The sequence below is a fragment of the Agrobacterium sp. CGMCC 11546 genome, from assembly GCF_013365515.1.
GTDB lineage: Bacteria > Pseudomonadota > Alphaproteobacteria > Rhizobiales > Rhizobiaceae > Agrobacterium > Agrobacterium fabrum.
Genome location: NZ_CP047387.1, coordinates 397,247 through 508,906, shown reverse-complemented (window position 1 = coordinate 508,906; position 111,660 = coordinate 397,247). Strand labels below are relative to the sequence as shown.

The window sequence follows — 111,660 nt, the reverse complement described above, 5'->3', positions numbered from 1 at the left end:
CTTTCAGAAGTGATGCTGCAGCAGACGACGGTGCAGGCGGTAAAGCCCTATTTCCTGAAGTTTCTTGCCGCCTGGCCACGTGTTGACGATCTGGCGGCGGCACCGGTCGAGGATGTCATGGCCGCCTGGGCGGGACTTGGCTACTACGCCCGCGCCCGCAATCTTAAAAAATGCGCGGAGGCCGTGGCGCGCGAGCATGGTGGCGTCTTTCCGGACACCGAAGAAGGTCTGAAGCAGTTGCCTGGCATCGGCGATTATACGTCCGCCGCTGTCGCGGCCATTGCCTTCGACCGGCAGGCTGCTGTCATGGACGGCAATGTCGAGCGCGTGATTTCGCGCCTCTTCGCCATCGACGCGCCCCTGCCCGGCTCCAAGCCGGCGATGAAGGCGAAGGTGGCGGAATTGACCCCTGCCGAGAGACCCGGGGATTTTGCGCAGGCGATGATGGATCTCGGCGCAACGATCTGCACGCCGAAACGGCCGGCCTGCGCGCTCTGTCCCTTCAATGGCGCCTGTCTGGCGCTTGCCCGTGACGAGCCGGAACGTTTTCCGGTGAAAGCCGCAAAAAAGGCAAAGCCGGTGCGGCTCGGGGCTGCTTTCGTCGCAGTGAATACAGAGGGCGAGATCCTGCTGCGGCGGCGCATCGACAGCGGGCTCCTGGGCGGCATGACCGAGGTGCCGACAACGGCGTGGACCGCGCGGATGGATGGCGGCACGGAGGTGAGCCATGCACCCTTTGCTGCCGGCTGGCAGATGGCGGGCGTGATCGTGCATGTCTTCACCCATTTCGAACTGCGTCTGACCGTCTATCGCGCGCAGGTTCCGGATGGCCTTCAAACCGGGCCGGATGACGGATGGTGGGAGCCGGTTACAAATCTTGACGCGCAGGCGCTGCCAACGGTGATGAAAAAAGTCATTGCAGAGGCTATTCCATCCGCATTCGATAAAAGCAGGAAGTTTCGATGACCAAGATTGACCATATCGTATTCGACATCGGCAAGGTGCTGATCCATTACGATCCGCATATTCCCTATAGCCGCCTCATTCCCGATGCCGACGAGCGCCAATGGTTCTTCGAGAATGTCTGCACCCATGACTGGAACCTCGAGCAGGATCGCGGCCGCCGCTGGGAAGATGCCGAGGCGCTGCTGCTTGAGCGGTTTCCCGAACGGGAAGAGCACATCCGCGCCTTCCGCAGGTTCTGGCACGAGATGGTCTCACACTCCTATGATGACAGCGTCGCGATCATGGTTGCCCTGATCGACAGCGGCCATGATGTGACGATGCTGACCAACTTCGCCTCCGACACTTTTCGCGAAGCGCAGAAGATGTTCCCCTTCCTCACCCTGCCGCGCGGCGTAACGGTCTCCGGCGACGTGAAGCTTTTGAAGCCGGATGTGGCGATCTACGATCTGCACGCCAAAGAATTCGGCCTCAATCCGGCCACCAGCCTCTTCATCGACGATACGCTCGCCAATGTCGAAGGCGCCAAGGCCGCCGGCTGGCAGGCCGTGCATTTTACCGTCGCGGAAAAGCTGAAGCAGGATTTGCGGGCTTATGGGGTGGAGGTGTAGGACACCGGCCCTGATATCGCTTCATGCCATGGATTAGGGTTCATTCACCCAGTCCTCATGCCCATGACGCACGCGGACGATAAACACTTCGTCGTCCGCGTCAACGCTATAGACAACCAGATGCGCCTTGAAGCGTTGAATGCGCAGCGGCGGCGACAATTCGTCCCGTTCGCGCGCCATTCGCGGACTACACGATATCAATTCGAAGATAGCGAAGAGTTCCTGATGATATTTCTGTGCCTGTTTGGCCCCGAATATCAGGATGCCCTCCTCCGCAATACGAATGACGTCCTCTTCCGCGAGCAGAGACAGACGAAAACCCATGATCAGCCGATATCGCGTTTCGCTGACCGGGCCTCGGCCTCGGCGAACAATGCCTCCGGCGAGCGATCACCGATGCCGCTCTGCAATCCTTCATCCACCAGGCGCTGCATCGCGGCTATCTTTTCGCCCCGTTCCTGATCCCTGCGGATGAGATCACGCACATAGTCGCTGGCATTGGAGTAACGACCAGTTTTCGACTGGGCTTCGACCCATTCTTTCATCGGCTCGGGCAACGATATGTTCATGGTCACCATCTTCATCTCCTATGAAGATAGCGTGCAGAATTTGGCAAGGTTTGTCAAAAACGGATGGGGAAAAGAAATTGGCGCAGGCGGAAATGGCGGTCTCCGGCCTGCGCCAGTCCTGCCGCAAGCGGCATCGGACGCAATGTTTTTGTGAGCTTTCCGAACCGGATTTTCACAACCACTGCTCTGATTTGAGACAGTACTGCGCGTCTCTTGCGCGAAACTTGTCTAGCTAAAGTTTTATATTCGAAAATACCAACGCCCGACACCAGGGTGCCGGGCGTTGGTCGTTTCTCTATCCGGGACTGAAGGTACTAAACCGGACAGAGACGTATTCTGACAAGGGCGGGCGGTGGATCGTCCGTCTCCAGCCTCTACGGCTCTCGACTATTCAGCCTTTGCCATTTCACTGCGGATGATGGTTCTGAGATCATCGATCGGCTTCAGCGCGTCGCCATCCTCGAAATGCCAGAACGTCCATCCGTTGCATGCATCGAGACCCTGCACCTTCGCGCCGAGGCGGTGAATGGAGCCGGCGGTCCCGCCGGATGCGAGCGTACCATCGGCACGAATAATGGCGCTATAGCGACGTCGTGCATCCGTCAGCACCTGGCCCGGGCGAACGAGGCCGCTTTCCACCAGCGTGTTGAAGGCGACGCGCGGCTCTGCCTTCTTGCCGGTCATGACGGTCAGTTCCGCCTTGCCGAGTGGCTCGACGGCAGCGATGCGGGCGGATGCCGCATCGATATAATCCTGTTCGCGCTCGATGCCGACGAAATGGCGGCCAAGGCGTTTTGCAACGGCACCCGTGGTGCCGGAACCGAAGAACGGGTCAAGCACGATATCACCCGGCTTGGTCGATGCCATGATGATGCGCGCCAGCAGGGCTTCCGGCTTCTGGGTGGGATGCACCTTCTTGCCGTCGTCGCCTTTCAGCCGCTCATGGCCGCTGCAAATCGGGAACAGCCAGTCCGAGCGCATCTGGACATCGTCGTTGGAGGCCTTCAGAGCGTCGTAGTTGAAGGTATAGCTCTTGGCTTTCGGATCGCGACTTGCCCAGATCATCGTCTCATGGGCGTTCTGGAAACGGCGGCCCTTGAAATTGGGCATGGGGTTGGTCTTGCGCCAGACGATATCGTTGAGGATCCAGAAATCGAGGTTCTGGAGCATGGCGCCGACGCGGAAGATATTGTGATAGGAGCCGATGACCCAGATGGTGCCGTTCGGTTTCAGCACACGGCGGCAGGCGAGCAGCCAGGCGCGGGTGAAGGCGTCATAGGCGTCGAAGGAGGCGAACTGGTCCCATTCGTCATCGACGGCATCGACCAGCGACTGATCGGGCCTGTGCAGCGTGCCGCCAAGCTGGAGATTATAGGGCGGATCGGCGAAAATCGCATCCACCGACTGGCTCGGGAGGGCATCCAAGGCAGCGACACAATCACCTTTGATGATGCTGTCTTTCCAGGCGTCACTCTCGCCCGCACGATCAAAACCGGCACGCCGAAAATCGGCCAGCGGAAAAACTGCTGCCATTGGTACTCGCTCCATACGCTTACTCTCTACTGACGCTTATGGTTACCGAAGATGGTTATCAAAGCCTGAACAAGTCACGGAAAATGCGAAATAAATGGCTATTGCGGCGCTCCGGCCGGATTTACGGCGGCAGTCGGGGAACCCGAAGCGCGGCAAAAACGTTGTGCACAACGGGTTCTTATGTTCCGCGGATCGACGCGGCAGAAAGAGCCATTATGGCAGGGGGTAATCCGCAATGGGGTCCGTGATGAAAATGGCTTCTTTTTCCATGAATGTCGTCTGTGCCGCTTTTTTCGCAACGGCGCTGCCGGCGCTGTCGCAGGAACCGGCTCCGACCCCGCAATATAACGTCGTCACCGACGCGGTGCTGTTCGACGGCGGCCCCTCGCTTGGCAACAGCGACAAGGTGCGTTGGGATTTTTACAAGGCCGACCGAACCGGCGCACGCACCGAGACCAATGCCGGCGGTTCCTATGACGCCACCTTCGAAGCAAAACTGCCGGCCGGCAGATATGTCGGCGTGGCGGCACTCGGCAATGTGACCCGCGACGTGCCCTTCGAGGTGAAGGACGGAAGCATCGCGCGGCCAAAGGTGAGTTTCGACGCGGCGGAACTGACTGTCTTGCCGAAGCGCAGCGCGGGCGGCGATGTGGAACCACAGGCGAAAACCGAAATTACCAAGGGCGATTTCAAGGACAGCGTCTATGGGCAGAATACGGTCTTCGTGCCGGCCGGCGAAATCACCCTCACCGGCAGCATAGGCCCGGCGCGAGCGCAGGAAACCCTTGCCATCAAGGCCGGCGAAAAGATCAGCCACGAGTTGGTCATTCCGAGCGGCGTTGTCGTCGCCAAGGCGGTTTATGCGCAGGGCGGCAGGGCTGTCGAAACGGACGACATCCGTTTCGAGGCGATGTCGGCCAAGGAAACACTGGATGGCACGCGCCAGACCATCAGCGGCGTTTACGGCACCGGCAAGATGATGGAAATGCCCGCGGGGGATTTCGTGATGCGCGCCCGTCTCGGCAAGGTGACGGCGGAACAGCCATTCACGGTAACCGCCGGACAACGCTCGGAAATTACCCTCAATCTCGATGCTGGCGTTCTTGCCATCACCGCCCCCGGCGCGGAACGGATCGATATCGTTGAAACGACCAAGGACCTTCAGGGCACGCAGAAGGAGATTTCCGGCCGCTACGGCACGAAACATCAGGAAACCCTGCATCCCGGCGATTATTCGGTGAAGGTAAGCTACGACAAGAAGTCCGGCCGCGACCCGAAGGAGATCACGGCGACCGTGAAGGCGGCGGAGCGGACCGAGACGACTGTGGCGGAGTAATTGCCACGGGGCGGTTGTTCCTTGTTCCCTGCTCCCTCTCCCCTCATTTCTGTGCTTGTCACAGGAATCCAGCCAGCCCAAGTCCTTGGCTGAAAGGAGTCTCCCCGTCGCGCGGACGCGCGCCGGCCCTCATCCCTGTGACAAGCACAGGGATGAGGGCCGGCGGAATTTAGAACATCACAATTTCCGGCCGGACGGCCCATATTTGGGCCTGAGCATCGGATGGCTGGAAAGACGCGTCGCATCCCTCGGCGCCACCTGTAACGGCGTGCCGATTTTCACGCCGGCAAATCCCGAGGCCGCGATGCGGTCGCACAGCCTGATCCACTGGCAGCCGCGACAGGCCTGCCGGATGTCTCCAGCGGCGAAAGCCACGCGCATCTTGGAGAGAAAATCCGGCGTTACCCGCAGACTTTTGCCGGCGATCAGGGTTTCGCCCAAAAGCGCCGAAACCGACAGACGGGCCGTCTCGTCCCGCTGCACAATACCGTCGTTGAAACAGTGGGCATGGCTTTCGCAGAGCAGGCCTTCGCAGATGTCGTCCGCCCCCTCCACCAATTCGATATCTTCGCCCGCATTCAGCCGGGCGGCGAGGCGGTCGTAATTTTCCACGAAGCCGGATGTGTAGCCCTTGCCGATATAGGTCAGCATACAGAGAAGGTGGTGGGGCCGCAGGCGGACGGTCACGGGCCCGCCCTATCCAACAATGGCGAAGGCGTCACGCACCGAGCCGGACGAGGTGCGGATCGCCTTGCGGCCGATCCATTGCACATGTCCATCGAGAATGCGCACCGCCTCCTCGGCACGGCTGCCACGAAGCGCATCCAGGATTGCGCGGTGATCGGTATCGGTGCGGCGTTCCCAGCCGGCCCGCCATGCGGAGAACAGGAAACGGGCGCTCGCCGCATGCAACCCGTCGATGGCCTCCATCAGGCGCGGCATGTTGCAGGGCGCGGTGATGAGGCGGTGGAAACGACGATTGGCCTCCTCCCAATGCTGAACATCGACGGCGCTATCGCCTTCAAGGGTGGCCGCTTCCGCCTGATCGAGAATGGCAGGGGTCATGTTGGGAATAGCGTGACGCAGCGCCAGCACCTCAAGGGCTGCGCGCATTTCCGCAACCTCGCGCACATCGTCGAGCCCGAAATCCGCGACCCGCACACCCCGGCGCGGAATGCTGGCGGCCAGCCCCTGCGCTTCCAGCCGGCGGAAGGCCTCGCGCACCGGCACATGCGAAGCGCCGAATTCGGCGGCAATATGATCCTGCCGCAGACGTTCGCCCGGCGACAGCTCACCACGAACGATGCGCTCGGCCAGAGTGCGGCTGATGCGTGCGGCGATGGTGTCTTCGGGCGTGGTTTTTTCTGGCTTGGGCATACTATCCCTTAACGCAAATGCCGCGGCCCTGTGTAGCGGTTTTTAGGGACGTCAAACCGAATATTCGAAGCCCGGCAGCCGCTAACCCATTCCTCGCCAAGCTATGAGCCCGGCGGGACCGACCCTTGCGGGCGAACCGGTTGAGCTTGGCGCGGACATGGTCTAAAAGCCCGGCATCATTTTCTTCCGAGCAAATCCGATAAAGGGAGCGCCCATGAGCGGCTTCGACCTCATTATTTTCGACTGCGACGGCGTTCTGGTCGATTCCGAAATCATCGCCGCCCAGGTGGAATCCCGCCTTTTGACCGAGGCCGGTTACCCGATCTCCGTCGAGGAAATGGGCGAGCGCTTCGCCGGCATGACCTGGAAGAACATCCTCCTGCAGGTGGAAAGCGAAGCCAGCATTCCGCTCTCCGCATCGCTGCTCGACAAGTCTGAAAAGCTGCTCGACATGCGGCTGGAACGCGACGTGAAGATCATCGAGGGCGTGAAGTTCGCGCTGTCGCGCCTGACGACGCCGCGCTGCATCTGCTCGAACTCCTCGAGCCACCGCCTCGACATGATGCTGACGAAAGTGGGCCTGAAACCCTATTTCGCGCCGCATATCTATTCCGCCAAGGACCTCGGCGCCGACCGCGTGAAGCCGAAGCCGGATATCTTCCTGCATGGCGCGGCGCAATTCGGCGTCTCGCCCGATCGGGTCGTGGTGGTCGAGGATTCCGTGCACGGCATTCACGGCGCGAGAGCCGCCGGCATGCGCGTCATCGGCTTCACCGGCGCATCCCACACCTATCCGAGCCACGCCGACCGGCTGACGGATGCGGGTGCGGAAACGGTGATCTCGCGCATGCAGGACCTGCCGGCCGTGATCGCGGCGATGGCGGAGTGGGAAGGCGCTTTTTGAGTTGTGAGCGCGTCTCTTTCGTGATCTGAATTGCTGCATTGATATTTAAATAAATGTAGCTACATTAATTCATGAAAATCATATGGGACGAGCCCAAGAGGCTCGCCAATATCGAGAAGCACGGCTTCGACTTTGCGGACATCGATGGCTTTGACTGGAATAGCGCCATCATTGAGAAAAGTGTCAACGGACCGGGAAGTGCGCGCTTCAAAGCGGTCGGGTATTTCCGGGACGGGACTATGGCTGTTATTTTTGCGGCTGTCGGAAGCGAAGCGATATCAATCATCAGCTTCCGACGAGCAAGTTCCAAGGAAAGAAGGACGTTGCCATGGCCAAGGTTGCAAAACTGAAAGAATTCAAACCCGGACGCGGCTATACCGAAGCGGACTGGAATGCCGTGGATTTCCCGGAAATGACAGATGAGGAACTCGCAAATGCGCGTCCCGCCAGAGAGGTTCTGCCCGCCGCCTTTTTCGAGGCCGTTGAAGAATACAGAAAATCGCGTGGTCGCCCGACGTTGGATAAGCCGAAGAAGCAGGTGACGCTACGTCTTGATGAGGACGTGCTGGAGCGTTTTCGCGAAGGCGGCAAAGGGTGGCAGAGCCGCATCAATAACGCTTTACGGAAGGCCGCAGGGATCTAAAGGCGCCATTTCAATTTAAGGCCGGAGCCTGCCAAGCAGCCTCCGGCCTCATTTTTCACCCGTCAAATCACCGGCGCTTGGTCTTGGCCTTCGCACCCTGCTCGGCAAATCCGATATAGACGCTGACAGACCGCGGCGCGCCGCCCGGTCCGTTGGGGATGGCGACGTGGTCGTTGTTGAAGATGAACTGCGTGCCCGCTCCGCCTGCCGAAACGTCGATGGCGAAATTGGTCGTTTCGCCGAAAATCTCGCCGTCGCCGTCCTTCACCGTCACGCGGATCGGTACGGTGACGCGGCCGGGCTTGGCCATCGGGCCGGGAACGAGACGGCCCTGCGCCAGGACGTTCACCGTCAGCGTCGATTCATTGGCGGAGCAGGACCGTGTCGTATCTGACAGCGACACCTGATAGGCGAGTTTCTGCGGATCGTCCTTGGCGCCACCGGCGTAAACGCGATGCACGGCATTGGCGTCGAGAACCGTCACCGTCGGGCAGTTGGCCTGCACCACCGGGGTGACGGCATTGGCCTGCGCGGCCGGAGGATTGACGGCAAGCGAGTCCGACGGATTGGAGGAATTACATCCTGCAACAACGGCCAGAAGCGACATCGCGGCGGACAAACGCAAGAAATTCCCTGACACTCTTCTAATTCCCTCTCCATTGTCCCGGAACCGAACCGGAGACGCTGTTTATTGACCTTTCACGCAGGTTGGCGATGGTCTATAGCAGCGACGCCGGAAAAAATCGATTGGCATGTTCGGTTTTGCTTGAATTTTCAAAAAAGCCCTTCATTACCTCGCCAATCGCCTCATTCCGGCGGGATGCTGCTGATAAAGAGCCGGTAACGGCACGGACAGACCGGTTAAGGACAAGGGACTATCTCGTGAAATATGTATCGACCAGGGGTGCGGCCCCTTCGCTTGGTTTCTGCGACGCGCTGCTGGCAGGCCTTGGCCGTGACGGCGGGCTTTACGTGCCGCGCGAGTGGCCTTCCATGTCGAAGAAGGAAATCCGCAACCTGCGCGGAAAATCCTATCAGGACGTCGCCTTCGAGGTTCTCTACCGTTTCACCGGCGGCGAAATTCCGGCCGACAAGTTCAAGGCGATGATCGACGACGCCTATTCGACGTTCCGTCACCCTGCCGTCGTGCCACTGACGCAGACCGGCCCGAACACCTTTGTGCTGGAGCTTTTCCATGGCACCACGCTCGCCTTCAAGGATGTGGCGATGCAGCTTCTCGCCCGCCTGATGGACTATACGCTGACGGAACGCGGCGAGCGCGCCACCATTGTCGGCGCCACGTCCGGCGACACCGGCGGTGCGGCGATCGATGCCTTTGCCGGGCGCGAACGCACCGATATCTTCATCCTTTTCCCGAACGGCAAGGTCTCGCCGGTGCAGCAGCGCCAGATGACGACCTCCACCGCTTCCAACGTGCATGCGCTGGCGATCAACGGCAATTTCGACGATTGCCAGACGCTGGTCAAAGAGATGTTCAACGACGTGAAGTTCCGCGACGGCGTGAAGCTTTCCGGCGTCAACTCCATCAACTGGGCGCGGATCATGGCGCAGGTGGTGTATTACTTCACCGCCTCGCTGTCGCTCGGCGGCCCGGACCGGAAGATTTCCTTCACCGTTCCGACAGGCAATTTCGGCGATATCTTCGCCGGTTACGTCGCCAAGAAGATGGGGCTGCCGATCGACAAGCTGGTCATCGCCACCAATGACAACGACATTCTGGCGCGCACGCTGAAGACCGGCCGTTACGAGATGCGCGGCGTCAAGCCCACCACCTCGCCTTCGATGGATATCCAGATTTCGTCCAACTTCGAACGCCTGCTGTTTGAAGCCTATGACCGCGATTCCGCTGCGGTGACGGCGTCCATGGATGGCCTGAAGCAGTCCGGCGCCTTTGAAATTCCGCCGAAGGCACTGAAATTCATCAAAAAGGATTTCCGCGCCGGCCGCGCCACCGAAAAGCAGGTTGCGGCGACCATTCGCGACACACTTGAAAAGACCGGATACCTGATCGATCCGCATACGGCGACCGGCGTTTTCGTGGCTGAGAAGCACGAAAAAGCGGGAAGCCCGATGGTGGTTCTGTCGACCGCCCACCCGGCTAAATTCCCGGCCGCTGTAAAATCCGCTTGCGCAATCGACCCGGCGCTTCCAGTATGGCTAGCTGACATTATGAACCGGGAGGAGCGTTTCGACATTCTGGACGCAGAGCTGAAAGCCGTGGAAACCTTCATCGGCCAACATGCACGCGCCGGCAAATAGAGACGCGGAAAGACGTTGAGTATGAGAGTTAATGTGACCCGGCTTTCGTCCGGGTTGACCGTTGTAACGGAAAGAATGCCACATCTCGAAAGCGTTGCTCTTGGGGTGTGGATCAAATCCGGGTCCCGCAACGAGACGACTGCCGAGCACGGCATCGCCCATCTTCTCGAACATATGGCCTTCAAGGGTACGGCGCGCCGCACCGCCCGGCAGATCGCCGAAGAGATCGAAAACGTCGGTGGCGAAGTCAACGCCGCAACATCGACGGAAACAACCTCCTATTATGCCCGCGTCCTCAAGGACCATGTTCCTCTCGCGGTCGATATCCTTGCCGATATCCTGACGGAATCGCTGTTCGACGAAGACGAGCTGGAGCGCGAGAAAAACGTCATTCTCCAGGAAATCGGCGCTGCGACCGATACGCCTGACGACGTGATCTTCGACAATTTCTCCGGCGTCGCCTATCGCGACCAGACCATCGGCCGGCCGATCCTCGGCACGCCCGACACCGTGCAATCCTTCACGAGCGGTGAGATAAGGCATTATCTCGCCCGCAATTATACGACGGACCGGATTTTCGTCGTCGCCGCCGGCGCGGTCGATCACGAAAGCTTCGTGAAGCAGGTGGAGGAGCGTTTTGCCTCGCTGCCGCTCGTGCCGGCGGCACCGCCCGTCATGGAAAAGGCGATCTATACCGGCGGGGAAATCCGCGAGACCCGCGACCTGATGGATGCGCAGGTGCTGCTCGGTTTCGAGGGCAAGGCCTATCACGCCCGCGACTTCTATTGTTCGCAGATTCTCGCCAATATTCTCGGCGGCGGTATGTCATCGCGTCTCTTCCAGGAAGTGCGCGAGGCGCGCGGCCTGTGTTATTCCGTTTATGCCTTCCATTGGGGTTTTTCCGATACGGGCATTTTCGGCGTGCATGCGGCGACCGGCGGCAATGACCTGCCGGAACTGATACCCGTCATCGTCGATGAATTGCGCAAGTCTTCGGAGACTATCCATCAGGACGAAATCAACCGCGCCCGCGCACAGATCCGGGCGCAATTGCTGATGGGACAGGAAAGCCCGGCTGCCCGTGCCGGCCAGATTGCCCGGCAGATGATGCTTTACGGCCGCCCCATCCCCAATGAAGAAATGATGACGCGCCTCGAGGACATCACCCGGGAGCGCCTGACCGATCTTGCAGGCCGGCTGTTTTTCGATACAGTTCCGACATTGTCTGCCATTGGCCCGCTGGAACAGCTGCCGCCGCTTTCAGACATCACTGCCGCGCTGTCCGCGCAGCAGCCTGCAAGGATAAAGGCGAACGGATAAACCACTATGAGAGCGGGACTTAAAGGCGAAGACCGCTCATCTTTTTCGCCGTCCCGCTTGCGGATGACGATATCTGCCGCCCAGGGATCGTGAATGCTGCGTTTTCTTTCCCGACATAACGACACGCCGGAACTGCGCAGCGCCGATCATCTCCTCAGACTGCCGCGTTACAGCGATTTCAAGCAATGGCATGTGCTACGCTCGGAAAGCCGGCAGTTTCTTCAGCCCTGGGAGCCAACCTGGCGCCCGGATGAGCTGACCGAAGGCGCCTTCCGCATGCGCGTGGTGCGCAACGGCCAGGAATTTTCCTCCGGCACCGCCGTCTCGTTTCTGCTGTTCGAAAAAGAAACCCTGCTCGTCGGCGGCATCACCATCGGTTACATCCGCCGGGGCGCCGCACAAAGCTGCATGATCGGCTACTGGACAGGCGAACGGCACGCGGCACGAGGCCATATGTCTGCCGCATTAAAATTGGTAATACCCTACATCTTTAACGGACTTCAGTTGCACCGTATCGAGGCAGCCTGTATTCCGGAAAACTTCAAAAGCATCCGGCTTCTCGAAAATGCCGGGTTCCAGCGGGAAGGCCTCTTGCGGGAATATCTGAAAATCAATGGCCAATGGCGGGATCATATGATGTTTTCCCTTCTTGCCGACAAGCAAAGCTCCGGCGGAACGAAGTACGATACATGACCTACAATCACACTGCGCCGTGCCTGTCGAAACGTCTGGCGGCAATCGCACTGGCTGTGCCGTTTTTCCTGCTTTTCGTGCTTTTTGCCTCTCATTCCTACGCTTTCGAACCGGTGAAGATTTCCCGTGACGACACGGCGCTCGATCTCACCGCAACGACCGATATCTATGCCAATCAGGGCGAAGCCTTTCAGGTCTCGACCGCACCCGGCCCTGACGGCATCCGCCGCCGTATCGAAGTGCGCGCCAGTTCCGAAGACCATCAGGGTGACTGGGCTGTCTTTGCGCTCGCCAACGTCTCCGAGGAGCAGCTGGAGCGCGTGATCGTCGCGCCGCATTTCCGTCTCGTCAATTCCAAGCTGTTCTGGCCCGATCTCGGCTCGCAGCGCATCATCGCCATCACCCCGAGCGAAGGCTTCGCGCTCGACCGGCAGCCGAGCCCGGATGCAGACGTGTTCCGCATCACGCTCAATCCCGGCTCCGTCATCACCTTCGTCGCCGAGCTTTCCACGCCGCAGCTGCCGCAGATCTATCTCTGGGAACCGGAAGCCTACAAGGACACGATCAACGCCTTCACGCTCTATCGCGGCATCGTGCTCGGCATTGCCGGCCTGCTGGCCGTGCTTTTGACCATCCTTTTCGTGGTCAAGGGCACCTCTGTCCTGCCAGCCTCGGCAGCGCTCGCCTGGGCGGTGCTCGCTTATATCTGCGTCGATTTCGGTTTCCTCGAAAAACTCATCACCGTCACCTCAAGCGATCAACGAATATGGCGGGCGGGCGCCGAAGTGGCGCTCGCCTCCAGCTTCGTGGTCTTCCTCTTCACCTATCTCAACCTGAACCGATGGCACGCGCATCTGGGTTATGCGACCTTTGCCTGGGTGGTGGGTCTGGCGCTGCTGTTCGGCGTGGCGATCTACGATCCTTCGGTCGCCTCCGGTATCGCCCGCGTCTCCTTTGCGCTGACGGCGACGGCCGGTATCGCGCTTATCATCTATCTCGGCTTCAACCGTTACGACCGGGCGATTTTGCTCGTGCCCTCCTGGGCGCTGATCCTCGTCTGGCTGTTCGGCAGCTGGCTGACGGTGACGGGACAATTGGACAACGACATCGTGCAGCCCGCACTTGGCGGCGGGCTGGTGCTGATCGTGCTGCTGATTGGCTTCACCGTCATTCAGCATGCCTTTGCCGGCAGCGCCTATCAGCAGGGCCTGTTCTCCGATCTCGAGCGGCAGTCGCTGGCGCTGACGGGCAGCGGCGATACCGTGTGGGACTGGGATGTGACGCGTGACCGCATCGTCACCACACCTGATATTTCCAACCGGCTGGGGCTGGAACCCGGCACCATGCATGGCGCGGCCCGTAACTGGCTGCCACGTCTGCATCCGGACGACCGCGACCGGTTCAAGGCGACGCTCGACGTGCTGCTCGATCACCGCAAAGGCCGCCTCAACCACGAATTCCGCATTCGCGCCGAAGACGGCCATTTCCATTGGCTGCAAATCCGCGCCCGTCCGGTGCTTGGCTCCAACGGCGAAATCATCCGCTGCGTCGGCACCATCACCGATATCACCGAACAGAAAAATTCGGTCGAGCGGCTGTTGCAGGATGCGATGAACGACAATCTGACCGGGCTTCCGAACCGTCAGGTCTTCCTCGACCGCCTGCAATCGATTCTCAACCTCTCTCCCGACAGCGAGGGCGTGCGCCCGACTGTGATGGCGATCGATATCGACCGTTACAAGCTGGTCAATGACACACTCGGCATTGCTGCCGGTGACAATATTCTGATTGCGCTCACCCGGCGCCTGCGTCGCCTGCTGAAACCGCAGGATACGCTGGCGCGTCTCGGTGGTGATGAATTCGGCCTGATCCTGACCTCCGAGCGCGATCCGCAGCGGGTTGCCGATTTCGCCGATGCGGTGAACAAGGCGATCATGGTGCCGATCAATTTCGCCAATCGCGAAATCATCCTCACCGCCTCCATCGGTCTCGTCTCTTGGATCGACCAGCAGGAAAGTGCGGCCGGACTGCTGAGCGACGCCGAACTGGCCATGTATCGCGCCAAGCGCGCCGGCGGCAACCGCGTCGAGCCGTTCCGCCCCGCTTTCCGCACCTCCGGCACCGACCGTTTGCAGATGGAAAGCGACCTCCGCCGCGCCATCGAGCGCAAGGAGCTGTCCCTCGCCTATCAGCCGATCGTCAAGCTTGACGATGGCGCGCTGGCCGGTTTTGAAGCGCTGATGCGCTGGGAACATCCCAAGCGCGGCAATATTCCGCCGAGCGAATTCATTCCGATTGCGGAGGCTTCCGGCCTGATTGAGCCTCTCGGCATGTTTGCACTGGAGCGTGCGGCGACCGACCTGATGGACTGGCAGCATGCCATCGACAAGATGCCGATCTTCATTTCTGTCAATATTTCCAGCGCGCAATTGCTGAACAACGAATTGTACAACGACGTGCGCGGCATGCTGACCCGCACCCGCTGCAATCCGCAACAGCTGAAGCTGGAACTGACCGAATCCGTCGTGATGGAAAACCCGGAACAGGCGCGGCTGGTGCTTTCCAAACTCAAGGAAACGGGCCTCAGCCTCGCCATGGATGATTTTGGCACCGGCTATTCGTCGCTCGCCTATCTCACCCGCTTCCCCTTCGACACGATCAAGCTCGACAAGGCGCTAGTGGCCAATACCAGCGACAAGCGCAATGTGCTCCTGCGCTCGGTCATCGCCATGGCGCGCGCGCTCGATATGCAGGTGGTGGCGGAAGGCATCGAAACGCCCGAGGATGCGGCGGAACTGGCGCGCATGAACTGCCATTTCGGCCAGAGCTTCATGTTCGGCACCCCGGTTTCCGGCGATGCGGCGCTGAAGCTCCTGCGCGAGCGGTTCCAGCCGACGAAGCGGGCGTCTTGAGCGAAGGGGTGCAGTGATGTGTCTGCCCTAGACGAGTGCGACGTCATCCTCGGGCTCGTCCCGAGGATCTAATCACGCATCGTAAAATGACCATTGGCAGATCCTCGGGACAAGCCCGAGGATGGCGGAGGAGAGATTATTCCTTCTCCTCAAAAGTCTTGGATTTCGTGCCAAACGGTCACTGACTCATCGCCATCTGCGGCGCATCAACCGCCACGTTCCCATGCAGGAGGTCGTGAACGAACTCCATCTTCGCCACCACCGGCGGCGCCAGCACGAAGGGATAAAGGTCCGCCTCCCCCATGCTGCGCTGGATGGAATTGATGGCAACGCTGAGCGGAATCCAGGCCTTGACCAGCTGTGCGGCACTGCGGGCCCTATAGGGATCGAAGGTCACCTCCGCCGCCATTTCCTCGTGTCCGTCGGGGTCTATCGCCACACCGAAGGCGCGCGCCGTCTCCAGCGTATCGACGATATGCAGATAATGGGCGAAGCATTCGGCGAAATCTTCCCACGGATGGACCGAGGCATAGGAGCTGATGAAATTCTCCTGCCAGTCTGGTCGCGGCCCGCCCTCGTAATTGCGCTGCAGGGCGGCGGCGTAATCCTCGCGCTCGTCGCCGAAAACGGCGCGGCAGGCTTCCAGCCGGTTCGCGTCGCGCACCAGCTTGTTCCAGATAAAATGCCCGACCTCATGGCGGAAATGGCCGAGCATGGTGCGATAGGGCTCATTCATATTGGCGCGTACCTGTTCGCGCGTCGCATCATCGGCCTCTGCGGCGCGAATGGCGATCAGGCCTTCGTCGTGACCGGTCATGGCGGGAATGATGGAGCCATCGGGTGCCACCTCATCCACCAGAAAGTCAAAAACGAGACCGCCGGCGGGATCAGCATCACGGTTGGGGTGCGGCAGGCCAAGCTTCAGGATCGAATAAAACAGATGCCGCTGGGCTTGGCTGATGCCGCGCCACTGCTCGATCCCCTCTTCCGTTGCAATGTCTGGCACCAGGCGATTATGGCTACAGGCCGGGCAAAAGGCGCTGGCGCTTTCCGCCGGCACCGACCAGTTGCAGATATCGTTCACCTCATTGGCGCAGAACCGCACCTGCCTATCCGGCTCCGCGATGATCTGCCAGTTCGGTTCACCCGCAGGTGCGAGCGCTTCCATGGACAGCCGTTCCGGCACGAATGCCAGACGGTGGCCGCAGGCGACACAGAAGCGATTGTCGAAATGAACAGGTTGGCCGCAGGACGCGCAGGAGAAAAGCTTCACGGGTGACACCCTTGCAATGGTCGGAGGAGGAAAGGCAGACATAAGATACCGGCATGACGAACGTGTCAGCCTTGGCCCACGCACGACAAGAGCGCATGTGCCATAACACATGCGCTCCACGCGCCCTGTTGTGGGAGGGGCGCATCAATTCATGCAATATTACATGCGGTCGACGGCGCCCTTGACGGCATCCTTCGCCTTGCCGACAGAAGTCTGCACCTTGCCCTTGGTTTCTTGGGCGGCACCCTTGGCGCGCAATTCATTATTGCCCGTCGCTTCGCCGACGTTCTTCTTCACCTTGCCGGCAACTTCATTGGTTTTACCGGCGATCTTGTCAGATGTGCTACCCATTTTACTTCTCCCTAGTTAAGCCGTACTTTCTGTTCGGCTTTCCGGGTGAGTAACGTCAGGGATCAGGATTTGGTTCCAGCAAAAAACAATCGAGAACAAAATGGGCTCAGGCGTGCCCGGCATCCGTGGAGAGCATACGGGCATCGACGCCCATCAGGGCCAGCGCCCGCTCATATTTATTGTCCAGACCACGGTCGAAGATCAGCTCTTCCGCCGCCGGGCAATTCAGCCAGCCATTATTGGCGATCTCGTTTTCCAGCTGGCCCGGACCCCAGCCGGCATAGCCGAGCATCATGGTCGCCTTTTGCGGGCCACGGCCATTGGAGATGGCACGGACAATATCGAGCGTCGCCGTCAGTGAAATATCGTCGCTGACCGGAATGGAGGATTCGCTCAAATAATCATCCGAATGCAGCACGAAACCGCGGCCGGATTCGACCGGGCCGCCGCACTGGATCGGAAACTCGCGGGTGCGGTTGGGCAGCATGATGGCGTCGTTGCTATCCACCAGCTTCAGATGCAGCAGGATGTCCGTGAAGGTGATCTGCTGCGGACGGTTGATGATGAAGCCCATGGCGCCGGCGTCCGAATGGGCGCAGATATAAATTACCGAACGGGCAAAATTGCCATCGTCCAGCCCCGGCATGGCGATCAGGAACTGGCTATCGAAAGAGCCACGTTCGCGTTTGTCCATCAGGGTTGAAAAGCTCACCGGCGCCTCCAGCAGACCGAATTCCATCCTTGCACGGAAAACGGCGTTCGCACTTCGACAGTGCGCAGGATGCGGCATAGCGCCCGATCAATCAACCGAAAATGATGAACCGCACGAATTCGTAACTGGTCCACTGGCCGATGTTGGGTTAGACGGGAAGCATGAGCGTCAGGATATTCTTTCGATTTTCACATCTTCGCCTCGCCGTCGTATTCGCCGCCCTTCTCGGTGGTGGGCAAGCCGCGCAGGCCGAAATTACCGACTGGGCAAGAAGCGAAGGCGGCCAGATGCGGGTGGCAAGCCTTGCCATGGATGCTGACGGCGTGGTGCGCGGCGTGCTGCAGATCGAGCCAAAGGACGGCTGGATAACCTATTGGCGCGAACCGGGCGAAGCCGGCATACCGCCGCAGATCACCCCCGATCCGGCAAGCGGCGTCAGCCTGACCACCATGGCCTATCCCGTCCCGAAACTGATCGAGAACGGCGATATCACCGATATCGGTTATGATCACGCCGTCAGCCTTCCCTTTCAGTTGAAAGCCACCGATCCGGCGGCAAGCGGGACGATCGACATCACCGCCTTCATCGGCGTGTGCCAGAATATCTGCATTCCCTTCGAGGCGAAATTTTCCATCAGCCGCGGCAACGCTGCCGATGATGACAGTGAGGAACGCCGCCTTCTCGAAGAGGCGCGCGAGACCCTGCCCGAAGCGGCTTCCGACGATTTCAAGGTCATCGATTTCCACATTACGCCCGACAAGACCATGCTTGGCGTGCAGCTGCAGCTCCCGGAAAATGCGCCCAAGGAGACCGAAATCTTCATCGCCGGCCCTTCCGGTTTTGCCTATTACGAACCGCAGAACCTGGTGCGCGACAAGCGCAAGCTCTCCTTCTACATGAACATCAAAGGCCTTCCGAAAACCTATCAGGTGCCGGGCAACAGCTGGCCCATCCTGGTCAAATCCGGCGACCGGGCGATGGAAACGGTGCTGAATTTTCCCAAGCCCTGAGCGGGTGTCTGGCATACGGCATTTCAAACGAAAACCGCATGACAGATTTCATGTCCCTGCTCTATAGTCGCGCGAACCGAACGACCAGAGGAGCACGGACATGACCATCAAGATCGGCGAAAAACTACCTTCCGCAACCTTCAAGGAAAAGACGGCCGATGGCCCGGTGGATACCACCACCGACGCGCTTTTCGGCGGCAAGAAGGTGGTTCTCTTTGCCGTTCCCGGCGCCTTCACCCCCACCTGCTCGCTGAACCATCTGCCGGGCTATCTCGAAAACCGCGACGCCATTCTCTCCAAGGGCGTGGATGATATCGCGGTCGTCTCCGTCAATGACTGGCATGTGATGGGCGCCTGGGCGCAATCGTCGGGCGGCCAGGGCAAAATCCACTTCCTCGCCGACTGGGACGCTTCCTTCACCAAAGCGCTCGGCCTCGATGCCGATCTTTCCGGCGGTGGTCTTGGTGTGCGCTCCAAGCGTTATTCCATGCTGGTGGAAGACGGCGTGGTGAAGTCTCTGAACGTCGAAGACAACCCCGGCCAGGCGACCGTTTCGGCAGCCGCGGCAATGATTGAGCAGCTTTAACAAGCCCATTCTTAAGTACACAACTTGATACATCAAATATTAATCAGGCCCGCGGACTTATCGTTCGCGGGCCTTGACGAATCACGAGCACTTCAGACAAATTACTCAAGAGATAAATCTTTATTTACTTATATATATACATTATTAAGTTATTTACATAAAAAATACTTAAATTTATCTACATAATAAACTATGAAGAACAGATAATCCATATTCAATACTTAAATTCATTCATTTATTCACAAATGGGCATGATGCGCCATCCACAAAATATTCCAGCCCTTAGTCCGCTGAACCCTGTCTAGGTTCGTCACAGGGTACGACACCGGAGAAAGGGTGGGTATGCGCAGCAACACGTCAATAATCTTCCAGCCTCACTCGATTTTCGTTTCACACAAAAACTTGATCGGAGCCTTAGCGCTGAACGCCCCGGTGCCGCGCCGCCCTGCGGCTCAGTCGTCGCGCCTGATGACGGGCTGGCTATCCCCGAAACCTCTGACATTTCTCTTCACCGTTCCAATGTTACTCGGACTGAACTGTGTCGCCACAGCAGGTGACATTCCGGGCTTCCCCTACGTTCGCTGGCTCGAAGGAGCAGGAACGAATTTCGTCAACGGCATCAGCGGAGACGGGTCTGTCGCGGTCGGATATTCGATTTCCAGCAATGGCCCGCGACCTTTTCGTTGGGAGGCGGCGACGGGAACGCTGCGCTATATTGATGGTGGGATTGAAGCATACGGTGGCCGCCCCGAGAAGACAAATGTGGACGGCTCCGTGATCGTGGGCACCTCCAGTAGCGACCAGGCGTTCCGCTGGACCGCGAGAACCGGAATGAGGACACTTGGCACCCTACAGGGGATCGGCAAATCCTCCGCCACGGGCGTGAGTGGCGATGGGTCGATCATCATTGGTGTATCCGAAAATGCTGATGTGCAGCGAGCATTTCGCTGGTCAGCGGCCACCGGTGTCATGACAGCGGTTGACATGCCCGCGGATGTAACCTCTTCCGTTGCCACTGACGTCAGCCTCGATGGAAGAGTTGTTGTCGGGGAATACTTTACCGCGGCGAACGTGCACGCCTTTCGTTGGACCGCAACAGATGGTACTGTCGATATCGGAACACTTCCCGGTTCGTACGGTGCGCGTGCGTTAGCGACCAATACGGACGGCACGATTGTCGCGGGGGTCTCCAGATTCGTCGTGCAAGTGCCGATCGAAGTGTTGGAGGACAGGGCGGGAAAGTTCGACGGAACTGACATCAAAGACGGTCCCGTCAACCCCGACGTCAAAATGTTCATTGATGAATGGCATGCCTTCCGATGGAACGCTGCCACAGGATCAATGCAGCCGCTTGAGGTAATTCCGAACGGAAGTGGCTCTATACCCTATGCCATGAGCGCGGACGGTTCGGTCATTGTCGGGAATTGGCAATCCGCCAGCGGTCAGCGCGGCTTCCGCTGGACCGAACCTGGCGGAATGCTGTCCGTTGAGGACTGGTTGCGGAACAATGGTGTCTCTATCGCCAGCGACTTCACAAGTACCGCTACGGACCTAAGCGCCGATGGCAACATCGTTGTGGGCCGAACAAGAAATAACACATCTTACATAGCCCGAATCGTGCTTGCTGTCTCCGCCACAGCGGACCCGCGCACCAATCTTGTCAATGTGGATACGGTGACACCTGCAGATCCCGGGAGTAGCGGAAGACAACCGCGAGGAATCGACCTCACGAACGCACCAGTCACAACGACTCCTTCGGCATCGTCCGGCACCGCCTCCTCCTCTCCATCATCTACCTCATCTGCATCCGCCTCGCCCTCCGGCTCTTCCAATACTTCCACATCGCCCGCAACCACGACATCTGGCGCAGCGTCGACACCTACTGCATCTTCTGTTTCCTCACCCGGTTCCGCCGCCAAAACTGGCCATTCCATCCTTCCTGCGCGTTCGGGCATCATCGATCTGGATCAATATGCGGGGACGATTGCAGCAAGGCCGAGTGCGGGTGTCGGCCTCAACATTGCCAATACCGTTCTCGACGGCGCGCATGGCATGCCGATGCGCAGCCTGCTGGAGCCGGGCCGTCAATCTTTTTCCATCGTCAGCGATGTTGGTCACAATGACGGCCGCGATGCGGCTGGCGCTTTTGGTATTGCCGATATCGGCTATGGTTTCGGGCTCGACGGTGGCGCGACGGCGCACATCACCTTTGGCGGCCTATATGACCAACGCGATATCAATACCGGCGGAGACTTCATCCACAGCGGCTTCTACATCGCTCCCGAGATCAGCCTGCCGCTCACTGATGGCCTATATGCCACCATTGGCGGTTATTATGCACCCGGCAGAATGTCGATCGAGCGCGGTTACCTCAATGGCGGCACGATGGATTATTCGCGCGGCGAGACCGATCTCAGTGTCTGGGCAGCGAAACTGCGCTTTGACTGGCTGGATGCGCTCACAATCAGCGAATGGAACCTGACACCCTATGCCGGCGTGACCTATGCAAAAGCCGAGATGGGCGCTTATGCGGAAACCGGCGGGGCGTTTCCGGCCGGTTTCGATGCGAGCGGCGAGCAATCCACCATCATTCGCGCCGGTCTCGACGGCGTCACCAATTTCAGCGACTCGATCCGCTTTCTGGCAAGGGCCGAGGCGGCCTACCGGCTGGAAAAGAAAACAGCAACGACTACGGGCACCATTGATGACTTGATGGGGTTTTCCTTCGCCGGGCAAGACATAGACCGCTTCTGGCTGCGCGGTGGCCTCGGCGCGGAATTCGATATGGCGGGCGGGACGGCATCACTGAACGTCAACGTCACCACCGAGGGCAACGATCCCGGCCTATGGGTTCGGGCCGGCTGGAAGATCACTTTCTGACCGGCAACCAGCCTTTACACATTCATGTCGAACACCAGAAGCCCGGCGAGGCCGCCATCTGTCAGCGACACCAACCGTTCCCCCACTTCCACATGCTGGGGATGGGCGAGATAGCCATCGCGGGCTTCGGGGCTTTCCAGCGTGACGATGAAGCCATCGACAAAACCGCCATTCAGGCCTTCGGGCGAGATGTTCTGGCCGTATTTAACATCGACGATCCCCGGTATCTCGTCCTTCAGGGCCGCAATCGCCTCGAAAACAGCGTGTTTTTCAGAGGATGCCGTCGCAGCCTTGAACCTTAGAAATACACAATGCAGGATCATCCGAATGTCTCCTCCGCTGGAACGCCGCCCAAGCTGTTTGACGACAAGATAAGTCGGGTTTCAGTTTCCACAACCCCCAATCGGGCCGCAAATCGATCTCTCAATCGGACCCCCCAATCGGGATTGAGCGTCGCGCCCGCCCAGAGCCAGTCACAGCGGCAAGAACGCAGGCCTGCGTTACCGGCGTTTGAAGGGCTCCATGCCCTTGCGCGCCAGTTCATCGGCACGCTCGTTTTCCGGGTGGCCGGCATGGCCCTTCACCCAATGCAGGGTGACCTTGTGGCGCTCCTGCGCCGCCTCCAGCGCCTGCCAAAGCTCGACATTCTTGACCGGCTTGTTATCAGCGGTCTTCCAGCCCTTCTTTTTCCAGCCGAAAATCCACTTGGTGATGCCGTCCTTCACATAGGCGCTGTCGGTATAAAGATCGACCTCGCAGGGGCTCTTCAGCGCATTGAGCGCCGAGATCGCCGCCAGCAATTCCATGCGGTTGTTGGTGGTGTCGGCTTCGCCGCCGGAGAGTTCCTTTTCGGTCTCGCCATAACGCAGCACCGCACCCCAGCCGCCCGGCCCGGGATTGCCGGAGCAGGCGCCATCGGTGAAAATATCGACGTGTTTCATTCGCCCGCCAGCCCATATTCGGCGACATTGGCGATCGTGCGGTGGAAGCGCAGCTTGCGCAGATATTCCAGCGGATCCTTCTTCACCACCAGCGCGCCGGCCGGCGTCGTCAGCCAGTCGTAAAGCCGGGTCAGGAAGAAACGTAACGCCGAACCGCGTGACAGCAGCGGCAGCGCTTCCAGCTCCGCTTCGCTCAGCGGTCGAACCGACTGGTAACCTTCCAGCAGCGCCTTGCCCTTGATGACGTTGTAAGCGCCATCCTTTTCGAAGCACCAGGCGTTCAGGCAGATCGACACGTCATAAGCGAGCAGGTCGTTACAGGCGAAATAAAAATCGATCAGGCCGGAAAGCTCGTCTCCGAGGAAGAAGACATTGTCCTGAAACAGATCCGCATGGATGACGCCTGCCGGCAAATCTTTCGGCCAATGGGCGGCAAGATAATCGATCTCCGGGCGAATCTCTTCCCTAAGCCCCTTCTCCACCTCATCCGCACGCTCTTCGGACTTGTCCCACAGCACTTTCCAGCCTTCAACCGAGAGCGCATTGGGCCGCTTGATCTCGAACCCTTCGCTCGCCAGATGCATGGCGGCCAGCGCCTTGCCGACTTCCCGGCAATGTTTCGCTTCCGGTTTTCTCAGCCACATGCCTTCGAGGAAGGAAATGAGCGCTGCCGGCCGACCCGACAATTCGCCCAGCAATTCGCCATCCTTGCGCGGCAGGGGCAAGGGGCAGGACAGACCCTTGGCGGCCAAATGCTGCATGAGGCCGAGGAAGAAGGGCAGATCGTTTTTCTCCACGCGCTTTTCATAAAGCGTGAGGATCAGCGGATCTTTGGTGGTGTGCAGCAGGAAATTGGAGTTTTCGACACCCTCGGCAATGCCCTTGTAGGAGGTGAGGCTGCCGACGTCATATTGCGTGAGGAAATTCCTCAGATCATCTTCGGTAATATCAGTATAAACTGCCAATTTTATATCTCTTGATGAAGGAAGGACTAGAAATCTAGGGGGAGCATGCCAAAGGTAGGGCGAAAACCGCCCTTGCTCAGCGCCACCCCGCTTCAGATACCGGCGGTGGCTTTTGACGGCAGCGCGTTGCTGGCATTGCCATTAACAAAAGCCATGTCATCTGTCGTCAACTCGATGCTGCGCAGCTCGCGGTTGACGAGGAAATGTTCCGTTTCCTCAACCGTCACGGCGAGATCGAGCGTGGTATCGAAACGTGCCTTGAAGGCCTCGATGATCTCATCAACGATGACCTCCGGCGCGGAAGCACCGGCCGAAAGGCCGACCGTGCGGATGTCGCCGATCTCATTCCAGTCGATTTCCGACGCCCGCTGCACCAGCACCGAGTGTTTGGCGCCGGCGCGCAGCGCCACTTCCACCAGCCGCTTTGAATTGGAGGAATTGGGGGCGCCAACGACGATGAAGAGATCGCAGCCGGGGGCTGCCTGCTTCACCGCATCCTGACGGTTGGTGGTTGCGTAACAGATGCTGTCGGCAGCAGGCGCCTGAATGGCCGGAAACCGTTCCTGAAGCCTGGCGATGACGCCGGCGGTATCATCGACCGACAGTGTCGTCTGCGTGACGAAACCGAGGTTTTCACGGTCGACCGGTTCGTAAACACCCGCATCTTCCACCGTCTCGACCAGCGAGACCGTGCCTTCGGGCAGTTGGCCCATGGTGCCAATGACTTCGGGGTGACCGGCATGGCCGATCAGCACCACATGACGGCCGAGGCGCTGGTGGCGCATGGCCTGCTTATGGACCTTGGAGACCAGCGGGCAAGTCGCGTCGAGATAAAACAGGTTACGTGCCTGCGCATCTTCAGGCACGGATTTCGGCACACCGTGGGCGGAAAAGACCACCGGCTGCTCGCGATGCTCGGCAGGAATCTCATGCAGTTCCTCGACGAAAATCGCGCCCTTGGCTTCCAGGCCTTCAACAACGTAACGATTATGCACGATTTCGTGGCGAACATAGACCGGTGCGCCATAGGCTTTCAGCGCCAGCACGACGATCTGAATCGCCCTATCCACGCCCGCGCAAAAGCCGCGCGGTCCGCACAGCCTTATCGTCAAAGGGGGTTTGGAAACGGCGATGTTCATTCGTGCTCCTTGGCGCGCTCCTTGGCCTTGCCCGGCAAGCTACCGGACGGCGCGCTCTTCATTCACCCTGCGCCTTACCGTTCCGGAAATAGGCAAAACCGGCGACGATGACAAGGGCCGCCGCCAGACCATACCACGTTATCGCATATTGCAGGTGATTGTTGGGCAAATCTATCAGCGTCACACCGCCCTGCGGCCAGCCGCCGGGATTGGGCGCATTGTCGGCATCCACGAAGAGTTTGACCAGCCGGTCGGGCGGCACGTCGGCGCTGGACGCCATCGCCGCCAGATCCTTCCAGTAGAAGATATTCTTGGCGATATCGTTGTCCGGCAACAGCGAGGATGGTTTTGCAACCAGCGGCGCGCGCGCCAACCCCGTTATCGTCACCTCGCCGCTCAACTGGCCATCGGGCCGTTTGGCCGCTTCCTTCATCTCGAAGGGCACGAAGCCACGATTGACGAAAAGAATGCGGCCATCGGCGAGTGTCAGCGGCGTATAGATATAATAACCGGTCTGGCCCTGATGGGTGGCGAAGAAATGCCGCTCGCGCGTGTGATCGAAAGTGCCTGATAGCCTGACCTTACGGTATTCTATCTCGCCGCCGCTTTTTACGATGGCCTCGATATCGGAGAGCGTGGCGGGACTTGCGTTGCGCCTTTCCTCGATATCGGCCATTAGGGCCTCTTTCCAGTAGAGCCGTTTCACCTGCCAGGTGCCGAGCCCGAGAAGAATGGCAAGCGCCAGCAGCACCAGCGGCGCGGCGAACCAGACCCGCCGTTGCGCCGCCTTCATGTGGGAAACGTCATTCACGATCAAGCCTGCCTTCGCTTGCATTGTTGCGGTATTGCAGCGCAATCATGATCCCTTTCAGCTTGCGCAGCAGCACGAGAGAGACAATCACCGTAAACGGCAACCAGAGCATGACATGCACCCAGACGGGCGGGGCAAAACGCTGATCGACCCAAAGCGCCAGCCCAACGACCAGAAAACCGACGATCAGCATGACAAAAACGGCCGGGCCATCCCCCGCATCGGCAAAGCCGTAATCCAGTCCGCAGGCGCTACAGGCGGGTTTCGGTGTCAAAAAACCATCGAACAGTCGGCCATTGCCACAACGGGGGCAGCAGCCTTTCAAGCCCACCTTGATGGGATCGACAGGCGCGAAATTGCCGTTTGATGGTTCAGACATGAGGACCTCCCGCTCCCGCCGGCAAAAACCTCGAGAATACATAGAGCTTCGGGTAGTCGCATCGGCCCTCGGGGTTGCACCTTGTTTCTTCTCCCCGCCGGGGAGAAGGTGGCCGAAGGGTCGGATGAGGGGGTAAGGTTCCCGGATATCTCTACCCTTGCCGCCTCATCCCGCTGCCGCGACCTTCTCCCCGGCGGGGAGAAGAAATACGTGGCGCTCGCTCATCTCTCAGAAGCAACGTGGTGGGCTACACGGCGTAAGTTAACCGTGCAGCGGTGCGCCCCAGCCACCCCAGATGTAGATGGCGAAGAACAGGAACAGCCAGACGACGTCAACGAAGTGCCAGTACCAGGCGGCCGCTTCGAAACCGAAATGCTGTTTGGGCGTGAAACCGCCGGCGATGGCGCGGAACAGGCAGACCAGCAGGAAGACAGTGCCGACGAAGACATGGAAACCGTGGAAACCGGTGGCCATGAAGAAGGTGGCGCCGTAGATCGAATTTTTGAAGTCGAACGGCGCGTGGATGTATTCGTAAACCTGCACGGTGGAGAACAGGACGCCGAGCGCGACGGTCAATGCCAGACCCGAGATCAGGCCCTTGCGGTCATTATGCAGCAAGGCATGGTGCGCCCAGGTTACGCAGGTGCCCGAGAGAAGCAGGATGACGGTGTTGTAGAGCGGCAGATGCCAGGGATCGATGACCTCGATGCCCTTCGGTGGCCATTGCCCACCGGTATATTCGAGGCGCGACGCCTGGATGGCCTCATGCGGGAAGAGGCTGGCATCGAAATAGGCCCAGAACCAGGCGACAAAGAACATCACCTCGGAGGCGATGAACATGATCATGCCGTAACGCAGATGCAGCGAAACCACGCGGGTATGGCTGCCCTCATTGGCTTCCTTGATCGTGTCCGCCCACCAGGCGTACATGACGTAAAGCACGATGACGAGACCGATATAGAACAGCCAGGGGTTGGCCAGTTCCGCACCGAACAGCTTGAAGGAGCCGCCCGAAAGGTAACGCATGTAGCAGACGCCGCCGAAGGTCATGATGAAGGCGCCGATCGAGGCCAGAAGCGGCCACGGGCTCGGGTCTATGATGTGGTAATCGTGGTTCTTCTGATGCGTGTCTGCCATTGCGACAATCCCCTGGTATCTCTTCCCTGATCCGGCCCCCTCAAAAGACCCGGATCTCCTCTTACAATTTGCTGTCGCCAGATTCTGTCTTTACCGGCAAGGACGCAACCGGTTTTTCGGTTTTGGCCGGATAAAACGTATAGGACAGCGTTAAAGTATGGACGCTCTTGGTTTCGCGCGCCGTGGCGATGTCAGGATCGACAAAAAACACCACCGGCATTTCCAGCGTTTCGCCCGGCTGCAGCGTCGTTTCGGTGAAGCAGAAACACTCCACCTTGTTGAAATAGGCACCGGCTTCCATCGGGGTGACGTTGAACACCGCCGTGCCCGTGGTCGCCACGGGCGATCGGTTAGTCGCCTTGAAGGTCACCTTTATCGTCTCGCCGATCTTCGGCTTGACCATCTTGTCAACAGGGCGGAAATCCCAGTTGAGGCCGTTCGACGTATTGGCGTCGAAGGTGACGTTGATGGTCTTGTCGAGAATGACGTCGGAATATTGCTCCACACGCTGCGTCGTGCCGTTATAACCGGTGACGCGGCAAAACAGGCTGTAGAGCGGCACGGCAGCATAGGCCATGCCGATCATGGCGCAGAAAAACACCAGACAGAGCACGAGGATGGAACGGTTGCTCACCCGCTGCGAGCCGGCCCGCGCTGTTTCTGCTTCCATATTCGCCATGTCCTCCCCTCCTCCTATGCTCAGACCGTCAATGCGAGCCGATCTTGATGATGGTGATGACGTAGAACAGCACCACCAGACCGGCGAGCAGGACGCCGAGTGCAATATTGCGCCCGCGTCTCGATTTTTTCTGCGCCGCGCTCAGTTCCACCGTTTCCATTACAGGACTCCCGAAATCACGGCCTCCAGGGCCGGCGCGAAATGATCGGCCAGAAGGCCGGAGAAAATCGCGAAGAGATAAAGCACCGAATAGGCGAACATCTTCTTGGCGGGCAACATCTTCTCGTCGCCTTCAGGCATGCGCCGGACATCGAACGAACAGTAGACGAAGATCGCGCTCAGCACGGCGGCGAAAATGCCGTAACCGGCGCTCGCCAGACCCGTGAAATAGGGCGCAACAGCCGCCGCCGCGGTCAGCACCGCATAAACGATCATCTGGTTCTTGGTGGAACGCTCACCCGCCACATTCGGCATCATCGGAATGCCGACCGCGCCGTAATCACGCATCTTGAACAGCGCCAGCGCCCAGAAATGCGCCGGGGTCCACAGAAAGATGATGAGGAACAGGATGACGCTATCAAGGGAAACGCCGCCGGTGACGCAGGCCCAGCCGAGCATGGGCGGGAAAGCGCCGGCAGCACCGCCGATGACGATGTTCTGCGGCGTCGAGCGCTTCAGCCAAATCGTATAAACGACGGCATAAAAGAAGATGGTGAAGGCGAGCAGGCCGGCGGAGAACCAGTTGACCGCAAGGCCGAGGATGACCACCGAGAAGGCTGACAGCGTCAGGCCGAAGGCAAGAGCTTCGCGCGGCGCGATGCGGCCCGACGGGATCGGCCGCTTGGCGGTGCGGGTCATCACGGCATCGATATCGGCATCGTACCACATGTTGAGCGCACCGGACGCGCCGGCGCCGACCGCGATGCAGAGAATGGCAATGAGCCCAAGAATAGGGTTGATTTCACCCGGCGCCAACACGAGGCCGGCAAAGGCGGTGAAGACGACGAGCGACATGACGCGCGGCTTCAGCAACTCGAAATAATCGCGTGCGCCGGCTTCCGAAAGTTCGGAGCTTTCTGCGCCCATCATGTCGCGATCGTCGATAACGGTCATTTCCTGTCCTGTTTCCTTCAGATGCCGCCTGCCGCGACACCCCTTGCACCGGCCCGAAAAACGAAACGGATTTCCGGCATGCGCGATGCGTCAATTCATGGGTCCCGAACGTCCTGGCAGGCGCGGCACCGGACCAAACCGATGCCAGCATGTGCCGGCCAATCGCCGCGCCCTGCCGCCATTCGTCTGCGCTTGCTTTTCATAAAGGCCAGATTTGGCATTTATCATGTCCGGGCATGTATCACGTCGGACGGAAAGCATCGCTTGGACAAAATGTCACGCAGCAGGAGAAGCTGCCCGTTCGGGAAACGGCACGGACCCAACCGCGCCGTCCCTCTTTTTTCAGCAGCCGGAATGCGCAAGCCGAGCCTGCGCCTTCCGGCCCGCGCATCAGCGGATGCGCGGAAGCTGTTCCCACTGGTGGTAAGGCGGCGGCGAAGACAGCTGCCATTCGAGCGTCGTCGCACCCTCACCCCAGGGATTGTTGCCGGCGATCCGCTTCTTGGCGAAGGCTTCCCAAACGCCGAAGAGGAAGATGCCCACGGCAACCGCCGAGATATAGGAACCGTAAGACGATACCAGATTCCAGCCGGCATAGGCATCGGGATAATCGATGTAGCGGCGCGGCATGCCGGCTAGGCCAAGGAAGTGCTGCGGGAAGAAGATCAGGTTCACGCCGATGAACATAACCCAGAAATGCAGCTTGCCGATGAACTCGTTGTACATGTAGCCGGTGATCTTCGGGAACCAGTAGTACCAGCCGGCGAAGATCGCAAAGACGGCGCCGAGCGACAGCACGTAGTGGAAGTGAGCCACGACGTAATAGGTATCGTGCAGCGAACGATCAAGACCGGCATTGGCGAGCTGCACACCGGTGACGCCACCGACCGTGAACAGGAAGATGAAGCCGATTGCCCAGACCATCGGGGTCGAGAAGGTCAGCGAACCGCCCCACATCGTCGCGATCCACGAGAAGATCTTGATCCCCGTCGGCACCGCGATGACCATGGTGGCGAAAACGAAGTAGCGCTGTGCCTCGAGCGACAGGCCGACCGTGTACATGTGGTGCGCCCAGACGATGAAGCCGACCGCGCCGATGGCGACCATGGCGTAAGCCATGCCGAGATAACCGAAGACCGGCTTCTTGGAGAAGGTGGACACGATGTGGCTGATGATGCCGAAACCGGGCAGGATCAGAATGTACACTTCCGGGTGACCGAAGAACCAGAACAGATGCTGGTAGAGGATCGGATCACCGCCGCCCTCCGGCGAGAAGAACGCCGTGCCGAAGTTACGGTCGGTCAGAAGCATGGTGATGCCACCTGCCAGAACCGGAAGCGAAAGCAGGAGCAGGAATGCGGTGACCAGAACCGACCAGGCAAACAGCGGCATCTTGTGCAGCGTCATGCCCGGAGCGCGCATGTTCAGGATGGTGGTGATGAAGTTGATGGCACCGAGGATCGAGGATGCACCGGCGACGTGCAGCGAGAAGATCGCAAGATCCACCGCCGGCCCGGGCATGCCGCTGGTCGACAGAGGCGGATACATGGTCCAGCCGCCACCCACGCCATAAGCACCCGCCGGACCTTCGACGAAGAGCGACAGGAGCAGCAGGATGAAGGCCGGAACGATGAGCCAGAAGGAAATATTGTTGAGGCGCGGGAAAGCCATGTCAGGCGCGCCGATCATGATCGGGATCATCCAGTTGGCAAAACCGCCGATCATCGCCGGCATGACCATGAAGAAGATCATGATCAGCGCGTGCGCTGTCGTGAACACGTTGAACATGTGCTTACCGCCGTCGATGGCGGCATCGCCCTCGAAGCCGTAGACCATGGAAGCCAGACCGTGGAAGATCTGGATGCCCGGCTCCTGCAGCTCCATACGCATGACGACCGAAAGCCCGCCGCCGATGATGCCCGCCATGATGGCGAAGATCAGGTACAGCGTGCCGATGTCCTTGTGGTTGGTGGACAGGAACCAGCGGGCGAAGAAGCCCGGCTTATGGGAATGATCATGCGAATGATCGTCATGCGCATGCGCGTCATGTGCGGATTGACCATGCGAGTGATGATCGTCGTGTGCGGAAGGTCCAGCCATTGTCGTCACTCCAGGTCTCAGTTGGTTTCGTTGGCGGCAACGTCGACCGTGCGCGGAGCGCCATCGACGGAGGCCATCAACGCCCGGTTCGCGCCGTTCAGATCTGAAGCGGCGGCGGCGTGCCAGGTGTTGTACTGCTGTTCGGAAACCACCCGAATGGCGATCGGCATGAAAGCGTGGTCCTTGCCGCAAAGCTCGGAACATTGGCCGTAATACAGGCCTTCCTTCTCCGGCTTGAACCATGTTTCATTGAGGCGGCCCGGAACGGCATCGATCTTGACGCCGAAGGCGGGCATGGCGAAGGCGTGGATGACATCCGTCGGAGCCGCCGTCACCAGAAGGCGAACTGTCTTGCCGACGGGAACAACCATTTCATTGTCGACCGCGAGAAGGCGCGGATAGCGGGCCTTGTCTTCCTTGCCGGCAGCGGCGCGATCCTGATCCTTCAGCAGGTAGCTGTCGAAGGAGAGCGGCTCTGCGCCCTCGGCGGCCTTGTATTCATAGCTCCACAGCCACTGCGTGGCGGTCGCCTTCAGCGTCAGGTCCGGGTTTTCCGGCTGCGTCAGCTGCGCGTTCAGAAGATTGAACGAGGGGAAAGCGAGGAACAGGAGAATGAGCACCGGCGCCAGCGTCCACACCACCTCGATCGCCGTGTTATGGCTGGTCTTGGAAGCCACCGGATTTTTCGCGGCGTGGAACTTGACGGCAACGATGATGAGCAGCGCAAGAACGAAAAGCGTGACCGGAACAATGAACCACAGTGTATATTGTTCGAACCAGCGTATTTCGTGCATGATCGGCGTGGCGGCCTCCTGCATGCCCATTTGCCAATGCACCGGCTGATCGGCGTGGGCGCCGACAGCCGTGAGCAGACAGGTCATCCCCGCCAGTGCTGCGTAAATCCTATTCGTCACGGTACCCTCTCCCTCACGCGTCTGATCTAGATCAATCACAGACGCAGAATCCATGCTTATGGTACTAACTTAAAACCACAGTTTGCCCTCTGCCGCAATATGCGTCGGGACACGGATGCGCCCCAATTTTGCCATTGATCAATCCACGACCGACTTTCCCGCACCCTGTGTCCAAGCTGACCCGCTGAACGCGATTTCAAGCACCTCAAATACGACAAAGCCCCGTCTTCCAGCCAGTTTGAATGCCGGATAACAAATGACGCGCCCGGCAAATCAGATGGCTATGCGTGCCAACAGGTCCTATTTCCGCCCAACTCCGCTGGAATTGAAAGCTCTAGGCTTTTTTTTCCGGATTATGGCGTCAAAATAGCCGCACTGATTCGAATCCCAGAGGTATCCATGCGTCTTTCCCCGCTCGCGCGCACTTTTCTTGCCGCCGCCGGTCTTGCCATCATCGCCCCCGCCACCGCGGCGCTGGCGCAACAGCAGCCGCCCGGCACGCCGAAGTCGACGCATGGCGCATGGTCGGTCATCTGCGACAAGCCGGCAGGCGCATCCGAAGAACAATGCGCGCTGATGCAGAACGTGATTGCCGACGACCGCCCGGAAGTCGGCCTTTCGGTTGTCATCCTGAAAACCGCCGACCGCAAGTCGCGTATCCTGCGCATCCTCGCACCGCTCGGCGTGCTTCTGAAGGACGGCATGGAGCTTTACATCGACAACAACAATATCGGCCGCGCCTATTTCACCCGCTGCTTCTCCGAAGGCTGCTATGTGGAAGTCGATATTGATGACGAACTGCTGAAGGTGCTGCGTGCCGGCAAGAACGCCGTCTTCGCGTTGCGCGAATCCGTCGATCAGGACCGCGTCGGCATTCCGATCGAGCTTTCCGGCTTTGCCGAGGGCTACGACGCGCTTCCTTGAGGCATCGTCGTAACGGGCAGCCTTGCGTCTGCCCGTTCCAGTGCCTAAATCGGTCATGAACGATCATGACTGGAGCCTGAGATGACCGACGACCTTGTAAAACTCTTCGATTGCGATGAAACGCAATTGCGCAAGCTCGTCGGAGAGGCGCTTGCCGGTGCTGACGATGGTGAATTGTTCATCGAACATGCCCAGGCCGAATCGTTGACCTTCGACAATGGCCGCCTGAAGGGTGGATCCTTCAACACCGACCAGGGTTTTGGCCTGCGCGCCGTTGCCGGCGAGACGGTGGGTTACGCCCATGCAGGCGAGCTTTCCGAAGGGGCGCTGAAGCGCGCTTCGGATGCGGTGGGCGCTGTCACCAGGGGTTATTCCGGCTCCTATGCGGCCGCACCGCAGCGCACCAACAAGAAGCTCTACGGCGACGAAAACCCTATCGGCAGCCCGAGCTTTGAAGAAAAGGTGAAGCTGCTCACCGATATCGACGCCTATCTGCGCGACAGGGACGACAAGGTCCGGCAGGTGACGGCGACGATTTCCGCCAGCTGGCAGGTGGTGGATATTCTGCGCGCCGATGGCCATCGCGTCAGCGACATCCGTCCCATGACCCGCATCAACATTTCCGTTGTGGCGGGTGAAGGCGACCGGCAGGAAAGCGGCTCGTATGGCATTGGCGGCCGCGTCGGTTTCGGCGATTTCATCACCACGGAAAACTGGCAGCGCGGTGCCGATGAAGCGCTGCGGCAGGCGCTCGTCAACCTCACCGCCATCGATGCACCGGCCGGCACCATGGATGTCGTTCTCGGCTCCGGCTGGCCCGGCGTCATGCTGCACGAGGCGGTTGGCCATGGCCTTGAAGGCGATTTCAACCGCAAGAAGACCTCGGCCTTTGCCGGCCTGATGGGAGAAATGGTCGCCGCCCCCGGCGTGACGGTCGTGGATGACGGCACGATCGACAGCCGCCGCGGTTCGCTGACCATCGACGACGAAGGCACGCCCTCGGCTTATAATGTGCTGATCGAAAATGGCAGGCTCGTCGGATATATGCAGGACCGCCAGAACGCCCGGCTGATGGGCGCGAAGGCGACCGGCAACGGCCGCCGGCAGGGTTATGCCTATGTGCCGATGCCGCGCATGACCAATACCTACATGCTCTCCGGCGACAAGACGCCGGAAGAAATCATCTCCTCCGTGAAGAAGGGCATCTACGCCGTTTCCTTCGGCGGCGGCCAGGTGGACATCACCTCAGGCAAATTCGTGTTCGGCTGCACCGAGGCCTACCTTATCGAGAATGGCAAGATCGGCGCGCCGGTGAAGGGCGCGATGCTGATCGGCAACGGGCCGGATGCGATGAAGCGCGTCTCGATGATCGGCAATGATTCCAAGCTCGATACCGGCATTGGCAATTGCGGCAAGGCCGGGCAATGGGTGCCGGTTGGTGTCGGCCAGCCGCATCTGCGCATGGACCAGATCACCGTGGGTGGCACGAAGGCGTAGGTCAACGGCGCAGGCGCGGCGACAATTCTCACCCGCAGCGTCGCAGCCACCTACCAGCCCATAGCCTCACACATGGCTGCCATGATGAGGTTTCCTCTGGCGTGCAGACCGGAAGACGATAAGATCATCGTTTATGGCGGGCCATCCTCCCATCGCCCGGCCTGCGCGACAAAGGAGACCCTGACCATCATACGAAATGCCCTCGTTCCCGAGCTTGCCGTCAGCGACTGGCAGAAGAGCCGCGCATTTTATTGCGATCTGATCGGTTTTCATGTGGTTTATGAGCGGCCCGAAGAAGGGTTTGCCTATCTGGCGCTGGGCGATGCGCAGCTGATGATCGACCAGATTGGTGCCACCCGGACCTTTGTTTCGGGCAATGCTTCGCTCGACCCGCCGTTTGGCCGCGGCATGAACCTGCAGCTCGCCGTTCCTTCCCTGCAGCCCATTCTTTTCCGGCTCGAACGGGCCTTGATCGGTCTCGTGCTTGAGCCTGAAGAAAAATGGTACAGGCGCGGCACGGTCGAAGTGGGCAATCGGCAATTCATCGTCGCCGATCCGGATGGGTATCTGATCCGCCCGTTCGAAAGCCTCGGTGAACGTGCCTTCCGGTTCGGTTGAGCGACCATGCTGCCTTTTCTGCCGCACGCCGTGGTTTTCGACATGGACGGATTGCTGATCGAAAGCGAGACGCTCTATCGCGATTCGTTTCTGGCGGCCTCTGAGGAAGGCGGCCATGGCATGAAGGTCGAGACCTATCAGAAGGTTTGCGGCAGCCCGTGGGATGTCATCACCGGCACCATCTTTGCCGATTATGGCGCGGATTTTCCGATGGCAACCTTCCGTGACGCCTGGCTCCGGCATCTCGGCCTGATGATGGCCGACGGCGTGGCGCTGAAACCCGGCGTCGTCGAAATCCTCGATCTTCTCGACCGGCTCGATATCCGCCGCGCCATCGCCACCTCGTCGCGGCACGATTCGGTGACGCGCCATCTCGGCCCTTACAATCTTCTCAGACGTTTCGACGCCATCGTCGCGCGTGGCGATTATACCGAGCCGAAGCCTTCGCCCATGCCTTATCTCACCGCCGCACGGCGGCTAACGCTCGATCCTCGCCTGTGCCTTGCACTGGAAGATTCCTATTCCGGCGTACGCTCGGCGACATCGGCGGGCATGATGACGATCATGGTGCCCGATGTCGCACCGCCGACCGAGGAAATGCGGAAAAAGTGCGTTGCCGTCGCAAGCGACCTTCACGACGTGGCGGCCATGTTGGAAAAGCTGGAGCCTTCACGGTTTTGACGGCGTAAAGCGCCACTTGCGCTCGATCGCTCCTTCAATATCGAGACCGTTATAATGGGCCAGCAACAGCACATGGCCGAGGAGATCAGCGGTTTCGTCGGCGAGATCCCGCTTCATCTCTTCTTTGCTCCTACCCTTTATGCGCCCCCGTCCCGTCAGCCGGTTCCAGGCCTGTGTCACCTCGCCAACTTCTTCCTGAAGCTTCAGCATGTACCAGTCCGGGTCGCGGAATATTCCGTTTTCAGCGGCATATTTTTGCGAGGCCTCTTCAAACCGAGGCATCATGTCAGCAAACATTTGTTCATCCTTTGTTCCTGCCCTACAACTCTAATCATGATTCTCTGACCGCGTCGACCTGTCAGGCGTCACGCAGCCACGAACCGAAATTTCCGCGACATGCGCCCGCAAGCGAGATAGAGAAAAGATATTCGAACAAACGTGCCATCACCCATGTCCCATCTCGACTTCCTGTCGTCGCTCATCACCGCGCATAGTCCCATGCTGCTTGCCATGTTTGCCGGGGCCGCGTGCCTTGCCGGCCTTGCCCGCGGTTTTTCCGGTTTTGGTGCGGCGCTCATCTTCATTCCGCTTGCGAGCGCCATTGTCGGCCCGCGCATCGCCTCGGCGGTGCTGCTGGTGGTTGACGGCGTCCTGACGCTCGGCATGATCCCGCCCGCCTTTCGCATGGCGGACCGGCGCGAGGTTTTCATCATGGCCGCCGGCGCTTTTGTCGGCGTGCCCATTGGAACCCTACTGCTTTCAAAGGGTGATCCGCTGACTCTGCGCTGGCTCATCTCCGGCGTGGTCGTGGTGCTGCTGGTGTTTCTGGTGTCCGGCTGGCGTTACAGCGGCCGGCCGAAAACGCCGCTCACCCTCTTCACCGGGCTTCTGGCCGGGCTGTTTTCGGGGGCCGCGCAGCTGGGCGGCCCGCCGGTTGTCGCCTATTGGCTGGGCGGTGCGCTGAAAGGCGCTTTTGTGCGCGCCAATGTCATTCTTTATTTCGCGGTTTCGACAGTCTTCTCCATCGCCAGCTATTTTGTCAGTGGCCTGTTCACCGTCGATGTCTTCGTGTTTTTCCTGCTGGCCCTGCCCTTTTATGCGGTGGGCCTTTATGCCGGCGCGCGATTGCACGGGCTTGCCGATGAAGCGGCGTTCCGGCGCATCTGCTACGGCCTGATCGCCATTTCCGCCGTGATCGGCCTGCCGCTGTTTGATTCACTGCTGAAATAGGCAGGCCGCGATGGCCTGCCCTGATGGCGTTCAGGGATACATGCGGACCTTGGACCAGGCACCGTCGGGCGTCTCGCGACGGAATTCGATGCGGTCGTGCAGGCGAAACTTGCGGTCGTGCCAGAATTCGATGCTGACGGGGCGGATGCGGAAACCGGACCAATGGGACGGGCGCGGAATTTCGCCGATCGCATATCTGGCGGTATATTCGGCCACCGCCTTTTCCAGCGCGAAACGGCCTTCCAGCGGCCGCGACTGTTTGGAAGCCCAGGCGCCGATGCGGCTGCCGCGCGGGCGCGAGGCGTAATAGGCATCCGCCTCCTCGTCGCTCACGATCTCCACCTCACCGCGCAGACGCACCTGCCGGCGAAGGCTTTTCCAGTGGAAACACATGGCCGCTTTTTTCTGGCCGAGAATCTCTTGGCCCTTCTGGCTTTCGAAATTCGTGTAGAAAACAAAGCCGCGGTCATCGACACCTTTCAGCAGCACCATGCGCACATTCGGCAGGCCATTTTCGTCCACGGTCGCGAGCGCCACCGCGTTCGGATCGTTGATTTCAGAAGCCGTCGCATCCTTCAGCCATTCGGCAAAAAGCGCAAAAGGTTCATTTTCTTCCGTGAAGTCACTGGATGTTAACCCCGTTTCCGACATATTGACTAAAATGCTCCCGAGCTGATTTGGACCCCAGAGATGATCTCTGGCGATAGATGGTGACCGTCATAGCAAAGTCGAACAGTCGAACAAAGAGCCTCCTTTCGTCGGTAGCGGAAGTTTCCGCCGTCGTGTCGATGCTTGTGGTGCTGAGCGGTTGCGTCAGCCTTGACCTGTTCGGCGGCGACAAGGTCGACCGCTCGCTTTCCACCGCCTCCGTTCCCAACCAGCAGAATGGCAGTGTCCAGACCGACGACGTGACCATCCGCAACGCGGTCACATCGGCCGATCTTGCCAAGCTTGCCGACCAGCCGCTGCCCTGGGCCAATGCCGCCACCGGCAGCGCCGGCGTCATCACCACTATTCATGAAGACAAATCCAGCGGTTTCGTCTGCCGCAATTTCAAGACGACACGCCACTCCTTCGAGGGCGTGGCAGCTTATTCCGGACAGGCCTGCCTATCGGAAACCGGCGAATGGTTGATGACCCGCTTCGAGCAGAAATAATCTGTTTACCCTTCCATATGGAATAAAACCGGCCCTGCCCCGGCACGCTCCCTCCGTAAAGGAGTGATTAGCAACTTATTGCAACAGTCGGCGTTGATTAAACCGAGGGCGTGCAGGCGAATGATCGCAGGCATCCCTTTTCGGAGGGGTTAGTTTCAGGATTGCGCCATGAGCGGCGGCAGACTGAGCCAACGTAACTGGTGTTTCGCATGCGCGATCCATATTCAATCCTCGGCGTGAAACGTGACGCCCGCCACGAGGACATCAAGGCCGCCTGGCGCACGAAGGCGAAAACCGTCCATCCGGACGCCAATCGCGACGATCCCGATGCTTCGGCACGATTCGCCGAGATCGGGCAGGCCTACGATCTTCTGAAAGACCCCAAAAAGCGCGATCTCTACGATCAGGCCCGACAGGCGGCTGAGAAGAAGAAGCGCGGCGAAACCATCATGCAGCAGCGGGAAGCAGCGCGTGAGGCGGCCGAGCGCGCCAAGGCCGCCGAAAAGCTGATGGAAGAACTGGCCCGCGCGGATGCCCGCAACCGGGCGCAGACCGGCCAGAAAACCGATGCAAAGCCGGAAACCGCCGAAGATATCGTCGAGCGGATCTTTGGGGCGGATGCCCAGAACGACCCCAAGGTGCAGCAGGCTGCGGAAGCGGCGAAGGCTGCGGCAAGCGCCGCGAAAGGCGATATACCCGCCGCCGGTGATACTGCGCAGTCTGCCGCCGGCGATGACAGGACAGCGCCCGCCTCACTGGCCATCAACCTCTTCAACGCCCTCGTGCGCCGTTTCCGCCCCGCGCAACCGGCCGCGGAAAAGGTGCCTGATATCACGGCGGAAGCCACCGTCACGGTCGCCGATCTTCTGGAACATAAGTGGGTCACCCTGCAGCTTGCCGACGAACGCGAAATCCGCTTCCAGCTCGAGGCCGGCATGGCGGATGGGCATATCGTGCGGCTGAAGGGACAGGGGCTGAAGCTTCCCAACCTGGCGCGTGGCGATCTTGCCGTGACATTGCTGGCCGCCCGGGATGACGCCTTTTCGCTGCGTGGCTTCGACATCCATACGACCTTGCCGATCTCGCTCAGCGACGCGGTTCTCGGCTGCGAAGCGAAAGTCGCGACACCGCTCGGCGAAGAAAATATCACCATTCCGGCATGGTCCGGCTCGGACCGCGTGCTGAGGCTTGCCGGCAAAGGCCTTGCCGATGGCAAGGGCGGTTCCGGCGATCTGGTCATAGAATTGCGCATCGTCCTGCTCGAAAAGCCGGATGAGAAGGTAACCGACCTGATGCGTCACATGCGCGAAGGCCTGTATTTGTGAAAGTTTTGCGAATAGCCGGGACAAAGCACCCTTTGTTACGCTCCCTAACAGTTGATGATCTTTGGCAATCTTGAACAGGATTGCAGCCTATGCCATAGGCAGGACCGATCAAAAGTATTAGGGAGCACAAAATGGCTCAGGCATCCGGCCTCATGGCTGGCAAACGCGGCCTCATCATGGGCGTCGCCAATAACCGTTCAATCGCTTGGGGCATTGCAAAGGCCTGCGCTGATGCAGGTGCGGAACTCGCACTCACCTGGCAGGGTGACGCATTGAAGAAGCGCGTCGAGCCTCTCGCGCAGGAACTCGGCGCTTTCATGGCCGGCCATTGCGACGTGACCGATCTCGAGACGATCGACGCCGTTTTTGCCTCGCTGGAACAGCATTGGGGCAAGATCGACTTCGTCGTGCACGCCATTGCGTTCTCCGACAAGGACGAGCTGACCGGCCGTTATCTCGATACCAGCCGCGACAACTTCAACCGCACCATGGATATTTCCGTGTTCTCGCTGGCCGCCGTTGCAAAGCGCGCAGAGCCCATCATGAATGACGGCGGTTCGATCATCACGCTCACCTATTACGGCGCCGAAAAGGTCATGCCGAATTACAACGTGATGGGCGTGGCCAAGGCCGCTCTTGAAGCCAGCGTGCGTTATCTCGCCGTCGACCTCGGTAATCGCGGCATCCGCGTCAACGCCGTTTCCGCCGGCCCGATCAAGACGCTTGCGGCTTCCGGCATTGGCGATTTCCGTTACATTCTGAAGTGGAACGAATATAATGCGCCGCTGAAGCGCACCGTTACCATCGAGGAAGTCGGCAAGTCGGCGCTCTACCTGCTGTCCGACCTTTCAACGGCCGTGACCGGTGAAATCCACCATGTCGATTCCGGTTATCACACCATCGGCATGAAGGCAGTGGATGCGCCTGACATTTCGGTCGTTAAGGACTAAGCCTGCGACGTTTGAAAACGGGGTATCGCCTTGCTCGTCTATGTGATCCGACACGGACAAACGGACTGGAATGCGATACGCCGGCTTCAGGGCCAGAAAGACATTCCGCTCAATGATTTCGGCCGCCAGCAGGCGGTCGGCAATGGCAGGCTTCTCGCCCGCCTTTTGGGTGAACGGGCCACGGATTTCGATTATGTGGCAAGCCCGCTCGGGCGCACGCGCGAGACCATGGAACTGATGCGCGGCGCGATGGGTCTTGACCCTCTCGCCTACCGCACCGACGACCGTTTGATCGAAGTCTCCTTCGGCGACTGGGAGGGGCAGACCCTGCCCGACCTCAAGAAGGAATTCCCCGACCGGGTGAAGGCGCGCAAGGCCAATAAATGGGATTTCATTCCCCCCGGCCAGGATGCCGAAAGCTATGAAATCCTCTCCTGGCGCATCGGCGCATGGCTTTCCTCCGTGGAGGTGCCGACGATATGCGTCTGCCATGGCGGCGTCATCCGCTCGATCTTCCGGCTTGTTTCAGGCATGGACAAGGACGAGGCGTCGAGGACGCAAATCCCGCAGGACCGGATTTTGAAGGTCGAGATGGACAGAAACAGTGCGGAATGGATTTCGTGAGGGCTCAAGAAGCATAACCCTCGGCATTATCATCCCTGAGACGCTTTTATTTGGCTGAACGCCGCCGCTTCTTTCTTCTCCCCGGCGGAGAGAAGAAACGGATGCAATCGCTCGTTTCTCAACGGGCGTTTTAACGTAGTGACTGAGTAAGAGGGCGCAGCTTACTCAACGACCTGGAGATCGTCGACCACGCGTTTCCCATCCACTTCCGTGTAGAAAACCACGACTTTCACGCCCGCTTTCAGACCTTCGAAATTGAACTCTTCCGGCACGCGATAGGTCTTACCGTCATTGAGCGTAATGCTCAGCCCATTCGCATCGATCTTGCTGATCGTGCCTTCCACGTCGACGCTCTGGGCGAAGCTGTTGATGGGCATCAGGAGGTTGGCGGTGGCCAGAAGGGCGGCAATCATCATACGCATCGATCTAGCTTTCGTGAATTTGCGTGAAAACCTTACATGCATGAAGAATTGCCTTTCGAATGTGGCGGAAATTGCCCGCAACCATGACATTTTCGGCCCAATTGATGAACGGATTTCAAATCCTGTTCAAGCCGTTAGTGATTTTTACACCGCATTTTCCGGCAATATTGGAAAACTCGGGTTTAAGGTGGAAAACCTCGGCTCTTTTACAATTTCGTCACCTCGGAAAATCCGTCGACACCGTCGAATCGCTTTCCACCGCCCATGTCTGAGACTGTCGTTTTTCGTCGTTTCGGAAGTCGTGAACGGTACGTCACCTTCTTATCCCGTTTGCGATGAAAGAAAGGCTTTTGCCTTGCCCGGATTTTCCACTAAGACAAATCCGCTTGTTTTAAACGGCGCCGTCCACAGGCGCCCTGTTTCCGGTCTTGAGAACTATGTCGCATAACAGTTTCGGTCATCTTTTTCGCGTTACTACCTGGGGTGAAAGCCACGGGCCGTCACTTGGCTGTGTGGTGGATGGTTGCCCGCCCGGCATCCGCTTTAGCCTTGCCGAGGTGCAGCACTGGATGGACAAGCGCAAGCCCGGCCAGAGCCGCTTCGTGACCCAGCGCCGCGAGGATGACATCGTGAAGGTTCTGTCCGGCGTGATGCTGGACGAGGACGGCGAGACGATGACGACGACAGGCACGCCGATTTCCATGCTGATCGAAAATACCGACCAGCGCTCCAAGGACTACGGTGAGATTGCCAAGCGTTTCCGCCCCGGCCATGCGGATTTCACCTATGACCTGAAATACGGCATTCGTGATTATCGCGGCGGCGGGCGCTCCTCTGCGCGCGAGACGGCGGCCCGTGTCGCCGCCGGCGCAATCGCCCGCAAGGTGGTGCCAAGCCTCAATGTGCGTGGCGCGCTGGTGCAGATCGGCAAACACAAGATCAACCGCAACAATTGGGATTGGGGTCAGGTCGACCAGAACCCGTTCTTCTGCCCTGATGCCGAAATGGTGCCCGTCTGGGAAGAGTATCTCGACGGCATCCGCAAGTCCGGCTCCTCCATCGGCGCTGTCGTCGAAGTGGTGGCGGAAGGCGTTCCGGCCGGCATCGGCGCGCCGATCTATGCCAAGCTCGATCAGGATATCGCCTCCAGCCTGATGTCGATCAACGCCGTCAAGGGCGTGGAGATCGGCGAAGGTTTTGCCTCGGCCGAGCTTTCCGGCGAGGAAAATGCCGACCAGATGCGCATGGGCAATGACGGCAAGCCGATTTTCCTCTCCAACCATGCCGGCGGCATTCTGGGCGGCATCGCGACCGGCGAGCCTGTCATCGCCCGCTTCGCCATAAAGCCCACCTCCTCCATCCTGACGGAGCGCCTGTCCATCGATACCGATGGCAACAATGTCGATGTGCGCACCAAGGGCCGCCACGACCCCTGCGTCGGCATCCGCGCCGTTCCGATCGGTGAAGCGATGATCGCCTGCACCGTTGCCGACCATTACCTGAGAGACCGCGGCCAGACCGGCCGGTTGAAATAAGGGGATATCGCCATGGCTTATGATCAAAAACGCGTCGTCGACGCCATCCGCGCTTTCGAAGCCGGCGAAATCGTTGTCGTGACCGATGATGACGACCGCGAGAACGAAGGCGATCTGATCATTTCGGCGGTTCACTGCACGCCGGAAAAAATGGCGCTGATCGTGCGCCACACCTCCGGCATCGTCTGCGCGCCGATGCCGCGCGAAGAAGCCAAGCGTCTGAACCTCAACGCCATGGTGGCGGAAAACGATAGCGCCCATACGACGGCCTTCACCGTCAGCGTCGACTTCAAGCACGGCACAACCACCGGCATTTCCGCCGATGACCGCACCCTGACGGTGCGCAATCTTGCCAATCCCAATGTCGGCGCTTCCGACTTCACCCGGCCGGGCCATATTTTCCCGCTGATTTCCCGCGAAGGCGGCGTGTTGATGCGCTCCGGCCATACCGAAGCGGCCGTCGATCTCTGCCGGCTCGCCGGCCTGCCGCCCATCGGTGTCATCAGCGAGCTGGTGAATGACGACGGCAGCGTGATGCGCGGCCCGCAGGTTCTGGATTTCGCCGACAAGCACGGCATGAAACATGTGTCGGTTGCCGACCTCATCGCCTATCGCCAGCGCAAGGAAACACTGGTGGAGATGGAATCCTCCTTCACCATCGAGACGCCCTTCGGGCCGGCCAAGGCGCAGACCTATTCCCTGCCATGGGACCCGATGCAGCATATGGCGGTGATTTTCGGCGACATCAGGGACGGCGTCGACATTCCCGTTCGCCTGCATACGGAAAATGTCGCCGACGACGTATTCGGCGACCGCCAGCCAGTGCGGCATTATATGCAGAAGATCGCTGAAGAAGGCCGCGGCGTCATCGTTTATCTGCGCGAGGGCTCCGTCGGCGTCGGCCAGGTCGCCGGACGGCGCAAGGCGCGCGATCCCGATGAAGCGCATGCGCAGGCCCGCTCTCGCGAGAATGAATGGCTGGAAATCGGCCTTGGCGCACAAATCCTCAAAGACCTCGGCATCAGCTCCATCAAGCTGCTGACGACCCGCGAAAGGCATTATGTCGGGCTTGAAGGGTTCGGCATCCAGATTTCGGCGACGGATATCTGCTGATTTTAAGCTTCACTGACGCTGAGCATCAATTCGCCCATCGGTGAATATGGAGCGGGCGGATATCGCTTGTTTCTTCTCCCCGGCGGGAGAAGAAATATGCCGCAACCGAAAATGCAGCATCACGGATTGGTAACCTTGTGTCAGGGAGGCACCCGCCTCGCAATCATCCGTGTGAAAACCTCAGCTTTCCCCCCGCCATCCCTCAAGATAATTCACGCTCTCCACCCCTGTAAACCGCGCCAGCCTCACCAGTTCCGCATCGAGCTTCTCCAGTCGCCCGGCCGAAGCGCGCACACCGGGTTCGAGCCACAGGCGGCGTACATCCAGCATGCTGCGCTTGCGATCCGCCTTCATGTCGATGCGTCCAATAACACGGTCGCCCTCCAGAAGCGGGAAGACATAATAGCCATATTGCCGCTTCGGCTCCGGTACGAAGACCTCGATACGGTAATAAAAGCCGAATAGCCGTTCGGTGCGATTGCGGTCGCGCAGCAGCGGATCGAAGGGGCTCAAGACCCGGACGCGGGAAGACGGTTCCGGCACATCCGTCAGGTCAGCTGTGAAATCGGCGAAGGCAAAAGACGGGCGGGCAGTTTCGCCATCGCTGGAGAAAAGCGAGACCTCACACAATTCGTCGCGATGGCTTTTGACCCAGTCCCTCGCCTCCTGCGGGGTGACGAGATCGAAAAAGGCGGCGATTTCGCCGTGAGTGGCGAAACCCAGCCGCTTCAGCGCCTGACGGCAGGCCCAGTCGACGAATTCGGCGTGCTCCACCTCGGTTTCGTGATGCTCGCCGGGAATGACCCGTTCGGCCAGATCATAGACCTTCTGGAAATTCACGCGGCCGGCAATTGCGAGCTTGCCGGTGTGCCAGAGATATTCGAGGGCGGTCTTGGAGGGATGCCAGTTCCACCAGCCGCCGGACTGGTGCCCCTCCTCCTTCAACTCCCGCGCCAGAACGGGGCCTGTCGCGGCAATGCGCTGAAGCGTTTCGCCGAAAGCCGCATCAAAGCCCTCACCATGCCATTTGCGCCAGCGCTCCTGAATGATCGGTTCGCGGCGGCGGAAGCGATGTTTCCAATAGGGATAAAATTCCGTCGGCACGATGGAGGCATCATGTGTCCAGTGCTCGAAAAGCGCGCGGTCCTTTTCCAGCAGCGTGGTCAGATGGTCGCGCCGGTAGGTCTGGTTGCGGGAGAAGATAATCTGGTGGTGGGCGCGCTCCACCGTGCCGATACTATCCACCTGCACAAAACCGATATCGGTGATGAGCTGCAACAGGTCGCTCTTGGAAAGCGCCTTGCCGGGCGGCGAGGAAAGCCCCTGCCGCGCCAGAAAAATTCGTCTTGCCGCTTCGTTCGAAACCTTGATCACCATGGTGGCAAAGGTAGAACGGCTTTTTCAGGATTGCAATGTTCTTTTTTTGTTCCTTGTTTCACTTCTGTTGATGACGGGGTATAGAACCGGAAACGATCGCGAGGATAAAAGCTTGGAAATCCGTTTCGACGCCGCGGGTGTCGCTTTCGAGGGCCGGCAGGCCCTGCAGCCGCTGTCCTTGACATTGATCGAACGGCGTATCGGGGTGATCGGCCTCAACGGCTCGGGCAAGACGACCTTTGCGCGGCTGATCAACGGGCTGAACAAGCCAAGCCAAGGCAAGGTTTCGGTGAACGGTCTCGATACCGTGGCGGACGCCAAAGCGATCTTGCAGATGGTCGGCTTCATCTTCCAGAATCCACAGAACCAGATCATCCTGCCGATCGTACGCGACGATGTCGCCTTCGGTCTCAAGCGGCTCGGTCTCGGCAAAACGGAAATCGAAAACCGGGTGAAGGCCGTTCTCGCCCGGCTCGCTGTTTCCCATCTTGAGGAACGGCGCGCGCATGAGCTTTCCGGCGGGGAGTTGCAGCTTGCGGCGCTGGCCGCGCTGCTGGTCACCGAACCGCAAATCCTCATCCTCGACGAGCCGACCAACCAGCTTGATCTCAAAAACCGGGCTATCGTGGAAAAGACCATGGCGGCGCTGTCGCAGTCCCTAATCGTCATCACCCACGACCTGCCGTTGCTGCAAGGCTTTGATCGCGTTCTGGTTTTCCACGGTGGCGCGCTGGTTGCCGATGCCGGCCCCGAAGAGGCGGTGGCACGCTATCTGGAGGTGGCGGCGCAATGAAATCGCTGCATGTGGAAGGCACGGGCTGGCTCTACCGCGTCTCGCCGCGCCTCAAACTCCTGACGCTCATGGGCTTCAGCATCGCGCTGTTCCTCACCCGCGACCTCGTTCTGTTGGGATGCGCCGCTATTCTGGCCGCCGTAATCCTGCGCGAGACCCGGCTGCCGTTCCGGGAAATCGGACTGCGGCTACGCCCGGTGATGCTCACCATCTTCCTTGTCGCCGCCTTCAGCTATCTGCTGCTTCCCGCCCAAGATGCAACGGTCAATCTTTTGAGACTGACGGCGCTGGCGCTGCTTGCCACCGCCGTCACCATCACCGTCAGCATCTCGCAGTTTATGGATGAGATCACGCTTGCCGCCGCGCCGCTTGAAAGGCTGGGGCTGGTGAAGGCTGCCGATATCGGGCTTGCGGTCGGGCTCGTCGTGCGGTTTGTGCCTGAGATCGTCGACCGTTACCATGCGGTGCGTGATGCGCATCGCGCGCGCGGCCTGCCCGTGCGGATGGCGACCATCATCGTGCCACTGGTGATTATGACGTTGAAGGATGCCGATGCCATTGCCGACGCCATTGACGCGCGCGGTTTCAGAGGCCAAAGCTTTCGGCCAGACAACCATCCGGAGTTTTGAGCGCCATGACGACCCGCGACCTTGTGCTGATTTCGCTGTTTTCCGCCATCATCATCGCACTTGGGCTGCTGCCGCCGATCACGCTCGGTTTCATTCCGGTGCCCATCACCGCGCAGTCGCTTGGCGTCATGCTTGCGGGCGTTGTGCTGGGGGCAAAACGCGGCACGCTCGCGGTTCTGCTGACGATCCTGATTGCCGGCATCGGCCTTCCTGTCCTTTCCGGTGGACGCGGCGGCCTTTCCATCTTCACCACCCCGACGACAGGCTTCCTGATCGGCTGGATCGCAGCCGTATTCGTCACCGGTTTCCTCTCGGAGAAATTTGTCCATAGCGGCCAGTCGGCCCTGGCGCAGGGCGTCGGCTTCTTCGTCGCCAGCCTGATCGGTGGCGTGGTGGTGCTTTATGCTTTCGGCATCACCTATCTGGCGCTGGTCGTCGGGCTTGGTTTCGAAAAGGCCTTCATGGGCTCGCTCCTCTTCATTCCGGGCGATGCGCTGAAGGCCGTTCTTGCCGCACTGGCCGGCCGCGCCGTCATGGCCGGTTATCCGCTGCTGCCGCAGCGCGCCTGATCGAGCTTTCTCCGGGAGGACAAGAATGGCGACCCGCCTATACGAACATCCAATCTTCCTTGAGCATATCACGCCCGAAGGCCACCCCGAGCGGCCGGACCGTCTGCGGTCGCTGAACATCGCGCTTGAACATCCGAATTTCGAGCGGCTGGACCGGAAGGAAGCACCGCAGGCCAATGAGGATGCGGTGCTTCTGGCGCATCCGGAAGAGCATCTCCTTGCCGTCATGCGGCAGGTGCCGGAAGAGGATGGCGAGATCAACCGGATCGAGTCCGACACCTATCTCTCGCCAAAAAGCCTGCAGGCGGCGCTGACAGGCATCGGCGCTGCCATGGCGGCGGTGGATGACGTGTTTACCGGTGCGGCCGACAATGTCTTCGTCGCTGCCCGCCCACCCGGCCACCACGCGGAAACCGCAAAGGCCATGGGTTTCTGTCTCTTCAACAATGTGGCGATTGCCGCCCGCCATGCGCAAAAGGCGCACGGTGCAGAGCGCATTGCCATCATCGACTGGGACGTGCATCACGGCAACGGCACGCAGGATATCTTCTGGAACGACACATCCGTGCTGTTTTGTTCCACCCATCAGATGCCGCTCTACCCGTGGAGCGGCGATAAAAACGAAACCGGCGTGAAGAACAATATCATCAACGCGCCGCTTTCGCCCAATACCGGCAGCGACCATTTTCGCGAAGCGTTCAAATCGCGGGTTCTGCCGGCAATCGCCGATTTTTCGCCTGACCTCATCCTCATCTCCGCCGGTTTTGACGCGCATCACCGCGATCCGCTGGCGCAGATCAATCTGGTGGGCGAGGATTTTGACTGGGCGACAGGCCGGCTTCTGGAAATGGCCGATAAATACGCCTCCAACCGGGTCGTCAGCCTGCTGGAAGGTGGTTATGATCTGGAAGGGCTGGCGGAATCGGCAGCCATGCATATTTTGAGAATGATGAAGGGTTGAACATGACGGAAAATGCCAACACAGCCGATGTCAGCGGTTATTCTTTCGAAAAAGCCGTCGCCGAGCTGGAAAGCATTGTCGCACGTCTGGAACGCGGCGACGTGGCGCTGGACGAATCCATCGCCATCTACGAGCGCGGCGAAGCCCTGAAGAAACATTGCGAAACGCTGCTGAACGCCGCCGAGAAGCGGATCGAGAAAATCCGCCTCGACCGTGCCGGCAAACCGCAGGGCGTGGAGCCGCTGGACGGGGAGTGATTGGCCCTTCCCTCATTCCTGTGCCTGTCACAGGAATCTAGCCAGACCAAGTCCTTGGGCTGAAAAGACTCTTCCCGCCGCGCAGACGCGCGTCGGCTGGATTCCTGTGACAATCACAGGAATGAGGGAGGTTGGGAGGAGATGATCAATTACCGCCCTCGCATCCAGTGACAATGCACAAACACAGCGTTCGACATCCCGACACTCCCCCTCGCCGTCCGTTATGATAAACTCCCGCCTGACGATACGAGGAGCTGACCATGTCCTTCTTTCCCGGTAACGATCCCGTCGCGGGTGATGCCTTTGCCTGCGATGCCATCGAGAACCTCATCATTCCCCGCACCAGCGATATTGGCGGCTTTGCCGTGCGGCGTGCGCTGCCAACGCGGCAGCGGCGGCTTGTCGGTCCGTTCATCTTTTTCGACCGCATGGGCCCGGCGATCCTGAAGGCCGGTGAGGCGCTGGACGTCAAGCCGCACCCGCATATCGGGCTTTCCACCGTTACCTATCTGTTCGACGGCGAAATCAAGCATCGCGACAGTCTCGGTACCGAGCTCGTCATCCGCCCCGGCGATATTAACCTGATGACGGCCGGGCGCGGCATCGTGCATTCGGAACGCACGCCGGAAAACCTGCGTGGTCATCCACTGTCCATGTCCGGCCTGCAGACCTGGCTTGCGCTTCCCGACCATATGGAAGAAATCGCCCCGGCCTTTGCTCACACGGCGAAAGAAGACATGCCGCTGATCGATATCAAAGGTGCGTCGGGCCGGGTGGTGATCGGCGAATTCGAAGGGCTCACCTCCCCCGTTTCGGCCTTTACCGATACGCTTTATGTCGATCTTTCGCTGGAGCCGGGGGTAAAATTCCCCTTCTCTGCCGATCATGAGGAGCGGGCGATCTATATTTTGTCCGGTTCACTGGATGTGGCCGGGGATATCTTCGCAGCCGATCAGCTGCTTGTCTTCCGGCCGGGCGACGACATCACGCTGCAGGCCGGCAGCAATGGCTGTCACATCATGATTTTTGGCGGGGCAGCACTCAATCAGCGCCGTTACATCTGGTGGAACTTCGTTTCGTCATCAAAAGAACGCATAGAACAGGCCAAACAGGAGTGGAGAACCGGACGCTTCGATATCGTTCCCGGCGACGAAGAAGAGTTTGTCCCTTTGCCGGAAGGTTGAAATTCTATAGAAGTATACGACATGCAGGGCTCACCCGCCGGCTTTCGCGATAGAGGGCACCCTGCGGACCACCAGAAAAGGCCGAACGATTGACCGGAATGCCACAGACACCATTGCTCGACCGGGTGAATTTTCCCTCCGATCTCAAGGAGATCGATGATCGCGACCTGCCGGAACTGGCACGGGAACTGCGCGACGAGATGATTGACGCGGTGTCGAAGACCGGTGGCCATCTGGGTGCCGGCCTCGGTGTGGTGGAACTGACGATTGCCATTCACAAGGTGTTCAACACGCCGGAAGACCGGCTGATCTTCGATGTCGGCCACCAATGTTATCCGCACAAAATCCTGACCGGCCGGCGTGACCGCATCCGCACGCTTCGACAGGAAGACGGGCTTTCCGGTTTCACGCGGCGGGCCGAAAGCGAATATGACGATTTTGGCGCCGGCCATTCCTCCACCTCCATTTCCGCCGGTCTCGGCATGGCGGTGGCGGCGGGGCTCGATGGCAGCGACCGCAAGGTCATCGCCGTCATCGGCGACGGTTCGATGTCGGCCGGCATGGCGTTCGAAGCGCTCAACAATGCCGGTGCACTCGATGCGCGGCTGATCGTCATCCTCAACGACAACGACATGTCGATTGCGCCGCCGACGGGCGCGATGAGCGCTTATCTGGCGCGGCTGGCCTCCGGCCGCACCTATATGGGCTTTCGTGATTTCGGCAAGAAACTGACGGCCTATCTCGGCAAGACCATCGACCGCGCCATTACCCGCGCCGTGACCCATGCGCGTGGTTACGTGACCGGCGGCACGCTGTTCGAGGAGCTTGGCTTCTATCACATCGGCCCGATCGACGGTCATTCCTTCGATCACCTTTTGCCGGTGCTTCGCAATGTGCGCGACAACCAGAAAGGTCCTGTCCTCATCCATGTGGTGACGCAGAAGGGCAAGGGTTACGCGCCGGCGGAAGCGGCAGCGGACAAATATCACGGCGTCAACAAGTTCGACGTCATCACCGGCGCGCAGGCGAAAGCCAAGCCGAATGCGCCGAGCTATACCAGCGTATTTGCCGAAGCGTTGATCCAGGAAGCGACCCTCGACGAGAAGATCATCGGTGTCACCGCCGCCATGCCGAATGGTACCGGGCTGGACAAGATGGCCGAGCTTTTCCCGGCCCGCACCTTCGATGTCGGCATTGCCGAGCAGCACGCCGTCACCTTCGCGGCCGGGCTCGCGGCCGATGGTTACAAGCCGTTCTGCGCGCTTTATTCCACCTTCCTGCAACGCGGTTACGACCAGCTGGTGCATGATGTGGCGATCCAGAGCTTGCCCGTGCGTTTCCCCATCGATCGCGCCGGCTTCGTCGGTGCCGACGGACCGACCCATGCCGGTTCGTTCGATACGACTTTCCTCGCCACCCTGCCCGGCATGGTGGTGATGGCGGCGGCTGACGAGGCGGAGCTGAAACATATGGTCCGCACGGCGGCGGCTTACGATGAAGGCCCGATTTCATTCCGTTATCCGCGCGGCGAAGGTGTCGGCGTCGAAATGCCGGCACGCGGTGAGATTCTCCAGATCGGCAAAGGCCGCATCATCAAGGAAGGCACCAAGGTTGCCCTCCTCTCCTTCGGAACGCGGCTTGCGGAATGCCTTGCGGCCGCCGAAGATCTCGATGCCGCGGGCCTTTCGACTACGGTTGCCGATGCGCGTTTTGCCAAGCCGCTCGATCTCGATCTCATCCGCCAGCTTGCCGCCCATCACGAGGTTCTGGTAACGATCGAGGAAGGTTCTGTCGGCGGTTTCGGTGCACATGTGCTGCATTTCATGGCCAGCGCCGGGTTACTCGACCATGGCCCGAAGGTTCGGACCCTGACCCTGCCCGACCAGTGGGTGGAGCAGGCCAAGCCTGAGACCATGTATGCCAATGCCGGCCTTGACCGCGCCGGCATTGTTTCCACCGTGTTTAATGCGCTCGGCCAGCGTCAGGCCGGCGTCGGTTTCGCCGGCTGACAAGATTGCCGGGACAGGAGGCGGGGCTATCCCGCCTCTTTCTCAGGATGCCGCGCCATCGAGGAAACCGACGACATTGTCGATCCGTCCCTCGGCATTCAGGCTGACGACATCGGTACCACCCGCAACATCATCCCCATCAGGCGAAATGAGCCGCCATGAGAAACGGGTGAAGTTGCCGTGGCCATCCGGGGTGCCGGCAAGAACGAAACGATATCCCGGAAATTTCTGCCGCGCCGCCTCGATCATCGCGGCAATCCCCTGCTGGCCTTCGCCCCGCATCAGCGGATCGACATAGCGCGTATTTTCTGCCCATGCCTGACCGACGAGATGCCTGCGGCGTTCATTGTCCTCTTCGTTCCAGGCTGCGAGATAGGTCTGGGCGATTGTGAGATGTTGCGTCATGGTTGCGCTCCTTCTGGTTGACGGCCCAAACATGCCGGCGGTCGGGAAGCGGAACAATTACCTCAGAGGTAATCGCATTGCCGATATGTTCTGCTAGGCTGCGGGGCATGACACATCATCGGGAACATGTCGGTCAGGTACTGAAGGAATGGCGTGCCCGCCGCAGGCTGAGCCAGCTCGATCTGGCGATAGAGGCGGACATATCGGCGCGCCATCTGAGCTTCGTGGAAAGCGGGCGTTCATCCCCCAGCCGCGAGATGCTCGCGAAACTGGCGGAGCAGCTTTCCATGCCCGCCCGCGCCGCCAACCGGCTGATGCTGGCGGCGGGTTATGCACCTGTTCATTCCGAACGGTCACTGGATGCACCTGACATGACGGCAGCCCGGCAAGCCGTCGAAACCGTGGTGCATGGGCATATGCCCTTCCCCGCCCTTGCCGTCGACCGGCACTGGAACGTGGTTCTCGCCAATGATGCGATCACATCGCTGCTTGCCGGCGTTTCCGCCGAGCTGCTTCAGTCGCCGCTCAATGCCTTGCGGCTGAGCCTACATCCCGACGGCCTGAGTTCCCGCATCGTCAACCTTGCCGAATGGCGGCACCACCTGCTGGAGCGGTTGAAACGCCAGGTGGAAGAAACCGGAGACGACGTGCTTTCCCGCTTGTATGCGGAGCTTGCGTCCTATCCCGCACCGAAGCTTTCTGCCCAGGCCGACGGGGCCGATCCGCTGGCGATACCGCTCCAGCTTCATGATCCGTCTTCGGGCGCTATCCTCAGCTTCATTTCAACCACCACGGTTTTCGGTACCGCGACCGATGTCACACTGTCCGAACTGGTGCTGGAATGTTTCTACCCCGCCGATGCGGCAACCCGCGCGGCCCTGATGCAAGGCACCCAGGAGTAAGACCCGTGTATACCACCTATCTCATCGGCTTTCAGGTGCGCCCCGGCCAGCGCGAGCGTTTTCTCGAATTGCTGAACGCGCTGCTCGACGCCATGCGACACGAAAAGACCTTCGTGAACGCAACCCTGCACCGGGATGGTGAAAACGAGAACCGCTTCCTGCTGCACGAAACCTGGAGCGACCATCAGGACGTCATCGACGTTCAGATCAACCGCCCCTATCGACAGGCGTGGCACGATGCCCTGCCCGATCTTCTGGATGCGCCGCGGGATATTTCCGTCTGGCATCCCATGCGGGCCGACCACGCCACATAACGAAATGGACCGTGAAGAAGCCCCGCGCACGAGACGCGGGTCCTCTGCGCACGCTAGGATTTTTGCGACACTATCCGCGGCTCGCCGATCTTGAACCAAGCCTTGGCGATCCTGCCGTTTTCGACTTCATAGATGCAGGCAACGTCGACCTCTCCCTTTCCTTCCGGAAAGTTCCGCGTGACGGTCTCATGGTCGATGACGACATTTCCAACAATAACGCGCGTCAGCAGTTCCCCGTATAAATCCGGCTCCTTGAAGCGCTCGATGTGGCGCTCTCGTATCTCGGCCGCGTTTCCTGCCAGAAGCGTCGCCGGGAACGCATAATACTGACAATCATCCGCCCACCAGGCCATGAATGCATCGATGTCGCGGGCATTATAGGCCTCCAGCTGCTTTTGCACCGGGAGTTCGATTTCACTGTTCAAAACGCACCTCTTTTAGAAAAGCCGTCGTGGCGAAATGGATTTTTAAAGGAGTGAATGCCCTGCATTTGCCAGCAGGTCGGCTGTTTTCTCCAGATCATTGGATTTCACCAGCAGGTGGTCGCCATCGAAAGTCGAAACCACGAATATTCCTATTCCATTGGTCGACAACGGCGAGATGACCGACAGCACGATGCCGGTCTCATCAAAGGCAAACGGACCCTGAAACTTGAAACACGACCAATCCGCATCGACCCGCACATCCTGCGGTATGCGATCTTCCCGGCAAACAATGGAAAGTTCGTCATCGGTTTGGCTGATGCTGACAAATCCGCCACCGTCGGCCCACGCCGGAATGGGATCAGACGCCTGAAGCCGCGCCACCCCGTATGAGCCATCCAAAACCTGCAATTTAACGTGAGGCGCCATCTGGAAATTACCTTTTTGAAAAACCGCGACGGCTCCGGTTAAAGCCGGATCGCCGTTTCCTCTTTCGCCGTCTTGATGACCACCATGGTGAAGAAGCGTGCGACATTGTGCTGGTCGCGGAAAAGCCGGTCACACAGGGCGTCGAATTCCTCCATGTCGCGCAGCCGCAGCATCAGCACGACATCGGTTGCGCCGGTGACCGCATAGGCGTGGGATACGGCCTCTTCGGCGCTCGCAATGTCCAGAAAGCGGCGCATATGCTGCTCGCCGTGCAGTTTCAGCTCCACCGTCACCAGCGCCTTGAGGACACGTCCCGCCTTGGCGGGGTTAAGGATCGCGACAATGCGGTCGATCACGCCGGATGCGCGCAGGCGTTGCAGGCGGCGCAGGCAGCTGGAAGGCGACAGCCCCACCTCATCAGCCATATCCACATTGGTGCGCGAGGCGTCGCCCTGCAGAATATTCAGTAATTTCCGGTCGATCCGATCCATGCTGGCAGCATAGCTGCCTTCCATGCATTTGCAATAAAATTGCAGGAGAATGCAATCTTTGACCACAAATGCGAAAGGCTTCGGCCTAGAGAAGAGGGACACGCTTCAGGGGATCTCAAATGCCATTCTTCACAACCATCAGGCAGAAAACGCGGGAAACGCTCGGAATTTACTGGGTACTCGTGCGGATTACCGTTCCGATCGCCATATTGACCGAAATTCTATCGAGAATGGGGGCAATCGAGGCGGTTGCGCCGGCCTTTGCGCCCGTCATGAACCTCATCGGACTTCCCCCGGAACTCGGTCTTGCCTGGCTGACGGCGATGCTTGTCGGCATATGGGGCGCGGTGCCGCTCATCTTCACGCTTGTTCCAGCATCGTCATTGAGCGCCGCGGATATCACCGTTTTTTCGGCGCTGATCCTCTTTGCCCATGGCCTGCCTATCGAGCAGAAGATCATTGAAAAGGCAGGACCGGGCGTGCTCGTTTCCACGATGCTGCGCATCGGCGGCGGGCTGCTTTATGCGTTTCTGCTGCACCAGCTTCTGGAGGCGACTGGATGGTTGTCTGCACCGGTGAACCCTGCCTGGATTGCGATGAGCGCCACACCTGAATGGACCGGCTATTTCCTCGGTCTCGGGGAAACTATGGTCTGGATGTTTGTCATCCTCCTTGCCCTGTCGTTCGGACTTGAAATTCTTCGCGTCACCGGTCTGCTGGCGCTGATGATGAAGGCGCTTTCACCGCTCCTGCGTCTTGCTGGCATTCGCGGCGAAGCGGAACATCTCACCGCCATCGGTCTGTTCCTGGGGATTTCCTATGGTGCGGGTTTCCTGATCCGCGAAGCGCAGTCGAGGACGATCTCACCACGCCAGGTGTTTCTATCCTGCGTGTTCATGGGCTTTGCCCATAGCGTGATCGAGGACACGCTGGTGGTGATATCGCTGGGCGCCGATGTCTATGGCGTTCTCATCGGGCGGCTTGTTCTCGCCGTTGCGGCGACCGCCGCCATCGCCGCCCTGCTGCACCGACTGTCCGATGAGCAGTTTTTTGCCCGGATGTTCCGAGTGCAGGGAACATGTATCTCAAGTGATGATGCAAAAACGGGGCCCTGCGGCCCCGTTTTCCGTTATTCAATCTGAAAACGGTCTCAGAATTCCGTCCAGTCCTGATCCTTGGCAGCCGGTGCTTCGGCAGCGCCGCCGAAGGCGCGGGCGAGGCTCTGGCCAAGCGCGCGGGCGGGAGAAGCGACCGGCCGTGCGGCTGCGGAAGCCGACTTGACCGGGGCCTTGCGAACCGGTGCGGCGGGCGCGGGCTGGAAGGCGGGCTTGGCGGAAGACTGGCGCGGCGCGGAATATCCACCGGCACCGGCGACGGCGGCGCGCGTGCCGCCCATCCGGAACTGGCCAAGCAGGCTGTTCAGCGCTTCCGCTTCGCGGGCCAGAGAATGGCTGGCGGCGGTCTGCTGTTCCACCATGGCGGCATTCTGCTGCGTGCCCTGATCCATCGTGTTCACGGCCGTGTTGATTTCCTGCAGGCCGGTTGCCTGTTCGCGGGCGGCAACGACGATGGCGCTGACATGGGCGTTGATCTCTTCGACTTCCGACACGATGAGTTCCAGAGCCTTGCCGGTCTCATCGACCAGATTGACACCGTTTTCCACCTGCTGGCTGGACGCGCCGATCAGCGTCTTGATTTCCTTGGCAGCATTGGCGGAGCGCTGGGCGAGTTCGCGCACTTCCTGTGCGACAACAGCAAAACCCTTGCCGGCATCACCGGCGCGGGCCGCTTCCACACCGGCATTCAGCGCCAAGAGGTTGGTCTGGAAGGCGATATCGTCGATGACGCCGATGATATTGCCGATTTCGCCCGAGGATTTCTCGATCTCGCGCATGGCGGCAACCGCCTTGCGGACCACAACACCCGACTTCTCCGCACCGGCGCGGGCGCGCTGGACCAGATTGCCGGCATCTTCCGCACCCCTGGCGCTATCACGCACCGTGGTGGTGACTTCTTCCAGAGCCGCAGCGGTTTCCTCGATGGACGCCGCCTGCTGTTCGGTGCGGCGCGACAGGTCGTCGGCAGCAGAGAGCATTTCCGAAGCGCCGGCATTGATGGCGGCGGCGTTTTCACCCACCGTGCGCAGCGCCTGCTGCAGCTTTTCGACCGCGCTGTTGAAATTCACGCGAACCGGATCGATGGCAGGCACAAAGGGCGTTTCGATGCGATAAGAAAGATCGCCGTCGGCGAGAGCGGCAAGGCCCTTGCCAAGCTCGGCGCTGGCGAAGGCGCTGGCGGCTTCGTCGCGCGCCTTTTCTTCCTCGTTGCGGCGGCGTTCGGCGTCCGTTGCGGAGCGCATGCGATCAGTCTCGCCGGCAAGGCGGGATTTTTCGAGACCGGCTTCCTTGAAGACCAGAACGGCCTTCGCCATCTTGCCGACTTCGTCGCCACGATCCGTGGCGGGAACTTCCGTCGTCAGGTCGCCATCGGCAAGCCGGCTCATGGCCGCCGTCATGCCGACGATCGGCGTGACGATGGAGCGCGACAGCGCCCAGATCAGGAGAACGGCGAGAAGGCCGGCGACGGCACCGCCGCCCAGCAGCGCGTATTCCAGATTGCGGGCGGCAGCCTGCTGTTCAGCAGCGTAGACGGTGGACAGGCCGTTCAGCTGTTCCTTGATCTTGGCGGCGGCAGCGCGGAAGCCATCAAGCTGACCTTTCGCCTGGTTGCGGCCGATCTCAATGATTTCAGAAATCGGCGCTTCCGTCGTCTTGCGGGCGGCGATCTGCGGCTCCGCCAGTTCCTTGAAGAACACGGTGGCGGATTTTTCCATATCGTCGATGGACTTCAGGATATCAGGCTGGCCGGCGGCCAGGGCGCGGGCGTCGCTGAGCTTCTTCAGCATCAGCTCGCGCTGTGCGAAGACATCATTATAGGTGCTGTCGCTGCGGAACAGCAGGAAACCGCGCTGGTTGACGGCCTGTTCCAGCATGGCGGCCGTCGCACCATCCACAGCCTGGATGATGTCCTTGGTGCGGTTGTTTTCAACCGTGACACGCTCGCTCCCCCGGGTCTGCCAGAACACAACCGCAGACGCGAGCAGACACACGCCCATCAAGGCACAGAAGGTGGCTATGAGCTTCAGGTTAATGGGGAGATTTTTCAGCGACATCGCAAACTCTCTCGGCGACCCGATGCCACGGAGCAAACGTCTGCGCTGCAACGGCCGCAATTTCTGGAAAATGGGGGAGACGCCGTCATGGCAGGTTCCGACCGGCCACACGGGCCTTGCGGACAAAGTGCATTACAAGACTTTATATTGGATTAATCTCATATGTCGTTTTCATGATACCCGCGGCATATTTCTTATGCCGCCCGGAGGGCTTGTGGGGCGGTTCCAGCGATAAATCGCTTGCATCTGCGGGGTTTGGCGGTCATTGACACGGGATCATGTCCAAAACATCTGAAAATGAACGGCTAGACCAGCTTCTTGTGTCGCTTGGCCACTTTGCCAGCCGCTCGCGTGCGCGCGACGCGGTTTCGCGCGGCACCGTGAGCGTGAACGGCAAAATCGTCACCAAACCGAGCCAGACCGTTGCTGCGAACGTCAAGATCGCCATCACCGATCCGGCGCAGGCTTACGTCTCGCGCGCCGCCCTGAAGCTCACAGCCGCGCTCGATCATTTCAAGCTCGATCCGAGGGGCCTCGACTGTCTCGACGTCGGCGCCTCGACCGGCGGCTTCACCGAGGTTCTTTTGCATCGCGGCGCGAAACATGTCGTCGCCATCGATGTCGGCCACGGGCAGATCCATCCAAGGATCGAGAACGATCCGCGCGTCACCAGCCTGGAAGGGCTGAATGCGCGCTTCCTCACCACTGATGACATCGATGAACGACCCATCGGCTTCATCGTTTCCGATGTGTCCTTCATTTCGCTGAAGCTTGCGCTTGCCCCGGCGCTCGAGCTTGCGGAACCGGGTGCTCTGGCGGTTCTGCTCGTCAAGCCGCAATTCGAGGCGGGGCGTGATGCCATCAGCAAGGCAGGCCTTCTGAAGGAGCCGGAAACGGCGCCCGCCGTGGCGGCCGAGCTGGAACGCTGGCTGACCGAGGACATGGGCTGGAAAAGCCTCGGCCTCATTCCCTCGCCAATTTCCGGCGGTGACGGCAATGTCGAATTTCTTCTCGGAGGCGAAAAGCCATGAGCACACAGACCGTCACCATCAAGAGCCTTGGCGCGCAGGGCGATGGCATCGCACACTGTCCCGACGGCCCGGTCTATGTGCCTTTCGCGCTACCCGGCGAAACGGTCGCGATTGCCAAGGTCAAGGATCAGGGCACGGTCATGTCTATAACGGAAGCTTCGGCTGACCGCCGTGACCCCGTCTGTCGCCACTTCGGTCCCGAAGGCATCAACGGCACCTGCGGCGGCTGTTCGTTGCAGCATCTGGCTGATCAACCCTACCACGCCTTCAAGCGGGAACTGGTGGTTTCGGCACTGAGATCAAAGGGCCTGACCCCGCCAGTGGACGATCTCGTCATCTGTCGCCCCGGCGAGCGCCGCCGTGCGGTGTTTGCCGCCCGCAAGACGGAAAAGGGTCTGCTGCTAGGCTTCAGCCAGGCGAACAGCCATCACATCGTCGCCATCGAGGAATGTCCCGTCACCTCGCCGGGCATTGTCTCACGGTTCGATGCCATCCGCGCCATCGGGCTTTCCATGGTGGCGAATGCCGAGCCGTTCCGCATCACCGTTCTCGAAACGCTCTCCGGTCTCGATATTTCCGTCGAGGGCATCAAGTCGGTCAATGACAAGCAGCGGCGCACGCTCACGGAAACGGTGCTGGCCATGCGCGGCATTGCCCGTGTTTCGCTGTCGGGTGAAATCCTGATCGAACCGCAAAAGCCGATCATCGAATTCGGCGGCATTCCGGTTTCGCCGCCCGCCGGCGGTTTCACGCAGGCAACGAAGCAGGCCGAAGACGCCATGGCGGAGCTGGTGCTTGCCCATGTCGGCAAATCCAAACGCATTGCCGATCTGTTCTGCGGCTCCGGCACCTTTGCGCTCAGGCTCGCGCGCATCGGCAGGGTGCATGCGGTGGAGGCCGAAGACAAAGCGCTGAAGGCACTCGATTTCGCCGCCCGCAACACCCAGGGCCTGAAACCGGTGAGCGTCGAAAAGCGCGATCTCTTCCGCCGGCCGCTGATGACAAGCGAACTCAAGAATTACGATGCCGTCGTGTTCGATCCGCCGCGCGCCGGTGCGGAAGTCCAGTGCAAGGAACTTGCCCGCAGCACGGTGAAGAAGATCGTTGCGGTGAGCTGCAATCCGCTGACACTCGCACGCGATCTCGCCATCCTCACGGAAGGCGGCTATCGCGTCACCCGCGTCACCCCGGTCGACCAGTTTCTGTGGTCGCCGCATGTGGAAGCAGTGGCGGTACTGGAGAAATAAGCAGTCCGGACGCTGGGTCGTTCACGCGAAGCTGACGCAACGGTTCATAGGCCCGCAAGCCCAAAGCCCCTCATTCCTGTGCTTGTCACGGGAATCCGGTCGACGCGTGTCTGCGCGGCGAGAGGAACTCTTTTCAGCCCAAGGACTTGGGCTGGCTGGATTCCTGTGACAAGCACAGGAATGAGGGCGGGGGATGACGCCTGAAAGTTCTTACCAGGCCGTATCGACCGTTCCGCTGCCGACCACACCCGAGCAGCGGCAGGAGCCGCCGACTCGCCCGCGCTCCAGCGGGCAGACATAGGGACGACGGCGATTGGCGCTGTCCGGCGGGGTGATGACGCAGATAAATTGGGCGCGGCGCTGGCGGTCGCGATTATTGCGGGAATAAAAGTTCGGGCTGTCCTCGTCCGAAGACTGCGCCAGAATGACGTCGTTACCCGTAGCCGGCAAGGGCGTGATCGCTGCTGCCTGTGTTACAGTCGTGACGGAGATGAGGACGAACAGGGCAAAACCGAATTGACGCATGCGGGTGGCCTTCCAAAGGGTGGACGGTGCATGATTTAACACAGCGCATATTGCCCGGCACTTAACCGCAACTATTTCCTGCTGGAACGCTTAACGGCGCATGAAGGCTTCGAAGGCAGCGCGGGCTTCCGCACTCTGCAGCTGCGCGATGAAGTGGCGGCCTTCCTCTTCGATGCGGGCAAGTATGTCCTGCGGGTTACCGCGAACCAGATCACGGGCGATCTTCAGCGCCTGCTGCGGTTTGGCGGCAAGGCGGGTGGCGAGCGCCAGCGTTTCGGTTTCGACATGTTCAGACGCGACAACCTTCCAGATCAGCCCGGCCTGCATCGCCTGTTCAGCGGAAAAACCCTCGCCCATGGCAAGCAGCGCAAAGGCGCGCTGATGACCAATGAGTTTTGGCACAAGCAGGCTGGAGGCCGCTTCCGGCACCAGTGCCAGATCCACGAAGGGCGTCTTGAACAGGCTGCGGCTGGAGGCGACCGTCAGGTCACAATGCAGGTTCAGCGTCGTGCCGATGCCGATGGCGAGCCCGTCCACGCCGGAAACCAATGGTTTTTCGAAGGCGACCAGCGCTTTCAGAAATTCGAGTGCCGCAAGCTTGCCCTTGCCGCCCGACATGGCGAAGGCGAGGAAATCGGCCATGTCATTACCGGCGGAAAAGCAGCCTTCCGTGCCGAGAAATGCGACCACCCGAATTTCGGTATTCGCATTGGCGGCATGCAGGGCTTCGGCCATGCGCAGATACATGGCATCGGTGATGGCGTTTTTCTTCTCCGGCCGGTTGAAGCGGATGGTCAGAACCTCAGGTGCATGACCAACCGGCTCAACAAGAATATGATCGTCCGACATCTGCAACTCCTCAAGCCAACAGGGTGCGGGCGGCGGCAAGGCTTGCCGCCCCTGATATAACGCGATCCTTCAGCGCCGCCGTTTCCGCCAGCAGGTTTTCCGCGGCGAAGCGGCAAAGTGCTGCGCGATGCCCACCCCTGCCATCATCGACGGAGACCAACGCGCCCTTGGCGAGATAGGAACCGGTGAGCGCCAGACCGAAGAGCCGCTGATAGGCCGTGGCACCGGCAAGCGCTGTTTCGGTTTCGCCCGCCTTGATGCGGGAGAGCAGCCAGTCGGTCGTCGTTTCCAGATCGTCGAGGCTGGCTTCGAGATAACGGGCGGTTTCGCCGAGATCGTCGCGGTTCGAGGCGGCCGTCCGGGCGGCAATCTCACGCAGTTCGGCGATGAAACCGCGCACCTGCGCACCCTCGGAGAGCGGCAGCTTGCGCAGCACCAGATCGATGGCCTGAATGCCGTTGGTACCCTCGTAGATCGGGGCGATGCGGGCATCGCGCAGATAACGCGCAGCACCCGTCTCCTCGATGAAGCCCATGCCGCCATGCACCTGAATGCCCATGGAGGCGACATCGACACCGGCATCGGTGGAGAAGGATTTGGCAATCGGCGTCAGAAGCGCGGCGCGCTCCTGCCAGTGAGCGCGCTGGGAGGCGTCTTCGGTCGCATGCGCCATGTCGATGGCATGGGCGCAGCTGAAGGAAATCGCCCGCGATCCTTGCGTCAGCGCCTTCATGGTCAGAAGCGTTCTGGCGATGTCGGGATGTTCGATGATCGGGCTCATGCCGGAACCCTGCCAGCCGGGCGCCTTGCCCTGCGTGCGCTCTTTCGCGTATTCGATCGCCTTCTGGGTCGCCGCTTCGCAGATCGCCACGCCCTGCATGCCGACCGCAAGGCGGGCGTTGTTCATCATGGTGAACATGCAGGCAAGGCCCTTGTTTTCCTCGCCGATCAGCCAGCCAAGAGCGCCCTTTACATCACCAAATCTGCCGTCGCCGAAGATCATCGTGCAGGTGGGTGAGCCGTGAATGCCGAGCTTGTGCTCCAGCGAATGGCAGAACAGGTCGTTGCGGCTGCCCGGCGCGCCGTTTTCATCGGGCAGGAATTTCGGCACCAGGAACAGCGAGATGCCGCGCGTACCGGCTGGCGCATCCGGCAGACGGGCGAGAACGAGGTGGATGATATTATCCGCCGCGTCGTGTTCGCCCCAGGTGATGAAAATCTTCTGGCCGAAGATGCGGTAGGTGCCGTCACCATTACGCTCCGCTCGGGTCTTTAAGACACCGAGGTCCGATCCCGCATGCGGTTCGGTGAGGTTCATGGTGCCGGTCCATTCGCCGGATACGAGTTTCGGCAGATAGGTTCGCTTCAGATCATTGCTGCCATGGGTAACGATGGCTTCCACCGCGCCCATGGTGAGCGTCGGCGCCAGCGCAAAGGCCATGGAGCCGGAATTCCACATTTCGAGTGCCGCGACATTCAACATGTGCGGCAGGTTCTGGCCGCCGAATTCTTCGGGCGCCGTCAGGCTGTTCCAGCCCGCTTCCGCCCAGCGGCGGTAAAGATCGGCCCAGCCATCCGGCGTCGTGACCTTGCCGTCTGCGAGCTTCGCGCCCTGACGGTCGCCAATATCGGCGAGCGGGGCGACCTCTCCGGTGGCGAAACGGCCGGCTTCCTCAAGAATGGCATCGACGAGATCTTCGCTCAGGTCTCCCAGCACACCCTTTGAGAGCGCGTCTTCAAGACCCGCCACATGCTTGAGTGTAAAGGCGATATCATCCACCGGCGCGCTATACATGCTGCCTCCTCCCGAAGCTCTTGCATCTTGCTACTGCCCTCGGGCTAAATGATTTTTACGTAAACGTCAATTTGAAAATTCCCACGATTTCGACAGGTTTGTTATAAAACTGTCATGTGAATTTGCTCAGCATGCGCAGACATGCGCCTCGCCGCTGCCGCTCCCACACCGGAACGACGGACGCCTCCCCTCCTCCCATCCCGCCGGTCAGGACTGCCACGATGGATCTCATAACGCCCACCATTCCCGGCCTTGTCTGGGCCTATCATTTTCATCCGGGCACAGCCCCGTGCCGCCGGCTGGCGCCCGATGCTGGTTTCGAGGACATGGCAGGATATGAGGGGTTCTACTGGCTGCATCTCAATCTCGCCGACCAGCGGGTTGCCGGCTTCCTCGAAACAATCGTCGGCCTCGATCCGGCGGCGCGGGCAAGCCTCACCACCCATGAGACGCATCCTTCCATCGTGGTCGATGAAAAATCGCTCTACGGCACGCTGGTCGATTTCCAGCGGGAATTCGACAAGGAAACGCGCGATTTCGGCTGGCTGCATTTTGCGGTGGGCGACCGCTTCATCATCACCACCCGCCTGCAGCCGCTGCATTCGGTGGACCGGCTGAAGGCGGCAGTCGACAAGAATTCCAACCGCTACCTCACGCCATCGCATGTCTTCGAAGGTCTCGTTGCTGAATTCCAGCGCTCGCTCATCAATCTGGTGATGGAGACGACGGAAGAACTCAATGCCATCGAGGATATGGTTTATGACAGCGAAAACCGCGACGAGCGGCGCCGCCTTGCACCGCTACGCCGCACTGTCGTGCGCCTGCACCGGCACTTGCGCACCGTACTCACCCTGATGCGGCGTGCATCGGCCGCCGATGACGACGAGATGCCTGACGGTTTCGAGGATGTCGCTTCGCGGCTGATGGGACGGCTCGAGGCTGTCGATCACGACGTCTATGCGCTGCAGGAGCGTGCAAGGCTGCTGCATGAAGAAATCGATTCCAAACTCTCGTCCGAAACCAACCGGCACCTTTATATCCTGTCGCTGATGACGGCATTCCTGCTGCCGCCATCGCTGGTGACCGGTTTCTTCGGCATGAATACGGATGAGTTGCCGTTCACCGTCGGCACTGGCGGCACCATGGCAGCCAGCATCTTCATCGTGATTTCGGTAGCGCTTGCCTGGTTCGTCCTGAAGCGCGCGCGAATATTGTGACAGCAAAAAGCCGTCCGGTGGTGACCGGACGGCTCTGTCGATCTCAGCCTGTTATGTCTATCAGCCGTATGGCGAATAGCACTGCTGGCGCGGGCCGTTATAAGGTTGGAACGTGTTGCTATAGGCATCGTAGGAACGATAGCGGCCATAGCACCAGTTCACATGCGCCTGGCTCATGCCCCCACGGCGGACTGGGCGGTATTCGCGATACACGGGACGCGGACGATATTCCGGAACCGGGCGATAGACTTCACGCGGCTGCGAGAGAGCGCCACCGATGATCGCACCCGTCGCAAAGGCTGCGAGCGGGAACCAGTAACCGTCATGGTGACGGTAACCCGGGCGATAATCGCGATAGCCGCGATGGCCGCCATACCAGCCGCGACGGTCGCCCCAGCCGTCACGACCACCGCGGTCGCGCCAGTATTGGACATTCACGACATTGTTGCTGGCATCATTGCCTGCGGTCTCAACACTCTTCGGCGCGGTCGGCAATGGCATTGCGGCTTCTGCCGGAACAATCGCTCCCGCAACCACGATCGCAGAAAGACCGACAGCCATGATATTCTTGATATAGCTTTTCATCTGACTTCCTCCATTCACGACGGTCAACAGGCCGTTCTCCGTGAATAATAACACTTTTTTCTTCTCATTCGGCCAGTTTTTCAGTCTGGCTGGACATTCCAGGTTGCAGGCTAGGCGTTTTCGCCTGAACCCAGCATTAACAATCCCATCACGCTTCGTTTACCCGATCTGGCAGCTGGAAAACAAAAGCCCGGATCGAAATCCGGGCTTTCAAAAATACTGTTATCGGCTGTAAGGCGAAACGCAGATGCGACGCGGACCGCTGTTCGGCTGATAGGTGTTGTCATAGGCGCGATACGACCGCCAGCGGTTCTGACACCAGGAAACATGGCTGCCGCCATAGGCCGGACGCGGCTGCTGCATGGCACCGCCGATGATGGCGCCGGTGGCAAAAGCGGCAAGCGGGAACCAGTAACCGTTGTGATAACGGTAACCCGCGCGACGGTCACGATAGCCGCGGTGACCATTGTAAAAGCCGTCGCGATGCGGGGGCGGACGACGCATGTGACGACCGTCCCAATTGCGGCGGCGATCCCACTCGCGGTACTGTACAGGCACGACGTTTTCGGTCGCTACCGCCGGCTTGGTGATCGGCACCGGCACCTGAAACGCCTGAGATGGCGTGAAGCTAGTGAAGAACACGATAATCGCTGTAGCGACGCTCGTTGTCCGGAAATTCAGCATGATCTTCCTCCATTTGCTCTGACGCCTTTAACAGCGCCTTTCACCGTGCTCTTGTCGGAGGTCAGGGCCAGCCCCTCGCCCGAAAAGAATTCGATGACGTGCAAACGAGTTTGCTAAAATTTAGTTCCAGACAACTATCCGGCGAAGGAAAATTAGGAGGTGGCGCCGTTGGGCGTCACGCCTCCACCTTGATGTCGGTCAATGGCCGTGAGCAGCAGGCAAGAATATAGCCTTCCTCGATTTCCTCATCGAGAATGCCGCCATTGTGGTTCATCTCCACCTCGCCGGAAAGCTTCAGCACCCGGCAGGTGCCGCAGATACCGGATTCGCAGGCGGCGCCGATGCGGACGCCGGCGGCACGCGCCGTCATCAGAACCGTCTGGCCTGGCTGGCAGGGCAGCTCTTTTCCAGAAAGCGTGAACCCCACCATGGACAACGCTTCGCCGTCGGCACCGGTGAGAACTGTTTCACCCACGCTGACCGGAGCGGCCGGCGCAAAGCTTTCCTGATGATAGCGGCTCATATCGAAGCCGGATGCGTCGAGCATGGAGCGGACGGCGGCCATGAACGGCTCCGGACCGCAACAGAAGACGGTGCGGTCCATGAAATCATGCGCGAGCAGCGCGATCTTGGCCTTGTCGACCATGCCCCTCAGTCCGGACCAGAGATCGGTACGACCACATTTCTCGACAATGAAGCCGAGCGACAGGTTAGGCATGAAACGGGCGAGATATTCCAGCTCGTGACGAAAGACGATATCGCCGGGGGTGCGTGAACAGTTGATGAAGGTGATGTCGCTCTGCGGCGCGCGGTCGCTCATGTCGCGCACCATCGACATCATCGGCGTGACGCCGGAGCCTGCCGAGATGAACAAATATTTGTCGCCGGGATGTTTGACGTAGGAGAAGTCGCCGAGCGGTCCGAGCGCCCGGATTTTCATGCCGGGCTTCAGATTATCGAACATCCAGCGCGTGCCGATGCTGGTGGCCTGCGCCTTGACCGTGACCGACAGCGCATAGGGCCGCGACGGGCTGGAGGACAATGTGTAGGTGCGGTAAATCGGCTCCGAACCCACGGGCAATTCCAGCGTGACGAACTGGCCCGGCAGATAACGGAACCAGTTCTGGTCCTCGGAGCGGAACAGGAACGTCATCACGTCCGATGTCTCGGGCGTCACTGAAATGCATTCCAGCAGCTGGAGCTTGTCGCTCCACGGCTTCATCTCGTCTATGTGCTTGTAGGTCACAACCATATTCATCTTCGCATCACGCTACGGCCGAGAGCCGGGCCTTGTCGCCGGAGAGGCGATCGACCATGAAATCGGAATACCAGTTGACGAACTGCATCACGCCACCTTCGTCTTCCATGGAATAGGGACCGGGCTGATAGGCCGGCGAGCGAATGCCGAAGGCATTTTCCTCGACGATGCGACGGTCCTGGTCGTTGGTCTCGTTCCAGACGTGGGTGAGGTCTTCGAGATCGTAATCCACGCCTTCGACGGCATCCTTGTGCACCAGCCATTTGGTGGTGACCATGGTCTCGTTGGCGTTGAGCGGCAGCACCCGGAAGGAAATAGTGTGGTCGCCGAGGAAATGGTTCCAGGTCGTCGGGTAGTGGAACAGAAGCAGCGCGCCGATATGGCTGATGCTGACATCTTCCGACAGCGGCCGGCGCACGGCGCGTTTGCCCGACATGGTGTAGCTTTCCGCCTCGCCGATCAGCGGCATGCGGGCAACACGGAACTGGCCCTTCGGATCGATCTTGAAGCGGCTCGGCAGGCCGGCCGCCTCGCAGCGCGCCCAGTGACCGCCGATCTCGGGATCGCTCGCGCCGCCATCCGTTCCCGTCACGCTCGGGTTTTCGGGATAGGTGCGGCAGAGTTCGGGGTGGTTGGCGGCGCAATGGTAGCACTCGCGGTTGTTTTCCCAGACGAGCTTCCAGTTGCCCTTTTCGATGATGGTGCTTTCATGCGCTACCTTGGCTTCCCAGATGCGGTGCGGGGCCATGTAGCTTTCGACCTCGGCGCGCATCGGCGCGAAATCGGCGGGCTGGTCGGCAAGGCAGATGAAGACGTAACCGGCAACGGTCTCGCAGGCGACCGGCTTCAGGCCGAATTCCGCCTTGTCGAATTCCTCGCCCATATGGCGTGCGAACAGCAACTTGCCATCCAGATCATAGGTCCACTGGTGATAGGGACAGACGAGACGGGCGGCCTGGCCCTTCTGCGCGCTGCAGACGCGCGAACCGCGATGGCGGCAGGAATTTTGCAGGGCGCGGATCTGCCCGTCGCGTCCGCGAACGATGACGACCGAGTATGCACCGACCTGAACGGTCATGTAGTTGCCGGACTTGGGCACCTCGCAATCATGGCCGACGAACAGCCAGTCGCGATACCAGATCGTCTCCATATCCAGCTTGAAATAATCCGGGTCCGTGTAGAACGGCTGCTCCAGGCTGAAGCCTTCGCGGCGGTTTTTTAGCTGGCGCAATACGGTGTCACGCAATTCCATGGCCAAATCCTCGATCAAACCGCCCGCCCGGCACCATTTGCGGGGTTGCGGAAGCATGTCCTCATCTAAACACCGGCGGTCATTTGCGGCAGCACAAACAGCGACATCGGCTTCCGCATTGGCGACAAATTGCGACATGCGCAATTCGCCCTCGCTGCCCATTCCGCTGGGAAATCCAACGGCTATTCAGCGCCGGACGTGACGTCGCAATATGACGCATGATAGCGCTTGCCCTCCTCTCCACCCATTAAAAAACGGGAGGTGCGGCGCAACGGAGTTTTAACGTGCCCTAAACTATATTGAAGGAACGACAGCAACGGAGGCGCTCCTGGTGGAGAAGGCGACACGCATACGCTATTTCGATGCGGCAAGGCACTCGGTCACGCCGATACGATCGAAGACTGCGCATTCCGACTTCCTGCGCACGGGCCGTATCAGCCGTTATGAAGAGCGCTGGCTGCCCAGGGAACGTGTCTATTACAGCCATGACGATGTGGCTGCGCTGACCGGGCGGAAGCTGGAAGCCGCCGCCGATGCCACCCACAGCCGCCTCAACACCTTTCACCAGTCCATCCGTTTCCCGAAGATGGTTTTTCACCATCTGCTCAATGACCGACCGCATCTTGGCTATTGCCATGTCACGGCGGCGAGAACCAGCTTCGATGCCGAGCGCCATGTGATGTGGTCGTTTTATTTCGCGAATTTCTTCGCCGAGCTGAGCGGGGCCGAAAACTTCTTCGAAAATATCGATGCGCGTTACTCGCGCATGTATTTCGCCGTCGCCATCAATGCGCTTCCCGATCGGGAGGTCGCCATCGACACCTCCTTCCATCGCAGCGGCCTGCTGTTCCAGACGCACGATCCGCGCGTGGCGCTGAAAAACGTGCTCTTGCTCGGCGCGCGCTCGGCGGAGATGCGCAAGATCATCAGGGCGATATAAAGCGCGATAGCACTTTCCATCCCGGCCTGAAATACGCTATTGACCGCCCTGAAAGGCAGCATCATGGCGCGTCATATCAACATCGAAACCGAGCGGGAAACAGCCCTGCAGGCATCCGTGGCCGAGCTTGCGGACGGCAGGCCCATCGCGCTGCCGACGGAAACCGTCTATGGCCTTGCCGCCGACGCCACCAATCCTGCCGCCATCACCCGTATTTACGAGACCAAGGGCCGGCCGCAATTCAACCCGCTGATCTGCCACATGGCCGATATCGCCATGGCCGAGCGTTACGCGGTTTTCGACCCGATATCGCGGAAACTCGCAGAGGCCTTCTGGCCCGGCCCACTGACATTGGTTCTGCCGCTGAAACCTGAAAGCGACATTCATTCGCTGGCGACGGCCGGGCTCGATACCGTCGGCATTCGCGTGCCACAGGGTTTTGCCAGCGATCTTATCCGCCGGTTCGGCAAACCGCTCGCCGCCCCCAGCGCCAATAGTTCCGGCAAGATCAGCCCGACAAGTGCGGCTCATGTGGAGGCCGACCTCGGGCAGAAGATCAATCTCATTCTCGATGGCGGTGCCGCCGCCGTGGGTGTCGAATCCACCATCGTCAAGGTGGAGCAGGATGGCCGGGTGCGGCTGCTTCGCCCCGGCGGCATCGTCACCGAGGAAATCGAGCGCCTAGCCGGCGTCAGGCTCGAACGACCGAAAAAAGCCTCCGCCGCCATCGAGGCGCCGGGAATGCTGGCCTCGCATTATGCGCCGGGTGCGACTGTCCGCCTCGACGCCACGTCGGTTCTGCCTGATGAAGCGCTGATCCGATTCGGCGGCATCGCCATATCAGGCGAAGAGACCGCGCGCACCATTCTCGACCTCAGCCCTTCCGGCGATCTCGCCGAGGCCGCCGCCAACCTTTTCGATTACCTGAAAGCTGCCGATGCGAGCGGTGCGGACACCATCGCCATCACCGCAATTCCCACCCATGGTCTTGGAGAGGCGATCAACGACCGCCTTTCCCGCGCCGCCGCGCCGCGAGGCTGACGGCACTCAACCCTTTCGCCCATGTTTCAAAAGACAGCGAGACGCCGCCCATGACGACCATGACCGCCATCCCCTCCTCCGATATCCTTGACCGCTTCACCGCCATCGTTGGCGAAAAAAATGCGGTGCGCGACCCGGCGGAAATGGCACCGCGCCTGGTGGAAAATCGCGGACTTTATCGCGGCGCTTCCCCCCTGCTCCTCAAGCCCGATTCCGTCGAGGAGGTTGCCGCCATCCTGAAGCTCGCCAGCGAGACCGGCACGCCCATCGTGCCGCAAACCGGCAATACCGGCCTTGTGGGCGGCCAGACGCCGCGCGCTGACGGCACCGATATCATCCTGTCGCTGGAGCGCATGAACCGCATCCGCGACATCGATCCCGTTGCCAATATCATCGTCGCCGATGCCGGCTGCATTCTTGACGACATTCACAAGGCCGCCAGCTCCGTGGAGCGCATGTTCCCGCTATCGCTCGGTTCTCAAGGCTCCTGCCGCATCGGCGGCAATCTCGCCACCAATGCAGGCGGCACGGCGGTGCTTGCCTATGGCAATATGCGCCAGCTGTGCCTCGGGCTCGAAGTGGTGTTGCCAACCGGCGAAATCTGGAATGGGCTGCGCCGGCTGAAAAAGGACAATACGGGTTACGATCTGCGCGATCTCTTCATCGGCTCCGAGGGCACGCTCGGTGTCATCACCGGCGCGGTGCTGAAGCTTTTCCCCAAGCCGCTCGGCCATCAGGTCGCTTTTGCCGGTCTTGCCTCCACCGAGGATGCCCTGAAACTGTTCGAAATGGCCTCCAACCTCTGCGGCACGGCGCTGACCGGCTTTGAACTCATGCCACGAATCGGCGTCGAGTTCACCGCCAGACATATTCCCGGCGTGCGCGACCCTCTGGGGCAGCCGCATGACTGGTACGCGCTCATCGATATCTCCACCTCCGATTCGGCCGAGACGGCGGACACGATGATGCAATCGCTGCTGGAGCGCGGTTTTGAGGCCGGGCTGGTCGAGGATGCGGTGATCGCCTCATCGGAAGCGCAGCGTCAGGCGCTGTGGCACATGCGTGAAAGCATGTCGGACGCGCAGAAGCCGGAGGGCGGATCGATCAAGCACGACGTTTCCGTTCCGGTGTCGAAAATACCGGAATTCATGACTACTGCGGAAAAGGCCGTGCTCGCCGCCATTCCCGGCGCCCGCATCTGCGCCTTCGGCCATCTCGGCGACGGCAACATCCACTACAATATCTCCCAGCCAGTCGGTGCCGACAAAGCCGAATTCCTCGGCCGCTGGCGGGACATGAACGAGATCGTGCACGGTATCGTGCTGTCGCTCGGCGGCTCGATTTCGGCCGAACATGGTATCGGCCAGCTGAAGCGCGACGAACTGGCCGCCATCCGGCCCGGCATCGAAATGGAGCTGATGCATCGCATCAAGCACGCCTTCGACCCTGCGGGTATCATGAACCCCGGCAAGGTTTTGGTGGGGTAAGATTGCCGGCCTCAGGCCGGCGTTCGCAAAGCCCAGGCCGGCACCATTTCCGCATTCAAGCGGCGCGGCTTTTGCCCGCCAACCAGCTCCTTAAGGCTCATGCCCGATTTTGCGATTGCAAGGGCCTGTGTCTTTGGCAGGAGGTATCCGTGTTCCAGCGGCGGTGCGCGGCGCAACACACGACTGAAGACATTCCGCCGGTGATAACGCGACGGCGAAAAACGTGCGGGATCAGGGCAGATCGCAACATATTCGAGGATTTCGTCGATCCAGCCCGCCTGCGGGCGCGCACCGGGCTCGATCAACAACAGCCAGCCGCCACGCGCGGATTGCAGGATTTCCTGAATGTCCCATTGCCCATAAAAGCGGCAACCGGCAGCATCGGCCACGCGCGACGATCCATCGCGCGAACCGTGATCGAGGATCACCACATCGCTCACAAGCCCTTCCACGGCACCGGTCACAAGCGCGGACAGCGTGTGCGCCAGTTCCGGTTCCTGATCCCGGCATTCCATTAAGACTGTCAACATAGGCATAGCTCTAACGCATCGCACAATAAATTGCCACTGGCCTCTTTGCGATGGAGAATAGCCCGATCCGTGCGGCACATTGCACCGGCGTCGAGAACCATCCGGCTTCCGCCATTTGCGCTTCGGGCCGTGTGGCCGGTCGTATTTTTACAATTTTGTTCTTGTATTGTTCTCGTTCCTGATGTAGGAATTTAATCATTCGGACGGCGAGGAAACGCCGCTCCGGATGGAAACGGTTTAGGGCGTTGAGCGTGCCTTGATGGCGTGCAGCGCTCTGGGAGCATCCAGATGAGAAACCATACGCTTGACGGGCAGGCCGCCTTTCAGCCGAGCCATATGCCTGATATTGCCAATGCGCTTGCCGATGCATCCGGCCTGCGCATCGAGATCGACCGTCGTCGCGGGCGGGGCGCCGGGTTGAACCCGGACGGGCGCTTCGAGGCCTTGCAGCGCGAGGTTTTCGACGATGGCTGGCAGACGCTTGAGGATATGCCGGAATTCCGCACCGAGGTGCAGGTCGAAAAGCCGCGCAGCATTATAACTCACAACGAATCTCCAGATATCCCGTTCGACCGTTCCATCAATCCCTATCGCGGTTGCGAACATGGCTGCATCTATTGTTTCGCAAGGCCTAGCCACAGCTATATGGGGCTTTCGGCCGGGCTCGATTTCGAGTCGAAGCTTTTCGCCAAGCCGGATGCGGCAAAGCTGCTGGAACGGGAATTGGCGAAACCGGGCTACAAGCCGCGGGTGATCGCCATCGGCACCAATACCGACCCTTATCAGCCGATCGAGCGCGAATGGCGCATCATGCGGCAGATACTGGAAGTGCTGGCCAAGGCCGATCACCCCGTCGCCATCGTCACCAAATCGGCGCTGATCAGGCGCGATATCGACATTCTGGCGCCGATGGCCAAAAAGGGCCTCGCCAAGGTCGGCATTTCCGTAACCACGCTGGACCGCAAGCTCGCGCGCAACATGGAACCGCGCGCTGCCACGCCGGAGAAACGGCTGGAGGCGGTAAAGGCTTTGACGGAGGCTGGAATTCCCGTGGCCGTGATGATGGCGCCCGTCATTCCGGCCCTCAACGATCATGAGATCGAACGTATTCTCGAGGCCGGCAAGGCAGCGGGGGCGACCGAGGCTTCTTATGTGCTGCTGCGCTTGCCGCTGGAGGTGAGCCCGCTGTTTCGCGACTGGCTGTTGCGCAACTATCCGGACCGTTATCGCCATGTCATGTCGCTGGTGCGCTCCATGCGTGACGGCAAGGATTACGACGCGGAATTCGGCAAGCGCATGAAGGGCGCCGGTCCCTATGCCTGGCAGATCGGCCGGCGTTTCGAGATGGCGACGAAAAGGCTTGGCCTTATCCGCCGTGGCATTCATCTGCGCGACGATCTCTTCGTGCCGCCGGGGGGTGCCGGGGTGCAATTGTCACTGCTTTGAAACCGGCGCTGAAAGCGTCGCTGTTGATTACGGCTATCTTACCGACGTGCCGATATCAGGAAGAATATTATTTGGAGCGCCGGTCCTTCGTTTAACCGGCCATGCTCCTGACGAAATGCCCGGTGGGTTTTCCCTGGCCTGCCGGACATTGCCCCCGGAACCCGCCGCCTCGCGTGCGATCGTTTTTCCTCCGCCGCCCCGCTGGAGGATCAAAGGTCATGACGACCTAAGGGGCACGGTGAGCCACGCCCCTCGACCCCGGCTCACCGCGCCTGTCATCGCCCGCTTCCGGGGGCTTGCAGGAGATCGGGTGTGTATGCGAGTTTCGCCGCATGAAACGCACCGCCACACCCGATTCTCCTGCTCTTTTCGACCTTGTCGATACCGGCCCGGACTTCGCCTTCGAACTGGAAGCCAAAAAGAAGGGCCTCTGGCCCGTGGCCGGCACGGATGAGGCAGGCCGGGGGCCACTTGCCGGCCCGGTGGTTGCGGCGGCCGTCATTCTCGATCCGGATAATATTCCCAAAGGCATGGACGATTCCAAGAAGCTGACCAGGCAGAAACGGGAAAGCCTTTTTGTGCAGATCATGGAAACCTCGATCGTGTCGGTCGCCTCCTCCGGCCCCGGCCTGATCGACAGCATGAATATCCTGCGTGCCAGCCTCGACGCCATGCGCCGCGCCGTGCTCGGCCTCGAAATCCCCCCCGCCCTCGTGCTGGCCGACGGCCGTGACAGGCCACCGGGCATCCCCTGCGAAGCCAAGGCCGTCATTAAGGGCGATTCCCGCTCCCTCTCCATCGCCGCCGCCTCGATCATCGCCAAGGTTACCCGCGACCGGATGATGGAACGCGCCGGCGTGGTGCACGCCTCCTACGGCTTCGAAGGGCATGTCGGTTACGGCACGCCGGCCCATCTGCGCGCCATCGAAAGCCATGGGCCTTGCGCGCTCCACCGGATGAGCTTTCGGCCGTTGAAGAGGGACTGATGGCGGAGTAGTGGGAAGCAACCAAGATTTTCGTTGTTGACCCGAAGCGATCAAATCAGTGGTGGTTGAGGTTTCATCATGGTAGGTGACTACTCATCGCCACGATCCGTTTTTCATAGGATATTCCTAATGAAGTGCCTGCGTATCTACGCCTCACCCGATGGTGAGTCTCACTTCGATGAAATCGAATTGCCAACAACAAAGGTATCGGTCCATCCCGACGCCGTTCCATTTGACGTAACAGCCAGTTATCCCGCCTCTCGCGTCCGCATCACTCACATCCCAGCAGGGATGAGAGAAGTTGCATGGCATGGGGTACCGGAGCCAGTACTTACAGTTCGGCTTGACGGTTCGGTTGTGTACGAAACCAGCGACGGCGAGGTCCGCCATGTTTCCGCTGGTAGTTTCGTGCTGGTCGCACACACGCACGGCAAAGGCCATCTTTCGCGACATTCTCCAGAAGCACAGACCGTCATCTGGGTTTCATTGCCAAAAGGTTTTGAACTTCCTCCGCAATACTGATTGCCTTTAGCGCAAAGCGTAAGCGTAATCGGACTTCCGCATCGAGAACACCAAAATCCGAAGGGCGCCAGTCACGGCCCCGCCCGGATTTCGTAACCCGACCCAGCCGGTCCTCGAGGGATGCCTGTTGAAGCGAGTGTGGAAAATCTTGTACTTGCAGAACTCTTGTGAGGCGACATTTTATAAATCACACCAGAACAGGTGTCTCTTTGGCGAAATATCAGAAGAGCCTATCGGAGTTTCCGGAATTGCTGAAGCTCGACCATATCACAGTAGTAGCCCCGACGCTTCCCGAAGGGGTGGCCCATGTCCAAAACTGCCTTGGTATCACCGTGCCGTTCGGTACCCGCCATGACTATATGGGCACACATAATCACCGGCTTCATCTAGGAGCTTCCGTCTATCTGGAAATCGTCGCCCGCGACCCGGGTGGGATGAAACCGAGTAGGCCGCGCTGGTTCGGTCTCGATGATCCGGGAAAAATTGAATCGGACTGGAATGCCGGCCGGCGTCTGAGAGGTTGGGTTGCCAACACTGCAGCAATCGATGCCGTTGTAGCCGCCCATCGGGCGGTCATCGGCGGTCGGGTGGCTCTGCCACCCGAAGATCCTACGTTCGACTTCGCAATACCCGCCGACGGTTCGCTGCCGCTGGACGGTGTGGCTCCCTCCGTCATCGATCATCGCGGCAACTCGAGCTATATCGATTTCATTCCCGATCTCGGAGCCCGGCTTCACGCTTTCATCCTCGAACACCCAGATCCGGCCGGGGTCGAAGCGCTTTACCGCGATCTCGGTGTAGAACATCCTCCAAGGATTATCGAAGCGCCATCCATGCGTTACCGGGCGCTTATCGAAACGCCTGCTGGATTGAGAGAGCTGACCTGATATCACGCCCGGTGATTTGTTGAGATGGTTTAGCCTGCATTTCCTCGGCTGAAATCCGCTTTGCCAACTCAAACAAAAAAACCCCTCGCAGCTCTCGCCGGAGGGGTTTCTAATCAGCCCGAGATAAATCTCAGTTCAGCTTCGACTTCACTTCGCCGATCGTGGCGGTGAAAAGCTTGGCCTTTGCGGCAGACGTGGTCTTTTCCGCCAGCAGCTTCTCGGAAGCGGCGATGGCAATGTCGACGGCGGCGGCGCGGACGGCGCCGATGGCGTCTTCTTCGGCCTGCTTGATCTTCTGTTCCGAAAGAGCCGTGCGGCGGGCGACGAATTCTTCCGTCTTCTGCTTGGCTTCTTCGGTGAGCGCTGCGGCTTCGCGTTCGGCGGCGGCAACAATGCCTGCGGCTTCCGCTTCAGCTTCCTTGCGCTTACGCTGATATTCGGCCAGCAGGTGCTGGGCCTCTTCGCGCAGACGCTTGGCTTCGGCCAACTCGTCCTGAATGTTCTGTGCGCGCTCGTCCAGAGACTTGGAGAGCATGCCCGGAACCTTGAGATAGGCGATCAGGACAAAGAAAAGGACGAGACCGACGAGAGCGAAAAATGATGCATCAAATGCCATGTCAGGCTCCCTTCACGGCAGAAGCGGCGGCAATGGCGGCCTTGACGTCGGTATCCTTGACCTTGGCGCCAACCAGCTGGTCGACGATTGCGGTCGCGGTTTCCTCGGCGATTGCGCCAACATCCGCGAATGCCTGATCCCTGATACCCGCAATGCGCTTTTCGGCGGCGGCGAGCTTCTCAGCAAGACCGGCTTCGATTGCGGCGCGGTCGGCATCGGCCTTCGCCTTGGCGGCGTCACGTGCCGAGGCGCCGATCGAGCTTGCCTTGGCGCGGGCTGCCGCGAGTTCTTTTTCATAGGTTTCGACGGCTGTGTCGGCTTCGGCTTTCAGCCGCGCCGCTTCGTCGAGATCCTGTGCGATGCGTCCGTGACGGTTTTCGAGAATGCCGCCGACGCGCGGAACGATGACCTTCTGCATGAGCAGGTAGAAAAGGCCGAACGTGATCGCGAGCCACAGGACCTGCGATGCATAAGTAGACTGGTCGAACGGCGGGAAAACGCCGGAAGCACCGTGTTCGGCGCCATGCGCTACACCGGTTTCCGTGTGCGTGGCTTCCGGTTGCGGCTGGCCGACGGCCGGAGTTTCCGTATGCGTTTCACCTACGGTCGGTGCTGACTGGGCATAAGCCTCGGTCACGAACATGCTCACCTCCAGGGGGACTGCAAATGCGAAGGATCACGGCACGCCATTTGCGGGCCGTGATCCAGACCTGATGCCGTTATCAGACAGCGAACAGGAGAAGGAGAGCAACGAGCAGCGAGAAGATGCCCAGAGCTTCCGTAACGGCGAAGCCGAATACCAGACGGCCGAACTGGCTGTCGGCAGCAGAGGGGTTGCGCAGTGCGCCGGAGAGGTAATCACCGAAGATACGGCCGAGTGCGAGGGACGTACCAGCCATGCCGAGGCATGCGAGACCTGCGCCGATGTACTTTGCTGCTTCCGCTTCCATGTGAGACTCCTTGAGATATAGGTTGTTGCGGCTATCTTTTGGCGCCCGTTGCCGGGGCCAGCGACTTTACTTCTCAGTGACCACCATGCACGGCATCGTTCAGGTACATGCAAGTCAGTACCGCGAACACATAAGCCTGCAGGAAGGCAACGAGAAATTCGAGAGCGGTCATTGCGACCGTCATGATGAGAGGCAGGACAGCGCCGCCGACGCCGAGTGCGCCGAGCGCACCCATGGAGGCGACGAAGCCTGCGAAAACCTTGAGCGTGATGTGGCCAGCCAGCATGTTCGCGAAAAGACGAACCGAAAGGCTGATGGGGCGCGACAGGAACGAGATCATTTCAATCGACGCGACAAGCGGCAAAAGCGCCTTCGGAACGCCTGACGGGGCGAAGATGCCGAAGAAATGCAGGCCGTGCTTGTAAAAACCGTAAACGATGACCGTGCCGATGACGAGGCAGGCAAGCGCGAAAGTGACGATGATCTGGCTGGTGACCGTGAAGAAATACGGGAACATGCCGAGAAGGTTTGCCGTCAGCACGAACATGAACAGCGAGAAAACGAATGGGAAGAACACCATGCCCTTCTTGCCGGCGCCTTCGCGCAGCATGGAGGCGATGAACTCATAGGACATTTCGGCAACGGACTGCATGCGGGTCGGGATCAGACCGCGGTTCGACGTTGCGAAATAAAGGAAGCCGGACGCGGCAGCCACGGTCGCAACCATGAACAGCGACGCATTGGTGAAGGAAAAATCGACGCCGCCAATTTCGATCGGAATGATCGGCTGCACCAAGAACTGATGGGTCGGATCGTTTGCCACCGGCTGCCCTCTTTACCTGTCGCCGCGCATCGCGGCATCTCAACTGCAAGAAAAAACAGCTTAAGCGCCGCCTTTTCCACCCTCGTCCTGTCTGTCCGCCTTCTCCAGCAACGGCGGCTTGGCCACCGCGCCCGTCGAGCGCAACACATTCAATACGCCTGCGCAGAAACCGAGAAGAAGAAGAACGATCATCCCCCACGGCGTCGTGCCGACAAAATAATCCAGAAGATAACCCAGCATAGCGCCGACCACGATGGCCGAAATGAACTCCGATGAGAGCTTGACCGCCATCGCAAAACCTTTCCGGTTTTCCGCAGCGTTGGTCTCCGCCCTCACGTCCGCCTCATCCTCCGCCTTCACCTTTGCCAACTCATCAGCAAGGCGCTTGCGACGCTCGTCCAGACTATCGTCACGGTTGCCAGTCATCTTAAAATCCCACCCATTTTCTCCGTTCCAGCCATGCCAGAACCCTTTGGAGTTGTAAACGGTGACGGATTAAGCCTGTTCCAGCCCGCTCTGAAGTCGCGCGCAACATAGTTTTAGGGGCTTCGCTAGTCAAGGCACTGGCGCAGCTTGTTTCGATACAAATTTATCGTTTTACAACAATGACTTAATGCCAAATCACAGTTTGGCGGCGATGTTTCGCGAGGGAATCGGCATTTTTGACACGCAAAATGCGACAAATTGGCGGTGGTATCAGCTCCAGCCGCCACCATAGGTACGATAAAAGACGTGCAGGCCGATCCTGCCGACCTTCTTCATGGATTTTCCCCAGGCGGGGCGAACATAAACGGCATGATAATGAGTCGCAGAGCCGACTTCCGTCAGCCAGATCTTGCCAGCGGTGGTGGCCATGGCCACTTCGCGCGCCATTTTCCAGTGACGTTCGGAATTCACCCGGTCTTTTATATTGTCGCAGGCGAAGGAAAACTGGCAGCGGTTGCGCCAATCCTTGTTCTGATAGACCACACCGCAGATGGTTTTCGGATAGGCGGGGTTGCGCACGCGGTTGAGGATGACCTGCGCCACCGCCGCCTGGCCTTTCACCGATTCACCGCGTGCCTCGAAATAGATGCCGGATGCGAGGCACTGCTGCTCGGCGGCGGAGAAGACTTCGGCCGGCAGCGGGGTCGCCGCCCATGCATGATCGTCCGCACTGATCTGCGGCACGAAACGGCCGGCCTCCGGCTTTTTGAGAATGGCGTCGAAAGGCGATTCGCGGGCGAAATCGGGGGCAGCCGGCGCATAGGCCGTGGCGAGAATATCCGGAGTACGGTTGGTGACAAGTTCCGCCAGCATCGGCGAGATGCTCTTGTCCGCCTTCTTTTCGTCGCGGCGGAAATAGAAGGAGGCGAGTTCGACGTCCTTGCCGCGTTTCGGCTTGACGAAGGCCGTGCGGTCCTTGCGCTTTAGCGGCTCGATATCCAGCATGCTCGTGCGCTGGAGGACGGAACCGGCAGTGAAGGCCTTGGGCGGCTGCATGATTTCGGTTGCGACGATGCGGCCTTTCTTGGCGGCGCGGTTGACACGCTCGCTATCCGGCGTCGTTGACTCACCCTTCTTGTTGGTGACGAAAGCGACCTTGCTGCCATTGGGCAGGATCATGCCGCTGCCATGCAGCGCCGCATCGCCTGCCGCATCATTGAAGGTGAGCGAGGCATTGTGCACCGAACCTGCCGGAGAGGCGGTCAGCACCATGCGCCATTGCTCACCGCCATTGTCCAGCCCCGCCAGAAGCGAGGCCAGATCCGCACGGGCGGCAAGAGAAGGAAAGACAAGCCAGGCGGCAAGGCCGAAGACGACGGGCGAGGTCCATTTTGACGCCCACCCCTCTCGGGACATGGCGGACCGACGACGCATTACACTTTTCGAACGCAAAACCAGCACTCCGAACAACGACAACCGAATTTTATACAGGTGTTCAAGAATCTCTTATTAACCTTGATGCTTGGTTAACGCCGCGCAGGAAGGTGCCTTCACGTTAGTGTGTGAACATATTCTAATTGGCGTGGCGGGTGCATCGGGTTTGCATATGCCGGCTATAACTGTCCCACACAGCATCTCCACATCCGTCATTTCGGCCTCGAGCCGGAATCGAGCCGACGCGCGTCCGCGCGGCGAGAAGACTGCCTTCAGCCCAAGGACTTGGGCCGGCCGGATACCGTCTCGAGGCCGGCATGACGGAGAAAACAGGAACCGGCGCGCCGCCGGATGGCTCCATCAGACGACGACGTGAGAGCCGAGTTCCACCACACGGTTTGCAGGCAGGCGGAAATAGTCGGAGGGATCGGCAGCGGTTTCGGCAAGCGCGATGAACAGACGGTTCTGCCAGCCCGGCATGCCGGATTTCGGATCCGGCACCAGCTTGCGGCGGCCGAGGTAAAACGAGGTCGACATGATGTCGAACTTGTAGCCGGTGCGTCTCAGATAGCCCAGCGCCTGTGTAACGTTCTGGGTTTCCATGAAGCCGAAATGCAGCTCGACCACAGCAAAACGATCGCTGAGTTTCGTCAGCGTGTATCTGTCCTCCGGGCGAACGCGCGGCTGGTCCTCGGTGCGGATCGTCAGGATGACGTTCTTGTCGTGCAGGACATGGTTATGCTTGAGATTGTGCAACAATGCCGCCGGTGCTGCCTCCGGATCGCCGGTCAGGAAAATCGCGGTGCCGGGCACACGCACCGGCGCATGGGCGCTTTCTTTTTCCACCGAAGCGACGAAGGCCTTCAGCGGCACATCCCCGCGGCGGGTCTTGGCGAAAAGGATTCTCGAGCCGCGCTGCCAAGTGGTCATGATGACGGTGAAGGCGATCGCCAGCAGCACCGGCACGTAACCACCGTCATGGATCTTGAGCAGGTTCGCGCCAAGGAAGATCAGTTCCAGCAGCAGAAGCGGGGTCAGCACAGCAAGCGCCAGCCAAATCGACCATTGCCAGCGTTTGCGCACGAATTCGAAGAACATCAGGCTGGTGACGACCATCGCGCCGGTAACCGAAATACCGTAGGCGGTGGCCAGCGCATCCGAACTTTTGAAGGTGAGCACCAGTGCCACGACGCCGAACAAAAGGATGGTATTGACGGCCGGCAGATAGATCTGCCCGGTATTGGTTTCCGAGGTGAAGAGGATTTCCATACGCGGCAGGTAACCGAGGTGGATCGCCTGACGGACCAGCGAAAACGCGCCTGTAATCACCGCCTGGCTGGCGATGATGGTCGCGGCGGTGGCCAGAATGACGGCCGGCAGGATCGCCCATTGCGGGAACATCAGGTAGAACGGATTGGACATGGCTGCCGGGTCTTTCAGGACCAGCGCGCCCTGCCCGAGATAATTCAGCGTCAAAGCCGGGAAAACCAGACAGAACCACGCCCACTGGATGGGGCGGCGGCCGAAATGGCCAAGGTCTGCATAAAGTGCTTCAGCACCCGTGATCGTCAGGAAGACCGCACCGAGCACGACGACGCCGTAAAAGCCTTCATTGGCGAGAAACTCCACCGCATGCCAGGGATTGAAGGCAAAAAGAATGCCGAAATCATCGGCTATATGAATAAGGCCGGCACCGCCCATCACGAGGAACCAGACCGCCGTGATCGGGCCGAAGAACTTCGCCACCGTGCCCGTGCCATGCGACTGGATCGCGAAGAGGCCGATGAGGATGCAGACGGATATCGGAATGATGAAGTCGTCCATGGCAGGCGTGACGAGCTTCAGACCTTCCACCGCCGAAAGCACCGATAGCGCCGGCGTGATCATCGCGTCACCCAGGAACAGGGCGGCGCCGATGAGACCGAGCACGATTAGAACGCTGCGATGCGTGCCCGCCGTCTTCATCAGCAGCGCCAGAAGCGACAGCGTGCCGCCTTCGCCGTCATTGTCGGCACGCAGCAGAAGCGTGATATATTTGAAGGTCACGATGATCGTCAGCGACCAGATCATCAGCGATGTGAGACCAATGACCTCCTCCCGCGTCACGCCATCATAGGCGATCGGCTTCAGGGCTTCGCGGAAGGCATAAAGCGGACTGGTGCCGATATCACCGTAAACGACACCGATGGAACCAAGGATGGCGGCATAAAGCCCCTTGTTCTTGTGCGAGTCATCGGCATCCGGTTTCTCGGCAACGTCCTTGTCTGCGATTTGAGACATGATGATCCTGGCTCTTCAGAGCCAGCCCTTCCAGCGGAAAAAGAGAAACGGGATGATGGCGGACATCAGCATGACGACCAGCGCAAGGGGATAACCAAATGTCCAGTTCAACTCCGGCATGAGCTGAAAGTTCATTCCATAAACCGAAGCCACCAACGTTGGCGGCAAAAACACCACCGAAGCGATCGAGAAAATCTTGATGATGCCGTTCTGCTCGATGTTGATGATGCCGAGAGAGGCGTCGAGCAGAAATGTCAGATTGCCGGAAACGAAGGAGGCATGTTCGTTCAGCGATTGTATATCGCGCCCGATAGACTTACCCTGTTCCTTTGCCCCCTTGTCCTCGCGCGCTTGGTCGCTGGTGGACAGGAAGGTCTGCAGCCGCGCCAGCGATGCGAGGCTGACGCGAAGCTTCGAGATCAGCCGGTGATAGGCGGCGATGTTGGTCAGGCGATCTTCGAGATAACGGGGTGCCTTGCGTTTGCTGCGCGCCTGACTGCCGAGAATGTCGGCGGCGAGATTGTCGATGCCCGTAACTGAATTTTCGAGAATTTCCGCGGTCCGGTCGACGATGGTTTCCAGCAGTTTCAACAGCAGCGCCGTGCCGCTGCGCATCTCGTGCGGCGCGCGGGTGATGGCGGCGATGAAAAGATGGAATGATTTCGGCTCGGCATAACGGATCGTCACCAGACGCTTGCCGATCAGAATGAAGGCGATATCGGTCAGGCGCGGATCGTCCGAATCCGCCTTCCACACCAGAGAAGCGGTCATGAAGACATTGCCGTCTTCCATATAGAGGCGGCTGGAAGGCTCGATATCCTTGAGGTCTTCGCGCGTCGGCAGTTCAACGCCCAGCAGCTTTTCCACACGCTGCTCTTCCGCCCTGTCGGGATTGACGAGATCGATCCAGACGATGTCGTCGGGAATCGGTCCGGAGCCGTCGTCTGTCGACAGGCTGATCGCCTCGCAATTGGCGCGATAGGCTTTTATCAATCCGTTTCTCCGCTCCACATCGCAGGCATCAGCCGCAATGCTGCTTAACATATCCTGTTTGCGGTCGGCAAACCTCTGGACGACACTTCGAGAGTACTCCGGAACGCGCAGGACAGACTATCCCACCAGCCCGACGGACCAAGAGCCAAACGGCGCAGGCGTATGCGCCCAAAGCGGGATGCAATCAAGCAATATTTTTTCTCGACAGCATTGCAGGCGAAGCATCTCTGGAGTTCAAACCCCGAAAACATGCCCGATACTGGCGATTAATCTTCTGTTTTAAAAGGACTATTCGGAGCCCGCCGACGCACATCCATTTGCACCGGGGGCATACCGCTCTATTCGAAAACGATCTTCGGCGCGGCTTTTCTCTCGTCAGCACCCATCCGCGCCCAGACTTTTTCCGCGATCTCGCGGTAGATCGCGGCCTGCGGGCCATCCGGCTCGGCGACGACGACCGGGGTTCCGGCATCCGACATTTCACGGATGGAGATGGTGAGCGGCACTTCGCCGAGAAACGGCACGCCGATCCTCTCCGCTTCCGCCTTGGCGCCGCCATGGCCGAAAATATCGTAGCGCGCACCAGTATCCGGTGCGATGAAATAGCTCATATTCTCGATGACGCCGAGCAGCGGCACCTCCACCTTCCGGAACATGGTGATACCCTTGCGCGCATCGAGCAGCGCCAGGTCCTGCGGCGTGGAGACGATGACCGCACCGGCAAGCGGCACCTGCTGGGCGATGGTAAGCTGGGCATCGCCCGTGCCGGGCGGCATGTCGAGCACCAGCACATCGAGTTCACCCCAGGCCACCTCGCGCAACATCTGCATCAGGGCAGACTGCACCATCGGCCCGCGCCAGATCATCGCAGCTTCCTCATCCACCAGAAAGCCCATGGACATGACCTTCAGTCCGTAATTCTCCATGGGAAGGATGATGCGATCTTCCTGCTGCTTCGGACGGCCGGAGATTTTCAAGAGCCGCGGCAGCGAGGGGCCGTAAATATCGGCATCGAGCATGCCGACCTTGAGGCCGAGCGCCTGCAGACCAAGCGCCAGATTGACGGCCGTCGTTGATTTGCCGACGCCACCCTTGCCCGACGCCACGGCGATGATGGCGCGGACGCCCGGCACGCCCACCTTGGACGAGCCCGGCTGCGGTGTCGGCCGACCGGGCGCGGCGGCGGGCCGGCCGGTTGCTGCGGCGGGACGCGCGGGGGTGGGACCTGCGGGGGCGGGCTGCTGCTGGCCGGGTTTGCGATCGGCCGTCAGCGCAACGACCGCGCCGGCAATGCCTTCCACGCTTTTGGCCGCCCGTTCGGCTGCAAGCCGCAGAGGTTCCATTTCAGAGGCCTTGTCGGCCGGAACGGTGATGGAGAAATAGGCCTTCGCGTCGGCGATGAAGATTTCCGAGACCATGCCGAGCGCGACGATGTTCTTGCCGCTGCCGGGATAGATCACCGTTTCCAGCGCCTTTTCGACCTGGTTCTTGCTGACCTCTGCCATGTTCATCCTCCGCTACATCATTCCAGGGTATTGCGTGCATCCATAGCCAAGCCGGAGCGCTTCGCCAATGCCAAAGCGCAGGCGGCAGGTATTCGCGACGATTTAACGCTGCGGTTTCAGATTTCGTCGTCCATCTCGAGCGTTTCCGGGTCGAAGACACGGCCGTCGAAAAAACAGTCGGGGCCAAGGACGAGGCCGGTGCGCGAGGCGCCGACATGGACAGGTTCCTTCAGCGTGCCTTCAAGCTTCAGATTGGCGCCCGGCACGGGTACGAAAAGCGGCTTCATGGCCTTGCGGAAAATATCCGGCCGATAGGCATTGCGCGCCGCCTCCGCCATCGTTGGTTCCAGCCGTCGCTCAGCGGGAACTTCGCCCCAGCGCAGCATCTGGCTGAAGAACCATAGCGCCTGGCTCTGCCATGGAAAATTGGCCGCCTTGGCGCTCGTCACGAAGAATTCCTGAAAACGCTGCATGTCCCGTTGCGAAGTGGAAATATAGCCGGTCAGCGCCGGCAGCAGGAATTCACCGTTTTCATCGATGTATTGAGGGGCGGCGAGAATGCCGGCCAGCTCCTCGATATTGGCGTCGTTCGCACACCATTCGCCGGCACGGTAGAGCGCCCGCAGCAATCCTTCCAGCAAAGTGGCATTTTCCTCCGCCCAGCCTTTTTTCACGGCCAGTATCTTTTCCGGCGCATTATGCCAGATCAGGGCGCCCGTGGTGACGATCCGCCCGGCGCCGCCGAGCACCACGGCGCTGCCGGCCGGTTCGGCGGTACAGAGTGCATCGACTTTGCCGCTTTCCAGAAGTGCGGGCATTGCTTTCGGCAGGGCCTCGATGATTTCCATGTCCCGGCCGAGCAGGACGCCGCAGCTTCCGAGCAGATAACGCAAGGTATAAAAGGGCGTGGAGACAATATCCTCCACAGCAAAGACCGGCGGATTTTTGCCCGCCGCCCGCCGCGCGGCGCAGACGCGGGCCATGGCCCGCCCGAAGGCAGCCGGATCGGGCAGCTTCATCCCTTCGCGGTAAAGCTCATCGTAAAATCCATGGGAAACCGCCGTTGCCGATCCGCCGAGGGAAAGCGTGAAAACGCCGACAATATCGGCCGGCAGATCATCGAGGCCGACAGCGGAGCCGACCGGAACCGGTGCGGGCAGATGCCCTATGTGAATGTCATCCCCGCCAAGTGCGGCGAGAACGGCGCGCGCAGACTGCTCTCTGAAAAGTTCCAGTTCTATGCCTTCATCGGCAGCAAAACCTTTTTCGGCAGCGGCTATCAACACGGCGCAATCGATAGTCGGAGAAAATCCCGCTTTAACCTTATGCCGTTCCGGCAAACGATTTCTCCTTTCCGGTGATTCGAAAGGAGGATCGCCCAGGTAGCGGTTTATCACAATGATAAAATTATGATTTCGCTATTTTATCAGGCCGACCCGCAGCGCTTTCGCGACAGCCTGGGTGCGGTTGACCGTGTCGAGTTTTTTGGTCGCGCGGTTCAGGTAGTGATTGATGGTATGTTCCGAGAGCATCATGATCTCAGCGATTTCAGCGCTCGTCTTGCCGGCGGCGGTCCAGTTCAGACAGTCGATCTCCCGCTCGCTCAAGGTTTCGGGAACCCTGAGGTCCAGGCGGCGGATTTCAGATAGCCGGGCAAAGACATGGCTGGAAATGTACAAAAGTTCGGCAAGCCGGTTGGTTGGCAGAACCGCCTTATTGCCTGAAAAGGATATGGCGCCGCGCCTCATGGTGACGTCGTGAACGGGAAACCAGACCGAATTCACCATCTCGAAGCGCTCGAACAGACCTATCACCGTTTTATTAGCGATATGCTCCTCGCCGTTGACCAGAAAATCCATGGAGACGGAGAAGGGTATGGTCGATTTTTTCAGCTGCGCCATCACCCGGCTGTTCTGCAGCATGCCCTCTTCATCATAACGCTGCAAAAGCTCGGCCGGCCAGCTGGTGATAACAGTATATTGCGACAATTCGCTCGCCAGTTCCGACGACAGGTCGAGCACCATGAAGGCGCGAAACTCCCAGGCCTCCGTCAGCCGTTTCAGGAAGCGGAATATATCGAATTGCGTGTTGAGACCGGCGATCTCGCGAACGCAATCCACACCAATCGACTGAACGGCGGCCGTTTCTGTTTTCTGCATCAAAGCGTTCTTCGAGAATGAGAAAATGCCGCCGCAAAAGCCCCGCCCCTGCCCGGAATTGTGGGGGATGTTACTCAGCAAATCGATTCATGCAAACAAAAGTTGAAAGTTTAATTCCGAATAGTCGAAAATAATTACTAACACACATGTATGAGTGTCCTCACGGCCAATTCTGGCGGTGAAACCCGACGGGGCGCGCCGTTTTTCTCTCAATCATCCGCAACCGGGGATAATCTGCAGGCGAGTTCCGCAGAGATTTTATCGGCCGTTTCGCGCACCAGCGGCGCCCAGTTGCGCAGTTGTTCCGCATCCACCCGGTAGGCGGGACCGGTGACCGAGATCGCCGCCACAAAATTGCGGCCCGGCGCCCGGACCGGTGCGGCGACGCAATGAATTCCGATTTCATGTTCCTGAAGATCGAAACCGTAACCATTGTCGCAGATGGCGGCGACATCGGCCATCAGAGCTTCCGGCGTTATCAGCGTCGACTCCGTGAAACGGTGAAACTCCATTCCTGCGGCAAGTTCCGCCAGCTCATCGACGGGCAGCAGCGACAGCGCTGCCTTGCCCACCCCCGTGCAATAGGCCGGCGAGGTTTTCCCGACCTGTGAATGCATGCGCAATGTATGGCGGCCCTCCATCTTGTCGAGATAGGTGACCTGCCCGCCGTTCAGAACGGCGAGATGCACGGATTCCTGCGTCGCTTCCTGCAAGGCCGAAAGATGAGGTGCTGCGACGCTGCGCAGATCATTGCCGCTCCAGGCCTTCGCCGCCAGTTGCAGGAGCCTCAGCCCCACCGCATAGGTCTGATCGGCGGCATGATCCACCAGGCCCTCGGCAACCAGATGCGCGAGCTGGCGGTGAACCGTGCCGCGAGGCTGACCGCTTGCCTCGACGACATCGGTAAAACGCATCGGCTTTTCGGCAAGGGCGATCAGTTCCAGCAGCGAGACGACCTTGCCGAGCGTGCCGGTGGCGTTTTCGGTTTTCTGGTGCGAGGGCGGAACCGCATCGGGCTTTCCGCCATTGGCTTTTTTATCGTCAGGCATGCGCCATCCACCGTCATCGGTCTTGACATCATCGAGACGCCAAGAGAATAATTCCACTTAGTAAAATTTAGTTCCAAATAATGGAACAATCAAGCCTTTCATGAACGAGATGACGCCAATGATGCAAGCCCAATTTCCAGACCTCAAGGATGCGGGCGTGCTCGTTACCGGCGGCGGTTCGGGCATCGGGGCATCGCTGGTCGAAGCCTTCGCGATGCAGGGGGCGAAGGTTTCGTTCATCGACATCGCCGAACAGCCGAGCAAAGCGCTTGTCGAGCGGCTTGCGGCGACGGTGCCTCACCCGGTCCATTATTTCAGGGCCGACCTCAGTGATATCGACGCGATCAAGCGTACGGTGGATATGGCCGCCTCCGCCACCGGCGGCATCAAGGTGCTGGTCAACAATGCCGCCTGGGACGACCGTCACGACATCGACAGCGTCACAGAGGCCTATTGGGACGCCAACCAGGCGGTCAATCTCAAGCAGATGTTCTTCACGGTTCAGGCTGCCCTTCCCCATCTGCGACAGGCGAAGGATGCCTCGATCGTCAATTTTTCGTCTATCTCGTTTTTGCTGAACATGGGCGAGTTGCCTTCCTATGCAGCGGCGAAAGCCGGCATTATCGGTCTCACCAAGAGCCTTGCCGGCAGGCTGGGGCCGGAAAATATCCGCGTCAACACGCTCCTGCCGGGCATGATCGTGACGGAGCGGCAGAAGGAACTGTGGCTGACGGATGAGGACATCACGGCCACCACGGCGCGGCAGTGCCTGAAGCGCACGCTCGTCGCTGCCGATCTTTCCGGGCCGTGCCTGTTTCTCGCATCATCGGCATCGAGCGCCATCACGGCGCAATCCATTATCGTAGACGGAGGCCTGTTATAATGTCCGAACCCGCTTTCATCGCCGTTGACTGGGGCACGACCAGTTTCCGGCTCTGGCTTCTCAGCCGATCGGGCGCGGTGCTTGCCGAACGGCGCAGTGCGGAAGGCATGACCACCGCCATGCGGACCGGTTTTGCCGAAGTTTTGGAAGCGCATCTTAAGGCCATCGGTGCGCCGGCAGATTTGCCGGTTCTCGTCTGCGGTATGGCAGGTGCGCGGCAGGGCTGGGTCGAGGCGGGTTATATCGACGTGCCGGCCTCGCTTTCGGCGGTTCTGGAAGGTGCTGTCCGCGTGCCGGGTCAGGCACGGGATGTGCGTATCCTGCCGGGTCTCGCACAGCGGGACAAAGGCGCGCCCGACGTGATGCGCGGCGAAGAAACGCAATTGCTCGGCGCTCTGTCTTCGGGAGATAGTGGAGAGAAACTCGTCTGCATGCCCGGCACCCATTCCAAATGGGTGACCGTCAAGGATGGCGGCGTGACACGCTTCGCCACCTTCATGACCGGCGAACTCTTCGAGGCGATTTCCAAACAGACGATTCTGTCACATGCGGTGGCGGAGGCCGAAGCCTTCACCGGCGATCACGAGGCTTTCACGGCGGCCGTGCGCGATATCTACGCCCATCCCGAGCTTGCGACCAACCGCCTTTTCACCCTGCGATCCGGCCAATTGCTGCACGGGCTTGCCGCGACCGACGCCAAGGCGAGGCTTTCCGGCATCATGATCGGGCTGGAAATCGCCGGCGCTCATTCACAGGCAAAGCGCGAGACGCCGGTGGTGCTGATCGGCTCCGGCGCACTCGGCGCGCTTTATGAAGGTGCCTTCACCGCCCTTGATATCCACTATACGGTCATCGACGCCGACGAAGCCGTGCGGCGCGGATTGCTGGCCGCTGCAAATGCCATCTGGCCATAAGAAGAAAGATCGACCATGCGTATTCCCTTCCCTTCCATCAAATATCCGCTGATCGCCATTCTGCGTGGTCTGAAACCCGAGGAAACCGAAGGCGTCGTCGGCGCGCTGATCGAGACCGGCTTCCGCGCCATCGAAATTCCGCTCAACTCGCCAGATCCGTTCCGCTCGATCGAGATCGCCGCCAGGATGGCGCCGGCCGATTGCCTGATTGGCGCCGGCACCGTGCTCAGCGTGGATGACGTGGCATCGCTGGATGCGGCCGGCGGCAAGCTGATGGTGAGCCCCAATGCCGATGCCGAGGTGATTACCGCTGCGCGTGAAAAAGGCATGGTAACGATGCCGGGTGTTCTCACCCCCACCGAAGCGCTGGTGGCCGCAAAGGCCGGAGCGACGGGGCTGAAATTTTTCCCCGCCAGCATCATCGGCCCGGCCGGCATCAATGCCATCAGGACGATCCTGCCGAAGGACCTGATCATCGCCGCCGTCGGCGGTGTCTCGGACAAGAATTTTTCCGACTATACCTCGGCCGGTATTCTGGCTTTCGGTCTCGGGACCAGCCTTTATAAACCCGGCATGACGGCGGCGGAGGTGCGTGAACGTGCCATCGTCACACTTCAAGCCTATGATGCAGCCATCGGAGGATAAGAGCTTGGCAACCGTTTTTCCCTTTGCCGGACGTGTTCTGGACGAAACGCCGATGCTGCTTGGCGAAGGCCCGACCTTCGACCCGGTCAGCGGCACTGCATGGTGGTTCAATATTCTCGAGCGCGAACTGCATGAGTTGCATCTCGCCTCCGGCCGCAAGACCGTGCATGCCCTGCCCTTCATGGGCAGTGCGCTCGCCAAGATCAGCGACAGCAAGCAGCTGATCGCCTCCGATGACGGGCTTTTCCTGCGCGACACCGCGACCGGCGTGCTGACATTGCATGCGGAGCTGGAAAGCGACCTGCCCGGCAACCGCTCCAATGATGGGCGCATGCACCCATCCGGCGCGCTGTGGATAGGCACCATGGGCCGCAAGGCCGAGACCGGTGCAGGCAGCATCTATCATGTCGCCAAGGGCACGGTGACGACGCTTTTTGCCGATATCAGCATTCCGAATTCGATCTGTTTCTCCCCCGACGGCGCGACGGGATATTATGTCGATACCAAGGTGAACAGGTTGATGCGGGTGCCGCTCGATGCCGAGACCGGTCTGCCAACCGGCAAGGCCGAGGTTTTCATCGATTCAACCGGTATCAAGGGCGGTGTGGACGGATCGGTCTGCGATGCCGAAGGGCATATCTGGAATGCCCGTTGGGGTGAAGGTGCGGTCGATCGTTACGATACCGATGGCAATCACATCGCCCGATACGAGGTGCCCGGCAAACAGACGACCTGCCCGGCCTTCATCGGCCCCGACGCTTCGCGCCTGCTCGTTACCTCCGCCCGCGAACATCTCGATGACGACGCCATTACCGCAAATCCGCAGCATGGTCTGACGTTCGAACTCGGTATCGAGGTGAAGGGCAGGTTCGAGCCGCTTTACAGGCTCTGAGGCGCGGCAGCGGCCTGCCGCAATACAGCGCCTGGGGCGCCTTTCAGGTAAGGGCGCTATAGCCCACCTCCCTCATTCCTGTGCTTGTCACAGGAATCCAGTCAGCCCAAGTCCTTGGGCTATAGGGACTCTTTCGCCGCGCAGACGCGCGTCGGCTGGATTCCTGTGACAAGCACAGGAATGAGGGTTGGGGATGTGCCGGCACATATAGTGCTCGGCTTGGCTAGACAACGCAACGGAATGATCAGCAAACGTTGCGGCAAAGCTATGTTACATCAGGAAATATCCGACAATATCTCGCGATAATTCTCGTGCAGGTAACGCTGGGTTGCCGCAGCGTCGACGGGGCGGCCGTAGAAATAGCCCTGCCCCATGGCGCAGCCAAGCGCACGCAGTTTTTCTTCTTCCACCCGCTCCTCGATCCCCTCGGCCACAACCTCGAGATCAAGCCCCTCGCACATGGCGACGATGGCCTTGATGATGTGTTCGGAGGGGCGGTCGCTGCTGATGCGCGAGACGAAGGCGCGGTCGATCTTCACCTTGTCGAAGGTGAAGTCACGCAGGCGGCCGAGGCTCGACTGGCCGGTGCCGAAATCGTCGAGCGAGATGCGAACGCCGGCACTCTGCAATTCGCTGATGATGCGCTGCGCGGTATCGGCTGACGTCATGACCGCCGTTTCGGTGATTTCCAGCTCCAGCCGGTGCGGATCGAGGCCGACACGCGAGAGAATGGAGAGAATATTGTCCGATGTGCTCGGGTCCATCAATTGCGCGGAAGACAGGTTGAAGGACAGGAACAGCTCACGCGGCCAGAACAGGGCCGCTTCCGCCGCTTTGCGCAGCAGGGCTTCCGACAGCGCATCGATGAAACCGCGCTCTTCGGCGAGCGGCACGAAGACTGCGGGCGACACGAAGCCGAGATCTGGATCGTTCCAGCGGGCGAGCGCCTCGAAACCGATGACCTTCGCCTCCTCCAGCCTAACGATCGGCTGGAAATGCACGTCGATCGCATCGGTGATGATCGCGTTTCTGAGCGCCTGTTCCAGCTGCGTGGCGCGCTTCATTTCCTGCGCGATCTCACGCGAATAGACGGTGATCTGGCCGCGGCCGCGACGCTTCGAGCGGTAAAGCGCGGTCTCGGCGCTTTTCAGCAGATCCTCGTATTCATCACCGGCGAAGGGATAAATGGCGAAACCGAAAGAGGAGGACAGGCGGACATTGCGATCGCCGAGATCGTAAGGGGCCGACAGCACGTCCTTGATCATGTTGCCAATGCGCTCCGCGCCGATGCGCTCGAAAATCAGCGGCAGCACGAAGGCGAATTCGTCGCCGTCATGGCGCGTCACGATGGCGCCATCGGGAATGCAGGCCTTCAGCCGGTGCGCCACCTGGCACAGGATTTCGTCACCCGCCTGGACGCCGAAGAGATCGTTGATGGGTTTGAAACCGTCGATATTGGCAATGCCGACCGTAAAGGGTGCCGGATCGCTGGATCGTTCACTGGCGAGCATGCGAATCTTGTCCCGCAGACGGTAGCGGTTGCCGAGCCCCGTCAGCGGATCACTGTAGGCCATCGCCTGCAGCTCGTTCTGGCTGACCTGCAACGATTGCGGCTCTGCCCGTTTCATTCCTGCATCTCGTGAATCCTGTGTCGACCGCGCTCACAATGCAGGGCAAGTATTAAAAAAGCCATAGCCTCCCGACAATGGAAATTTCAGGCCTGCAGCCGCAGGACATCCTTGCCGATAAGCCGCAGGAAAACCGCCTCGACCATGTCAGGGCTTACGGGTTTCAGCAGCATGTCGTCCATGCCGGACGCCAGGCATTTGTCGAGATCGCCCTCGAAGGCATGGGTGATGACACCGACGATGGGAATATGTTTGTCGGCGGCGAGATCGCGCATGCGTTGGGCGACCTCGAAACCGTCGATATCCCCGAGCGTCGTATCGAGAAGGACGACGGATGGCGACTGTTCGACAAAAAGGCGCAAGGCCTCCTCGCCGGAAGTGGCGAGCCGCCAGGAAAGTCCTAGCCCCTCGAGGATTTGCGAAAAGACGATCTGGTTGACCCTGTTGTCCTCAACGAGAAGGATATCGCAGACGCTGCCGGTTATGAGCATTTCCGGCAGGTCGTCGGTCATGATCTCCCAGTCCTCGTCCTCGGCTTTCTCCTTCGGTGAGGATTTCAGCCCTACAGCGAGATAATGCATGAGCGATGCATCGATCTCTTCCTCCTCGATGGTGACGACGGGCAGGCCATGTGCGGCGGCAATATCGAGGCATGCAACGCTCATCTGGGCGTCGACAACGACCACATCGATGCCCACGCCGGCAGAGGCAGCGACATCGATGAAGGCGCGCTGTTCGTCCTCGCTCGTCACCGCCGCATGGTCCATGCCGCCAGCAGTCAGCCGCTGGCCGGCGGCCGCCGCAAAACGTGTGTTTTCGGAGACGATCAGCACCGCTTTGCTCTTCAAAAGCCCGCTGCGGCCGTCCGTTTCCTCATCCTTGCCATAGGTGGAGGCCACGAAGGGAACATGTTCGAGTGAGGGGATGACAGGCATGCCGTTCGCATCGATGGTGGCGAGAGCGGTCACGTCCTCCATCGTCGTTACCAGAAAATATCGGCCGGGCCTGCCCACGCGCTGCTTGCGGGTGATCGTCAGAACCTCTTCGCCATTCAGGCGTCTCACTCTTTCAGGAATGATGCTCGGCGTGCCGCTATCCAGGACCATGCGGTCCGCGGCATCGATCCGGCGGGCGACCTTGCGCGAATGCAGATCAAAAACGGTGCGGCCGAGAATGCTCTCGGCGCTGGTTTCAACCATGGTGCAGGCGGCTTTGTTGACGGCCGCATAAGCGAGGTTTCGATCCTTGACGAGAACCGGAAACGGCAGATTGTCGAGAATGTCCTCAATGAGCTGGACACGCTCGAGGTCGAGGCGCCATTGCTCTTCGCGTTTCTTCTGTTCGGAAATATCGGCAACCACGCTGATGCCGAGACCAGACGGCAGACGGTTCATGACGAAGCGCAGGAAGCGCTCTCCCTTCAGCCGCTCGGTCTTTTCCGACCGTTCCTTCCAGTGCAGCGCCAGCCGCTCGCCGATCCATTCCTCCCGGCCGAGCTGGCGGGCATTGCTGGAGAGACTTTCCGCCTCCAGCAGATAACAATCGTAAAGCGCGCTCAGATAGTCGCGCAGGCGCGCGCCCGGACTGGCGACGGCCTCTTCCAGCGGGAAAAAGCTCAGGAGTTTCCGGCTTGCGAAAATAATGTGATCGTTTCGGTCGTAAACGACGATCGCCGCGCCAAGCGCGTCGCAAAGGGCATCAAGCATCACCGTATGAACGCCCGCGCCAGAGGACGCCAAATCACTCAACTGCAAACTCCCACCTGTTTTTCTGGATCAGGCTTATGTTTCTATTGGAATCGTCCAGGGCAGATGCCGGGATGAAACGACAAATTCCGAAAAAGAGACATCAGGGTTCGCCACTTGAAGCAGTCGTGAGGAGAAGATGACGCTCACCCATAGTCGACGTCACACACCACCCGGCGAAGGGGGCCTCGTTTCTGCGGTCATTTCAAGCTGCCCCACCATATTCATGGCCGATTAAAGGCGGATTAACGCTTAGCCGTCTCTTGACCGAAATGATCAAATGCCCGGAAACCTGCAAAACATGTGCAAATGTCCGCCACCCCGGTTTTTTGCTTTCGAAGCTGCAGCGAATCCGCGAAAATGACGATCATGGCCATCAAGCAGCTTTCAGAAACCCTCATCAACCAGATCGCCGCCGGCGAGGTCATCGAAAGACCGTCCAGCGCCACGAAGGAGCTTGTCGAAAACGCCATCGACGCGGGCGCTACGCGGATCGAGATCGCCACGGCGGGCGGTGGCAAGGGGCTGGTGCGGATTACCGATAACGGCTCCGGCATGTCACCCGCCGATCTGGAGCTTGCGGTCAGGCGTCATTGCACCTCGAAAATTTCTACGACGCTGGATGACATCCGCACGCTCGGATTTCGCGGCGAGGCCCTGCCCTCCATCGGCTCGGTCGCAAAGCTGACGATCACCAGCCGGCAACAGGGGGCAGAACAGGGTTCGGTGATTTCGGTTACCGGCGGCAAGGTGTCTGACGTGCGACCGGCAGCTTCGAATGCCGGCACCATCGTCGAGGTGCGCGACCTGTTCTTCGCCACACCGGCGCGGCTGAAATTCCTGAAGACGGAACGGGCGGAAGCGGCCGCCATCACCGAAGTCGTCAAACGGATGGCGATCGCCTTTCCGCATATCCGCTTCGTGCTCTCGGGCACCGACCGTTCGACGCTCGAAATTCCCTCGACCGGCGACGACCACCTTGCCCGCATGGCGCAAATTCTCGGCGCGGAGTTCAAGGATAACGCGATCGAAATCGATGCCGGGCGCGAGGACGTGACGCTGACAGGCTTTGCCGGCGTGCCGACCTTCAACCGTGGCAACTCGTCGCATCAATATGTCTTCGTTAATGGCCGCCCGGTGCAGGACAAGCTGCTTTTATCGGCCATTCGCGGCGCCTATGCCGAGACCGTGCCGCATGGGCGCTATCCGGTCGCGGTGCTGTCCATCACGCTCGACCCTGCCTTTGTTGATGTAAATGTGCATCCGGCGAAATCCGACGTGCGGTTTCGCGATCCCGGACTCATTCGCGGGCTGATCGTCGGCGCGATCCGCCAGGCGCTGACGCGTGACGGCGACAGGGCGGCAACGACGGGCGCCAGCCAGATGATGAACGCCTTCCGCCCCGGCTACAGCCCGTCCGGTCTAAGACCCTCCCCCTCCGCGACATGGTCCGCCGCCACCTCGCCGTCGCGGCCGCTCGCCGTTTCCGGGGACATGCAATTTGCCGAAGCGGCGCAATCGCGCTTCTCCGACATCACCATGCCGACCGCACGGGCGGAACCTCGCGAGGCTTATGAAGCTTCCCAGAGCCCTTCGCCGGAACCGGTGCTTTATCCGCTTGGAGCGGCACGGGCGCAACTGCACGAGAACTACATCATCGCGCAGACGGAAAACGGCCTCGTCATCGTCGACCAGCATGCCGCGCATGAGCGGCTGGTGTTCGAGGAAATGCGCAATGCCCTGCATTCGAGGCGTCCGCCCTCACAGGTGCTGCTCATCCCTGAAATCATCGACCTGCCCGAGGAAGATTGCGACCGGTTGATGGATCACGCAGCCGGTTTCGACGCGCTTGGCCTCGTCATCGAACGTTTCGGGCCGGGCGCAATCGCGGTGCGGGAAACGCCGGCCATGCTCGGCGAAGTCAACGTGCAGGGGCTGGTGCGCCAGCTAGCCGATGAGATCGCCGAATGGGACGCCGCTTCCACGCTTGCCAACAAGCTGGAATATGTGGCTGCGACCATGGCCTGCCACGGCTCGGTGCGCTCCGGCCGGCGCATGCGGCCGGAGGAGATGAACGCGCTTCTGCGGCAGATGGAAAACACGCCGGGTTCGGGCCAATGCAATCACGGCCGACCGACCTATATCGAACTGAAACTTTCCGATATAGAACGGCTCTTCGGCCGCAGCTGACGCCTACATTGAATGGCAAGGCAGGCGGGGGTGGCCTTGCGCCGCGCCGAGCTATATAAATTTGGGACATTGGAGCATCCGGATTGTTCAGGAAAACGCTACGCCGTTTCGGACTGGGTGCCCTTGCAGGACAGAGCAGGAGACGAAAACGGATGAACAGATTTGAAGGAGGCGGCAACCGCCTCGCCGTCATCGAATATCTCGACGGGGACTTCCGCATCGTCCAGACCGGCTCGCATGTCCTCTGCGCCGTCACGGGAAAGACTATTCCGCTCGATGAGCTGCGCTACTGGAGCGTGGCGCGTCAGGAGGCCTATGTGGACGCGGCGGCTTCGCTGGAGGCGGAGCGGAAGGCTGGCGGTTTGCCGGCCTCAGTCGGGCTCTAAGTTGATGACCGTGCGTTGTCCCGCAGCAGGCGCGCGCGGCAGTTCACCACCGCCGTCTCGATAACAGTTCCGGCCGCATTGGGATCGTCGAACACCATGTCGATTTCGATCACCTGACTGTTCCACAGCAGCTCTTCCGCCCGGCCGTGATGTCCGTTGAGCCGCACCGCATCCTTAGCGGTCGTCACCAGCTGCAAATTCTCCTTGCGGGCATCCTTGAGGAGATCGTCGATTTCATCATCGCTGAAATGATGATGATCCGGGAAGGAGCGGCTCAGCACGATGTCGCCGCCAAGCGCCTCGACGGTGCGATAGAATTTCGCCGGATCGGCGATACCGGCGAAAGCCAGCACGCGCTTCCCCCTGAAATCCTCCGGCTCCTGCGGCGTGATCGCGGCGACGAAGACGGGTTTGGCGGCCTTTGCCGCCTGCCTCACCAGCGGATCGGCCGCGTGGCCCTTGCCGACCTTCAGCAGTCCGGTCATCTGCCGCATCTGTTCTGCCAGCGGCGCCCTCACCGGGCCGCCGGGCACGAGATGGCCATTGCCGATGCCGCGCACCGTATCAATGACAACGAGCGCGTAATCCAGCGTCAGGCGGGCGCTCTGGAACCCGTCATCCATGATGATGAGATTGACGCCTTCCTTTACCAGCCGGTGTGCGCCCTCCACGCGTCTGCGCGAAATGACCGTTACCGCCTCGCGCGCCAGGAGAAGAGGTTCATCTCCGACAGCGGCGGCGCGATGGTGCTGCGCATCGACAAGAGTGGTGACGTCAAGCGTGCCGCCATAACCGCGGCTGAGGAAGCCGGGCTTCATTCCCCGTGCGACGGCGGCTCTGGCAATGGCTATCGCCGTCGGTGTCTTGCCGGCCCCGCCGACCGTGAAATTGCCGATGCAGATGACCGGAACGGGAACGTTTGCCCGTTTTGCCGTGCGCATGCGCCGGCCGGCGACCTTGCCATAAAGAAGCGAAAAAGGTGACAGGAGCCATGCCTGCCAACCTGCTTTCTGCCACCAGAAGGGCGGCGCTTCAGAAACCATCTATTCCTGCTCCCGGCCGCGTCGCCCACGGCATTCCGTTCGCTATTCATATCTGGGAGGTTGTTTGCCAGAAAAAACCGTAAATTGCAAAAATGGAATAAACGGCTTCCCGCATCCTCGCGGCAGAAAGGACTCTTTTTTCAGCCAAGGACTTGGGCGGGCTGGATTCCGGCACAAGCCCGGAATGACGGAAGCTAGGCTCTTCTTAGACCGCCCGTTCCGGCAAAAGGGCCTCAAGTCCGGTGATATCGTCGAAACAATAATGCGCATCCGCGCCAAGGCTTTCGCGCGAGCCGGTTCCCGTCAGCACGGCGATGCGCAGGCCCGCCCCCGCATTTTTCGCCATATGCAGATCGTGATTATTATCACCGACAACAGCCACGCGTTCCGGCGGGAAACCGACCGCCTCGCAGAAACCGAGAACCATGCCGGGCTGCGGTTTGGTGCCGTAACCGCTATCATAACCTGCGACGAAATCGATATCTGCTTCGAAACCGAAACGGATGGCCGTCTGGCGGATGGAATTTTCATTGTCGCTGGAGGCGATGCCAAGCTTGTAGCCGCGCGCCTTGAGCCTTGCGAAAAAAGCCTTGAGATCGGTCACCGGCACGGATTTATCCGCAGCCTCGGTGAACAGCCGGTCGAGGCGTTGCGTCAGTTCGACGAGATCGCAGGGCGAACCGGCGGCGACCAGACCGGCGGCGATTTCCGCCGTGTTGCCGGCGGCGAGCAGGCTGTCGGGCACCACATGGCCGGTGATCGGGTCCATACCGCAGGCTGCGAGAAGCCGGTCGGCGAGTACGGCGTCACCCTTGGCGGCAATCGACGCGAGTTCGCGGTTCACCGGACCCCAGCTGGCATCATAGCCCAAAAGCGTGCCGTCCTTGTCGAAGAGCACAGCGGCGATCGACTGCGCCGCATCAAGTTCGATATCCGCTACCATGAACCGATGGCGCTCCGCGGTTGCAGCTTGGCGGAAACGGTGAGCGGGTTGATATAGGGTTCCAGCGCCTTGACGGTGGAGGAGAGCGCGCCGCGCATATCCTGAATGACCCGGTTGCCGGCGTCGATCATCTTGTAACGCTCATTGTCGTTGACCAGGAGATAATGCACCGCCTTGGCCAGCATCTCGACATCACGGATGATGCGGCCGCCGCCGGCGCGGATCAGTTTCTGATAGGCTTCACGGAAATTCTGCACATGGGCGCCCGACAATACGGCGCAGCCGAGCATGGCCGGCTCCAGCGGGTTCTGCCCGCCCTCGGCCGTCAGCGAGCGGCCGACAAAGGCAAGCTCGGTCAGTCGAAGGTAAAGCCCCATTTCGCCGATGGAATCGCCGAGGAAAATATCGGTTTCCGGGGTGATCACATCATTGCGGCTGCGGCGGGCGACGGAAAGGTTCATGCTCTTCAGCATCGCCTCCACATCATCGCCACGCTCGGGATGGCGCGGCACGATGATGGTCAGCTGGCCGTTGCGCGACTTGATCGCGGCGTGAACCGTAGCGGCTGCCTTCTCCTCGCCGTCGAAGGTGGAGATCGCCGCCCATGTCTTGCGATTGCCGACCTGCTTGCGATAGGTTTCCAGCAGCGCCTCGTCACAGGGCGGCGGGTCGGTGTCGCCCTTGAGGTTACCCGAAATCACCACCGGCCAGGAGCCGAGATCGCGGAAACGTTCCGCATCGAGATCGGATTGCGCAACCACCAGCGCCAGCTTGGAAAACAGCGATTCCGCAATGTCGTGGCGGGCTTTCCAGCGGTCGAAGGAACGATCGGAAAGGCGCGCATTGACCCTTATCTGCGGGATGTGCCGACGCTCCAGCTCCATCATCGTCACCGGCCAGATTTCCGATTCCGCCGTTATGGCGGCATCCGGCGCCCAATAGGTGAGGAAACGGTTGACCGCGATCTTGATGTCGAGCGGCACATATTGGTGGATCACATCGTCGCCAAGCCGGGTGCGGGTCAGTTCAGCTGACGTGACGGTGCCGGTGGTCAGAAGCACGAAGATATCGCGCTTGCGGATTTCGCGGATCAGCGGGATCAGGGCAAGGGTTTCGCCGACACTTGCGGCATGGAACCAGACGAGCGGCCCGCGCGGGCGCTCGGCGCTGGCGTAACCGAAACGTTCAAGCCGGCGGCGCTTGTCTTCCTTGCCCTTCGCTGCCCGATAGGAAAGATAGGGTCTGGCAAAGGGATAGGCGGCGATACCGGCGATCCGGTAACCGGAAAGAGCGAAGCGTGCGAGACGGCTGCTCATGACATTCTGTCCTTGATCATTCCGCGCAATGCCTGCCCCTGTTATTGTTGTTGTCGCCGCCTACTTCTTCTTAAATTGCGTCATTTTTTGTCATGGCAAATGAAAGCGCGATCACATTTTCTCGCTCCGTTATTCCCGGCCTGCGCCTCTTGCGCAGGAATCACGGGAAAACCGCCTTCACCCAATAGTATTACAACGCAAGGGGAAAAGGACTCAAATTTTGTCGTCAGGATTGAGAAGACGGTGCATATGCACGATAAAATAACGCATATGGGCGTTATCAACCGTCATCTGCGCCTTGGACTTCCATGCGGTCAGCGCGGAAGCGTAATCCGGATAGATGCCGACGATATCGAGTGCGTTCAAATCCCGGAACTGAACATCCTGAAGGTTTTCAAGTTCGCCGCCGAAGACGAGGTGCAGCAGCTGTTTCGGTTTGCCAGTTTCCGTCATGTCTTTATCTCTTTCTTAAACGCTGAGAGAGGCCTTCATCTGCGGGATTTCCCGGCAAACGTCAACCGTCAGACAGATGTGAAAACGCTTTCAAAAGTGCCGGCAGTGCATAATTTGCTGCGGCGCACAATGCGAGGTGGTTCACCTCGCGGCGATTATACATCAGAGGTTTGCCATCAAGGCCAACAAGCTGGCCGCCGGACCGCTCGAGGATGAGATCGGCGGCGGCAAGATCCCACTCATGCGAGTTGGCCTTGACCAGCGTTCCGTCGATGCGGCCATCCGCGACCATGGCCAGCCGGTAGGCAAGCGAAGGGACGTGCGGAATGCGCTCCACGGTGTTGCGCAACGCTTCCGGCAGATGCGCGATCGCTTCCGCCGCTGCGGCAAGATGGAAGGTTCCGCTATTGTCACGGGTTGCCGAGATGGCGGCTCCGTTCTTCAACGCCACGCCGCCTTCCACCGCGGTGAACTCCTCCGCCAGCGCCGGCGCGACGAGCACGCCGACGACCGGCCGACCCTCATGGACCACCGCAACGCTGACGCACCAGGTATCTCGACCGCCGATGAAGGCGCGGGTTCCGTCAATGGGATCGACGACGAAGACGGTGGAGCGCGACAGCCTCTCCGTATCGTCGTCCGTCTCTTCGGAAAGCCAGCCATAATCAGGCCGGGCGGAGCGGAGAATGGTTGCGAGAATGTCGTTGGCGGCATAATCCGCCGCGCTGACCGGCGAAAGCCCGCCATTCTTCCACCAGACCTCGGGGTCCTTGCGGAAGAAACCCAGTGCCGTCTCGCCCGCCTTGCGCGCGGCTCCGAGAACCAGCCTCAAATCGGAGGCCCAGCGGGCCCCAGCCATATCGTTCATTTTGCCGTCTTTTCCGCGCGCCTCAAACGGCGCGCCCGTTTTTCTCTTCGCACTTGCACATAAAGTGCCGGCGAAAACAACCCGCAGGCCGCATCACTTGCCGGCGATCGTCATGCCTTCGATGGCGAGCGTCGGTGCCGCGACACCATATTTGCGGTCGATATCATTGGCAGGCGTCACCCGCATGAACATGTCCTTCAGGTTGGACGCGATGGTGACTTCGGACACGGGGAAGGATTTTTCACCGTTCTCGATCCAGAAACCGCTGGCACCGCAGCTATACTCGCCTGTCAGCATGTTGGCGCCGTGGCCAATCAGTTCGGTGACGTAAAAACCGGTTCCGATCTGTACCAGCAATTCTTCCGGTGAGAGATCGCCCGGCTCCAGCGCCAGGTTGGTGGAGGCAGGCGAGACCGAGGTGCCGCCGCGCACGCCGCGGCCATTGGTTTCAAGGCCAAGCTCGCGCGCCGCCGAGGTGGAGAGGAACCAGTGCTTCAAAACACCATCCTCGATCATCGTCATCTTCTCACCCCTGATACCTTCGCCGTCGAAGGGACGGGAGGACGGGCCGCGCACGATCTGCGGATCGTCGGTGAGATGAAGGCCTTTTTTGAGAACCTGCTGGCCCATCTTGTCGCGCAGGAAACTGGTCTTGCGGGCAACCGAAGCACCATTAATCGCACCGGCAATGGCGCCGACGAAACCGCGGGCGATACGGGGATCGAACACGACAGTGATATTGCTGCCGGTATCGACCTGACGCGGGCCGACCCGCCGCACGACTCTTTCCCCGGCACGGCGACCGATTTCTTCGGCCGCATCCAGATCAGCATAATAAAGGCGGCTGTCGTAATCGTAGTCGCGCTCCATCTTCGTGCCTTCGCCGGCGATGACGCTGACGGACCGGCCGAAGCGGCTGCCCATATAGCTGCCGGAAAAACCGTGTGAGGTGACGAGCACGAGCCCACCCATGCCGCTCGACGCGCCCGCACCCGAGGAATTGCTGACGCCCTTGACGGCAAGTGCGGCCTCTTCCGCCGCAAGTGCCGCTTCCCGCAGCTGATCCGCCGAAACTTCCGTTGCGTCGAAAAGCTCAAGGTCGTCATAGGATGTCGCCAGCCGTTCCTTGTCTGCAAGGCAGGCAAAGGGGTCTTCAGGCGAGACTTTCGCCATGGCGACGGCCCGTTCGGCAAGGGTCTTCAGATCAAAACCCGGATTGGCCGAAACGCTTGCCACCCGGCGGCCAACGAAGACACGCAGGGAAAAATCATCGCTTTCGGAGGATTCGGTGCTTTCCACCTTGCCGAGCCGCACGCCGACCGATTGTGAACGGGAGCGGACGACAACGGCATCCGCCTCATCCGCACCGGCGGCACGGGCGAGATCGACAAGCTGGCTGGCGCGATCGAGAAGTTTGGAAGAATCTATTTCTGAGGACATGAGTTGGCCTTTCATTCCTGTTCCATTTATTGTGCCGAGAACCCCGCATCAAGGGCGAAACGCCGCTTTCTCCACTCAGACGGCTCCATCGCCACCCTATTTGAAAGTCCGCCCGCATGACCGAGCACGACGCTCTCTTTTCCGAACCATTGCTGCTTCTGGCCGGCGCGGTCATCGCGGCCTCGGTTTTCCGTAAACTCGGCCTTGGTACCGTGCTGGGTTACCTGGTGGCCGGCATCATCATCGGACCGTTCCTGCATCTCGTCACGGATGCGAAGGACGTCTTCAATGTCTCGGAACTGGGCGTCGTTTTCCTGCTCTTCATCATCGGGCTGGAACTGAAACCCTCGCGCATCTGGCAGATGCGGCGCGATATTTTGGGCCTCGGCCTGGCACAGGTGCTGGTGACGGGTAGCGCGCTGGCGGCGATTGCCTGGTGGGCGGGGCTGATCGACGCGCGGGGAAGCGTGGTTGCGGGTTTCGGCCTTGCGCTTTCCTCCACCGCTTTTGCGCTGCAGATTCTGGAAGACGACGGCGACATGAATACGCGGCACGGCAACCGTTCCTTCTCGATCCTGCTGTTTCAGGATCTTGCCATCGTGCCGCTTCTGGCGCTCGTGACCATTCTCTCCAACCGGCCGGATGTGCCGACGGATTCGATGGCCTACGATCTCGTTGCCTCGGTCGTTGCGGTGGCAGGCATGGTGCTGGCCGGACGCTTCCTGCTGACGCCGATGTTCCAGATCATTGCCCGCACGGGTGCGCGCGAAGTGATGATCGCGGCCGCCCTTTTTGTCGTCATCGGCGCGGCCGCCATCATGGAGATGGTGGGCCTGTCGATGGGCATGGGTGCGCTGCTGGCAGGGCTGATGCTGTCGGAATCCTCTTACCGGCATGAGCTGGAGGCAGATATCGAGCCGTTTCGCGGGTTGTTGCTGGCGCTGTTCTTCATGGCCGTCGGCATGTCGCTGCATATCAATATCGTCTACGAACACATCGTCCTCATCCTCATCGCCGTGCCTGTCATGATGGCGGTGAAGGCGGCCCTGATCTATGGCCTTTGCCGCATTGCCGGTTCGTCGCGTTATGCGTCGAGCCGCATCGCGCTGCTTCTGGCGCAGGGCGGCGAATTCGGTTTCGTGCTTTTCACCACGGCCGCCGCGTCCGGCCTGTTTCCGCAGGCCACGGCCTCGATCCTCGTCGCCGTCGTCACGCTCTCCATGGCACTGACGCCGGTTCTGGCGGTGATTTCGCGGCGACTGACCGCGGAGGATGCGGAAGAGGACAAGCTGGAAGAGGATTTCGACGGGGCGGGTGCGGATGTGCTGATGATCGGCTTTTCCCGCTTCGGCCAGATCGCCTCGCAGATCCTGCTTGCCGGCGGTCGCGACGTGACTGTCATCGACAGTTCCGCCGACCGTGTGCGTCAGGCCGCCCGTTTCGGGTTCCGCATCTTTTTCGGCGATGGCACCCGCAAGGATGTGCTGATCGCAGCCGGTATCGAACGCGCCGATCTGGTGGCGGTCTGCACCCACAAGAAGGAGGTCACCGACCGTATCATCGACATGATCCAGTCGGAATTTCCAAGCGTGCGCATCTATGCCCGCTCCTATGACCGCATTCATTCTCTCGACCTCAGGAAAAAGGGCGTGGAATATGAAATCCGAGAGACGCTGGAATCCGGCCTGCTGTTCGGCAGGCGCATTCTGGAAGGGCTGGATATGGACGCTGAAAGGGCACTCGCCATTTCCGACGACATCCGCGAACGCGACGAACAGCGACTGGAGCTTCAGGCCGTCGAAGGCCTCGCGGCCGGACGGCAGATGCTGCACAACAAACCCGTGCGCGAAGTGAAGCCGGAACCGCTGATGAAGCCGAAGAACAAGGCGGAGAAGCGGGAGGAGGAAGAAGAGGATATGGAGGAAAGCGAGACGGAAGTTTTACTGTAGTGTCAAATAAGCGGTCCCCGCTCGGCTTCCTATTCAGGGTGTAACGCTCAAGCCTCCACGCCCTGCCCGCGGTGAAACAACTCCACCTGCATCTCGATCTGGCGTTTCAGATCATCCTTGATGCCGGCCGACGCATTGAGCACCTCTTCCGACTTCAAAAAATCCAGCACGCCGAAACGGTGCACTGGCGGGCGCAGGAAAATGTGTGGCGGGCGAAGCCTCAGTTTCAGGGCAATCGCCGCCTGCATCATCAGTTGGCTAGCGCCGAACAGGCTATCCAGCCGGTTCGGCATGGTGCTGCCGTCGCCTTCCGGGCCGCCGACCACATCGACGCCGATGACGATATCGGCGTGTTCAAGCAGATGCTCATAAGGGACCGGATTGAAGATGCCGCCATCGATCATGATGCGGCCATCGATACGAACAGGCATGAACAGCGCCGGTATGGCGGCCGATGCGGCGAGCGCCTGGATGATCTCGCCGCTTTCCACCACCACTTCGGTCTGGGCGTAATAATCTGTCGTTATCACCTTCAGCGGGATGGCAAGCTGCGAAAAATCCTTCGGTAAGGCTTGTGGCATCAGGGCATGAAGGATGAGTTCGAGATTGAACTGGCCGAGGCGAAAACCGTGGGCGGCATGGCGCATCGATGCCGGGCCGAGGCTCCAGAGCCGGTGTGCGACCGAGCCCTTCCGGCCCATGAGTTCAAGCGTATATTCGCGGATTTCGCGGCCCGACATGCCGGCCGCCATGCCCGCGCCGATGATGGAGCCGATGGAGGAACCGGAGAGCATCACCGGCCGGATGCCGAGTTCGTCCAGCGCCTCGACGATGTTGATGTGGCAGATGCCGCGGGCACCACCACCGCCGAGCGCCAGTCCGAATGTCGGCTCGTGGCCGCTGCCGCCAGCGCCCTTGAGGACGTCCTCCCCCGCGCGGACGATCGTGACGCTGTCGTTGCCAGCCTGCTCCATGCGAAACACCCTAAAAGATTACCACGGCAAAGGCTCTGCCTATTGCGCAAACAAGACAAGACCGTGGCATGACGGGAAGTCTCCCGTCAGGGCTCGTAGCGGTAGAAATGCATCTTCGTGTCACCGAAAATCCGGCTTTCGAGCAGCTTGAATACCGGCTCGACCGTGACCGTCACGTCGCCGCGCTCTTCCAGGATGGCGAGCGCGCCTGATGTCAGCCAGCCGCCGCCATGGGCTGCCGCAAAAGCCTTCTCGCCATGGCCATGGCCATAGGGCGGATCCGCGAAAAGAAGATCGAAGGGCTCGATATTGTTGACGCCACCCAGCTTGGTGGCGTCACGCCGCAGGATGCGGGCGCGGCCATGCAGGCCGAGCGCATCGATGTTTTCCCAGAGCAGCCCCCTGCCCTCGACGCCGTTTTCGACGAAGAGCGCCACCCGACAGCCGCGCGACAGGGCTTCCAGCCCCACCGCGCCGGTTCCGGCAAAAACGTCCAGCACACGCGTACCGTCAAGACTTTCCGGATAGGCATGGCTCAGGATGTTAAAGAGGCTTTCCCGCGTCCTGTCGATGGTTGGACGAATGGAATTCGATTTCGGCGCGGCCAAAGTCCGGCCGCGGAACTCACCGCCTACGATCCGCATTACGTGTCATTCCCCTGCCACCAGAAGGTTTGCCACCCGGGCCTTTGCCGCCCGGCTTGCCGCCGCCGGGGCCATTGCCACCGGGGCCTTTACCCTTGCCCGAAAAACCGGAGCGTTCGCCACGCTCGCCGGATTTGCCGAAGGACGGCTTGCCCGATGCGGGCCTGCCGCCGGGTTTACCGCCTCTGGGCTTGTCGCCGAAAGGCCGGTCACCGCGCGGACGATCACTGCCGGGACGATCTCCCTCTTCGCGGGGCTTGTCACGGAACGGGCGTTCGCTGAATGGCTTTTCGCCACGCGCGGTACGATCGCCAAAACTCTTCTCGCCACGCGGACGGTCGCTGCGTGGGCGATCGCCGTCTTCGCGAGGCCGGTCACGGAACGGACGGTCACCGAAGGGTTTGTCGCCGCGTGCGGGGCGATCACCGAAGCTCTTTGTTCCGCGTGCAGGTCGATCCCCACGGGGGCGATCGCCGTCTTCGCGGGGGCGATCCCGGAATGGCCGGTCGCCGGAGGGTCTGTCGCCAAAAGGTTTGCCGCCGCGTCCACCGCGATCGCCAAAGTTCTTTTCGCCGCGGCCAGGACGGTCACCGCGTCCGCGGCCACCTTCTTCTTCACGGGGGGAGTCCGAACGAATCCACTCGCCTTCGGCGTCAGCATGCCGCACGACGTTACGGCGGGCTTCATCCTGCGCGGACGGCTTCTTGAACAGGCTTTCAGCTTCAGCGCGGGCTGACGACTTGCGTTCCTTGCCATCGCGCGTGGGCTTTGCGCCAGGTGCCATCCAGACATTGGCGGTGCGGCTGGTGCCGGCGGGCGGGCGGGGACGACGATCATCGCCCTCGTCGTCATTGCGGCCCTTGCCACCAAATTTTCCGGCAGGTTTTGCACCAAACTTGCCGGCAGGCTTGTCACTGCGCTTGGTATCCAGGCGTCCGAGCGCTTTTTCGCGGCGGTCTTCCGGCTTGCCGGCTGCCTTTTCAAAACGCGGCCTGCCTTCCGGCGCATCGCTCTTTGCCCATTCGGACTTGGCGCGCTTAGCCGGCGCCTCTTCCTCATCGTCGACAGATGTATTGTAGATCGGCGCGTCGAAGTTGGCGCCGGCCTCTTCGATCAGGCGCGGGCCAAGCTGGTCACGCAGCATGCGGCCGCGCACTTCCAGCACCTTGCCCTCGGGCAGATCGCCCAGCTGGAACGGGCCATAGGAAATGCGGATCAGGCGGTTAACCTCAAGACCAAGCGCGCCGAGCACGTTCTTGATTTCGCGGTTCTTGCCTTCGCGCAGACCCATGGTGATCCAGACATTGTGGCCCTGAGTACGGTCGAGTGTTGCGTCGATCGCGCCATAAAGCACGCCGTCAACGGCGATGCCGTCCTTCAGCTTGTCCAGTGCTGCCTGATCGACCTCGCCATGGGCGCGCACGCGGTAACGGCGCAGCCAGCCGGTGGTCGGCAGCTCCAGCACGCGGGAAAGGCCGCCATCATTGGTGAGCAGTAGCAGGCCTTCGGTGTTGATATCGAGACGGCCGATGGACAGAACGCGCGGCAGTTCACCCGGCAGATTGTCGAAAACGGTCGGGCGACCTTCCGGGTCGGAATTGGTCGTCACCAGGCCGGCGGGCTTGTGGTAGAGCCAGAGGCGGGTGCGCTCCGCACCGCGAATCGGCATGCCGTCCACTTCGATCTTGTCTGACAGCGTGGCGTTGACCACCGGCGTATCCAGCAAGACGCCGTTCAGCGACACGCGGCCTTCCATGATCATGCGCTCGACATCGCGGCGCGAGGCAACGCCGGCGCGCGCCATGATTTTCGAGATACGCTCGGGCTTGCCGGCACCAACCACTTCGGCCGTGGCTGCAGAAGCGGGCGCAGCCTTGGCTTGCGCCGGTTTCTTTTCACGCTCTGCAGCGGGTTTGCCGGGGCCTTTCGGCTTCCTGTCGCCGCCAAAAGTTTTGCCGCCGTCACGCTTCGGCTTGTCTTTAAAAGTCATTTGCTATTTGCCTGTTGTTTGGGCTGTCCTATCAGGTCCAAGCACAAGGGTTAAGAGGAAATTGAACCGCAATGGCCGAAAGGACGCATTTCATGGAACTGGCGCTTGTCGAAGCCCGTTCCGCCGGCGAGCGGGATGAGGTTCCGATCGGCGCCGTGCTTGTTCTGGATGGCCGCGTCATTGCCCGTTCCGGCAACCGCACCCGTGAATTGAACGATGTGACCGCGCATGCCGAAATCGCCGTGATCCGCATGGCCTGCGAGGCTCTGGGACAGGAACGCCTGCCTGGTGCCGATCTTTACGTTACACTGGAGCCCTGCACCATGTGCGCGGCGGCGATTTCATTTGCCCGTATCCGCCGCCTTTATTACGGCGCGCAAGACCCGAAGGGCGGCGCTGTGGAGAATGGCGTGCGCTTCTTCAGCCAGCCGACCTGCCACCATGCACCGGATGTCTATTCAGGACTGGCGGAAAGCGAAAGTGCTGAAATCCTGCGGCAATTCTTCCGCGAGAAACGTCTCGACGACTAAGCGGCCGGCGGGAGGGACCAAGCTTTCCCGCAGGCCCATCAGCCCGTCATTTTTGTCAGAAGGGGTTCCACCAGCTCTTGCCGGTGTTGGCGACAGCCGCTTCTTTCTTGCGGCGCTTTTCCTTTTTCTGCTCTGGCTCACCGAGATCGGTCAGCTGATCCTGCGGAACGCTGCGATATTCAGCCGGCGGATCGGTCAGGAACTTGCGCTGGGCATTAACGACGGAACCGCCCTGGGCATCGGCCTTGGCCTTGCGGAAGGCTTCCCATTTCTGGCTTTCGGTCATCTGGCCGGCAGTGCCGTTACCGGCGAGCAGCGGTGAGCGGTAATGCGGGTTGTTCTTGTTGGCATCCGCCTCATCGCGCAGACGTTCGCGGGTTTCTTCCGGCGATTCGACCCATTGCGGGTTGTTTTCGCGGCTGGCCATGTTCTGCTGCGGCGTCGTCAGCTGTTCGGCACGGGCCTGGGCGGGAACGACGAGACCCGGACGGGGGCCGTATTTCAGGTTGCGCTTGCTCTGGTCACCGGTGATCGAGGTCGCGTTGCCGAGATCGTCGACGAGCTGTTCGGCCGCCGTCTTGCCCGTACCATAGGTCGGGCTTGTGCAGGCGCCCAGCAGCACGCCTATCGCCGTGACGCCAACAACCGTGCGAAACATGCCCAAACCCTGCGCATTACCCTGCATCGTCTTCATTGAAACCCTTCCAGCCGTCCGTCCCACTTCGCCAGACATCGTCTTTCGGCAGGCGGCAGCCCGCATTGCCGTGCAAATCCGGCCATTTTCAGGCAGGTGTACCGGATGAAGAGGCAAAGCGCAATTCATCCGGCCATTTTCATTACTTGAGTGCGGCAAGCTCCCGCAGTGCCGCCGCATCGCGGGCCGATACGTCGGGATATTGCGGATCGGAGCCGACATCGGTGGTGATGCGCCACGAACGGGCGCATTTCACGCCTTCCGCCAGCTTCTGCTCGACCACGACCTTCGCCACTTCCGGCAAGCGGAAGCCATCGGCCGGGCCCTCATCGCCCACCACCGTGATGGCGGAGGTGATGCAGATTTCGGCAAAGTCCTGTCCTGACAGCGCCGCCAGAAGATCGGCATCGGCAATGTGGACGACCGGAGCTGCCTCCAGCGAGGAGCCGATGCGCTTTTCACGGCGCTCGACTTCCAGCGCACCTGTCACGACGGTGCGGACCTTGCGGATCTTTTCCCACTTGGCTTCCAGGGCATCATTCTTCCACTCCGCCGGGATTTCCGGGAACTGGGCAAGATGCACCGATTCCGCATCCGGATAGCGCGACAGCCATGCTTCTTCAGTTGTGAAGGGCAGCATGGGTGCGAGCCATGTGACGAGGCAATCGAACAGCTTGGCGATGACCGACAGCGATGCGCGACGCTTCAGCGACGACGGCGCGTCGCAATAAAGCGTGTCCTTGCGGATATCGAAATAGAACGCCGACAGCTCGACATTGGCGAAATCGATCAGGGCGCGGGTGATCTTCTTGAAGTCGAAGGCGTCGTACCCGTCGCGCACAACCTTATCCAGCTCGGACAGGCGGTGCAGCACCAGCTTTTCCAGCTCCGGCAG

The 111,660-nt window shown here is 60.1% G+C and carries 117 protein-coding genes (2 of these 117 only partly in view); 54 read left to right on the top strand and 63 right to left on the bottom strand.

The annotated features are described in order from the left end of the window. Both mutY and GSF67_RS02580 read left to right on the top strand, forming a co-directional pair. Positions 1-966, top strand: partial view of an A/G-specific adenine glycosylase gene (gene mutY / locus GSF67_RS02585; RefSeq protein WP_006309851.1) — the 3' portion only. Its footprint begins 138 nt before the window's first position; the window shows 966 of its 1,104 coding nt (coding positions 139-1,104); its start codon lies off the left edge, out of view; its stop codon occupies positions 964-966. Next, positions 963-1,574, top strand: a complete 612-nt coding sequence (locus GSF67_RS02580) for an HAD family phosphatase (RefSeq protein ID WP_006309850.1) — start codon at positions 963-965, stop codon at positions 1,572-1,574. The genes mutY and GSF67_RS02580 overlap by 4 nt, the downstream gene beginning before the upstream one ends. A 33-nt stretch (positions 1,575-1,607) precedes the next feature. Here the strand turns inward: GSF67_RS02580 and GSF67_RS02575 are convergent, their stop codons facing one another. Beyond that, complete coding sequence (locus GSF67_RS02575) at positions 1,608-1,898, bottom strand: type II toxin-antitoxin system RelE/ParE family toxin (RefSeq protein ID WP_006309849.1); 291 nt, start codon at positions 1,896-1,898, stop codon at positions 1,608-1,610. 2 nt (positions 1,899-1,900) lie between these two features. Then, positions 1,901-2,152 (bottom strand): type II toxin-antitoxin system ParD family antitoxin, encoded by a 252-nt coding sequence (locus tag GSF67_RS02570; protein WP_006309847.1) that lies wholly within the window; start codon positions 2,150-2,152, stop codon positions 1,901-1,903. Between GSF67_RS02570 and GSF67_RS02565 the strand changes: the two genes are divergently transcribed. Next, positions 2,142-2,297 (top strand): hypothetical protein, encoded by a 156-nt coding sequence (locus GSF67_RS02565; protein ID WP_006309848.1) that lies wholly within the window; start codon positions 2,142-2,144, stop codon positions 2,295-2,297. The two genes, GSF67_RS02570 and GSF67_RS02565, sit on opposite strands and share 11 nt — an antisense overlap. Before the next feature lie 233 nt (positions 2,298-2,530). Here the strand turns inward: GSF67_RS02565 and GSF67_RS02560 are convergent, their stop codons facing one another. After that, positions 2,531-3,676: a site-specific DNA-methyltransferase gene (locus GSF67_RS02560; protein WP_006309845.1), complete on the bottom strand. Its 1,146-nt coding sequence runs from the start codon at positions 3,674-3,676 to the stop codon at positions 2,531-2,533. A 235-nt stretch (positions 3,677-3,911) separates the two neighbouring features. On the opposite strand from GSF67_RS02560, the gene GSF67_RS02555 reads away from it, so the two are divergent. Next, positions 3,912-5,012 (top strand): hypothetical protein, encoded by a 1,101-nt coding sequence (locus tag GSF67_RS02555; protein WP_006309844.1) that lies wholly within the window; start codon positions 3,912-3,914, stop codon positions 5,010-5,012. A gap of 177 nt (positions 5,013-5,189) precedes the next feature. On the opposite strand, the gene GSF67_RS02550 is transcribed toward GSF67_RS02555, so the two are convergent. Further along, positions 5,190-5,663, bottom strand: a complete 474-nt coding sequence (locus GSF67_RS02550; RefSeq protein WP_006309843.1) for a DUF1284 domain-containing protein — start codon at positions 5,661-5,663, stop codon at positions 5,190-5,192. Between the two features lie 45 nt (positions 5,664-5,708). After that, on the bottom strand, positions 5,709-6,389 hold the full coding sequence (locus GSF67_RS02545; RefSeq protein WP_006309842.1) for a GntR family transcriptional regulator: 681 nt from the start codon (positions 6,387-6,389) through the stop codon (positions 5,709-5,711). A 214-nt stretch (positions 6,390-6,603) separates the two neighbouring features. Here GSF67_RS02545 and GSF67_RS02540 point away from each other — a divergent pair, with 214 nt between their 5' ends. The 3 genes from GSF67_RS02540 (at position 6,604) to GSF67_RS02530 (ending at position 7,936) form a co-directional block, all read left to right on the top strand. Then, positions 6,604-7,293, top strand: coding sequence for an HAD family hydrolase (locus tag GSF67_RS02540; protein ID WP_003520496.1), 690 nt, complete (start codon positions 6,604-6,606; stop codon positions 7,291-7,293). A 71-nt stretch (positions 7,294-7,364) separates the two neighbouring features. Beyond that, positions 7,365-7,643: a BrnT family toxin gene (locus GSF67_RS02535; RefSeq protein ID WP_006309841.1), complete on the top strand. Its 279-nt coding sequence runs from the start codon at positions 7,365-7,367 to the stop codon at positions 7,641-7,643. Beyond that, a complete protein-coding gene (locus GSF67_RS02530; protein WP_006309840.1) occupies positions 7,622-7,936 on the top strand; it encodes a BrnA antitoxin family protein in 315 nt (104 codons plus the stop codon). The genes GSF67_RS02535 and GSF67_RS02530 overlap by 22 nt, the downstream gene beginning before the upstream one ends. Before the next feature lie 67 nt (positions 7,937-8,003). Here GSF67_RS02530 and GSF67_RS02525 read toward each other — a convergent pair whose 3' ends face one another. After that, positions 8,004-8,543 carry a PilZ domain-containing protein gene (locus GSF67_RS02525; RefSeq protein ID WP_035214495.1) on the bottom strand — a complete coding sequence of 180 codons (540 nt, stop codon included), beginning with the start codon at positions 8,541-8,543 and terminating at the stop codon, positions 8,004-8,006. Positions 8,544-8,818: 275 nt separating this feature from the next. Between GSF67_RS02525 and thrC the strand changes: the two genes are divergently transcribed. From thrC to GSF67_RS02505, 4 genes are all read left to right on the top strand, one after another. Then, the gene (gene thrC / locus GSF67_RS02520; RefSeq protein WP_035214485.1) at positions 8,819-10,216 is read left to right on the top strand and encodes a threonine synthase; all 1,398 of its coding nucleotides are present in this window, start codon (positions 8,819-8,821) and stop codon (positions 10,214-10,216) included. Between the two features lie 21 nt (positions 10,217-10,237). Further along, on the top strand, positions 10,238-11,536 hold the full coding sequence (locus tag GSF67_RS02515; RefSeq protein ID WP_010971146.1) for a pitrilysin family protein: 1,299 nt from the start codon (positions 10,238-10,240) through the stop codon (positions 11,534-11,536). 93 nt (positions 11,537-11,629) lie between these two features. Next, complete coding sequence (locus tag GSF67_RS02510; RefSeq protein ID WP_006309836.1) at positions 11,630-12,229, top strand: GNAT family N-acetyltransferase; 600 nt, start codon at positions 11,630-11,632, stop codon at positions 12,227-12,229. Then, entirely contained in the window at positions 12,226-15,141 is a 2,916-nt protein-coding gene (locus tag GSF67_RS02505) for an EAL domain-containing protein (RefSeq protein ID WP_006309835.1), read from the top strand. The genes GSF67_RS02510 and GSF67_RS02505 overlap by 4 nt, the downstream gene beginning before the upstream one ends. 178 nt (positions 15,142-15,319) lie before the next feature. Here GSF67_RS02505 and GSF67_RS02500 read toward each other — a convergent pair whose 3' ends face one another. From GSF67_RS02500 to GSF67_RS02490, 3 genes are all read right to left on the bottom strand, one after another. Continuing rightward, complete coding sequence (locus tag GSF67_RS02500; protein ID WP_006309834.1) at positions 15,320-16,414, bottom strand: putative zinc-binding metallopeptidase; 1,095 nt, start codon at positions 16,412-16,414, stop codon at positions 15,320-15,322. 159 nt (positions 16,415-16,573) lie between these two features. Further along, complete coding sequence (locus tag GSF67_RS02495; protein ID WP_006309833.1) at positions 16,574-16,765, bottom strand: CsbD family protein; 192 nt, start codon at positions 16,763-16,765, stop codon at positions 16,574-16,576. A gap of 106 nt (positions 16,766-16,871) precedes the next feature. Further along, the gene (locus GSF67_RS02490; protein WP_010971144.1) at positions 16,872-17,477 is read right to left on the bottom strand and encodes a YqgE/AlgH family protein; all 606 of its coding nucleotides are present in this window, start codon (positions 17,475-17,477) and stop codon (positions 16,872-16,874) included. A 161-nt stretch (positions 17,478-17,638) separates the two neighbouring features. Between GSF67_RS02490 and GSF67_RS02485 the strand changes: the two genes are divergently transcribed. From GSF67_RS02485 to GSF67_RS02475, 3 genes are all read left to right on the top strand, one after another. After that, entirely contained in the window at positions 17,639-18,487 is an 849-nt protein-coding gene (locus tag GSF67_RS02485; protein ID WP_006309831.1) for a protein-disulfide reductase DsbD domain-containing protein, read from the top strand. A gap of 100 nt (positions 18,488-18,587) precedes the next feature. After that, positions 18,588-19,073 carry a peroxiredoxin gene (locus GSF67_RS02480; protein WP_006309830.1) on the top strand — a complete coding sequence of 162 codons (486 nt, stop codon included), beginning with the start codon at positions 18,588-18,590 and terminating at the stop codon, positions 19,071-19,073. A 342-nt stretch (positions 19,074-19,415) separates the two neighbouring features. Then, positions 19,416-21,953: an autotransporter domain-containing protein gene (locus GSF67_RS02475; protein ID WP_006309829.1), complete on the top strand. Its 2,538-nt coding sequence runs from the start codon at positions 19,416-19,418 to the stop codon at positions 21,951-21,953. A gap of 14 nt (positions 21,954-21,967) precedes the next feature. Here the strand turns inward: GSF67_RS02475 and GSF67_RS02470 are convergent, their stop codons facing one another. The 12 genes from GSF67_RS02470 to coxB form a co-directional block, all read right to left on the bottom strand. Next, a complete protein-coding gene (locus GSF67_RS02470; RefSeq protein ID WP_006309828.1) occupies positions 21,968-22,276 on the bottom strand; it encodes a Dabb family protein in 309 nt (102 codons plus the stop codon). A gap of 177 nt (positions 22,277-22,453) precedes the next feature. Further along, the gene (rnhA, locus tag GSF67_RS02465) at positions 22,454-22,894 is read right to left on the bottom strand and encodes a ribonuclease HI (protein WP_003511799.1); all 441 of its coding nucleotides are present in this window, start codon (positions 22,892-22,894) and stop codon (positions 22,454-22,456) included. Further along, positions 22,891-23,859, bottom strand: a complete 969-nt coding sequence (locus GSF67_RS02460; protein WP_006309827.1) for a homoserine kinase — start codon at positions 23,857-23,859, stop codon at positions 22,891-22,893. The genes rnhA and GSF67_RS02460 overlap by 4 nt, the downstream gene beginning before the upstream one ends. A gap of 92 nt (positions 23,860-23,951) precedes the next feature. Next, positions 23,952-24,998, bottom strand: a complete 1,047-nt coding sequence (gene ispH / locus GSF67_RS02455) for a 4-hydroxy-3-methylbut-2-enyl diphosphate reductase (RefSeq protein ID WP_006309826.1) — start codon at positions 24,996-24,998, stop codon at positions 23,952-23,954. A gap of 58 nt (positions 24,999-25,056) precedes the next feature. Next, a complete protein-coding gene (locus GSF67_RS02450) occupies positions 25,057-25,791 on the bottom strand; it encodes an SURF1 family protein (RefSeq protein ID WP_006309825.1) in 735 nt (244 codons plus the stop codon). A 10-nt stretch (positions 25,792-25,801) separates the two neighbouring features. Further along, on the bottom strand, positions 25,802-26,188 hold the full coding sequence (locus GSF67_RS02445) for a DUF983 domain-containing protein (protein WP_006309824.1): 387 nt from the start codon (positions 26,186-26,188) through the stop codon (positions 25,802-25,804). A gap of 261 nt (positions 26,189-26,449) precedes the next feature. Beyond that, positions 26,450-27,325 (bottom strand): cytochrome c oxidase subunit 3, encoded by an 876-nt coding sequence (locus GSF67_RS02440; RefSeq protein WP_006309823.1) that lies wholly within the window; start codon positions 27,323-27,325, stop codon positions 26,450-26,452. Between the two features lie 61 nt (positions 27,326-27,386). Beyond that, positions 27,387-28,004: a cytochrome c oxidase assembly protein gene (locus GSF67_RS02435; protein ID WP_006309822.1), complete on the bottom strand. Its 618-nt coding sequence runs from the start codon at positions 28,002-28,004 to the stop codon at positions 27,387-27,389. A 28-nt stretch (positions 28,005-28,032) separates the two neighbouring features. Continuing rightward, positions 28,033-28,164, bottom strand: a complete 132-nt coding sequence (locus GSF67_RS26205) for a hypothetical protein (protein WP_003509137.1) — start codon at positions 28,162-28,164, stop codon at positions 28,033-28,035. Further along, positions 28,164-29,117: a heme o synthase gene (locus tag GSF67_RS02430; protein WP_006309821.1), complete on the bottom strand. Its 954-nt coding sequence runs from the start codon at positions 29,115-29,117 to the stop codon at positions 28,164-28,166. Before GSF67_RS02430 ends, GSF67_RS26205 begins: the two co-directional genes overlap by 1 nt. Before the next feature lie 390 nt (positions 29,118-29,507). After that, a complete protein-coding gene (ctaD, locus tag GSF67_RS02425; RefSeq protein WP_006309820.1) occupies positions 29,508-31,217 on the bottom strand; it encodes a cytochrome c oxidase subunit I in 1,710 nt (569 codons plus the stop codon). 17 nt (positions 31,218-31,234) lie between these two features. Next, positions 31,235-32,098, bottom strand: coding sequence for a cytochrome c oxidase subunit II (gene coxB / locus GSF67_RS02420; RefSeq protein ID WP_010971135.1), 864 nt, complete (start codon positions 32,096-32,098; stop codon positions 31,235-31,237). A gap of 432 nt (positions 32,099-32,530) precedes the next feature. Here coxB and GSF67_RS02415 point away from each other — a divergent pair, with 432 nt between their 5' ends. The 4 genes from GSF67_RS02415 (at position 32,531) to GSF67_RS02400 (ending at position 35,851) form a co-directional block, all read left to right on the top strand. Next, positions 32,531-33,055, top strand: a complete 525-nt coding sequence (locus GSF67_RS02415; RefSeq protein WP_006309818.1) for an invasion associated locus B family protein — start codon at positions 32,531-32,533, stop codon at positions 33,053-33,055. An 81-nt stretch (positions 33,056-33,136) separates the two neighbouring features. After that, positions 33,137-34,552, top strand: coding sequence for a metalloprotease TldD (gene tldD / locus GSF67_RS02410; RefSeq protein ID WP_006309817.1), 1,416 nt, complete (start codon positions 33,137-33,139; stop codon positions 34,550-34,552). A gap of 180 nt (positions 34,553-34,732) precedes the next feature. Beyond that, a complete protein-coding gene (locus tag GSF67_RS02405; RefSeq protein ID WP_035214493.1) occupies positions 34,733-35,170 on the top strand; it encodes a VOC family protein in 438 nt (145 codons plus the stop codon). Between the two features lie 6 nt (positions 35,171-35,176). Next, entirely contained in the window at positions 35,177-35,851 is a 675-nt protein-coding gene (locus tag GSF67_RS02400; protein ID WP_006309815.1) for an HAD family phosphatase, read from the top strand. On the opposite strand, the gene GSF67_RS02395 is transcribed toward GSF67_RS02400, so the two are convergent. Then, the gene (locus GSF67_RS02395) at positions 35,840-36,148 is read right to left on the bottom strand and encodes a MazG nucleotide pyrophosphohydrolase domain-containing protein (RefSeq protein ID WP_006309814.1); all 309 of its coding nucleotides are present in this window, start codon (positions 36,146-36,148) and stop codon (positions 35,840-35,842) included. The genes GSF67_RS02400 and GSF67_RS02395 overlap by 12 nt on opposite strands. Positions 36,149-36,301: 153 nt before the next feature. Between GSF67_RS02395 and GSF67_RS02390 the strand changes: the two genes are divergently transcribed. Further along, positions 36,302-37,081 (top strand): sulfite exporter TauE/SafE family protein, encoded by a 780-nt coding sequence (locus tag GSF67_RS02390; protein ID WP_006309813.1) that lies wholly within the window; start codon positions 36,302-36,304, stop codon positions 37,079-37,081. 30 nt (positions 37,082-37,111) lie between these two features. Here GSF67_RS02390 and pdxH read toward each other — a convergent pair whose 3' ends face one another. After that, complete coding sequence (gene pdxH / locus GSF67_RS02385) at positions 37,112-37,732, bottom strand: pyridoxamine 5'-phosphate oxidase (protein WP_006309812.1); 621 nt, start codon at positions 37,730-37,732, stop codon at positions 37,112-37,114. Between the two features lie 56 nt (positions 37,733-37,788). Between pdxH and GSF67_RS02380 the strand changes: the two genes are divergently transcribed. The 4 genes from GSF67_RS02380 (at position 37,789) to GSF67_RS02365 (ending at position 41,137) form a co-directional block, all read left to right on the top strand. Further along, positions 37,789-38,238, top strand: a complete 450-nt coding sequence (locus GSF67_RS02380) for an RT0821/Lpp0805 family surface protein (protein ID WP_035214484.1) — start codon at positions 37,789-37,791, stop codon at positions 38,236-38,238. Between the two features lie 209 nt (positions 38,239-38,447). Beyond that, complete coding sequence (locus tag GSF67_RS02375; RefSeq protein WP_035214482.1) at positions 38,448-39,563, top strand: DnaJ C-terminal domain-containing protein; 1,116 nt, start codon at positions 38,448-38,450, stop codon at positions 39,561-39,563. 131 nt (positions 39,564-39,694) lie between these two features. Continuing rightward, a complete protein-coding gene (gene fabI / locus GSF67_RS02370; protein WP_006309809.1) occupies positions 39,695-40,513 on the top strand; it encodes an enoyl-ACP reductase FabI in 819 nt (272 codons plus the stop codon). A gap of 30 nt (positions 40,514-40,543) precedes the next feature. After that, positions 40,544-41,137: a histidine phosphatase family protein gene (locus GSF67_RS02365; RefSeq protein ID WP_006309808.1), complete on the top strand. Its 594-nt coding sequence runs from the start codon at positions 40,544-40,546 to the stop codon at positions 41,135-41,137. Between the two features lie 161 nt (positions 41,138-41,298). On the opposite strand, the gene GSF67_RS02360 is transcribed toward GSF67_RS02365, so the two are convergent. Further along, complete coding sequence (locus GSF67_RS02360; protein ID WP_006309807.1) at positions 41,299-41,559, bottom strand: DUF1344 domain-containing protein; 261 nt, start codon at positions 41,557-41,559, stop codon at positions 41,299-41,301. Positions 41,560-41,599: 40 nt separating this feature from the next. Between GSF67_RS02360 and GSF67_RS02355 the strand changes: the two genes are divergently transcribed. The 3 genes from GSF67_RS02355 to ribB are packed head-to-tail and all read left to right on the top strand — an operon-like array spanning position 41,600 to position 44,207. After that, entirely contained in the window at positions 41,600-42,007 is a 408-nt protein-coding gene (locus GSF67_RS02355; protein WP_162992203.1) for a hypothetical protein, read from the top strand. Then, on the top strand, positions 41,997-43,094 hold the full coding sequence (gene aroC / locus GSF67_RS02350; protein ID WP_006309805.1) for a chorismate synthase: 1,098 nt from the start codon (positions 41,997-41,999) through the stop codon (positions 43,092-43,094). The genes GSF67_RS02355 and aroC overlap by 11 nt, the downstream gene beginning before the upstream one ends. A gap of 12 nt (positions 43,095-43,106) precedes the next feature. After that, complete coding sequence (gene ribB / locus GSF67_RS02345) at positions 43,107-44,207, top strand: 3,4-dihydroxy-2-butanone-4-phosphate synthase (RefSeq protein ID WP_006309804.1); 1,101 nt, start codon at positions 43,107-43,109, stop codon at positions 44,205-44,207. A 180-nt stretch (positions 44,208-44,387) separates the two neighbouring features. Here the strand turns inward: ribB and GSF67_RS02340 are convergent, their stop codons facing one another. After that, on the bottom strand, positions 44,388-45,584 hold the full coding sequence (locus GSF67_RS02340) for a winged helix-turn-helix domain-containing protein (protein ID WP_006309802.1): 1,197 nt from the start codon (positions 45,582-45,584) through the stop codon (positions 44,388-44,390). Positions 45,585-45,696: 112 nt separating this feature from the next. Here GSF67_RS02340 and GSF67_RS02335 point away from each other — a divergent pair, with 112 nt between their 5' ends. The 7 genes from GSF67_RS02335 to dxs all read left to right on the top strand — a co-directional run bounded on the left by GSF67_RS02335 (position 45,697) and on the right by dxs (position 51,986). Next, positions 45,697-46,377 carry an energy-coupling factor ABC transporter ATP-binding protein gene (locus tag GSF67_RS02335; protein WP_035214492.1) on the top strand — a complete coding sequence of 227 codons (681 nt, stop codon included), beginning with the start codon at positions 45,697-45,699 and terminating at the stop codon, positions 46,375-46,377. Next, positions 46,374-47,006: an energy-coupling factor transporter transmembrane protein EcfT gene (locus GSF67_RS02330; RefSeq protein ID WP_006309801.1), complete on the top strand. Its 633-nt coding sequence runs from the start codon at positions 46,374-46,376 to the stop codon at positions 47,004-47,006. The genes GSF67_RS02335 and GSF67_RS02330 overlap by 4 nt, the downstream gene beginning before the upstream one ends. Before the next feature lie 5 nt (positions 47,007-47,011). After that, positions 47,012-47,575, top strand: a complete 564-nt coding sequence (locus tag GSF67_RS02325) for a biotin transporter BioY (RefSeq protein ID WP_006309800.1) — start codon at positions 47,012-47,014, stop codon at positions 47,573-47,575. Positions 47,576-47,600: 25 nt separating this feature from the next. After that, on the top strand, positions 47,601-48,536 hold the full coding sequence (locus tag GSF67_RS02320) for a histone deacetylase family protein (RefSeq protein ID WP_006309799.1): 936 nt from the start codon (positions 47,601-47,603) through the stop codon (positions 48,534-48,536). Positions 48,537-48,538: 2 nt separating this feature from the next. Next, positions 48,539-48,793, top strand: coding sequence for an exodeoxyribonuclease VII small subunit (locus GSF67_RS02315; protein ID WP_003503059.1), 255 nt, complete (start codon positions 48,539-48,541; stop codon positions 48,791-48,793). A 260-nt stretch (positions 48,794-49,053) separates the two neighbouring features. Beyond that, positions 49,054-49,977, top strand: coding sequence for a pirin family protein (locus tag GSF67_RS02310; protein WP_006309798.1), 924 nt, complete (start codon positions 49,054-49,056; stop codon positions 49,975-49,977). A gap of 89 nt (positions 49,978-50,066) precedes the next feature. Further along, positions 50,067-51,986, top strand: coding sequence for a 1-deoxy-D-xylulose-5-phosphate synthase (gene dxs, locus GSF67_RS02305; RefSeq protein WP_035214476.1), 1,920 nt, complete (start codon positions 50,067-50,069; stop codon positions 51,984-51,986). 42 nt (positions 51,987-52,028) lie between these two features. Here the strand turns inward: dxs and GSF67_RS02300 are convergent, their stop codons facing one another. After that, entirely contained in the window at positions 52,029-52,391 is a 363-nt protein-coding gene (locus GSF67_RS02300; protein ID WP_006309796.1) for a nuclear transport factor 2 family protein, read from the bottom strand. 107 nt (positions 52,392-52,498) lie between these two features. On the opposite strand from GSF67_RS02300, the gene GSF67_RS02295 reads away from it, so the two are divergent. Together GSF67_RS02295 and GSF67_RS02290 are read left to right on the top strand one after the other, a co-directional pair. Continuing rightward, positions 52,499-53,293 carry a helix-turn-helix domain-containing protein gene (locus GSF67_RS02295; RefSeq protein ID WP_006309795.1) on the top strand — a complete coding sequence of 265 codons (795 nt, stop codon included), beginning with the start codon at positions 52,499-52,501 and terminating at the stop codon, positions 53,291-53,293. 5 nt (positions 53,294-53,298) lie between these two features. Next, positions 53,299-53,607, top strand: coding sequence for a putative quinol monooxygenase (locus GSF67_RS02290; protein ID WP_006309794.1), 309 nt, complete (start codon positions 53,299-53,301; stop codon positions 53,605-53,607). A gap of 53 nt (positions 53,608-53,660) precedes the next feature. Here the strand turns inward: GSF67_RS02290 and GSF67_RS02285 are convergent, their stop codons facing one another. The 3 genes from GSF67_RS02285 to GSF67_RS02275 are packed head-to-tail and all read right to left on the bottom strand — an operon-like array spanning position 53,661 to position 54,949. Further along, a complete protein-coding gene (locus tag GSF67_RS02285; protein WP_006309793.1) occupies positions 53,661-54,032 on the bottom strand; it encodes a nuclear transport factor 2 family protein in 372 nt (123 codons plus the stop codon). 42 nt (positions 54,033-54,074) lie between these two features. Further along, positions 54,075-54,458 (bottom strand): ACT domain-containing protein, encoded by a 384-nt coding sequence (locus tag GSF67_RS02280; protein WP_035214470.1) that lies wholly within the window; start codon positions 54,456-54,458, stop codon positions 54,075-54,077. Between the two features lie 38 nt (positions 54,459-54,496). Further along, on the bottom strand, positions 54,497-54,949 hold the full coding sequence (locus tag GSF67_RS02275; protein ID WP_035214491.1) for an Lrp/AsnC family transcriptional regulator: 453 nt from the start codon (positions 54,947-54,949) through the stop codon (positions 54,497-54,499). 119 nt (positions 54,950-55,068) lie between these two features. Between GSF67_RS02275 and GSF67_RS02270 the strand changes: the two genes are divergently transcribed. Further along, positions 55,069-56,091, top strand: coding sequence for a nucleoside recognition domain-containing protein (locus GSF67_RS02270; protein WP_006309790.1), 1,023 nt, complete (start codon positions 55,069-55,071; stop codon positions 56,089-56,091). 8 nt (positions 56,092-56,099) lie between these two features. Here GSF67_RS02270 and GSF67_RS02265 read toward each other — a convergent pair whose 3' ends face one another. Next, positions 56,100-58,121, bottom strand: coding sequence for a methyl-accepting chemotaxis protein (locus tag GSF67_RS02265; RefSeq protein WP_006309789.1), 2,022 nt, complete (start codon positions 58,119-58,121; stop codon positions 56,100-56,102). Positions 58,122-58,399: 278 nt separating this feature from the next. Between GSF67_RS02265 and GSF67_RS02260 the strand changes: the two genes are divergently transcribed. Both GSF67_RS02260 and GSF67_RS02255 read left to right on the top strand, forming a co-directional pair. Further along, on the top strand, positions 58,400-59,152 hold the full coding sequence (locus tag GSF67_RS02260) for a TlyA family RNA methyltransferase (protein ID WP_006309788.1): 753 nt from the start codon (positions 58,400-58,402) through the stop codon (positions 59,150-59,152). Then, on the top strand, positions 59,149-60,399 hold the full coding sequence (locus GSF67_RS02255; protein WP_006309787.1) for a class I SAM-dependent RNA methyltransferase: 1,251 nt from the start codon (positions 59,149-59,151) through the stop codon (positions 60,397-60,399). Before GSF67_RS02260 ends, GSF67_RS02255 begins: the two co-directional genes overlap by 4 nt. A gap of 210 nt (positions 60,400-60,609) precedes the next feature. On the opposite strand, the gene GSF67_RS02250 is transcribed toward GSF67_RS02255, so the two are convergent. The 3 genes from GSF67_RS02250 to GSF67_RS02240 all read right to left on the bottom strand — a co-directional run bounded on the left by GSF67_RS02250 (position 60,610) and on the right by GSF67_RS02240 (position 63,568). Then, the gene (locus GSF67_RS02250; RefSeq protein WP_006309786.1) at positions 60,610-60,924 is read right to left on the bottom strand and encodes a hypothetical protein; all 315 of its coding nucleotides are present in this window, start codon (positions 60,922-60,924) and stop codon (positions 60,610-60,612) included. A gap of 90 nt (positions 60,925-61,014) precedes the next feature. Further along, positions 61,015-61,773, bottom strand: coding sequence for a crotonase/enoyl-CoA hydratase family protein (locus tag GSF67_RS02245; RefSeq protein ID WP_006309785.1), 759 nt, complete (start codon positions 61,771-61,773; stop codon positions 61,015-61,017). Positions 61,774-61,783: 10 nt separating this feature from the next. Next, entirely contained in the window at positions 61,784-63,568 is a 1,785-nt protein-coding gene (locus tag GSF67_RS02240) for an acyl-CoA dehydrogenase (protein WP_006309784.1), read from the bottom strand. Positions 63,569-63,789: 221 nt separating this feature from the next. Here GSF67_RS02240 and GSF67_RS02235 point away from each other — a divergent pair, with 221 nt between their 5' ends. Beyond that, positions 63,790-64,785 (top strand): transporter, encoded by a 996-nt coding sequence (locus GSF67_RS02235; RefSeq protein ID WP_006309783.1) that lies wholly within the window; start codon positions 63,790-63,792, stop codon positions 64,783-64,785. A gap of 60 nt (positions 64,786-64,845) precedes the next feature. Here the strand turns inward: GSF67_RS02235 and GSF67_RS02230 are convergent, their stop codons facing one another. From GSF67_RS02230 to GSF67_RS02215, 4 genes are all read right to left on the bottom strand, one after another. Further along, positions 64,846-65,370: a BA14K family protein gene (locus GSF67_RS02230; RefSeq protein WP_006309782.1), complete on the bottom strand. Its 525-nt coding sequence runs from the start codon at positions 65,368-65,370 to the stop codon at positions 64,846-64,848. Positions 65,371-65,592: 222 nt separating this feature from the next. Beyond that, positions 65,593-66,054 (bottom strand): BA14K family protein, encoded by a 462-nt coding sequence (locus GSF67_RS02225; RefSeq protein WP_006309781.1) that lies wholly within the window; start codon positions 66,052-66,054, stop codon positions 65,593-65,595. Positions 66,055-66,229: 175 nt separating this feature from the next. Continuing rightward, on the bottom strand, positions 66,230-67,312 hold the full coding sequence (locus GSF67_RS02220; RefSeq protein ID WP_035214467.1) for a hybrid-cluster NAD(P)-dependent oxidoreductase: 1,083 nt from the start codon (positions 67,310-67,312) through the stop codon (positions 66,230-66,232). 7 nt (positions 67,313-67,319) lie between these two features. Continuing rightward, complete coding sequence (locus tag GSF67_RS02215) at positions 67,320-68,564, bottom strand: aromatic ring-hydroxylating dioxygenase subunit alpha (protein WP_010971101.1); 1,245 nt, start codon at positions 68,562-68,564, stop codon at positions 67,320-67,322. Between the two features lie 331 nt (positions 68,565-68,895). Between GSF67_RS02215 and GSF67_RS02210 the strand changes: the two genes are divergently transcribed. From GSF67_RS02210 to GSF67_RS02200, 3 genes are all read left to right on the top strand, one after another. Then, positions 68,896-69,504: a DUF6656 family protein gene (locus tag GSF67_RS02210; protein WP_006309778.1), complete on the top strand. Its 609-nt coding sequence runs from the start codon at positions 68,896-68,898 to the stop codon at positions 69,502-69,504. Between the two features lie 63 nt (positions 69,505-69,567). Further along, positions 69,568-70,545 (top strand): L-threonylcarbamoyladenylate synthase, encoded by a 978-nt coding sequence (locus tag GSF67_RS02205; RefSeq protein WP_035214489.1) that lies wholly within the window; start codon positions 69,568-69,570, stop codon positions 70,543-70,545. A 50-nt stretch (positions 70,546-70,595) separates the two neighbouring features. Continuing rightward, positions 70,596-72,032, top strand: a complete 1,437-nt coding sequence (locus tag GSF67_RS02200; protein WP_006309776.1) for an FAD-binding oxidoreductase — start codon at positions 70,596-70,598, stop codon at positions 72,030-72,032. An 11-nt stretch (positions 72,033-72,043) separates the two neighbouring features. Here GSF67_RS02200 and GSF67_RS02195 read toward each other — a convergent pair whose 3' ends face one another. After that, positions 72,044-72,562 (bottom strand): glycosyl transferase, encoded by a 519-nt coding sequence (locus GSF67_RS02195; RefSeq protein WP_035214466.1) that lies wholly within the window; start codon positions 72,560-72,562, stop codon positions 72,044-72,046. A 288-nt stretch (positions 72,563-72,850) separates the two neighbouring features. Here GSF67_RS02195 and GSF67_RS02190 point away from each other — a divergent pair, with 288 nt between their 5' ends. The 4 genes from GSF67_RS02190 to GSF67_RS02175 all read left to right on the top strand — a co-directional run bounded on the left by GSF67_RS02190 (position 72,851) and on the right by GSF67_RS02175 (position 76,403). After that, on the top strand, positions 72,851-74,008 hold the full coding sequence (locus GSF67_RS02190; protein WP_006309774.1) for a PA0069 family radical SAM protein: 1,158 nt from the start codon (positions 72,851-72,853) through the stop codon (positions 74,006-74,008). Positions 74,009-74,340: 332 nt separating this feature from the next. Then, the gene (locus GSF67_RS02185; RefSeq protein ID WP_006309773.1) at positions 74,341-74,994 is read left to right on the top strand and encodes a ribonuclease HII; all 654 of its coding nucleotides are present in this window, start codon (positions 74,341-74,343) and stop codon (positions 74,992-74,994) included. A gap of 129 nt (positions 74,995-75,123) precedes the next feature. Beyond that, a complete protein-coding gene (locus tag GSF67_RS02180) occupies positions 75,124-75,516 on the top strand; it encodes a hypothetical protein (RefSeq protein ID WP_083815588.1) in 393 nt (130 codons plus the stop codon). 209 nt (positions 75,517-75,725) lie between these two features. Next, positions 75,726-76,403: a VOC family protein gene (locus tag GSF67_RS02175; RefSeq protein WP_006309770.1), complete on the top strand. Its 678-nt coding sequence runs from the start codon at positions 75,726-75,728 to the stop codon at positions 76,401-76,403. Between the two features lie 130 nt (positions 76,404-76,533). On the opposite strand, the gene GSF67_RS02170 is transcribed toward GSF67_RS02175, so the two are convergent. From GSF67_RS02170 to GSF67_RS02115, 12 genes are all read right to left on the bottom strand, one after another. Next, positions 76,534-77,019 carry a F0F1 ATP synthase subunit B gene (locus GSF67_RS02170; RefSeq protein WP_006309769.1) on the bottom strand — a complete coding sequence of 162 codons (486 nt, stop codon included), beginning with the start codon at positions 77,017-77,019 and terminating at the stop codon, positions 76,534-76,536. A 1-nt stretch (position 77,020) separates the two neighbouring features. Then, entirely contained in the window at positions 77,021-77,662 is a 642-nt protein-coding gene (locus tag GSF67_RS02165) for a F0F1 ATP synthase subunit B (RefSeq protein WP_006309768.1), read from the bottom strand. Positions 77,663-77,741: 79 nt separating this feature from the next. Continuing rightward, complete coding sequence (locus GSF67_RS02160; protein WP_003494147.1) at positions 77,742-77,969, bottom strand: F0F1 ATP synthase subunit C; 228 nt, start codon at positions 77,967-77,969, stop codon at positions 77,742-77,744. 73 nt (positions 77,970-78,042) lie between these two features. Further along, on the bottom strand, positions 78,043-78,792 hold the full coding sequence (locus GSF67_RS02155) for a F0F1 ATP synthase subunit A (protein WP_006309767.1): 750 nt from the start codon (positions 78,790-78,792) through the stop codon (positions 78,043-78,045). A gap of 60 nt (positions 78,793-78,852) precedes the next feature. Further along, positions 78,853-79,218, bottom strand: a complete 366-nt coding sequence (locus tag GSF67_RS02150; RefSeq protein ID WP_006309766.1) for an AtpZ/AtpI family protein — start codon at positions 79,216-79,218, stop codon at positions 78,853-78,855. 270 nt (positions 79,219-79,488) lie between these two features. Then, on the bottom strand, positions 79,489-80,652 hold the full coding sequence (locus GSF67_RS02145) for a cell wall hydrolase (protein WP_006309765.1): 1,164 nt from the start codon (positions 80,650-80,652) through the stop codon (positions 79,489-79,491). 360 nt (positions 80,653-81,012) lie between these two features. Beyond that, positions 81,013-82,932 (bottom strand): potassium transporter Kup, encoded by a 1,920-nt coding sequence (locus tag GSF67_RS02140; protein WP_006309764.1) that lies wholly within the window; start codon positions 82,930-82,932, stop codon positions 81,013-81,015. A gap of 15 nt (positions 82,933-82,947) precedes the next feature. Further along, positions 82,948-83,925 (bottom strand): magnesium transporter CorA family protein, encoded by a 978-nt coding sequence (locus tag GSF67_RS02135; RefSeq protein ID WP_006309763.1) that lies wholly within the window; start codon positions 83,923-83,925, stop codon positions 82,948-82,950. 338 nt (positions 83,926-84,263) lie between these two features. Next, entirely contained in the window at positions 84,264-85,430 is a 1,167-nt protein-coding gene (locus GSF67_RS02130) for an Mrp/NBP35 family ATP-binding protein (RefSeq protein ID WP_010971088.1), read from the bottom strand. Positions 85,431-85,546: 116 nt separating this feature from the next. After that, a complete protein-coding gene (locus GSF67_RS02125) occupies positions 85,547-86,770 on the bottom strand; it encodes a CmpA/NrtA family ABC transporter substrate-binding protein (RefSeq protein WP_006313192.1) in 1,224 nt (407 codons plus the stop codon). A 78-nt stretch (positions 86,771-86,848) separates the two neighbouring features. Then, positions 86,849-87,589, bottom strand: a complete 741-nt coding sequence (locus GSF67_RS02120; RefSeq protein WP_006313191.1) for a LuxR family transcriptional regulator — start codon at positions 87,587-87,589, stop codon at positions 86,849-86,851. A gap of 209 nt (positions 87,590-87,798) precedes the next feature. Further along, positions 87,799-88,638 (bottom strand): IclR family transcriptional regulator, encoded by an 840-nt coding sequence (locus tag GSF67_RS02115; protein ID WP_035215425.1) that lies wholly within the window; start codon positions 88,636-88,638, stop codon positions 87,799-87,801. 100 nt (positions 88,639-88,738) lie between these two features. Between GSF67_RS02115 and GSF67_RS02110 the strand changes: the two genes are divergently transcribed. The 4 genes from GSF67_RS02110 to GSF67_RS02095 are packed head-to-tail and all read left to right on the top strand — an operon-like array spanning position 88,739 to position 91,972. Continuing rightward, entirely contained in the window at positions 88,739-89,521 is a 783-nt protein-coding gene (locus tag GSF67_RS02110; protein WP_006313189.1) for an SDR family NAD(P)-dependent oxidoreductase, read from the top strand. Further along, positions 89,521-90,435, top strand: a complete 915-nt coding sequence (locus GSF67_RS02105; RefSeq protein WP_006313188.1) for a 2-dehydro-3-deoxygalactonokinase — start codon at positions 89,521-89,523, stop codon at positions 90,433-90,435. Before GSF67_RS02110 ends, GSF67_RS02105 begins: the two co-directional genes overlap by 1 nt. A gap of 15 nt (positions 90,436-90,450) precedes the next feature. Then, positions 90,451-91,080: a 2-dehydro-3-deoxy-6-phosphogalactonate aldolase gene (locus GSF67_RS02100; RefSeq protein ID WP_006313187.1), complete on the top strand. Its 630-nt coding sequence runs from the start codon at positions 90,451-90,453 to the stop codon at positions 91,078-91,080. Between the two features lie 4 nt (positions 91,081-91,084). Then, entirely contained in the window at positions 91,085-91,972 is an 888-nt protein-coding gene (locus GSF67_RS02095; RefSeq protein ID WP_006313186.1) for an SMP-30/gluconolactonase/LRE family protein, read from the top strand. 275 nt (positions 91,973-92,247) lie between these two features. Here GSF67_RS02095 and GSF67_RS02090 read toward each other — a convergent pair whose 3' ends face one another. Together GSF67_RS02090 and GSF67_RS02085 are read right to left on the bottom strand one after the other, a co-directional pair. After that, the gene (locus GSF67_RS02090; protein ID WP_006313185.1) at positions 92,248-93,600 is read right to left on the bottom strand and encodes a bifunctional diguanylate cyclase/phosphodiesterase; all 1,353 of its coding nucleotides are present in this window, start codon (positions 93,598-93,600) and stop codon (positions 92,248-92,250) included. 86 nt (positions 93,601-93,686) lie between these two features. After that, a complete protein-coding gene (locus GSF67_RS02085) occupies positions 93,687-95,306 on the bottom strand; it encodes a response regulator (protein WP_050813484.1) in 1,620 nt (539 codons plus the stop codon). A gap of 408 nt (positions 95,307-95,714) precedes the next feature. Between GSF67_RS02085 and mutL the strand changes: the two genes are divergently transcribed. Together mutL and GSF67_RS02075 are read left to right on the top strand one after the other, a co-directional pair. Beyond that, on the top strand, positions 95,715-97,535 hold the full coding sequence (mutL, locus tag GSF67_RS02080; protein WP_006313182.1) for a DNA mismatch repair endonuclease MutL: 1,821 nt from the start codon (positions 95,715-95,717) through the stop codon (positions 97,533-97,535). Between the two features lie 152 nt (positions 97,536-97,687). Beyond that, a complete protein-coding gene (locus GSF67_RS02075; RefSeq protein ID WP_006313180.1) occupies positions 97,688-97,921 on the top strand; it encodes a DUF2093 domain-containing protein in 234 nt (77 codons plus the stop codon). Here the strand turns inward: GSF67_RS02075 and lpxK are convergent. The 6 genes from lpxK to GSF67_RS02045 form a co-directional block, all read right to left on the bottom strand. Next, positions 97,918-98,964 (bottom strand): tetraacyldisaccharide 4'-kinase, encoded by a 1,047-nt coding sequence (lpxK, locus tag GSF67_RS02070; protein WP_006313178.1) that lies wholly within the window; start codon positions 98,962-98,964, stop codon positions 97,918-97,920. The two genes, GSF67_RS02075 and lpxK, sit on opposite strands and share 4 nt — an antisense overlap. Positions 98,965-99,169: 205 nt before the next feature. Beyond that, positions 99,170-99,907 carry an HAD family hydrolase gene (locus GSF67_RS02065; RefSeq protein WP_006313177.1) on the bottom strand — a complete coding sequence of 246 codons (738 nt, stop codon included), beginning with the start codon at positions 99,905-99,907 and terminating at the stop codon, positions 99,170-99,172. Next, a complete protein-coding gene (gene waaA / locus GSF67_RS02060; protein WP_006313176.1) occupies positions 99,901-101,223 on the bottom strand; it encodes a lipid IV(A) 3-deoxy-D-manno-octulosonic acid transferase in 1,323 nt (440 codons plus the stop codon). The genes GSF67_RS02065 and waaA overlap by 7 nt, the downstream gene beginning before the upstream one ends. A gap of 213 nt (positions 101,224-101,436) precedes the next feature. Beyond that, positions 101,437-101,676: a DUF4170 domain-containing protein gene (locus GSF67_RS02055; RefSeq protein ID WP_006313175.1), complete on the bottom strand. Its 240-nt coding sequence runs from the start codon at positions 101,674-101,676 to the stop codon at positions 101,437-101,439. 61 nt (positions 101,677-101,737) lie between these two features. Then, a complete protein-coding gene (locus GSF67_RS02050) occupies positions 101,738-102,544 on the bottom strand; it encodes a 3'(2'),5'-bisphosphate nucleotidase CysQ (RefSeq protein WP_006313174.1) in 807 nt (268 codons plus the stop codon). A 93-nt stretch (positions 102,545-102,637) separates the two neighbouring features. Beyond that, positions 102,638-103,984 (bottom strand): TldD/PmbA family protein, encoded by a 1,347-nt coding sequence (locus tag GSF67_RS02045; RefSeq protein ID WP_035215422.1) that lies wholly within the window; start codon positions 103,982-103,984, stop codon positions 102,638-102,640. 116 nt (positions 103,985-104,100) lie between these two features. On the opposite strand from GSF67_RS02045, the gene GSF67_RS02040 reads away from it, so the two are divergent. After that, complete coding sequence (locus GSF67_RS02040; protein WP_006313172.1) at positions 104,101-105,933, top strand: monovalent cation:proton antiporter-2 (CPA2) family protein; 1,833 nt, start codon at positions 104,101-104,103, stop codon at positions 105,931-105,933. 47 nt (positions 105,934-105,980) lie between these two features. Here GSF67_RS02040 and GSF67_RS02035 read toward each other — a convergent pair whose 3' ends face one another. The 3 genes from GSF67_RS02035 to GSF67_RS02025 all read right to left on the bottom strand — a co-directional run bounded on the left by GSF67_RS02035 (position 105,981) and on the right by GSF67_RS02025 (position 109,541). Next, positions 105,981-106,907: a patatin-like phospholipase family protein gene (locus tag GSF67_RS02035; protein ID WP_006313171.1), complete on the bottom strand. Its 927-nt coding sequence runs from the start codon at positions 106,905-106,907 to the stop codon at positions 105,981-105,983. An 86-nt stretch (positions 106,908-106,993) separates the two neighbouring features. Continuing rightward, the gene (rsmD, locus tag GSF67_RS02030) at positions 106,994-107,551 is read right to left on the bottom strand and encodes a 16S rRNA (guanine(966)-N(2))-methyltransferase RsmD (protein WP_006313170.1); all 558 of its coding nucleotides are present in this window, start codon (positions 107,549-107,551) and stop codon (positions 106,994-106,996) included. After that, positions 107,532-109,541 carry a pseudouridine synthase gene (locus tag GSF67_RS02025; protein WP_006313169.1) on the bottom strand — a complete coding sequence of 670 codons (2,010 nt, stop codon included), beginning with the start codon at positions 109,539-109,541 and terminating at the stop codon, positions 107,532-107,534. The genes rsmD and GSF67_RS02025 overlap by 20 nt, the downstream gene beginning before the upstream one ends. A 71-nt stretch (positions 109,542-109,612) precedes the next feature. On the opposite strand from GSF67_RS02025, the gene GSF67_RS02020 reads away from it, so the two are divergent. Next, positions 109,613-110,071 (top strand): nucleoside deaminase, encoded by a 459-nt coding sequence (locus tag GSF67_RS02020; RefSeq protein WP_006313168.1) that lies wholly within the window; start codon positions 109,613-109,615, stop codon positions 110,069-110,071. Positions 110,072-110,126: 55 nt separating this feature from the next. Here the strand turns inward: GSF67_RS02020 and GSF67_RS02015 are convergent, their stop codons facing one another. Together GSF67_RS02015 and ileS are read right to left on the bottom strand one after the other, a co-directional pair. After that, positions 110,127-110,765 (bottom strand): hypothetical protein, encoded by a 639-nt coding sequence (locus tag GSF67_RS02015; RefSeq protein WP_006313167.1) that lies wholly within the window; start codon positions 110,763-110,765, stop codon positions 110,127-110,129. A gap of 142 nt (positions 110,766-110,907) precedes the next feature. Then, a protein-coding gene (gene ileS / locus GSF67_RS02010; protein WP_006313166.1) for an isoleucine--tRNA ligase crosses the window boundary here: on the bottom strand, positions 110,908-111,660 show its final stretch. It continues 2,151 nt past the right edge of the window; 753 of the gene's 2,904 nt are visible here — the last part of the coding sequence; the start codon falls outside the window, past its right edge — the gene reads right to left on this strand; it ends in the stop codon at positions 110,908-110,910.

Excerpts from the sequence above, each read along its gene's own strand:
- GSF67_RS02580 (WP_006309850.1), top strand. The coding sequence starts at position 963 with ATGACCAAGATTGACCATATCGTATTCGACATCGGCAAGGTGCTGATC.
- GSF67_RS02575 (WP_006309849.1), bottom strand. The coding sequence starts at position 1,898 with ATGGGTTTTCGTCTGTCTCTGCTCGCGGAAGAGGACGTCATTCGTATT.
- GSF67_RS02565 (WP_006309848.1), top strand. The coding sequence starts at position 2,142 with ATGGTCACCATCTTCATCTCCTATGAAGATAGCGTGCAGAATTTGGCA.
- GSF67_RS02570 (WP_006309847.1), bottom strand. The coding sequence starts at position 2,152 with ATGGTGACCATGAACATATCGTTGCCCGAGCCGATGAAAGAATGGGTC.
- GSF67_RS02560 (WP_006309845.1), bottom strand. The coding sequence starts at position 3,676 with ATGGCAGCAGTTTTTCCGCTGGCCGATTTTCGGCGTGCCGGTTTTGAT.
- GSF67_RS02555 (WP_006309844.1), top strand. The coding sequence starts at position 3,912 with ATGGGGTCCGTGATGAAAATGGCTTCTTTTTCCATGAATGTCGTCTGT.
- GSF67_RS02550 (WP_006309843.1), bottom strand. The coding sequence starts at position 5,663 with ATGCTGACCTATATCGGCAAGGGCTACACATCCGGCTTCGTGGAAAAT.
- GSF67_RS02545 (WP_006309842.1), bottom strand. The coding sequence starts at position 6,389 with ATGCCCAAGCCAGAAAAAACCACGCCCGAAGACACCATCGCCGCACGC.
- GSF67_RS02540 (WP_003520496.1), top strand. The coding sequence starts at position 6,604 with ATGAGCGGCTTCGACCTCATTATTTTCGACTGCGACGGCGTTCTGGTC.
- GSF67_RS02535 (WP_006309841.1), top strand. The coding sequence starts at position 7,365 with ATGAAAATCATATGGGACGAGCCCAAGAGGCTCGCCAATATCGAGAAG.
- GSF67_RS02530 (WP_006309840.1), top strand. The coding sequence starts at position 7,622 with ATGGCCAAGGTTGCAAAACTGAAAGAATTCAAACCCGGACGCGGCTAT.
- GSF67_RS02525 (WP_035214495.1), bottom strand. The coding sequence starts at position 8,543 with ATGTCGCTTCTGGCCGTTGTTGCAGGATGTAATTCCTCCAATCCGTCG.
- GSF67_RS02515 (WP_010971146.1), top strand. The coding sequence starts at position 10,238 with ATGAGAGTTAATGTGACCCGGCTTTCGTCCGGGTTGACCGTTGTAACG.
- GSF67_RS02510 (WP_006309836.1), top strand. The coding sequence starts at position 11,630 with ATGCTGCGTTTTCTTTCCCGACATAACGACACGCCGGAACTGCGCAGC.
- GSF67_RS02505 (WP_006309835.1), top strand. The coding sequence starts at position 12,226 with ATGACCTACAATCACACTGCGCCGTGCCTGTCGAAACGTCTGGCGGCA.
- GSF67_RS02495 (WP_006309833.1), bottom strand. The coding sequence starts at position 16,765 with ATGGGTAGCACATCTGACAAGATCGCCGGTAAAACCAATGAAGTTGCC.
- GSF67_RS02485 (WP_006309831.1), top strand. The coding sequence starts at position 17,639 with ATGAGCGTCAGGATATTCTTTCGATTTTCACATCTTCGCCTCGCCGTC.
- GSF67_RS02480 (WP_006309830.1), top strand. The coding sequence starts at position 18,588 with ATGACCATCAAGATCGGCGAAAAACTACCTTCCGCAACCTTCAAGGAA.
- GSF67_RS02475 (WP_006309829.1), top strand. The coding sequence starts at position 19,416 with ATGCGCAGCAACACGTCAATAATCTTCCAGCCTCACTCGATTTTCGTT.
- GSF67_RS02470 (WP_006309828.1), bottom strand. The coding sequence starts at position 22,276 with ATGATCCTGCATTGTGTATTTCTAAGGTTCAAGGCTGCGACGGCATCC.
- rnhA (WP_003511799.1), bottom strand. The coding sequence starts at position 22,894 with ATGAAACACGTCGATATTTTCACCGATGGCGCCTGCTCCGGCAATCCC.
- ispH (WP_006309826.1), bottom strand. The coding sequence starts at position 24,998 with ATGAACATCGCCGTTTCCAAACCCCCTTTGACGATAAGGCTGTGCGGA.
- GSF67_RS02450 (WP_006309825.1), bottom strand. The coding sequence starts at position 25,791 with ATGAAGGCGGCGCAACGGCGGGTCTGGTTCGCCGCGCCGCTGGTGCTG.
- GSF67_RS02445 (WP_006309824.1), bottom strand. The coding sequence starts at position 26,188 with ATGTCTGAACCATCAAACGGCAATTTCGCGCCTGTCGATCCCATCAAG.
- GSF67_RS02440 (WP_006309823.1), bottom strand. The coding sequence starts at position 27,325 with ATGGCAGACACGCATCAGAAGAACCACGATTACCACATCATAGACCCG.
- GSF67_RS02435 (WP_006309822.1), bottom strand. The coding sequence starts at position 28,004 with ATGGCGAATATGGAAGCAGAAACAGCGCGGGCCGGCTCGCAGCGGGTG.
- GSF67_RS26205 (WP_003509137.1), bottom strand. The coding sequence starts at position 28,164 with ATGGAAACGGTGGAACTGAGCGCGGCGCAGAAAAAATCGAGACGCGGG.
- GSF67_RS02430 (WP_006309821.1), bottom strand. The coding sequence starts at position 29,117 with ATGACCGTTATCGACGATCGCGACATGATGGGCGCAGAAAGCTCCGAA.
- ctaD (WP_006309820.1), bottom strand. The coding sequence starts at position 31,217 with ATGGCTGGACCTTCCGCACACGACGATCATCACTCGCATGGTCAATCC.
- coxB (WP_010971135.1), bottom strand. The coding sequence starts at position 32,098 with ATGACCTGTCTGCTCACGGCTGTCGGCGCCCACGCCGATCAGCCGGTG.
- GSF67_RS02415 (WP_006309818.1), top strand. The coding sequence starts at position 32,531 with ATGCGTCTTTCCCCGCTCGCGCGCACTTTTCTTGCCGCCGCCGGTCTT.
- tldD (WP_006309817.1), top strand. The coding sequence starts at position 33,137 with ATGACCGACGACCTTGTAAAACTCTTCGATTGCGATGAAACGCAATTG.
- GSF67_RS02400 (WP_006309815.1), top strand. The coding sequence starts at position 35,177 with ATGCTGCCTTTTCTGCCGCACGCCGTGGTTTTCGACATGGACGGATTG.
- GSF67_RS02395 (WP_006309814.1), bottom strand. The coding sequence starts at position 36,148 with ATGTTTGCTGACATGATGCCTCGGTTTGAAGAGGCCTCGCAAAAATAT.
- GSF67_RS02390 (WP_006309813.1), top strand. The coding sequence starts at position 36,302 with ATGTCCCATCTCGACTTCCTGTCGTCGCTCATCACCGCGCATAGTCCC.
- pdxH (WP_006309812.1), bottom strand. The coding sequence starts at position 37,732 with ATGTCGGAAACGGGGTTAACATCCAGTGACTTCACGGAAGAAAATGAA.
- GSF67_RS02380 (WP_035214484.1), top strand. The coding sequence starts at position 37,789 with ATGGTGACCGTCATAGCAAAGTCGAACAGTCGAACAAAGAGCCTCCTT.
- GSF67_RS02375 (WP_035214482.1), top strand. The coding sequence starts at position 38,448 with ATGCGCGATCCATATTCAATCCTCGGCGTGAAACGTGACGCCCGCCAC.
- fabI (WP_006309809.1), top strand. The coding sequence starts at position 39,695 with ATGGCTCAGGCATCCGGCCTCATGGCTGGCAAACGCGGCCTCATCATG.
- GSF67_RS02360 (WP_006309807.1), bottom strand. The coding sequence starts at position 41,559 with ATGCGTATGATGATTGCCGCCCTTCTGGCCACCGCCAACCTCCTGATG.
- GSF67_RS02355 (WP_162992203.1), top strand. The coding sequence starts at position 41,600 with ATGAAGAATTGCCTTTCGAATGTGGCGGAAATTGCCCGCAACCATGAC.
- aroC (WP_006309805.1), top strand. The coding sequence starts at position 41,997 with ATGTCGCATAACAGTTTCGGTCATCTTTTTCGCGTTACTACCTGGGGT.
- ribB (WP_006309804.1), top strand. The coding sequence starts at position 43,107 with ATGGCTTATGATCAAAAACGCGTCGTCGACGCCATCCGCGCTTTCGAA.
- GSF67_RS02340 (WP_006309802.1), bottom strand. The coding sequence starts at position 45,584 with ATGGTGATCAAGGTTTCGAACGAAGCGGCAAGACGAATTTTTCTGGCG.
- GSF67_RS02330 (WP_006309801.1), top strand. The coding sequence starts at position 46,374 with ATGAAATCGCTGCATGTGGAAGGCACGGGCTGGCTCTACCGCGTCTCG.
- GSF67_RS02325 (WP_006309800.1), top strand. The coding sequence starts at position 47,012 with ATGACGACCCGCGACCTTGTGCTGATTTCGCTGTTTTCCGCCATCATC.
- GSF67_RS02320 (WP_006309799.1), top strand. The coding sequence starts at position 47,601 with ATGGCGACCCGCCTATACGAACATCCAATCTTCCTTGAGCATATCACG.
- GSF67_RS02315 (WP_003503059.1), top strand. The coding sequence starts at position 48,539 with ATGACGGAAAATGCCAACACAGCCGATGTCAGCGGTTATTCTTTCGAA.
- GSF67_RS02310 (WP_006309798.1), top strand. The coding sequence starts at position 49,054 with ATGTCCTTCTTTCCCGGTAACGATCCCGTCGCGGGTGATGCCTTTGCC.
- GSF67_RS02300 (WP_006309796.1), bottom strand. The coding sequence starts at position 52,391 with ATGACGCAACATCTCACAATCGCCCAGACCTATCTCGCAGCCTGGAAC.
- GSF67_RS02295 (WP_006309795.1), top strand. The coding sequence starts at position 52,499 with ATGACACATCATCGGGAACATGTCGGTCAGGTACTGAAGGAATGGCGT.
- GSF67_RS02280 (WP_035214470.1), bottom strand. The coding sequence starts at position 54,458 with ATGGCGCCTCACGTTAAATTGCAGGTTTTGGATGGCTCATACGGGGTG.
- GSF67_RS02275 (WP_035214491.1), bottom strand. The coding sequence starts at position 54,949 with ATGGATCGGATCGACCGGAAATTACTGAATATTCTGCAGGGCGACGCC.
- GSF67_RS02270 (WP_006309790.1), top strand. The coding sequence starts at position 55,069 with ATGCCATTCTTCACAACCATCAGGCAGAAAACGCGGGAAACGCTCGGA.
- GSF67_RS02265 (WP_006309789.1), bottom strand. The coding sequence starts at position 58,121 with ATGTCGCTGAAAAATCTCCCCATTAACCTGAAGCTCATAGCCACCTTC.
- GSF67_RS02260 (WP_006309788.1), top strand. The coding sequence starts at position 58,400 with ATGTCCAAAACATCTGAAAATGAACGGCTAGACCAGCTTCTTGTGTCG.
- GSF67_RS02255 (WP_006309787.1), top strand. The coding sequence starts at position 59,149 with ATGAGCACACAGACCGTCACCATCAAGAGCCTTGGCGCGCAGGGCGAT.
- GSF67_RS02250 (WP_006309786.1), bottom strand. The coding sequence starts at position 60,924 with ATGCGTCAATTCGGTTTTGCCCTGTTCGTCCTCATCTCCGTCACGACT.
- GSF67_RS02245 (WP_006309785.1), bottom strand. The coding sequence starts at position 61,773 with ATGTCGGACGATCATATTCTTGTTGAGCCGGTTGGTCATGCACCTGAG.
- GSF67_RS02240 (WP_006309784.1), bottom strand. The coding sequence starts at position 63,568 with ATGTATAGCGCGCCGGTGGATGATATCGCCTTTACACTCAAGCATGTG.
- GSF67_RS02235 (WP_006309783.1), top strand. The coding sequence starts at position 63,790 with ATGGATCTCATAACGCCCACCATTCCCGGCCTTGTCTGGGCCTATCAT.
- GSF67_RS02230 (WP_006309782.1), bottom strand. The coding sequence starts at position 65,370 with ATGAAAAGCTATATCAAGAATATCATGGCTGTCGGTCTTTCTGCGATC.
- GSF67_RS02225 (WP_006309781.1), bottom strand. The coding sequence starts at position 66,054 with ATGCTGAATTTCCGGACAACGAGCGTCGCTACAGCGATTATCGTGTTC.
- GSF67_RS02220 (WP_035214467.1), bottom strand. The coding sequence starts at position 67,312 with ATGAATATGGTTGTGACCTACAAGCACATAGACGAGATGAAGCCGTGG.
- GSF67_RS02215 (WP_010971101.1), bottom strand. The coding sequence starts at position 68,564 with ATGGAATTGCGTGACACCGTATTGCGCCAGCTAAAAAACCGCCGCGAA.
- GSF67_RS02205 (WP_035214489.1), top strand. The coding sequence starts at position 69,568 with ATGGCGCGTCATATCAACATCGAAACCGAGCGGGAAACAGCCCTGCAG.
- GSF67_RS02200 (WP_006309776.1), top strand. The coding sequence starts at position 70,596 with ATGACGACCATGACCGCCATCCCCTCCTCCGATATCCTTGACCGCTTC.
- GSF67_RS02195 (WP_035214466.1), bottom strand. The coding sequence starts at position 72,562 with ATGTTGACAGTCTTAATGGAATGCCGGGATCAGGAACCGGAACTGGCG.
- GSF67_RS02190 (WP_006309774.1), top strand. The coding sequence starts at position 72,851 with ATGAGAAACCATACGCTTGACGGGCAGGCCGCCTTTCAGCCGAGCCAT.
- GSF67_RS02185 (WP_006309773.1), top strand. The coding sequence starts at position 74,341 with ATGAAACGCACCGCCACACCCGATTCTCCTGCTCTTTTCGACCTTGTC.
- GSF67_RS02180 (WP_083815588.1), top strand. The coding sequence starts at position 75,124 with ATGAAGTGCCTGCGTATCTACGCCTCACCCGATGGTGAGTCTCACTTC.
- GSF67_RS02170 (WP_006309769.1), bottom strand. The coding sequence starts at position 77,019 with ATGGCATTTGATGCATCATTTTTCGCTCTCGTCGGTCTCGTCCTTTTC.
- GSF67_RS02165 (WP_006309768.1), bottom strand. The coding sequence starts at position 77,662 with ATGTTCGTGACCGAGGCTTATGCCCAGTCAGCACCGACCGTAGGTGAA.
- GSF67_RS02160 (WP_003494147.1), bottom strand. The coding sequence starts at position 77,969 with ATGGAAGCGGAAGCAGCAAAGTACATCGGCGCAGGTCTCGCATGCCTC.
- GSF67_RS02150 (WP_006309766.1), bottom strand. The coding sequence starts at position 79,218 with ATGACTGGCAACCGTGACGATAGTCTGGACGAGCGTCGCAAGCGCCTT.
- GSF67_RS02145 (WP_006309765.1), bottom strand. The coding sequence starts at position 80,652 with ATGCGTCGTCGGTCCGCCATGTCCCGAGAGGGGTGGGCGTCAAAATGG.
- GSF67_RS02140 (WP_006309764.1), bottom strand. The coding sequence starts at position 82,932 with ATGTCTCAAATCGCAGACAAGGACGTTGCCGAGAAACCGGATGCCGAT.
- GSF67_RS02130 (WP_010971088.1), bottom strand. The coding sequence starts at position 85,430 with ATGGCAGAGGTCAGCAAGAACCAGGTCGAAAAGGCGCTGGAAACGGTG.
- GSF67_RS02120 (WP_006313191.1), bottom strand. The coding sequence starts at position 87,589 with ATGCAGAAAACAGAAACGGCCGCCGTTCAGTCGATTGGTGTGGATTGC.
- GSF67_RS02115 (WP_035215425.1), bottom strand. The coding sequence starts at position 88,638 with ATGCCTGACGATAAAAAAGCCAATGGCGGAAAGCCCGATGCGGTTCCG.
- GSF67_RS02110 (WP_006313189.1), top strand. The coding sequence starts at position 88,739 with ATGAACGAGATGACGCCAATGATGCAAGCCCAATTTCCAGACCTCAAG.
- GSF67_RS02105 (WP_006313188.1), top strand. The coding sequence starts at position 89,521 with ATGTCCGAACCCGCTTTCATCGCCGTTGACTGGGGCACGACCAGTTTC.
- GSF67_RS02100 (WP_006313187.1), top strand. The coding sequence starts at position 90,451 with ATGCGTATTCCCTTCCCTTCCATCAAATATCCGCTGATCGCCATTCTG.
- GSF67_RS02090 (WP_006313185.1), bottom strand. The coding sequence starts at position 93,600 with ATGAAACGGGCAGAGCCGCAATCGTTGCAGGTCAGCCAGAACGAGCTG.
- GSF67_RS02085 (WP_050813484.1), bottom strand. The coding sequence starts at position 95,306 with ATGCTTGATGCCCTTTGCGACGCGCTTGGCGCGGCGATCGTCGTTTAC.
- mutL (WP_006313182.1), top strand. The coding sequence starts at position 95,715 with ATGGCCATCAAGCAGCTTTCAGAAACCCTCATCAACCAGATCGCCGCC.
- GSF67_RS02075 (WP_006313180.1), top strand. The coding sequence starts at position 97,688 with ATGAACAGATTTGAAGGAGGCGGCAACCGCCTCGCCGTCATCGAATAT.
- lpxK (WP_006313178.1), bottom strand. The coding sequence starts at position 98,964 with ATGGTTTCTGAAGCGCCGCCCTTCTGGTGGCAGAAAGCAGGTTGGCAG.
- GSF67_RS02065 (WP_006313177.1), bottom strand. The coding sequence starts at position 99,907 with ATGGTAGCGGATATCGAACTTGATGCGGCGCAGTCGATCGCCGCTGTG.
- waaA (WP_006313176.1), bottom strand. The coding sequence starts at position 101,223 with ATGAGCAGCCGTCTCGCACGCTTCGCTCTTTCCGGTTACCGGATCGCC.
- GSF67_RS02055 (WP_006313175.1), bottom strand. The coding sequence starts at position 101,676 with ATGACGGAAACTGGCAAACCGAAACAGCTGCTGCACCTCGTCTTCGGC.
- GSF67_RS02050 (WP_006313174.1), bottom strand. The coding sequence starts at position 102,544 with ATGAACGATATGGCTGGGGCCCGCTGGGCCTCCGATTTGAGGCTGGTT.
- GSF67_RS02045 (WP_035215422.1), bottom strand. The coding sequence starts at position 103,984 with ATGTCCTCAGAAATAGATTCTTCCAAACTTCTCGATCGCGCCAGCCAG.
- GSF67_RS02040 (WP_006313172.1), top strand. The coding sequence starts at position 104,101 with ATGACCGAGCACGACGCTCTCTTTTCCGAACCATTGCTGCTTCTGGCC.
- GSF67_RS02035 (WP_006313171.1), bottom strand. The coding sequence starts at position 106,907 with ATGGAGCAGGCTGGCAACGACAGCGTCACGATCGTCCGCGCGGGGGAG.
- rsmD (WP_006313170.1), bottom strand. The coding sequence starts at position 107,551 with ATGCGGATCGTAGGCGGTGAGTTCCGCGGCCGGACTTTGGCCGCGCCG.
- GSF67_RS02025 (WP_006313169.1), bottom strand. The coding sequence starts at position 109,541 with ATGACTTTTAAAGACAAGCCGAAGCGTGACGGCGGCAAAACTTTTGGC.
- GSF67_RS02020 (WP_006313168.1), top strand. The coding sequence starts at position 109,613 with ATGGCCGAAAGGACGCATTTCATGGAACTGGCGCTTGTCGAAGCCCGT.
- GSF67_RS02015 (WP_006313167.1), bottom strand. The coding sequence starts at position 110,765 with ATGAAGACGATGCAGGGTAATGCGCAGGGTTTGGGCATGTTTCGCACG.